75 protein-coding genes and 1 pseudogene are annotated in these 107,010 nt (G+C 47.1%); 31 read left to right on the top strand and 45 right to left on the bottom strand.

The features are described from left to right. Positions 1-269, bottom strand: a 269-nt coding sequence (locus BMZ54_RS32160; protein ID WP_143081212.1) for a transposase, incomplete at its 3' end; no start/stop codon positions are given. Positions 270-893: 624 nt separating this feature from the next. Between BMZ54_RS32160 and BMZ54_RS32150 the strand changes: the two genes are divergently transcribed. The 4 genes and pseudogenes from BMZ54_RS32150 (at position 894) to BMZ54_RS32135 (ending at position 4,771) form a co-directional block, all read left to right on the top strand. Beyond that, complete coding sequence (locus BMZ54_RS32150; protein WP_089921300.1) at positions 894-1,535, top strand: hypothetical protein; 642 nt, start codon at positions 894-896, stop codon at positions 1,533-1,535. Between the two features lie 23 nt (positions 1,536-1,558). Further along, complete coding sequence (locus BMZ54_RS32145; protein WP_089921298.1) at positions 1,559-2,668, top strand: hypothetical protein; 1,110 nt, start codon at positions 1,559-1,561, stop codon at positions 2,666-2,668. A 216-nt stretch (positions 2,669-2,884) separates the two neighbouring features. Beyond that, complete coding sequence (locus tag BMZ54_RS32140; RefSeq protein ID WP_143081211.1) at positions 2,885-3,451, top strand: hypothetical protein; 567 nt, start codon at positions 2,885-2,887, stop codon at positions 3,449-3,451. A 135-nt stretch (positions 3,452-3,586) separates the two neighbouring features. Continuing rightward, positions 3,587-4,771: pseudogene (locus tag BMZ54_RS32135) on the top strand (IS256 family transposase). 275 nt (positions 4,772-5,046) lie between these two features. Here the strand turns inward: BMZ54_RS32135 and BMZ54_RS32125 are convergent. From BMZ54_RS32125 to BMZ54_RS32075, 11 genes are all read right to left on the bottom strand, one after another. Further along, on the bottom strand, positions 5,047-9,402 hold the full coding sequence (locus BMZ54_RS32125) for a DUF6443 domain-containing protein (RefSeq protein WP_089921293.1): 4,356 nt from the start codon (positions 9,400-9,402) through the stop codon (positions 5,047-5,049). Positions 9,403-9,425: 23 nt separating this feature from the next. Then, positions 9,426-12,815, bottom strand: a complete 3,390-nt coding sequence (locus BMZ54_RS32120) for an RHS repeat domain-containing protein (RefSeq protein ID WP_143081210.1) — start codon at positions 12,813-12,815, stop codon at positions 9,426-9,428. Positions 12,816-12,822: 7 nt separating this feature from the next. Then, positions 12,823-13,863 carry a hypothetical protein gene (locus tag BMZ54_RS32115; protein ID WP_089921289.1) on the bottom strand — a complete coding sequence of 347 codons (1,041 nt, stop codon included), beginning with the start codon at positions 13,861-13,863 and terminating at the stop codon, positions 12,823-12,825. Positions 13,864-13,871: 8 nt separating this feature from the next. Further along, positions 13,872-14,933: a hypothetical protein gene (locus tag BMZ54_RS32110; protein ID WP_089921288.1), complete on the bottom strand. Its 1,062-nt coding sequence runs from the start codon at positions 14,931-14,933 to the stop codon at positions 13,872-13,874. Positions 14,934-15,038: 105 nt separating this feature from the next. Continuing rightward, on the bottom strand, positions 15,039-15,464 hold the full coding sequence (locus BMZ54_RS32105) for a hypothetical protein (protein WP_089921286.1): 426 nt from the start codon (positions 15,462-15,464) through the stop codon (positions 15,039-15,041). Between the two features lie 75 nt (positions 15,465-15,539). Continuing rightward, a complete protein-coding gene (locus BMZ54_RS32100) occupies positions 15,540-16,961 on the bottom strand; it encodes a hypothetical protein (RefSeq protein WP_089921285.1) in 1,422 nt (473 codons plus the stop codon). Between the two features lie 423 nt (positions 16,962-17,384). Next, positions 17,385-17,978, bottom strand: a complete 594-nt coding sequence (locus BMZ54_RS32095) for a hypothetical protein (RefSeq protein WP_089921283.1) — start codon at positions 17,976-17,978, stop codon at positions 17,385-17,387. A gap of 649 nt (positions 17,979-18,627) precedes the next feature. Further along, positions 18,628-18,936 (bottom strand): DUF1493 family protein, encoded by a 309-nt coding sequence (locus tag BMZ54_RS32090; RefSeq protein WP_089921281.1) that lies wholly within the window; start codon positions 18,934-18,936, stop codon positions 18,628-18,630. A gap of 1 nt (position 18,937) precedes the next feature. Next, positions 18,938-19,360, bottom strand: a complete 423-nt coding sequence (locus BMZ54_RS32085; protein WP_089921280.1) for an energy transducer TonB — start codon at positions 19,358-19,360, stop codon at positions 18,938-18,940. 132 nt (positions 19,361-19,492) lie between these two features. Continuing rightward, positions 19,493-20,098, bottom strand: a complete 606-nt coding sequence (locus tag BMZ54_RS32080; protein WP_089921278.1) for an alpha-ketoglutarate-dependent dioxygenase AlkB family protein — start codon at positions 20,096-20,098, stop codon at positions 19,493-19,495. An 82-nt stretch (positions 20,099-20,180) separates the two neighbouring features. Beyond that, positions 20,181-20,696 (bottom strand): hypothetical protein, encoded by a 516-nt coding sequence (locus BMZ54_RS32075; protein ID WP_089921276.1) that lies wholly within the window; start codon positions 20,694-20,696, stop codon positions 20,181-20,183. Positions 20,697-20,913: 217 nt separating this feature from the next. Between BMZ54_RS32075 and BMZ54_RS32070 the strand changes: the two genes are divergently transcribed. Continuing rightward, complete coding sequence (locus tag BMZ54_RS32070) at positions 20,914-23,805, top strand: TonB-dependent receptor (protein ID WP_089921275.1); 2,892 nt, start codon at positions 20,914-20,916, stop codon at positions 23,803-23,805. Between the two features lie 91 nt (positions 23,806-23,896). On the opposite strand, the gene ychF is transcribed toward BMZ54_RS32070, so the two are convergent. Further along, positions 23,897-25,000: a redox-regulated ATPase YchF gene (ychF, locus tag BMZ54_RS32065; protein ID WP_089921273.1), complete on the bottom strand. Its 1,104-nt coding sequence runs from the start codon at positions 24,998-25,000 to the stop codon at positions 23,897-23,899. A 412-nt stretch (positions 25,001-25,412) separates the two neighbouring features. Here ychF and BMZ54_RS32060 point away from each other — a divergent pair, with 412 nt between their 5' ends. Continuing rightward, the gene (locus BMZ54_RS32060) at positions 25,413-26,645 is read left to right on the top strand and encodes a nucleoside recognition domain-containing protein (protein WP_089921271.1); all 1,233 of its coding nucleotides are present in this window, start codon (positions 25,413-25,415) and stop codon (positions 26,643-26,645) included. A gap of 223 nt (positions 26,646-26,868) precedes the next feature. After that, positions 26,869-28,125 carry a YeiH family protein gene (locus BMZ54_RS32055; protein WP_202909418.1) on the top strand — a complete coding sequence of 419 codons (1,257 nt, stop codon included), beginning with the start codon at positions 26,869-26,871 and terminating at the stop codon, positions 28,123-28,125. A gap of 162 nt (positions 28,126-28,287) precedes the next feature. Here BMZ54_RS32055 and BMZ54_RS32050 read toward each other — a convergent pair whose 3' ends face one another. The 4 genes from BMZ54_RS32050 to BMZ54_RS32035 all read right to left on the bottom strand — a co-directional run bounded on the left by BMZ54_RS32050 (position 28,288) and on the right by BMZ54_RS32035 (position 34,946). Next, positions 28,288-29,691, bottom strand: coding sequence for a SusD/RagB family nutrient-binding outer membrane lipoprotein (locus BMZ54_RS32050; protein ID WP_089921268.1), 1,404 nt, complete (start codon positions 29,689-29,691; stop codon positions 28,288-28,290). Between the two features lie 11 nt (positions 29,692-29,702). Next, positions 29,703-32,843, bottom strand: coding sequence for a SusC/RagA family TonB-linked outer membrane protein (locus BMZ54_RS32045; RefSeq protein ID WP_089921266.1), 3,141 nt, complete (start codon positions 32,841-32,843; stop codon positions 29,703-29,705). A gap of 158 nt (positions 32,844-33,001) precedes the next feature. Then, complete coding sequence (locus BMZ54_RS32040) at positions 33,002-33,304, bottom strand: thiamine-binding protein (RefSeq protein ID WP_089921264.1); 303 nt, start codon at positions 33,302-33,304, stop codon at positions 33,002-33,004. Positions 33,305-33,428: 124 nt separating this feature from the next. Then, positions 33,429-34,946, bottom strand: coding sequence for a GNAT family N-acetyltransferase (locus BMZ54_RS32035; RefSeq protein ID WP_089921263.1), 1,518 nt, complete (start codon positions 34,944-34,946; stop codon positions 33,429-33,431). Between the two features lie 135 nt (positions 34,947-35,081). Between BMZ54_RS32035 and BMZ54_RS32030 the strand changes: the two genes are divergently transcribed. Further along, positions 35,082-36,428 carry an Ig-like domain-containing protein gene (locus tag BMZ54_RS32030; protein ID WP_089921261.1) on the top strand — a complete coding sequence of 449 codons (1,347 nt, stop codon included), beginning with the start codon at positions 35,082-35,084 and terminating at the stop codon, positions 36,426-36,428. A 101-nt stretch (positions 36,429-36,529) separates the two neighbouring features. Continuing rightward, positions 36,530-37,720 carry a glycosyltransferase gene (locus BMZ54_RS32025; protein WP_089921259.1) on the top strand — a complete coding sequence of 397 codons (1,191 nt, stop codon included), beginning with the start codon at positions 36,530-36,532 and terminating at the stop codon, positions 37,718-37,720. A 130-nt stretch (positions 37,721-37,850) separates the two neighbouring features. Here the strand turns inward: BMZ54_RS32025 and BMZ54_RS32020 are convergent, their stop codons facing one another. Beyond that, positions 37,851-42,806 (bottom strand): PKD domain-containing protein, encoded by a 4,956-nt coding sequence (locus BMZ54_RS32020; protein WP_162277733.1) that lies wholly within the window; start codon positions 42,804-42,806, stop codon positions 37,851-37,853. A 550-nt stretch (positions 42,807-43,356) separates the two neighbouring features. On the opposite strand from BMZ54_RS32020, the gene BMZ54_RS32015 reads away from it, so the two are divergent. Then, the gene (locus BMZ54_RS32015; protein ID WP_089921256.1) at positions 43,357-44,700 is read left to right on the top strand and encodes an oligosaccharide flippase family protein; all 1,344 of its coding nucleotides are present in this window, start codon (positions 43,357-43,359) and stop codon (positions 44,698-44,700) included. A 69-nt stretch (positions 44,701-44,769) separates the two neighbouring features. On the opposite strand, the gene BMZ54_RS32010 is transcribed toward BMZ54_RS32015, so the two are convergent. From BMZ54_RS32010 to BMZ54_RS31975, 8 genes are all read right to left on the bottom strand, one after another. Beyond that, positions 44,770-45,627 (bottom strand): beta-1,6-N-acetylglucosaminyltransferase, encoded by an 858-nt coding sequence (locus BMZ54_RS32010; RefSeq protein ID WP_089921254.1) that lies wholly within the window; start codon positions 45,625-45,627, stop codon positions 44,770-44,772. A gap of 141 nt (positions 45,628-45,768) precedes the next feature. Then, positions 45,769-46,527: a class I SAM-dependent methyltransferase gene (locus BMZ54_RS32005; RefSeq protein WP_089921252.1), complete on the bottom strand. Its 759-nt coding sequence runs from the start codon at positions 46,525-46,527 to the stop codon at positions 45,769-45,771. Positions 46,528-46,587: 60 nt separating this feature from the next. Beyond that, complete coding sequence (locus tag BMZ54_RS32000) at positions 46,588-47,712, bottom strand: glycosyltransferase family 4 protein (protein ID WP_089921251.1); 1,125 nt, start codon at positions 47,710-47,712, stop codon at positions 46,588-46,590. Then, positions 47,712-49,610, bottom strand: coding sequence for an asparagine synthase (glutamine-hydrolyzing) (asnB, locus tag BMZ54_RS31995; RefSeq protein ID WP_089921249.1), 1,899 nt, complete (start codon positions 49,608-49,610; stop codon positions 47,712-47,714). The genes BMZ54_RS32000 and asnB overlap by 1 nt, the downstream gene beginning before the upstream one ends. Before the next feature lie 52 nt (positions 49,611-49,662). Further along, positions 49,663-50,577: a glycosyltransferase family 2 protein gene (locus BMZ54_RS31990; protein WP_089921248.1), complete on the bottom strand. Its 915-nt coding sequence runs from the start codon at positions 50,575-50,577 to the stop codon at positions 49,663-49,665. Then, the gene (locus tag BMZ54_RS31985; RefSeq protein WP_202909417.1) at positions 50,561-51,772 is read right to left on the bottom strand and encodes a glycosyltransferase family 2 protein; all 1,212 of its coding nucleotides are present in this window, start codon (positions 51,770-51,772) and stop codon (positions 50,561-50,563) included. Before BMZ54_RS31985 ends, BMZ54_RS31990 begins: the two co-directional genes overlap by 17 nt. Continuing rightward, the gene (locus tag BMZ54_RS33280) at positions 51,772-52,932 is read right to left on the bottom strand and encodes a sugar transferase (protein ID WP_202909416.1); all 1,161 of its coding nucleotides are present in this window, start codon (positions 52,930-52,932) and stop codon (positions 51,772-51,774) included. The genes BMZ54_RS31985 and BMZ54_RS33280 overlap by 1 nt, the downstream gene beginning before the upstream one ends. A gap of 35 nt (positions 52,933-52,967) precedes the next feature. After that, entirely contained in the window at positions 52,968-53,360 is a 393-nt protein-coding gene (locus BMZ54_RS31975) for a response regulator (protein ID WP_089921246.1), read from the bottom strand. A gap of 456 nt (positions 53,361-53,816) precedes the next feature. On the opposite strand from BMZ54_RS31975, the gene BMZ54_RS31970 reads away from it, so the two are divergent. The 12 genes from BMZ54_RS31970 (at position 53,817) to BMZ54_RS31915 (ending at position 80,153) form a co-directional block, all read left to right on the top strand. Continuing rightward, positions 53,817-55,079, top strand: coding sequence for a phospholipid carrier-dependent glycosyltransferase (locus tag BMZ54_RS31970; protein WP_162277732.1), 1,263 nt, complete (start codon positions 53,817-53,819; stop codon positions 55,077-55,079). Between the two features lie 415 nt (positions 55,080-55,494). Continuing rightward, positions 55,495-57,687 (top strand): GumC family protein, encoded by a 2,193-nt coding sequence (locus BMZ54_RS31965; protein WP_089921242.1) that lies wholly within the window; start codon positions 55,495-55,497, stop codon positions 57,685-57,687. A gap of 21 nt (positions 57,688-57,708) precedes the next feature. Further along, positions 57,709-58,809, top strand: a complete 1,101-nt coding sequence (locus tag BMZ54_RS31960) for an acyltransferase family protein (RefSeq protein ID WP_143081209.1) — start codon at positions 57,709-57,711, stop codon at positions 58,807-58,809. A 130-nt stretch (positions 58,810-58,939) separates the two neighbouring features. Next, a complete protein-coding gene (locus tag BMZ54_RS31955) occupies positions 58,940-60,370 on the top strand; it encodes an O-antigen ligase family protein (RefSeq protein WP_089921238.1) in 1,431 nt (476 codons plus the stop codon). Between the two features lie 96 nt (positions 60,371-60,466). Continuing rightward, positions 60,467-61,195 carry a TolC family protein gene (locus BMZ54_RS31950; protein WP_089921237.1) on the top strand — a complete coding sequence of 243 codons (729 nt, stop codon included), beginning with the start codon at positions 60,467-60,469 and terminating at the stop codon, positions 61,193-61,195. Positions 61,196-61,226: 31 nt separating this feature from the next. Next, positions 61,227-62,012, top strand: coding sequence for a carboxylesterase family protein (locus tag BMZ54_RS31945; protein ID WP_089921235.1), 786 nt, complete (start codon positions 61,227-61,229; stop codon positions 62,010-62,012). Between the two features lie 219 nt (positions 62,013-62,231). Next, complete coding sequence (locus tag BMZ54_RS31940) at positions 62,232-62,804, top strand: gluconate 2-dehydrogenase subunit 3 family protein (protein ID WP_089921234.1); 573 nt, start codon at positions 62,232-62,234, stop codon at positions 62,802-62,804. Between the two features lie 167 nt (positions 62,805-62,971). Continuing rightward, a complete protein-coding gene (locus tag BMZ54_RS31935; protein WP_089921232.1) occupies positions 62,972-64,150 on the top strand; it encodes a glycosyltransferase family 2 protein in 1,179 nt (392 codons plus the stop codon). A gap of 5 nt (positions 64,151-64,155) precedes the next feature. Next, complete coding sequence (locus BMZ54_RS31930) at positions 64,156-65,253, top strand: acyltransferase family protein (RefSeq protein ID WP_089921230.1); 1,098 nt, start codon at positions 64,156-64,158, stop codon at positions 65,251-65,253. 270 nt (positions 65,254-65,523) lie between these two features. Beyond that, positions 65,524-71,451: a fibronectin type III domain-containing protein gene (locus tag BMZ54_RS31925; RefSeq protein WP_089921229.1), complete on the top strand. Its 5,928-nt coding sequence runs from the start codon at positions 65,524-65,526 to the stop codon at positions 71,449-71,451. Between the two features lie 408 nt (positions 71,452-71,859). Continuing rightward, positions 71,860-78,207, top strand: a complete 6,348-nt coding sequence (locus BMZ54_RS31920; RefSeq protein ID WP_089921227.1) for a fibronectin type III domain-containing protein — start codon at positions 71,860-71,862, stop codon at positions 78,205-78,207. Between the two features lie 260 nt (positions 78,208-78,467). Beyond that, on the top strand, positions 78,468-80,153 hold the full coding sequence (locus BMZ54_RS31915; protein WP_089921226.1) for a GMC oxidoreductase: 1,686 nt from the start codon (positions 78,468-78,470) through the stop codon (positions 80,151-80,153). A 128-nt stretch (positions 80,154-80,281) separates the two neighbouring features. Here BMZ54_RS31915 and BMZ54_RS31910 read toward each other — a convergent pair whose 3' ends face one another. The 5 genes from BMZ54_RS31910 to pdhA form a co-directional block, all read right to left on the bottom strand. Beyond that, positions 80,282-80,692, bottom strand: a complete 411-nt coding sequence (locus tag BMZ54_RS31910) for an EVE domain-containing protein (RefSeq protein WP_089921224.1) — start codon at positions 80,690-80,692, stop codon at positions 80,282-80,284. Between the two features lie 31 nt (positions 80,693-80,723). After that, positions 80,724-81,443, bottom strand: coding sequence for a (Fe-S)-binding protein (locus BMZ54_RS31905; protein ID WP_089921222.1), 720 nt, complete (start codon positions 81,441-81,443; stop codon positions 80,724-80,726). A 90-nt stretch (positions 81,444-81,533) separates the two neighbouring features. Next, positions 81,534-82,031, bottom strand: coding sequence for a 6,7-dimethyl-8-ribityllumazine synthase (ribH, locus tag BMZ54_RS31900; RefSeq protein ID WP_089921220.1), 498 nt, complete (start codon positions 82,029-82,031; stop codon positions 81,534-81,536). A gap of 21 nt (positions 82,032-82,052) precedes the next feature. Beyond that, the gene (locus BMZ54_RS31895) at positions 82,053-82,763 is read right to left on the bottom strand and encodes a tetratricopeptide repeat protein (protein WP_089921218.1); all 711 of its coding nucleotides are present in this window, start codon (positions 82,761-82,763) and stop codon (positions 82,053-82,055) included. Between the two features lie 132 nt (positions 82,764-82,895). Then, positions 82,896-83,906 carry a pyruvate dehydrogenase (acetyl-transferring) E1 component subunit alpha gene (gene pdhA, locus BMZ54_RS31890; protein WP_089921217.1) on the bottom strand — a complete coding sequence of 337 codons (1,011 nt, stop codon included), beginning with the start codon at positions 83,904-83,906 and terminating at the stop codon, positions 82,896-82,898. 250 nt (positions 83,907-84,156) lie between these two features. Between pdhA and recF the strand changes: the two genes are divergently transcribed. Further along, complete coding sequence (gene recF, locus BMZ54_RS31885; protein WP_238386749.1) at positions 84,157-85,368, top strand: DNA replication/repair protein RecF; 1,212 nt, start codon at positions 84,157-84,159, stop codon at positions 85,366-85,368. Positions 85,369-85,464: 96 nt separating this feature from the next. Here recF and BMZ54_RS31880 read toward each other — a convergent pair whose 3' ends face one another. Continuing rightward, positions 85,465-86,370, bottom strand: coding sequence for an AraC family transcriptional regulator (locus tag BMZ54_RS31880; protein WP_162277731.1), 906 nt, complete (start codon positions 86,368-86,370; stop codon positions 85,465-85,467). A 95-nt stretch (positions 86,371-86,465) separates the two neighbouring features. Here BMZ54_RS31880 and BMZ54_RS31875 point away from each other — a divergent pair, with 95 nt between their 5' ends. Both BMZ54_RS31875 and BMZ54_RS31870 read left to right on the top strand, forming a co-directional pair. After that, entirely contained in the window at positions 86,466-87,503 is a 1,038-nt protein-coding gene (locus BMZ54_RS31875) for an alpha/beta hydrolase family protein (protein WP_162277730.1), read from the top strand. 18 nt (positions 87,504-87,521) lie between these two features. Further along, a complete protein-coding gene (locus tag BMZ54_RS31870; protein ID WP_089921212.1) occupies positions 87,522-87,809 on the top strand; it encodes a DciA family protein in 288 nt (95 codons plus the stop codon). Between the two features lie 191 nt (positions 87,810-88,000). Here the strand turns inward: BMZ54_RS31870 and BMZ54_RS31865 are convergent, their stop codons facing one another. The 5 genes from BMZ54_RS31865 to BMZ54_RS31845 form a co-directional block, all read right to left on the bottom strand. After that, on the bottom strand, positions 88,001-88,555 hold the full coding sequence (locus tag BMZ54_RS31865) for a DUF4252 domain-containing protein (protein ID WP_089921210.1): 555 nt from the start codon (positions 88,553-88,555) through the stop codon (positions 88,001-88,003). Beyond that, on the bottom strand, positions 88,552-89,076 hold the full coding sequence (locus tag BMZ54_RS31860) for a DUF4252 domain-containing protein (RefSeq protein WP_089921208.1): 525 nt from the start codon (positions 89,074-89,076) through the stop codon (positions 88,552-88,554). The genes BMZ54_RS31865 and BMZ54_RS31860 overlap by 4 nt, the downstream gene beginning before the upstream one ends. A gap of 94 nt (positions 89,077-89,170) precedes the next feature. Continuing rightward, the gene (locus BMZ54_RS31855) at positions 89,171-89,650 is read right to left on the bottom strand and encodes a hypothetical protein (protein ID WP_089921207.1); all 480 of its coding nucleotides are present in this window, start codon (positions 89,648-89,650) and stop codon (positions 89,171-89,173) included. Beyond that, positions 89,637-90,155, bottom strand: a complete 519-nt coding sequence (locus tag BMZ54_RS31850) for an RNA polymerase sigma factor (protein ID WP_089921205.1) — start codon at positions 90,153-90,155, stop codon at positions 89,637-89,639. Before BMZ54_RS31850 ends, BMZ54_RS31855 begins: the two co-directional genes overlap by 14 nt. A gap of 353 nt (positions 90,156-90,508) precedes the next feature. After that, on the bottom strand, positions 90,509-92,965 hold the full coding sequence (locus BMZ54_RS31845; RefSeq protein ID WP_089921203.1) for an FtsX-like permease family protein: 2,457 nt from the start codon (positions 92,963-92,965) through the stop codon (positions 90,509-90,511). A gap of 344 nt (positions 92,966-93,309) precedes the next feature. Between BMZ54_RS31845 and BMZ54_RS31840 the strand changes: the two genes are divergently transcribed. Further along, positions 93,310-94,218, top strand: a complete 909-nt coding sequence (locus BMZ54_RS31840) for a helix-turn-helix domain-containing protein (RefSeq protein WP_089921202.1) — start codon at positions 93,310-93,312, stop codon at positions 94,216-94,218. Between the two features lie 68 nt (positions 94,219-94,286). Next, complete coding sequence (locus tag BMZ54_RS31835) at positions 94,287-94,982, top strand: nitroreductase family protein (RefSeq protein ID WP_089921201.1); 696 nt, start codon at positions 94,287-94,289, stop codon at positions 94,980-94,982. Here the strand turns inward: BMZ54_RS31835 and BMZ54_RS31830 are convergent. The 3 genes from BMZ54_RS31830 to BMZ54_RS31820 all read right to left on the bottom strand — a co-directional run bounded on the left by BMZ54_RS31830 (position 94,979) and on the right by BMZ54_RS31820 (position 97,866). Further along, on the bottom strand, positions 94,979-96,028 hold the full coding sequence (locus BMZ54_RS31830; protein ID WP_089921313.1) for an ABC transporter permease: 1,050 nt from the start codon (positions 96,026-96,028) through the stop codon (positions 94,979-94,981). The genes BMZ54_RS31835 and BMZ54_RS31830 overlap by 4 nt on opposite strands. A 128-nt stretch (positions 96,029-96,156) precedes the next feature. Then, a complete protein-coding gene (locus tag BMZ54_RS31825) occupies positions 96,157-97,245 on the bottom strand; it encodes a BT_3928 family protein (protein WP_089921199.1) in 1,089 nt (362 codons plus the stop codon). Between the two features lie 63 nt (positions 97,246-97,308). Next, positions 97,309-97,866, bottom strand: coding sequence for a DUF1599 domain-containing protein (locus BMZ54_RS31820; protein ID WP_089921198.1), 558 nt, complete (start codon positions 97,864-97,866; stop codon positions 97,309-97,311). A gap of 60 nt (positions 97,867-97,926) precedes the next feature. On the opposite strand from BMZ54_RS31820, the gene folP reads away from it, so the two are divergent. Next, positions 97,927-98,769 (top strand): dihydropteroate synthase, encoded by an 843-nt coding sequence (gene folP, locus BMZ54_RS31815; RefSeq protein ID WP_089921312.1) that lies wholly within the window; start codon positions 97,927-97,929, stop codon positions 98,767-98,769. A 73-nt stretch (positions 98,770-98,842) separates the two neighbouring features. Beyond that, on the top strand, positions 98,843-99,652 hold the full coding sequence (locus tag BMZ54_RS31810) for a diadenylate cyclase (RefSeq protein ID WP_089921197.1): 810 nt from the start codon (positions 98,843-98,845) through the stop codon (positions 99,650-99,652). A 186-nt stretch (positions 99,653-99,838) separates the two neighbouring features. Here BMZ54_RS31810 and BMZ54_RS31805 read toward each other — a convergent pair whose 3' ends face one another. Both BMZ54_RS31805 and BMZ54_RS31800 read right to left on the bottom strand, forming a co-directional pair. Then, positions 99,839-100,708 carry an FKBP-type peptidyl-prolyl cis-trans isomerase gene (locus tag BMZ54_RS31805; protein WP_089921195.1) on the bottom strand — a complete coding sequence of 290 codons (870 nt, stop codon included), beginning with the start codon at positions 100,706-100,708 and terminating at the stop codon, positions 99,839-99,841. Between the two features lie 68 nt (positions 100,709-100,776). Beyond that, a complete protein-coding gene (locus tag BMZ54_RS31800) occupies positions 100,777-101,796 on the bottom strand; it encodes a DHH family phosphoesterase (protein ID WP_089921194.1) in 1,020 nt (339 codons plus the stop codon). A gap of 263 nt (positions 101,797-102,059) precedes the next feature. Between BMZ54_RS31800 and BMZ54_RS31795 the strand changes: the two genes are divergently transcribed. Next, the gene (locus tag BMZ54_RS31795; protein ID WP_089921192.1) at positions 102,060-102,476 is read left to right on the top strand and encodes a nucleoside-diphosphate kinase; all 417 of its coding nucleotides are present in this window, start codon (positions 102,060-102,062) and stop codon (positions 102,474-102,476) included. A gap of 113 nt (positions 102,477-102,589) precedes the next feature. Here the strand turns inward: BMZ54_RS31795 and BMZ54_RS31790 are convergent, their stop codons facing one another. Next, positions 102,590-103,198 carry a winged helix-turn-helix transcriptional regulator gene (locus BMZ54_RS31790; protein ID WP_202909415.1) on the bottom strand — a complete coding sequence of 203 codons (609 nt, stop codon included), beginning with the start codon at positions 103,196-103,198 and terminating at the stop codon, positions 102,590-102,592. A 4-nt stretch (positions 103,199-103,202) separates the two neighbouring features. Between BMZ54_RS31790 and BMZ54_RS31785 the strand changes: the two genes are divergently transcribed. After that, the gene (locus BMZ54_RS31785; protein ID WP_089921308.1) at positions 103,203-103,925 is read left to right on the top strand and encodes a hypothetical protein; all 723 of its coding nucleotides are present in this window, start codon (positions 103,203-103,205) and stop codon (positions 103,923-103,925) included. Between the two features lie 143 nt (positions 103,926-104,068). On the opposite strand, the gene BMZ54_RS31780 is transcribed toward BMZ54_RS31785, so the two are convergent. Next, a complete protein-coding gene (locus BMZ54_RS31780; protein WP_089921190.1) occupies positions 104,069-106,444 on the bottom strand; it encodes an ABC transporter permease in 2,376 nt (791 codons plus the stop codon). A gap of 347 nt (positions 106,445-106,791) precedes the next feature. Next, the coding region (locus BMZ54_RS31775) for an integrase core domain-containing protein (RefSeq protein ID WP_143081208.1) at positions 106,792-107,010 on the bottom strand (219 nt) is incomplete at its 5' end.

The raw sequence follows: 107,010 nt of genomic DNA, 5'->3' as shown, positions 1-107,010 counted from the left end.
TTTAATTGTTTTTCCTTATCTGTATTGGAGGCTCCTGCTTTTAGGTCCGGTGAGCCAACTGCTGGAGCATTTTTAACTACTGGCAGCTGATCCTGGCTGTAATGCCTTTCGTACCAGGACACCATACTCCTAACGACCTCTCTGTTTTTAAGGCCGTACTTCTTTGCCAACTCCCCATAGCTTTGATCTGTCGATAGATATTCCCGGGCAACGCTGATTTTCAAGGTCTCGGCGTAGATAGGAGGTGGTCCTAATGATTTTCCTTTCATGTTAGTAATTTAATTAATCCTTAATTAACCCCCAACATGTAAAGTCAATTCTGAATCAATACAGAGATCTACTACTGTTGTTAGCCTGAAGTACATGGGATTTACATGAACTGTTGTTGCCCTTTACATGAGTCCTGGCCCTTTTGCTTCTTTTTATTCCAAGTTGCCTTTGCCTGCTGCTATGGGTTTGCATTGCACTCATTGGTGCTTCTTGCCCGCGCTTATGGGTTCTGCATGCTTGCAGGTTAAAAACAAACTGCGCCTGGCTGTTTTGGGCCTTGATGGGGCGTGGAGAGGCCGTGTGGGCTTGGGTGCCGGGATTGGGCTTTATCAAGCGGATGACGCCAGCCAAGGTTTGTTTTCAATCGTGCAAGCAATGCGGGGATACAAGGGGACCGGTGTGGGATTGCGTTGGTTTGCGAGGCCTTTTGTGAAGTAGGTGGATACGGAGGATTACGTACGGATGGAAAATGCCTGGCCCAATATTGGGCCAGGGGCGGTTGGTATTGTTAAAACGCCTTTTTGTATTGAGCAATTGGAGATCCGCCTGTTCTATTTGGGGGATATTGTGAGGGTTGTTATATTCGTGTAAGTCATTCATTATTAACCGAAAAACTTACTGAAATGCCAAAACAAAAAGGACCGGTTTTTTATACCGGCACACGCGGTGATGCCTGTTTTTACAAGATGGACGGGCAATATTATGTTCGCAGGAAAAGTACGCTGAGTGGGAAGCGTGTAAAGCGTGATAAGGCTTTTACACTTACACGGGTGTATGCGGATCTTTTAGGACAGGCATCACGGCTGGCAGCGGCGGTGTACCGGTGTTTGCCGCGGGAGGAACGAAAGCATGCGCAATACCGGGCTATGACCGGGGAAGCGTTAAGAATGCTGAAAGAGGGTGTGGTGGCGGATATTATTAGTGCGCGGCTGGAGCAGGCGTATGTTGTGAAGGAGGAAGCAGTGGTGTCTGTTGCGCCAGATAACATTGTACCTGGTACTTTGACTGTTGGTATAGACAAGGATCTTGCAATGCCTGGTATAGCTCCGGCAGGAATTGTAAAAGAAGAAATAGTTGCGCCACCAGTAAAGATCTTGAAGACCGATCGCTCCAAAACAGCAGTGGCCCGGCTAAAAGGGAAACGCCTCTTTATGCGGTTGCCTAAACAGGTGGATATTCATACGATGCCGGACGGGCGCATGGAGATCAGGCTCACGAAAAAGGCGTATGTTAAGCGGGATAAAGCCGTTATATTTATGGAATAATATCCCTTATTCACATTTTACCTATGAAGTATATTGTTGTTACCGCACTTCTTTTCTTAAGGCTGTCTTTTGCATTTGCCCAAACGGAAGCTGCTGCTCCTGCCAAAAATGAAAGAGTAAAAATTATTAAGCTGACGGCTGATAGTAAGCCGGATCTGGCGCCGTTTCCTATAGGCATTACCGGTATCCGGATCATTCCTCTATATGGTGATACCGCCAGGCTGGGTTATGTGCAGGTGGGTATGATGAACAAAAAGATCAGCGCTGTGCCAGATAAGCCCTGGGCAAATTATCTGCAGGATTTTACAGATGCACAGTATAAAAGTATGTTTAAAGATACCGGGGTACACCTGTTGTGGGTGATCAAAGACCTGCGTATTAATGAACGTACCTTTGCAATGAGTGAAAAAGCATTTGTACGGCTAAAGGCAGATGCCTATGCATCATCAGACCGACAGCATTATCATTTGCTCGCACACTTTGACACCACTTTAGTAAGAGGCGGGATGGATGTTACCGGCAAACATGACCGGAACATAGCGGAGATAGTGCAGTTATTGCTGAAAACCGCTGTTGCCAATGTTAATACTGCTATTAACGATACGGCTCCCCTGCTGGCTGCAGATATACAGGACAAAGCAGTTGCAGAACTTAATGCGCCTATTCTGCTGGCTACTCAATACTACAGCGGCGTGTACCGCAGCTATGCTGAATTTTTAGCCAATACTCCTTCTGTCAGCAACTTCGATATTGCGATTGAGAAAAAGAAAGTGAATGTCTATGAAACAAAAGCAGATGGCAGCCGTGTGCTGGTAGAGCATCCCTGGGGCGTATGTAAAAATGGTGAAGTGTATAAGTGCATTCCCACTGCCCTGATACCGCTGGAAAAGAGCGGTCATGCTTTTGTGATCTCTAATTACCTGGAAGCTATTAACCGGAAGAACAAATCTATCTTTTGGTCGGGTGTTGCAGGTGGTTTGGGTGGCGGATTGATCGGCGGGGCTGCCATGGGCGCTGCAGCATCTTCTTCGACAGGTAGCAGTGTGTACCTGGTAACAGCGATACCGTATATTAAGAAGCAGCAGCCGGAAGCGACGACGGTGGATGTGGAGAGCGGAGAGTTGATGTTTTGATATTTTTTTTAACGCGTGTTTATGTTTGGATGGTTTAGTAAATCGAGGAAAGTAGAATGCCCTGTACCGGAAGATGCACGGGTATGGCTGGAAGAAACATTTCAGTGGCTGCTATCAGAGTTTGACAAGGAAATGATCATGCATAGAAAGGTGCTGCGGCCCATACCAGCAGACTTCCCAATCACCTTCACCCAAACGGAAAAGGATGCGCATGCCTTGTTAAAAATTGTAGCTGCCCAAATGGCGGTTAATCCTGATCAGATTGAACTGTTTTTTTATGATCAGCAACTAAAGGAATATGGCGGTTCCGGACTGCGCCTGTTTTCCCAACAGTCTCCCGGAGAAAAATATGCTTCCGGAAAATACTATGGAAAAAATGAATATAGCCAATATCAGATTGCAATTGAACTATCTGAATTAAAAGATGCCGGCGGTCTTGTTGCTACGTTGGCGCATGAAATTGCACATATTAAGCTGCTGGGAGAAGAACGCATGAAATTTAATGATGAGCATTTGACAGAGCTAATCCCTGTTATTTACGGTTTGGGCATCTTTAATGCAAACACGGCTTTCCGGTTTTATGCTACGCATGATAGCTGGGGGTATAAAAGGCAGGGGTATCTAAGCCAGCAAATGTGGGGATATGCGTTAGCGTTGTTTGCGCATATACGGAAAGAAAGGGATCCTGAATGGGTGAAATATTTGACGACGAATGTGCGGGCGGATTTTAAGAAAGGGTTTAAGTTTTTAGAAGGAAATAGCGGGTTGAGAATAGTAAGGTAGGGTGCTTTCTGATTTTTAGGAATGTTGAGTGATGATAGATCAGCATATCCGACACTATAACAAAAACTGTGTAAACATAAAAATCGGGGGTTGGTAAGAGCTTCGATTTTTTTACTTTTAAACTTTACACAGGCTATGAACACCGAGGATTTTTTATCAGACGACTTTTTGAAGCAGTTTAAGACAGGTCAGCAACTCAATGATTTTCTGGGCCAAATCCAGAAACGAGCCATTGAGAAGATGCTGGAAGGCGAGTTGGATGGGCATTTAGGATATGAGAAGAATGAGCAGAATGACAGTAAAAATGCGCGTAATGGTTATGGGAAAAAGAAGATCAAGACCCAGTATGGGGAATCAGAGATTAAAGTCCCACGTGACCGGGATGCCAGTTTTAACCCCATGATAGTTCCCAAGCGGGAAAGCATGGTAGAAGGTATTGAAGAAGTGATTGTGTCACTATATGCCAAAGGCATGAGCGTAAGTGATATTGAGGAACAGATCAAGGATGTTTACAAATTTGAAGTATCTACGGCAACAATCAGCCGGATCACCTCCCGGATAGCCGAAGATATCGTAGCATGGCAGAACCGGCCTCTGGAACGAGTTTATCTAATCGTGTGGATGGATGGCATTGTGTTCAAAGTCCGGGAGAACAGCAAAGTGGTCAACAAAACGGTTTATATCGCAGTGGGGCTGCGCCAGGACGGTTTTAAAGAGGTGTTGGGCATGTGGCTGAGCAAAAATGAATCTGCAGCCTCAGTACTGACCGATATGAAGGCCCGGGGCTTAGAAGACATCCTGATCACTGCTACAGATAACCTTAATGGGTTCACTCAAACCATCCGGACCGTCTTCACTCAGTCAGCAACCCAGGTCTGTGTTGTCCACCAGATCCGGAACAGCTGCCGCTATGTAGTCTGGAAAGACAAACGTGAGTTCAGCCATGATATGAAGGATATCTATGGGGCTCCCACACGCCAGGCGGCGCAAGCCGCCCTGCAAGCCCTGGAAGCCAATGGGGCAGCAAGTATGGGTATGCTATCAAAAGTTGGAAAGACAACTGGGAAGAGCTGACTGTATTCTTCGACTTTCCTCTGGAAATCCGACAAATCATCTATACCACTAACCTGGTTGAAAACCTCAATGGTAAGATCAGGAAGTACACCAAGAACAAACTCTCATTCCCCAATGACGAGGCGGTGCTCAAATCTGTACCTGGCCTTGAGAGAGGCTACAAAAAAATGGACAATGCCCATTAGAAACTGGGGCATTGTCCTAGATCAGTTTTTAACTATTTTTGAAAATAGGATCAGAATATAGATCCCACTACGAACTCCGTTTTTTAAAACTTATACAGTTTTTGAGATAGTCCCCTTTTTTAATATAATATAGCAGTTTGATTTATTTAAATAACTTATTGACTAGATAAATAATTCCACCAACTAACAGCCCAAATAAAAACATGCCTATATAAACCTTGATAATAATTTCTAAGTTATTATTAATTATGCCATAAATCGCTATTACTATCATCAAAATAATAAAGACTATATTCCTTGGATTTTTAATCCAGTTTATCAACTTAACCATCATCTTTAATCCTTTTTTTTCTTTTCGGCAGACTGCTCTAAAGTTTCTACAGCTTTTGAAGCTGCACCAGATGCCGTAGCAGCTGACGCAGCGGCTCTAGTATTTACATATTCATCTAATTTCTTTTCAGCTTCTGCAACTTTAGCTTTTACCTTAGAGACCGTATTAGATTTACCTCTAGCAATATTTTTCTCTCTATTAACCGCTTCCTTGAGTCGACTTGCAGCCGCTGAATTAGCTGCTTTTTTCTCCACTAACGCCCCTGCTCCTCTTCCAACAATTTGTCCTGCTCCAACATCAATCAAAGTCTTTTTTAAAGTAACTTCTCCATCGTTAGCCAATTGACTGCCTGCACTCACTCCTGCATCTGTTGCCAATTCAATACCTATTTTAACAATAGTACTCGCTTGTTTAATTTTTGCTATTGAAGATATACCTGAACTTAATGCTCCGGCAGCGGCTGAAATTGCTACTGATTTGACACTAAAATCAGATAATGTTTTATCAGTAAGGGCTATTTCTGTTAATTGTAGCCCTGCATCTACAACGCCGCCAATAATAGCGCCAACACACCAAGGACATTTACCATCGGGATCATTATATCTTATAGGGTTATTACCTGAAAACTGATACGGCGTCAACATCTCTTGAGTACCAACTTCAATCCAGGGATCTATCTGCATGAACCGTCCTAACTGTTGATCATAAGTTCTTGCATTAAAATCAAACCACTCCAAACCGCTTCCATCTCTGAACTCTTCTGACTGTAGTTCATTTCCATTGTATTTCTTACGGTTTTCTTGGTAATTACTTCCTATCAGTGCATTCGCACTTATCCCCGTCATCGTCAACCCAAACGGATAATAATGAGTTTCCTCCAACAATGGCCCGGTAATATCCTGTACCACTACATTATCAAAGAACACATCCTGTGCAGTTTCATTGCTGGTATACACATACAGGAAACCACTTTTCTCAATCGGCATCTTGTCTACCGCCAGGGTCTGCAGCTCATCTGGTTCGCCTTTCACCTGCCGTACACCACTATTCTGATCCACTAAGTTAAACTGATCGTCGAATAATGCAAAATTCAGATAGGCTTTGGGTTTATCCTGCTGGTTCTGATCGGCATCCTTTTCCTTTAAATGCTGATAATCATTGCTGTTAAAGTTCCTGAAAGGTGAAAGGTTCTCTGCCTGGCGGGCGGCGTGCGAAGTGCTGGAACCGGCAGCTCCGCCGAACACCTGCAGCAGGGATGCCACCATATCTTCCGGGGAAACGGTTTTATTATCCTTAGGACCGGTGGACTTATAAAACGCACGGGCGCCTATCTGGATGGTATCGCCAGCCATTACTCTTAACACCAGTGAAGGACCGATCTTCTTGCCGCCATCTTTGGCATTTAACTTAGCCACATCATGGTTGTCAGGTGTTGTTTCATCCTGTGGGTAACCAACCGGTTTAGCAGTACGGGTTTCATCCAGGTTGCTGAATAAGGCCGTTTCTGTGGCCGCTTGTTCAGTTTCCATCGTGGCAGCGTACATGCTGAAGTCCGTTTGTTCGGTGAGTACAGTTCTGACATTACCCAGGTGGTCTTTCAGGAAGTAGTCATATACATAAGATACCGGTGTGGCATTCTTAAACACGGTACGGATGCGGCCTTCTTCATGGCTTACAAATTGCAAGCTATCATTCTGATACACGAAACCGCCTATGTAGGTAGTGGTAGTGATCTTTGCTAGTGTGCCAGTATTGTCCGTAACGGTCTTCTTTAACTTATTTCCGGCTGCATCATACTGGTATTGGATACTTCCTTTACCTGTAATGGTTATGGTTTCGGGAAGATTGAGATGATTGTAAGAGATGTTAGTGATGCCTTTATTGGCATCGCTTATAAGGTTGCCATTAACATCATACTCATAATCGTCTCCTGTATTGGTACCGTTTATAAAGTCACCTAATTTAGCAGTGGCCGTACTACTGGGATCTACAACGGTAGCCAGCTTGTTACTGGCATTCGTGTTTTTGTAGCCGTAAGTCAGTTGATCTATGGTGGTTATGGCTCCGTTTGCCATTCCCTTTTGCGTCATGGTACCAATATTGCCGTTGGCATCATAAGTGATCCCGCTTACGGAAAAATCCATCTGGTCCTTGGTCCAGGTAGTGCTGCCGCTGTTCTGCTGAGAATAGTCGGCTACGGTTAAACGGTTTGCATTGTCATAGTTGTAACCGTATGCCCGTTGAATACCATTGCTTTTACTTTTCCATTTGTTACCAGAGATATTACCGTTGTATTGATTGGTAACAAAACCATAATCGTAACTTAATTCCTGGCCGAACCAGTTGGTGCTGCTACCTGCAGCGGTTACAAAGCCTTTATTAATGCTTTTGAGCCAGCCGCGCAGGTTGTATTCATAGTTCAGTGTTTCCAGTTGAGTAGTTGTTACTACACCCAGGCGTTTACTTTTTAACTGCCCCAACTCGTCATAGGTATTTTCTGCTATTGTTTTAGGGGTACCAATATCGTTGATCTGCTTTTTTATTGTCTTCAGCCGGCCTGCTGGATCATACAGGTTTTGCGTCATCACCGTGGTATTGGCGGTTACACCACTTTTAATATTGCTATGACGCAGAAAGGTACTGAGCAGCTTACCGCTAAAATCATACAAACTGGTAACTACATCCTTACCGCCACTTACATTGTCTGAGATAGTTTGCAAAGTCCGGCCCTTATCGGTGTAGTAAATGGTGCTGGTCAACCATTGGTCAGTACCTAACACACGTACCTTACTGCCGGTTACCAGGCCTTTAGTCATATTACTGGTGCTGGTAATCACTTCCGCATATGAACTACCAGAATATTGTGGTTTAAGAAAGTCATTAACCGGATCCTGCTTCCCGGTGAAAGTATAGCTATCATAAAAAGTATAGGTCAGCGGGGTTAATGCACTGGCCGGGATATTGGGTAAAGGGTTGGTGACCGTAATACTGGTGATGCCCTGGTTAGCAGATGGATTGATCTCTGCCAGCATGTCATCTGTACCCGAATCAAAACCGTTGTCGAAAGTGATGCTATTGGTGGCTTCATATTCCGGCCGGCCATCGTGATTAGCCACTACCATGTCTGCTACACCGGGAAAAGTGTAACTGATGCTCTGGGTATTGCTGGTAGCGGTGTTCATGGTGGTTTGCAGGGCATCCCGGGTAGCGGAGGAATTATATAGCGCCGTCATGGTGGGGCGGTTTAATCCATCGTAAAAGGTTACCATCCACTGGTTTTTGCCCTTCAGATTGCCATCCCGGGTGAAAACTAAGCGGTCCCGCACATCGTACACCATTTCGGTAGAATCTGCTCCAGGTACCTTTTTCATGATCATCCGGTTACGGCCGTCATAACGGTAAAAGAAACAAAGCTCTTTAGCGGTGGTGGCGTCAATTACCCAGCTGCTGCTGATTATTCCAACCGCTTTGGGTGGTATTACGCAACGCAGGTTACCCAGATCGTCATACACGTAATAAGTACATAACCAGCCGGTATGGCCATCTGCCGAGCCAGCGGTTAGTTCTACTTTCTTGAGTACAACACGGTCTTCCTTATCCTTAAATTCCACTACACGCAGGCCGCGTTCGTCCTTCGTGATATTTTTATATAGTTGCCCTGCAGTATATACCTGGTTAGTGGCACCGGTGGGGATAACGCTGGTGGTAATACTCCATATGCGAACACCGTCTGCTGTTGTATTTACCTGGTATTGCAGCTCTACAGGCTTATCTCCTCTTGAGTTTCCCTTTGCCCAGCTGTTACCCGGTGCATACGTTTTTAGTACCCGGTTCAGCGGGGATGCTTCATATTCGGTTTGCCCGTAGTAAATGGTTTCTCCAACAGCTCCTGGCACCAGCGTTGCATCCTGGTAAAAAGCTTTTTGTCCGTTAAACGGATCTGTTTTAAACTTTCCATCACTGGTGTTTCCGCTTTTGGGTACGTAGGGCAGATACTTATACTGCTCACGCCCATATGCATCATATACTACCGGCGCTACCTGGTCTTTTCCTCCGGGAGTAAGCGCCTTAGTGACTGTTTGTAAAGGCCGCCCCAATCCATCAAAGTACTGGGTGCTTTGCTTTACCGCATTTACATCTGTGGATGCACTTACTGCTGCCGGATCAGATGTTGGCATACTGGGCTCCCAGATGCGGATATAATTAATGGTTGTATTAGTATAGGCGCCAGGCGTTGTAACAGCCGTGGCTGTTGCTCGGATACTGGTGTCAGGCTTGTTCTGGGCGGATAGCGAGTGGCTTGTCCCCAGCAATGCAAGTCCTGTGCCTGCTTTTAGTATATATGATATAATTGATCGCATGTGTTTTCTTTTAAGGGAACTAATTACTGGGTTACAGGTTTCTGAAATTGGTAATCATATTGCTTTAATATCTTGCCATCCTTATCTTTTACCAGTTTCAGACGTCCAAAAACATCATATTCATAGTATACAGTATAGCCTTTGGGATCTGTTTCGCTGGTAGTACCTAATAATGGTAAATAAGTATAGGTTGTTACCATTGCATTGGTGCCGAGACCAGTCCCAATCTTCTTTAGTTCGGCCCTTAGGGCTGCGTCACTGGATGGGTTATCTAAAATGCTTTGCGTAATATATTTTTTTGCGGTATCATAAACCACTCCTTCCACCTTTGCTACCGGGTATTGAGCGTTATATCCCCAGAGATAGGATTGATTAATATTATTCTGTTCATGATAGGATAGCAGGTTGCCCTGTTCACTATAGGCATCAAAATAAACATTGGGTTTATAAGCGGAGTGAAAGACCGGCAGACCAGCACTTGTGAAGGATGATTCTGTAAGGTCGCTTAATGGTACTGCTGTTTCTATCTTATAAAAAATATCCGGCTTAAAAAAACTGGAATAATATTGCTTATAACTGGTAAATGCTCCTGATAAAAGTTTTGTTGAAGTTCCTCTTTGCAGGAATGTTTCCTGCTCTATTACAGGAGATAATATATGACTATTCCTCATTTTTTCTACGAACGACAGATTCCCGGTTACCGTGTAGTCACTGGGCCGCTTAAACTTCGTTATTAGTGTGCTGCCATCGCTTTTTACTACATCAATCCTGGTAGGCTCTCTATGTACATTATTCTGATAATAGCTTGTTCTTACATTCACAATTTTAGAAGTCCCATCAAAGACGGTTTCAGTATCAGCTACAGGAATGGCCCAACTGGATATGTTATCATAAAACTTCACGCGATAAACATACTTGGCATCTGGTACTGTAGCAATTGTCATAAGCTTTACGCCTTTGAGTGTGGAGCGTTCATTTACCGTATAAGTGAAGTCATTTCTTTTTACCGGAGATCCCTGCGCATTATAAACAATGACCGCCGTTGGCTTGCCATTCAATGGATCTCCTAGACTGGGAATAGTAGCAAATACATCGGTGGAATCTTCTGCATTGTGATAGTAATATTCAGTTTTCCCATTTTCCCCATTCTCCCCCAGTAATTCGGTTACTTTGGAGTAACCCACAATAGCTGAGCTGGAAGACAATCCTTGTGGAAACAGGGTCGACGACTGAATGCCATAATAGCGGGCGGTGTAATCACACGGAATAACAACGCCTGTACCTATAATGTAATTTGAACGGCTAATATCATAATAATATGCATAAACAGGAGTAGACATTAAGATGCCGCTGGAGATGCCGTCATCTCCTTTGTAAACAAACCGGCGAACCGTTTGATTACCCATACCATCCTGGTCCGTAATTCGACTAACCCTTATTCCTCCGCCCTTTCTATATGTTATAGGAATAGGCTCTTTTTCCTGCCAGCTAATAGACATGTAAAAAGACCATCCTCTTGTTGCCTGAATAAGCATTCTGTAATTTCCGGTGTCCAGATTACGATTATTAAAAGTGGGGCTTGGATTAGGCTGATCATAGTTAGCAGTGGTACAACCAGCAACTGTTTGTAAGCTACCGTCATTAGCAATCTTCCACATATTTGAGTATCCCAGGCTCACCAGATCTGATACATTAGGATCTACCTTTTGATAACTACATTGAATGGTTACAGGGATTTTAGCACTTTCGGATCCTAATAAGGGAGGCAGACGGAAGGTTGCACTTGTTACATCTCCTCCGGGATTATTGGAATTGGACCGTACAAATGCAAACTTATCTACTGTTCTATATGCCTGCTCCCCGTGAAGATTAGAATAGTCATGCAATTCGTATTCAAAATTTGTACTTCCACCCGTGGGATACTTAATAGAATACAGCACCCCATTCATAGCATAATTTGCGGACGTGTCGGGGCTTCTATCTGCTCCTGTAAAAGATATAGGCGCCAAAGGAAAGGTCGTTGTTGGTAAGAGGGTGGGATTAACAATTCCATTATAGTATCCCCAGTGATCAATTGATTTTGTATATACCGGTGGAAGATTGTCTGGGTTAATATAGCTAAAAGTATACGGAGGGTTCCTATTTACACCGATTCCCAATTCAGCTACTGAGTCCAGTTTCAAGCGCTTGTCATGGTCGATACTGTTAAAGTAAGTATAATAAAATGCATACGCTTTAATACGGGTGCCATTATTATCCTTAATAATTACGCTGTCAAGTTTTGATGGTTTTAACAGCCCATCATTGTTAGCCAAATAGCTAACATCATTTCTTTCAGATACTTTAAATTCAACCGAGCCATTTGAGAATGTTATTTTCTGCAGATATGCATCGCGGATGTCCTGCCGGGATGCATCATAAGAGCGGAAGTCGTTTAACATACCGGTAGGTGTTTGGCTCGTACAACCCGTAATATTCATCGCACCTAATTTGACATATATTTCGGATTGGCTAACCAGGCTGAGGCTTTTACCATATGTATATGAAAAACTGATCCTTTCTGCGGTAGGAGCTACAATAGAATCAAGATACCAGGCTGTTACGGGAGATGAATTTATATTCTTGTTGAAAGCATCAATGCCATTAAAGTTTGTCAACTCAGCGTTAGAAGAAAGATAGTAATCCTGGGTCATTTCAAACGTGCCGAAATAATATTTGTACCCATCTCCATCTGTTGCCATCCATTTTCCCGCTGTATAGGTAAAGTCCATATTATTCTTTTCATCAAAGAAAACCACGGAGCCATTTGCTTTTTTGCCCAGCACAAACTTTCCGCTATAAGCGCCAAAATTGTAACTGAACAGGTCCGGCTCCGCATCCATTTGGCCATCGTAAACATTATCAAAATAAAGTCTGTCGTTTGGTTCAGTGCTTGGGCTGTATAGATAATCATTACTCTGAGTGTTGGCTGGTAACGCCTGGGAATTGTAATATCCATGCCCAATGAAATCATCCTGTTGTCTCACTATACGGGTAATAGCTCCACCCGCTTTTAAAGTCCAGCCAAGCCCGACCCAGGAAGCTGCCTGCAGTGTTTTCGTTCCAGTGGCGCTGTATTGTAATCCTATATTTAGCGTATGATTGCGTGTTGTGATGTCATATAATGGAATAGAAATATTGGGAGTACCATTATAAAAACTCACTGGTGTATTTCCATATTTGGTAATTGAATAAGCGGTTGGAGACGGTGGTATGACTCTGGTTGCACGGTATGGGGGCTCCTGTGCATGAACTATCATTGACAACAAACTCAAAATAAAGAATAGCCCTGGCAGTTTACTAAAATTCAGGCGACTCATTTTTTTATTATTATAAGTGAACATATAACGAACAGCGTTCTGATAAGAGTGCATTTATTTATTAATTATTTTTCTCTAACTTTTCAATACGTTTTAACAATTCAGTAATCTGATCTTGGCTTTGTTGTTTAAGGAAATTATTCTCCTTTTTAAGATCAATCATATACAGCGTCAGTTCCTCTATTTTTTGCAAAAGCTTCCTGTTCATTTCCTCTACATCCATCCCTTCCTTTTTTACTTCCTCTGCTGCCGGCATGCCGGGCAGATGTTTATTCATTTTCACGAACTGCTCAAGTTCTAACAGAGACGGCAACTGATAACGCTCCTCAAACACATAGTCCGGCCAGGCAGTATAAGACTTCACTTTTATTTTAGTAAAAATGGCATCTCCATTTACCGCCAGTTTGTATCCTTCTGTATCAGCAGTACCAATACCCACATTACCATTCGTAGCATTTTGGGCACCGGCAAGTATAAGATCCCCATTGGATTTAAATAATAATGGAGCATAATAGCCACCTCCCTTTTTTACAGCGTAGAATTCCCATGTAGGGCCTGTTAAGTCAGTGGTGAAGTAACCGTCCTTTCGTAAGGATGCTTCCCATAATAAAGGCTTACCTGTTGCCAGGCTGGTAGTATTCTTTACCATGAATTTCATGTCCATGTAGGCAGCTGCATCTCCGTCACTGAGCATAGAGAACCCACCTCTTGTAGCGCCCATATCTATAGTTACTTTATCTGCTGTGGCGACGGTGCCTATACCAATATTGCCGGATGCAGTCAGATTATTTTTCAGGTTCAGGTTCCCATTTCCATCCAGGAACATTAATTGATCGTCATCTGTTGTATAATCAATGGCGCCATTATCATGGGCCAACCACCGGAACCTGAAGTTATTCTGTTTAAGGCCTGTTAATCCAAAGTTGATAGAGCCATTGCTTTGATATATAAAGCCGGATCTGAAATTGGCGGCAGCAAGGATGGTCGTGATTGTATTCGTGTATGTATTGGGAAAATTGAGAATGCTATAGGTACCTGTTTGGGCTTTTAATTGAAATGTTAAGGCTAACAGGGATAAAATACCTGGGATAATTTTATTCATAAATAACGCTATTTTTTTATTATTGACTGTAACTCTTGTATCATCTGCTTTTGTGCTTCACTATCTTTTTTTAACTGGATGATGTAAAGCGTCAACTCCTCTACTTTTTGCAACAGCTGCTTATTCATCTCTCCAATGTCCAACCCTTCTTTCTGCACTTCCTGCGCAGATGGCATATCCGGCAGGTGTTTATGCTCATTAATATATTTCTCTACTACTGCTAAAGAAGGCAAAGCATAATCCTCTTCAAACACATAATCCGGCCAACCGGCAAAGGGTTCAACCTTTACCTTTGTAAAAATGGCATTGCCATTCACTGCAAGTTTGTACCCTTTGGTGTCTGTTGCTCCAATTCCTACGCTGCCATCTGCTTTAAATGCTACCAGGTTCTGACCAAAGCTGTTTATCATTACCACATTATTACTGTTTAATTTGGATGCATTTTTACTTCTGCCATCTAATATTATAGCGCCGGCAAATGCTTCAATGCCACTAGGCGTCACATCTTCTGCTTCACCTGTCAGGTACAGGCCGAAAGGCCTTCCGCCTGCAGAACATCTTCCTCTTATAGATGGAATATAATGCCCCGTTGTATTAGTACCATTTTCAAAAGACAAAAAAGCATCTGCTTCCGGTACGCTTGTAACAGTAAACTTTGCTGATGGAGTTCCCTGGGGTCCTGTAATATGCAACCTTGCCAAAGGTGTAGTAGTACCAATGCCGACATTAGCATCCTGAGTAATACCCATTGCTTCTCCGGTAACTCCACTTCCGCTGCGCACAAAAAACTTTAAGGCAGAAAGCCTGCCGGTTGCCACCGTTCTTTCTGCTTCTATGGCGCCTACTTCTGTACCTGCCATATTGAACTTAACAGCACCCACGGCGCCCAGTACATCCCAGTTATTGGTTAACTGTAAATTGGATGCGCCGTTTGTAAGTATTTCCAATCTCTGCGATGGGGTTTTAGTACCGATCCCGGCGTTACCTGTGGAATCAAAACGGTTGGAAGTTTGCCCTAGTGCCATGTGTCCACAGGCCATGGCTGCAATGAGGAATATGTGTTTTATCATAGTACTTACTTTACGATTTTATTTAAAGCGGCCATACGCTGCTCCATCTGCTGAATGTGTTGGTTTTGTTGCTCGTTCTCCTTTTTTGCCCAAACGGGGCCGTATTTAAAGGGCTGCTTCCAGAAAGTCGGCAGATGTACGGTAATAAATATTACCCCATTTATTAGGGGAACGTACCCATACGGCATCATTAAAAATGTAAAATATAGCTGCTGACGGATTACCGGAGGTACATTGTAGTTCCAATCCATCAAACCGGGTAGATGTATTGTACTTATCTATCCGGATAACGTAAGAGCCCTGCATATTATAGAAGTTAGCATCTGCCTGTACACTTACTTCAATAATAGATGCATATTTATGCGCAACCGCATTGATCTGTATTAACTTATAAAAGTAAAAATCGTTGGGAGATGCCGCAGTCTCCGTAGGGCCAAGTACCTGCCATCCATCATCCACCGTCTTAACTGCTGCAAAAGAGCTGGACAAACAAACAAAGCACATGATGAAGGAGAAAAGCAAATTCCGCATAATAAGGAGATATTAGGTATGGGTTTAATTACAGTTTTACAAAGTTGTTTTCATAGTACGCAGTCTATCTGCATGCTAAAAATTATATCCTAATCTTAATTTAATAGGATCTGTTCTGGGCACATGTTGATTATATAAAAAGTCATACAGCAAAATGATATTGCCTTTCAGCTTACTGTTGATCTTGTACTTCTTACTAATGCCGATTAACGCGCTCCCCTGCCAGTTGTCTACACTCTTTAACTGCTGCGTGTTCTGGAAGTTGCTGGTGTAATTTTCCTCAAAACCACCATTTACATAAATGGTGCCTTTCAGCTTCCAGTCCAGGAAAGAACGCAAGCCCATCCCCTGGCTGGAAAAACGGATATTGTCAAAACCAGTACCCATGCCTAATTTATAAGCCGCACCTACGCCTGCTGTGCCGTTCTTATGGAATTTGTAGGCTACCTGCCCGGCAATATCGCTGGTGGTGGGATAGAATTGTGTAGAGCGTGCGAACTGCATGTTGCCGCCAAATTCCAGCCGCTGCAAAAAGCTTTTGGTCTTCATTTCATTGGGCTTGAAGTCCGGCATATCGGCGGCATTATCTACATCCGGGAATTTCTTCTTCAGCTCATTGAACTGCTCCCGTGCCTGCGACATCTGCTGGCTTACAGCTGCACGTGCATCGGGCCCGCTGCCGCCTAAACGTTGTTGTATGAGCTGCTCCACCTGGTTGCGGGTTTGCAGGCCTTCCAGGTTTTGCGCGGTGTTGCTACCGCCTGAGAGGTTGAACAAACCTGCCAGCTGAGAATGTTTTTGAAGGAAGTTATTATAGGCAGGTACTTTCTTCAGCACCTCCATGGCCTTGGCTTCTGCTTTCTTTTTGTCTTTGAGGACTTCTTTGTATTCCTTCAACTGTTGCCCGTAGTAATAAGCTTCCTTGTTATATTTCTGCAGGTCTTTGGTGAAGCCGGCGTATTGTGCTAGCTGTGCTTTCAATTGCTGCCGGCGTTCGCGGATGTAAGCCTTGATCTGTTCTGCCTGTTGAAATTTCGCCTGCAGATCCTGTACACTTTTCAGGGAGCCACTTACCTTATCCTGTAAGCCTTTCGACTGACCGCCCAAATCCCTGGCGTTTTTGAGAAAGGATAAAGAGTTCTGCAACGTATCCAGGTAACCGGAGTAATTAGCCCCTAATGTTGATGGATTATATTTCCCTGCTTTTTGCTGCAGCTTTGATTTTAAATTGCCGAGTGAATCAATAGAGTGACTGAAAATATTCTTCGCCGCAACAGAATCGATCTTTGCCAGTTTAGATTGCATCCTTTTTTCCTGCTTTTGCAGGCGTTGCAAAGCTTTGGCGGTGCGTTTGTCAACCTGCTGCTGCATTTGTTTGGACTTACCGGTAACCTGAGAGAAATATTTAGCGGGCACTTTCTGTAGAGTGCTGTCCTGGGCACAAACTATATTCACAATGAATAATAGGAATAAGGGTACTCCGTAAAAATATCGCATATAGGGATGGGTTAAAAACTTTCGCGGCTGCAAAATACATCGAATTTTTATCCGGTCAACAAAACTTTTGTGTTAATTTGCTGAATGCCAGCTTATTGAGGTGTTGAAAAAAGGCCATGGATAAGGGAGAAAGGACGTTTTTGTGAGGGGTAAAATTGCTTTCTTATTATGGTTCTATTCTTATAAATAGTCGAAGTATTATTATTTTTTGTAATGAATATTTAAGGGTGGATTGAGTAAATTGGTTATGCCTTTTCTTTCACGCAATTTAAACTAATCTTAAACTTGCCTTTTTTGCATTTAGTTTATTGCTTATTCTTTAACTTAATTTGCTTCGCCTTGAAGAGAATCATCTCCCTTAAAAAGCTGTATAGTAAATAAATAATTGCGATTGCCAGGAACCATGTTTCCTTATCATAAATATTATTTTAACTTCAGAATTGACACACCAGGATTACTTAACAGATATTCAACAGTTAAGGTTTGTCCTTTTTTGAGCTGTTTACCATCAACATATTTCTGAAAGCGTTTAATACGCTCACCGTTGACAGTGTAAGTAAATCCTACTTTAGCCCAATCCTTATAGACTATCGTACCGGTTGTTTTACCGGTCTCTTCCCCGTTAAGAAAAACAGGATTGGTAAAATCAATCCTGCTTATTGCAGGATTAGTTGCCTTATAAATTATCAAATAATGCTCTCCGGTAAAGATGCCGCTTGCAGGAGAGTCATCTTTTCTTTCATATCGCTTGCCGTCCACAAAATACTCTGCCACGGCATAACTGCCTTTCATTGAGCCAACTTTGATAATAGTCCCTATTGTGGAAGTATGGCTTTCCTTTATTTCGAGGATACTTTGATGTTCGGACCAGGATGCAAATTTTGCCAGACCGTAAATGAGTGCATACACGCCGGCCAAGACCAGAATAAAGTAACCCGCATTCTTCAGCTTTTGCAGTGGATTAATTTTCAGCTTTGTAACATTTGTTTTTACAGGATCTGTTTTTTTTACCTTCATCACATGGGATTTCTGTCATTATGAGGCAAAACGCCCCTACAAAAAATATATAACATAAATATAGATTTTTCATGGCTGTAATATGTGAATGGAAATTGGCAAAGTGCTATCACGTTCATCGTTCCGGTAAACTTTGGATTATAGGAAGCCAGCAGACATAACATGGATATTAACATCCCATACCAGAATTGTTTATGAAAACTTGTAGCAGAAAGTATAGGTTTACTTTTTTGACGGCTACTTTATTTTGATAATGGGTAATTATACTTACTCACCCTGACCGGTATAGTTAATACTTCAAAACTTTTTGATTGCTTGTCAAACTCGTGCTCCTGCATGTAATATGCAGATTGCTTGCATAAAAGGTCTACAAATTTATATATTGCAAATTCAAAACAGAAGTTATATCATTGAGGCTTCTTAATTTATCTGCTTCGTTGCATGAGCAATATTTATCCCTTTTAATCTGAGCAGTTGCAGATGAAGAAAGGAAGAATAGTATGATTACGAAAATTTTCATTATAGTATATTTAGTGCACGACACTTCCTATATAAACTATTACTGTCAGGTTATGAGTTTCGTTGTATTTTCTTGAGTTATTGGGCTTGGCGGGAAGGCTGACCAAGCCGTTTCCCTTTTAGTCAACTCCTATTTTCCAATTATATCATCATTCAGCTTTCCGGCCTTAACAGCATTGAGAAGATCTCGCACTTTTAAAACTTTCACATCATTAGAATGATATGATGTCATTGATTCCGGATAAAAATATTTTGTAAAATAAAAGTTCGTAATATCTACATTGTAAATCTTGGCAAACTTACAAATCAGCTCCTCTCCATCGTCTCCTGTAACACCAAGATCACTTTCTATCTCTGTATCTTCTGAAATGACCACCTCGTAACCTCGTGTCTCTCTGTATAAAAAAGCTATCAAGTCATCTAAAATATTTTCTTTCATCTCAGAATACTATTGGCAGTTGCATTTTTACGGGAACAGCTTTCCCCTTACAGGTTCCCGGTTTCCATCTGGGCATTGTTGAAAAAATCTTCAAGGCTTCCTTTTCCATAACTGTTATCTCCCCGGGAGCCTTATTCATTATTTTGGGCCCTTTCAGCGCTCCTTTTTCAGTAACTATAAATTCCATTTTTATAGATCCCTGAAAATTATCCGGATCCTTCAGCTCATGAAAATGAGCTGAAAAATAGGTTAATATATCTGTAGTTCCTTCTCCGTATTGTGGCATTTTATCTACCCATACATATATTTTCTGTTTAAAGGTTGAGTCATATAGAGAAATACAATCTTGTTGTTCTCTCTTTTGAGCATGGGTGGCGCTAGTCCCAACAAAAAAACTGAATATTATTATCAGGCATCCTTTCATCTCATCATTTTTGAAATTTGCTTAGTCCTACTCCTTCTCTAAAAATAATATCATTGCAAACTTATTTGCAGGCAAATCAATAGAAAAATCTTCCAAGGGTGACAAGTTTCTAATTCCATTCGCAGTCCGGTATCAATTAACAATCCTAAACGTCAAATTAATCCTCTCCCGCATCGGCGCCGTTGATTTTGCGATCCTGTGTTCCCAATGATGCTGCAGATCACCCTTCATGATCAGCAAAGATCCATTGGTTAAGGTCAGGGAATATTTCCTTTTATGATCTTCCTTGTGCCTGAAATCAAACTTCCGGGCTTGCCCCAGGCTTACAGATGCAATTAAAGGGCGTGGCCCCAGCTCCTTTTCATTGTCGGCATGCCAGGCAACAGAATCATTACCATCCCGGTAATAGTTAAGCAGCACGCTATTAAAATGTTCATGGGCAAATGCTTCCACGCGCAGTTTCAGATCAAGGAGCTCGTTGGTCCAGGGATGAGGGTCAAAGGATTTGCCTGATAATTTGTAAGCACTGTTCGGGTCTCCAAACCAGGTAGTGAGCCGGGGCGTTAGAACCTTTTTACCATACATTTCCACCTCGTATTGTTTCCAGGGCGTGCTGCTGATCAGATGATCCAATAAAGCTATAGCTTCTTTGCCGGGAATAAACCCCGGCGTAAATTCCAGCAGGTTTTCCGGGAAGCGGAGACCTTCATTATCATCAAAAAAGCTGAGCTGTTCCATTTTTTCTGTTACCGCAATGTTTGTGCCTGTAACCTGGTCTAATACAGGATGATAGTTACACTAATTTTTCGGAATAATGCTTTTATAATGTTCTGTATCCATTGTCGGCAGGCATTTTGTCCTCCTCCTCTTTTAAATGTTGCCGCTTCCACCGCAGTCCGTTTTTTATCTCCTTAATTTCTTCTGCAGCTTCAATGTAACAGGAATCTTCTTTCAAACACTTTTCAAAATATCCTATTGATATAGAATCATCAATTATAGAGTAATTTAATCCAAGATTAAAATAGGCTGTGTTTTTACGATATCCAAGATTCACCGCTTCCAAATAGTCACCGGTCGATTCCGGAAATCTGAAAAGTTTTCCTTCACTGTATCCTCTTTTAAAATAATACTCACCATTCAGGGAGTCGATCCTGATCAGCGTATCAAAATAATTTATTGCCCGTACGTATTCATTTAAATTGTAAAAGCTATCTGCTTTTGCTTTTAGTAAAGGGATCCTGCTTGCAGACCAGGCCGCGTTATGATTCGCTTTATTATTGCAACTTATTGCGAAAAAGACAATACCTATGAATAAAACAGAAAATATTCTTGTCATGCTTATTATTTTATTGTTGTGGTTACGCTAATCGGATCCCTTACAAAAAAGACTGGACTAACTTTTATGCTTTCTTTTTCCCCTTCTCCACCACAAAAAATCCACTCCCCTATTATTACATAATAATTAATTGTTAATTCACAATCATTCGTTATTTTTAATAAAAATAAATATAACCTACATCCCCAGCTCAACCAAAACGTAAATTCTACCTGGTATGAAGAACACTTTCCTTAAAACCTGTTTGTGTGCCGTATTCTTATTTGTTTCCCTATGGTCTGTAACACAAGCACAACAAATTTCCATCAGTGGCGCTGTCACCGACAAAACAACCGGCGAAAAAATGGCCGGTGTAACCGTTAGCGTGAAGGGCTCCCTGAGCGGCACTATTTCAGACGCCAGTGGTAACTTTAAGCTCAACACCTCCCGCAGCTTACCATTAACGCTGGTATTTTCCTACGTAGGATTTAAAAGTGAAGAAGTACTGGTAAGCAATGCCGGCGAAACCTTGCGCGTACAGCTGTCATCTACCGAAGTGCTGGGACAGGAAGTAGTAGTAGCTGCCAGCCGCGTAGCGCAAAGCATTCTGCAATCACCGGTATCTATTGAAAAGCTGGATTCACGCGCTATTAAAGCATCCCCTGCACCCACATTCTACGATGCCCTGGCTAATATGAAAGGCGTAGAAATGAGCACGCAGAGCCTCACCTTTAAATCAGTGAACACCCGCGGTTTTAACAGTAATGGTAATACCCGCGTGCTACAGCTGATCGATGGTATGGATAACCAGGCGCCCGGCCTGAACTTTTCTGTAGGTAATATAGTAGGTATCACCGAGCTGGATATGGATAATGTAGAGCTGCTACCCGGTGCAGCATCTGCCCTGTACGGGCCAAATGCGCTGAATGGCATTGTACTGATGAACAGTAAAAATCCTTTTGAGCACCAGGGGCTGAGCGCCAATGTTAAATCCGGTATATTATCAGATGATGGCCGCAGCAAAGCCACTACCGGCTACTACGATGTAACGGTACGCTATGCACATGCCTTCAATAACAAATGGGCCTTTAAGGTGAACTTTGGCTATATTAAAGCAGACGACTGGCAGGCCTACGATAACCGCGATCAAAGCATCCTGAATGGTCATAACCTGCAGGACGGCACACGCGCCAATAACCCGGCCTATAACGGGGTAAATAGCTATGGCGATGAGACCAATGTAAACATGTATGCTAGCCTGCGGCCCGCAGCGCTTACACCCAACAACCCGCTGGGTATGGGTATTGCGCAACTTTCTGCCGCTACCGGCGGCCTTATCACCCCTGGCCAGATCTTTAATGCGATTATGCCGGACAGCGCCAACACCTTCGTATCCCGCACCGGTTACGACGAACGCTCCCTGGCAGATTATAATACCAAGAACATGAAGATCAACGGCGCCATCCACTACCGTATCAGGGATAACCTGGAAGCATTTATACAAGGCAGCTATGGTACTGGTACTACGGTGTATACGGGCGCAGACCGCTACTCTATTAAAAACTTCCGCATGGGTCAGTATAAGGCAGAGCTGAAAGGCAGCAACTTCTATGTGCGCCTGTACACCACCCAGGAAAGGGCGGGCGACAGCTACGCCATCGGTACCCTGGCCCAGGGTATTAATGAAGCCTGGAAACCCAGCGCCGGCGCTAATGGCTGGTTTGCCCAGTATTTTGGCGCTTATGCGACGTCCTCATTAACCACCTTCAGCACCGCCTTCCAGACCGCGCTTGCACAAGGCCAGAACCCGGCGCAGGCATTTGCCACCGCCACCACTGCTGCAAAAGGAGGTTCTACCAATTTCCACAACGGTGCAAGAGCCTTTGCCGATCAGGGCCGGCTGATGCCCGGCACTGCGGCCTTTGATAATGCGGCTGATACCGTTAAAAGCAAAGCCATTCCCGGCGATGCCAGGGGTGTAGGTGCTAAGTTCAATGATAAAACAAACCTGTACCAGGCAGAGTTCATGTATAACTTCAGCGACCTGATCCCCTTTGCCGAAGTACTGGTGGGCGGCAACTACCGCGTGTATGCCCTCAACTCCGGCGGCTCTCTTTTTGCCCTGGATGATAACGGCAAAGAATTCCGCATCAATGAATACGGCGGTTATGTGCAGGTAGCTAAAAGCCTGGTAGAGGATCACATACACCTCACAGGCTCCATCCGTTACGATAAGAACGAGAACTTTAAAGGGCAGTTCAGCCCCCGTCTCTCTGCGGTATACACCTTCCTGAAAACGCATAACATCCGCGCTTCCTACCAAACCGGTTTCCGCATTCCCACCTGTCAGGATCAGTACATTGACCTGCAGACGCCGCAGTACCGTTTGATTGGCGGCATTCCCTTTATGATTGACCGCTTCGGACTGAAGAACGGGCCGATATATACCCTGGAATCCGTACAGGCAGGCACTCCCCAGCAATACCAGTTCCGCGATTTTGAACCGGAGCGCATTGTAGCATTTGAAGTGGGTTATAAGGGCCTGTTTGCCAATAAGGTGCTGGTAGATGCTTATGTATACAGCAATAACTTCAAGAATTATAACGGTGTGCAGGCACTGGTAAAACCGGACGGCGCCGGTGGCCAGCAGATCTACTCCATTCCGGTAAATCTTGACAGGGATATTAAATCCTGGGGATGGGCATTGGGCATAGACTATTCTCTTCCGCTGAACTTTGTAACAGGTGGTAATATTTCCTATAATGATCTGCGGGATGATGAAGGGCTGACCAGCGCAGGCGTAATGTGGAACACACCTAAAGTGCGTTATAACCTGTATGTGGGCAACCGTAACATTGCCGGCTCTAATTTCGGTTTTAATGTTACCTGGCGCTGGCAGGATAAGTTCATCTGGAACTCTACCTTCGTATCTCCTGCAGTGAATACGCGTGCCCTCAGCGAGATCCCTGCCTATGGCACACTGGATGCACAGATAAGCAAATTCTTCCCGAAAGCGAAGACCACCGTGAAGATCGGCGGCGCTAACATTCTGAAGAAAACATATATACAATCATGGGGTAATCCTACCGTGGGGGCACAATATTATGCTTCCCTGGGGTATAACTTATAGCTTACTCACTCCTTAAATTGGCGAAGGTCCTGGCTTATGCCAGGACCTTCTATTTTGTTGTAACCCCCAACCGAGTTGGGATATCTTTATACTATACGTTAAATCTGAAGTGCATCACATCACCATCCTTTACCAGGTATTCCTTACCCTCAATACGCAGGCGGCCGTTATCGCGGGCAGCGGTTTCTGAGCCATACTTCACGTAATCATCGTAGGCGATCACCTCTGCTTTAATAAAGCCTTTTTCAAAATCAGTGTGGATCACGCTGGCGGCCTGCGGCGCTTTCCAGCCTTCGTGGATGGTCCAGGCGCGTACTTCCTGTACCCCTGCCGTAAAATACGTGATCAGGTTCAGGAGCTTGTAGGCAGAGCGGATCAGGCGGTTCAGGCCGGGCTCTGTGAGGTTGTATTCTGACAGGAACAGCTCTTTATCCGCCGGATCTTCCATTTCGGAGATCTGTGCTTCAATAGAATTGTTCATAACAATTACCTGTGCGTTTTCGCCCTTTACGGATTCTTCCAGGGCTTTGGAGAATTTGTTGCCGGTATGCAGGGAGGCTTCATCCACATTGGCTACGTATAATACCGGCTTTTCCGTTAACAGGAACAGATCGGCGATAGCGCTGCGGTCTTCCTTGCTTAATCCCAGGGAGCGGATGTTTTTGCCCTGTTCCAGGCATTCCTGGCACTGTTTCAGGGTTTCGTATTCCTTTTTGGCTTTGGGATCGCCGCCGGTTTTGGCCATCTTTTCCGTACGGGCAATCTTCTTTTCCACAGTTTCCAGGTCCTTCAGCTGCAGCTCGGTATCAATGATCTCTTTATCGCTTACCGGGTTAATGGGACCTTCTTCCCTTAATATATTATCGTCTTCAAAGCAGCGGATCACGTGTACGATGGCATCTACCTCGCGGATATTTGCCAGGAACTTGTTACCCAGCCCCTCTCCTTTGCTGGCGCCTTTTACCAGGCCGGCAATGTCCACAAATTCGATGGTAGTGGGCACTACGCGGTTAGGTTTTACCAGCTCTTCCAGCTTGTACAGGCGGGCATCCGGCACGTCCACCAGGCCTACGTTCGGCTCAATGGTGCAGAACCGGTAGTTGCTGGCCTGTGCTTTGGCGCTGTTACTAACTGCGTTAAATAAAGTTGATTTTCCTACGTTCGGCAATCCTACTATTCCTGCTTGCAACGCCATTCTTTAAAAATTTGCCCGCAAAGATAGGGGAAATAGTTGAATAGTCGATGGTCCATAGTCCATAGTCCATAGAACCTTGCGGGTGGCTGGTTTGAAGAGTCCATGGTCCATGGTCGATGGTCCATTGCCTACTGCGTGGAGGTAGATTTACGGGAAATGGCGGCATAGATGCTTCCACACACTTGCTATAGACCGTGAACCGTGACTATGGCCTAACCGAAGTATGCTATGGACTATGGACCATCGACCATGGACTTTTTACACATATCATTTTTAATTTACAATTTTAGCATTTAGATTTGGCAGATGGACTTTGATCTACAGATCATTGCCTATAGCATTTAAGCGCAATATAAACCGTACGCAGAACAGCCATGGACTATGACCATGGACCGTGGATTAAACAACAACTATGGCATTAAACTACATCTGGATCGCTTTTTTTGTGATCGCGTTCATAGTGGCGCTGATCCGCCTGATCTTCCTGCATGATACCACTGTATTCTCTACCCTGATGACCGGTATGTTTGACAGCGCTAAAACCGGCGCGGAAATATCCCTGGGCCTGGCCGGTATCATGACCTTCTGGATGGGCATAATGCGCATAGGCGAAAAGGCCGGCATGATCGGCATTTTTGCGCGGGCGGTAGATCCGCTGTTCTCCCGCCTGTTTCCGCAGGTGCCGCGCAAACACCCGGCCATGGGCTCTATTGTGATGAACTTTTCTGCCAACATGCTGGGGCTGGATAATGCTGCTACGCCGGTAGGCCTGAAAGCCATGAAAGAGCTGCAGGAGGTGAACCCTACCCCGGATACTGCTACCAATGCCCAGATCATGTTCCTGGTGCTGAATACAGCCGGTATGACCATTATCCCTACCTCTGTAATGGCCATGCGCTTAGCCAATGGAGCGGCCAACCCGGCAGATATTTTTATTCCTACGGTGATCGGCACCTTTATTTCCTTCATCAGCGGTATTATAGCCGTGGCGCTGTACCAGCGCATTAACCTTTTTAACCTGCCCATGCTGGTGTTCTTAGGCGGTTTTGGCCTCCTGATGTGGGGCCTGTACGCCTGGCTGCACAATATGCCACCTGCCGAAGTAGCCGCTTATACGGGTATGCTGGGCGGGCTGGTGATCTTTTCCATCGTTATCTCCTTCCTGGTGCTGGGCTTCGCAAAAAAGATCAATGTGTACGAAGTGTTTATTGACGGCGCCAAGGACGGATTTTCTACCGTAGTATCCATTATCCCTTACCTGGTGGCCATCCTGGTAGCTATCAGCGCTTTCCGCAGCACCGGCTGTATGGATTACATAGTGAATGGCATTGGCAGCGTGTTTGCCTGGATGGGTTTTAATACCGACTTCGTACCGGCGTTACCGGTAGGCCTTATGAAAACCCTGAGCGGCGGCGCTGCCCGCGGGTTAATGGTAGATACCATGCAGCATTACGGCGCCGATTCCTTTGCGGGCCGCCTGGCCTGTATTATGCAGGGCTCTACCGAAACTACCTTTTACATACTGGCCGTATACTTTGGCTCTGTAAATATCAAGAACACCCGTTATGCCCTTACCTGCGGCCTGATTGCAGATTTCGTAGGAGTAGTGGCGGCCATTATATTGGGATATCTCTTTTTTCATTAATTACGAATTACGAATTACGAATTAGGTACTGAGATGATTATTGTAGCGCGCATTTAGAAATTATAATGGTATTGAATGAGGCACTATACTAATCATTATTTTGATGAGTTCACGATACGAACTACCCAATTCGTAATTCGTAATTGATAATTCGTAATTGAATTTGTATTTTGCGCGTCCGCACCCACCATGCGCTATCTCATATCAAAACCTTTTCATGACTATGAAGAAGTCTCTCCACGAAGACTGGATAGCCGTTATTATTGCTTTTCTAACTATTGCACTGGTATGTAGCGGCCTTAAACCGGCGTTACCAAAATTTGGAGCCTGGAATACGGGCGGCGGCTTATGGGCACAGCTTAGCAGCCCGGACCTGTTACGCCAAACCGGGATCCTGTTCCTGTGGGCTTTAGGCAGCCTGCTGCTGGCGCGCCTGCTGGCCAAAGATATTCAACCCGTAAAGCTGGCAGTAAGCCTGCTGGGTATTGTGCTTATTACCCTAGTGGCACAGCTTATTACCAGCAACAAAGTCATTAAGGACTTCGGTATTGAAGTGGTGTTATTCAGCCTGTTGCTGGGCCTTTTCATTAATAACGTGCTGGGCGTGCCTGCCTGGCTGAAACCAGCTATACAAACGGAGCTGTTCATCAAAATTGGTTTGATATTGCTGGGCGCCAATGTGCTGTTCCAGGATATTATTAATGCCGGCGGGCTGGGCATCCTGCAATCTGTAGTGGTAGTGTTTACGGTATGGTATTTCTCTTTCTGGATCTGTAAAAAGCTGGGGCTGGATGATGAATTCAGGATGATGATCTCCAGCGCAGTATCCATTTGCGGGGTATCGGCCGCTATTGCTACTTCAGGCGCTATTGAAGGCGATAACCGTAAATTATCGCATGTAATATCGCTGGTGTTGATCGTAGCCATTCCCATGATGCTGATCATGCCCTACATTGCTATTTGGGCAGGTATGTCGCCGGCAGTGGCCGGGGCCTGGCTGGGGGGCACTATTGATACTTCCGGCGCAGTGGTAGCAGCAGGTACGCTGCTGGGCGAAGAAGCGCTGAAATACGCTACCCTGGTGAAGTTCTCGCAGAACGTGCTGTTAGGTCTTGCTGCTTTCCTTATTTCCGTATACTGGACTGTTACCAAAAAAGAGGTGAGCGCCGATAAAAAACCGGGACTGAAAACCATCTGGGAACGTTTTCCCAAATTTGTGCTGGGCTTCGTACTGGCGTCCCTGTTATTTTCCTTTGTGCTGCCGCGGGATGTAGTGACCGCAGCCAAAGGATCGCTGAAAGAGCTGCAAACATACTGGTTTGCACTGGCCTTTACCTGTATAGGCCTGGAAACCAAGTTCACTGATATTTTTAAGATGGAGAACGGCCGCCCCGCTATGGCGTTTATTATTGCGCAGCTGTTTAATATTTTTTTTACGCTGGTGGTGGCGTATTTGGTGTTTGGAAGATTAGCCGGATAGTTTTAATTACGAATTATTCAATTACGAATTACGAATTAAGTTGTGCAATAGAAAAGGTCCTGTGTCTTAAAGATGCAGGACCTTTTACCTTTTTTATCAGAACTTAATGCAATTACATCCGCTTCAATCCATTCGTAATTCGTAATTGACAATTCGTAATTACTATTGATCCCACCACAACTTATCAGACAACGCCCCTACAGGCGGTACATTAGCTGCATTACGGCTGGTTTCAATAGTAGGATAAGCTACCCGGCGGATGAAGGTGTTTAACACGGCATTCTCCGGCAGGTGAAAATCCTTATACTTATAATCAAACCTTCTTGCATCTACCCATGCTTCCGGGTTCAGGAACATGGCTACGTATTTTTCCTTCATGATGAGGTCAAGCGTAATGTTGGCGGCGCCTACGCTTACAGCGGCATTATTTACATAACTATCGCGGTTAGCAGCGCTAACGCCTACTTTATCCATATTAGCCCTGATGCCATCCTGGTAAGCAGCATAGGCGGCAGGCTTATTGCCTGAGCGGAAGTAGGCTTCTGCTGCAATGAACTTACATTCCGCATAGGTGATCAGCAACAGCGGCGCACCACCTTTTGAATAAAAACCATTCACGGAAAGATAGCTTTCATCTTTAGTGGTACCGGTACCTACCCTGCCCTTGCCGTTAATCGTACCACGGTAGTCGCCATAGCGGGTGGTGTCTGTGATCAGTGGCAGGCGCGGGTCAAATACGCCGAAGGTGCTATCGTTCATGGCAGCTACGTAATGTGTGCTGAGCCATCCATCCAGCAAAGCCTGCGTATTGTTATAAGCAGCCTGGTTCCAGGGGCTGCGCGCCTGGAATTGTGTAAGCTGTGCATCATCATTATTGCCGGTGTATGCGCTGCCCAGGGCTGCCAGCACTGCTGCCGGATCATAATCAGCGGTTTTAGTGATGCGGTTCAGCAGGCGCGCTTTCAGCGCATACCCGGTCCTTCTCCAGGCAGCAGTATCGCCATGGTGCAGCAGATCGCGGGTAGCATCCAGTAGTATCTTCGGATCGGTCTTATTCAGATCCGCCAGGCCGGCATCTATCAGCGACAGGCAGGATTGATATACTGCTTTATCAGCATCATAATGCGGCTGAATAAAATCTCCGCTCAGTGCTTCCGAATACGGTACTGATCCAAAAAGAGAGTTCATAATGCTGAGGTTCAGCGCCATCATAATTTTAGCAGCGCCGGCATGCCCATATGCACCTACGGAATCGGCCTGTTTAATAAGATCATACAGATCGGCCATGGTGTTATAGGTGGCTTCCCAGGTGCCGCTGTAATCTACATCATCATACGTATCTGTGCTGCTGGCCGTGTTGGGAGAGGCCAGGTATTGCACAAAATAAGAAGTGAAATCGCCTGTACGGTATACCGTGTAAGCGGTATTATAGGTAGTGCTGCCCAGCAAACCATTGAGGGGCGCAGTTTCCGATATGTTTGGATTTTTGTTTACATCCAGGTACTTCTTACATCCTGTCATAATAAACAGGCTGCAGCAGGTAACGGCTATGATCAATCTTTTCATAATGCAGCGCTTTAAAAGGTAACATTAATACTGGCTAAGAAACTCCGTACGGCCGGATAGGTGAACCCTGCAAATGCATCGGCATTGCTGCTGGCATTAAAGGAGCTGGATTCCGGATCAAAACCAGTGAATTTAGTATGCAGCCACAGGTTATTACCGGTGAGGGTAATATTGGCGCTGCTAATGAAATGCGTTCTGGAAAGCAGTTTAGAAGGCAGCTGGTAAGAAAGGCTTACATTACGTAAACGTACCCACGAAGCATCTTCTATGAACGCCTCTGTTACACCCCTGTATATGCGGCGGTAGTAACCGTCCCCATAATCTTTCCCGTCCGGGCCTTTTGCCTGTCCCAGGTACACGGGTATATTATTAGGCTTTCCGTCGGAGAACACACCATCAAAGGTCTTCGTCTGATCACGGTTTTCCGTCATTTTGGAGGCGCCAAAGGCTGCCAGGAAGTTCGCAAACTGGTTATACTTCTGTATGCCTTGTCTTACATCAAACAAAAAGGAAAAGCTGAAGGCTTTATAAGTAAATGAGTTGGAAATGCTGCCGATCCATTTGGGTTGTGAATTGCCCAGGTATTTCTGATTAGTATTGATAACCGGGAACCCTGCCGCAGAACCGCTGCTCTGGATCAGGATAGGCCGGCTTTTATCGATCAGTAAAGGATCTTCTGTGGCATCGCCGTAATACCGGGCATAGCTTCTGCCAAAGATGGCGCCTACCGGGTAACCGACAATATACTTCATAGTGGCGGTGGAGCTGGCGTAACCGAATTGGGAACCCACCACAATTTCATTTACGCCGTCTTTTAGAGCCATTACCTTATTACGGTTGGCGGAGAAATTGACCCGCACATCCCAGTTAAAATCTTTGCTTTTTACTGGTGTACCATTCAATGATATTTCTACGCCCCTGTTGCGGATAGAGCCCGCATTGGTATAGAAGGTCTCATAACCTGAGCTTGAAGGAATGGGAATGCTCATCAAAAGGTTTGTGCTTTTGGAAGTATACCAGGTAAAGTCAATACCTATACGGTTTTTCAGGAACTTTAACTCCGTACCCGCCTCAAAGGTGTTGGTGAATTCCGGTTTCAGGTTCGGATCGGTTTTGGTATCAGCCCTTGTCCAGCCAATAACGCTGTTGTCGATAGGGCCATCTGCAAGCGTCTCATAGCCGGAAGTAAGCTTGTACGGAAGAGGGTCCTTTCCTATCTGCGCCCAGGAGGCGCGTACCTTACCATAACTGAGAATGTTGTCCGGTATCTTCAGGTGATCGGTAAATATATAACCTGCGCTCACGGAGGGATAGAAAAAGTGGTTGCGTTCTTCAGCAAGCGTGGATGAAAAATCTTCACGGCCGGTAAGCGTAAGATACAGATAGCTATCCCAGTTCAATGTCCAGTCAGCAAACACACCTATGATGCGGTACTTCTCATCATATGTTCTGCCAACCACCCGTTTCGCATTCTGCATTACCAGCAGGTCCGGAATATCCAGGGTATCTCCTTCGGTTGATACACGTTTAAGCTTATACTCATATAGGTCATGTCCTACTTTTAAGTCTGATGATAAACGTGATGTAATGTTATTTTTAAAATTTGCAATGAAGGTGCTATTAAGCGTACGTTTGTTGATTTGGTATTCATGAACAAAACCGGGGCCTGCATCTCCATTAGGCACTTCATCTGTCAAGCCTTTAGGACCTGCGGCCGTAAAGCTCCTGCTATCCGTATAAAAGTCGGTACCAACGCGGTACATCAGGTCAAGCCATTTGAACGGAGAATAAGTAGCGTTCACATTGCCAATAACCCGGTTCACATTGTCCACAAAGCGGTTGTGATACAGGGTGTACATTGGGTTATCAGTACCGGCGCTATAGGTTTGTTGTGTGCCATCCGGTTTAATGTAGTTGGCTACATCCCAGCGCGGCGACCAGTAGATCAGCTGCTCACCATAGCGGTCTGCATTCACGCGGTTACCACCGGAATTAATATAATTCATGGATGCGCCCATCTTGAATTTTTCACTGAAGCGCAGCTCACCATTTAATTTGGCGGAGTAATTCTTGTAATCACTGAAAGGTATTACTCCATCCTGGTTTAGCTGGGAGAAAGATGCGGCAAATACTGCTTTTTCCGTACCACCGCTCACGTTCAGTGTATTTCGTACCTGCTTGCCTGTACGATAGGCCTGTTTATAATTATTGAACAATTCTGCCGGATGTGTAGGATCCAGCTGTTTGGCCTGTTCTACCGTGGGCCCCCAGGAAGGCCAGAAGCTGGTGGGGTCATATACCCCCTTATAACCTTGCGAGAAACGGGTTTGTACGTCTGGCGTTTTATTCACATTCTCAATGCCGTAAGTGGAGGTAAGGCTTACTGTTAAGCGCCCTGCCCTGCCGGATTTGGTGGTGATAACCACCGCGCCGTTCGCGGCACGCAAACCATATAAGGCTGTAGCAGCGCCGCCGCGTAAAATGGAAATGCTTTCCACATCATCCGGGTTGATATCTGCTGCACGGTTGCTCATGCCACGGGTATCATCCACGCCCTCAGATGTGTAGGTATCATTGTCCATAGGAATACCATCTATAATAAATATAGGCTGGTTGGATTTGCTAGGGTCCAGTGAGTTAATGCCCCGGATAATGATCCTGGAACCCTGGCCCGGCGCACCGCCTGTGCTGGAGATCTGTACGCCGGCTACTTTACCCTGCAAGGCATTCACCACATTCGTTTGTTTGGAGGTGGCGAGTTCTGCCCCGCCTACATCCTGCACGGCATAACCCAGCGCACGTTTTTCTCTTTTAATACCCAGGGCCGTTACCACCACCTGCTCCAGGTTACGGGTGTCGGCCTGCAGCACTACCTGCACGCTGGATTGGCCATTTAACGGCACTTCCTGTTTTAAATAACCTACAAAGCTGAACACCAGTGTGGCGTTCGTGTTGGGAACAGTGAGGCTGAAGCTTCCGTCTGGCCCGGTGGTGGCGCCAGTGGTGCCGCCTTTTACCTGGATGGTTACTCCGGGGAGGGGCTGGCCTCCGTCTGATGCTGTTACGCTACCGCGTATTACCGGGTTTTGTGCCTTTAGCAAAACAGGCAGCAAGCAACAGCACAGCATGATGCACGCGAAGATTTTTTTCATGTTGCGCGGTTTAGAATTGGTTGACGTAAAATGATTTAATAGATCAGTTAGCCCATGAGCTACGGTTAAAGGCTCATGAACGAATATGTGTTACATATATTTATGCGTATGGTTTTCCTCCTTCTGCAATTTTGGTTATTCTTACTCTCTATGCTATGTTACAGTAAATCGTATTTACCTACTTTTTCTTCCATGGTTACATCTTCATCCTTACGGATCTGCATTTTAATATACACCAGCAGCTGCGAGGCGCCTGCTTTAAAACACACTTCCTGCGCTCTGCGCGCAATATCCATCAGCTGGTCATACGGGCCTTCCATCACGGTTTCAAAGGGGCATACGCGGTAAGGCACACCGGAGGCCTGTATCACTGCAATGGCTTCGTCTACTACGGCGTATACTTTTTCGCTGGCCACCTGCGGAATGATCTGTAATGCTAAATTAATCTTGTGAGAATGCATGTGTAAGTTTTATGCAAAGTTTCCTTTATATGCTTCTTGCAAAATAATCAATGATCGTCTAAATTCATAGTTTTATATAGCGGAAAGCAGAAAGCAGAAAGCTCTCACGCTATATGATTCCCAGCTACTTCTTCCATTTTACTTCGTACAAATCCTTTCGCATATCTTTTTTCGTATGCACGCTGCCAAATGCATTCAGCTCTTTCAGCAGTACCAGGTCTACATCCGCCACCACGATCATTTCCGTATTGGGCGTGGCATCGGCCTTTATACCGGTTACGGGAAATGCAAAGTCAGAGGGGGTGAACACCGCGCTTTGCGCATATTGCAGGTCCATATTATTTACTTTAGGCAGGTTACCTACGCAGCCGGCAATGGCTACATAACATTCCATTTCCACGGCACGCGCCTGGGCGCAGAAACGTACACGGTTATACGCATGCTGCGTATCTGTGAGGAAGGGTACAAATAAGATCTGCATGCCCTGTTCTGATAATATACGGCTGGGTTCGGGGAACTCTACATCATAACAGATCTGTATACCTATTTTACCGCAATCTGTATCAAAGACCTTTAGCTCCTGCCCGCCTTTTACGCCCCAGGCAAATACTTCGCTGGGTGTGGGGTGTATTTTAATGTAATGGTCGTAGGTACCATCGCGGCGGCACAGGTAACAAATATTATACAGCTGCTCATCTATTACAATGGGCATGCTGCCGCCAATAATGTTTACGTTGTAGGACACTGCATGGCGTACAAATTCATCGCGGATCTGCTCCGTGTAACGGGCTACGCCGCGTATGGCGCCGGCAGGGTCCAGCTGGTTAAACTCCGCCATGAGCGGGGCATTGAACAGCTCCGGGAATACTACAAAGTCGGATCCGTAATCGCTCACCGCATCAATAAAATATTCCACCTGCTCCAGGAAGCCGTCCAGGTTGCGGTAATCGCGCATTTGCCATTGCACCAGGCCAATACGCACGGTGGATTTGTTATAACGCACTGTATCGGCATCCTTCTCATAATAGATATTATACCATTGCAGCAGGGTGGCAAATCCTTTGGATGATTCGTCATGCGGCAGGTAGTTGCGCAGTATTTTCTTTACCAGAAAATCGTTGGAGAACTGGAAGGTTAGCGTAGGATCGTACAGCTCTTTGTCCTGCACCTTTTCAATGTATTCACGCGGCGACATTTCATCTGCATACTTTTCATAATTGGGAATGCGGCCCCCGGCCACAATACCGCGCAGGTTCAGTCTTTCGCATAATGTTTTACGTGCATCGTACAGGCGGCGCGCCAGGCGTTTGCCCCGGTAGTCGGGATGCACAAATATTTCTATGCCATACAGGATATCCCCTTTTGGATCATGTGTGTTAAAGGTATAATAACCAGTGATCTGTTCATAGGTATGCTCATCGCCAAACTTACCATAGTTCACAATAATAGATAATGCGCAGCCTACCACCTTATTATTTACGGTAATTGCTATCTGCCCTTCGGGGAACAGGCTGATAAGCCGGCTGATGGTAGGTTCCCGCCAGTAGCTGCCTGCCATGTCCGGGTAGGCGGATACCATGGATTCTTTCAGGTCAAAATAATCTTCTGCCGTTAACAACCGTATGTCTATTGTTTCTGTCATGACCGTAAATTTGGGTGTATCACAAAATAATTTGTTACTTTTAGCTCTCAATAAATATACCCAAAAGACTCCAATAACCCTTAATACAATCCCTATTTGACACATTAAACCCTCATAATACCTTAAATCCAATCTATGACTATGCAACTTTACCCCTCCCAACGAATGACGTGGATCATGGCGGCGTTGTTATTTCTGCTATTCCCGCGTACCTATGCACAACAGGTGTATGCCAGCAGCCAGACCAACGGCATTACCGGCTTGTGTTTTTCATGTAGTGTCAGCAACCCCAATAATGCGGTGAGCAACAGTAACCTGAATGATTATGCACAGCTTAACATGGGCACAGGGCTGGGCACTGTAACGATGTACCAGACCCTCATCTTTCCATCGGCCAGCAACGGCTGTGATTCACTGGTGATAGGCATTGGCACCAGCGGCAGCCCGGTTGACAATCCGTATGCCAGCGTTACTGTGCAAACGTATAACGGCAATACGGCCAATAATGATGCGCTTACAGTGGACAACAGCGTGCTGCGGCAGCTGCAGGGTTATGGGCAGGCAGAGATCCTGCTGAAGCCCCAACAAACTTTTGACCGCGTACGCGTTACGCTTACCCGGCAGGGATCCGGCTCATTAAACAACCTGCGCATCTTTTATGCATACCGCCAACCCGGCCTGCTGCCGCCTGTTGTAACAGACAGCCTGCTGAGCACCTGCCAGGGCAGCACCATTACGCTGCATGCATTTTCGGCCGACCCGCAGGTAACCGCTATTAACTGGTACGATGCACCCTCCGGCGGAAACCTGTTATATACCGGCGATTATTTTACACTGCAGGCCGACAGTAGTGCTACCTATTATGCTGCCTCGCAGGCGCAATGCGAATTTCCGCAACGGGTAGCCGTAACAGTGACCACCACTCCCCGGCCGCCGGCGCCAGTAATGGGCGTGCCGGACACCGTGTATGCCTACCGTTTTGCCAATGTAACGCTTACGGCTACTGCGGCAGACAGCGCAGTGATACACTGGTACCGTTCCGATACGGCTACCACTGCGGTTTATACCGGCAACAGCTACCCCTTTACCGTGCTTACAGCCGGCACGCTATACTTTTATGCCGGTGCTGAGCAGCAGGGCTGCATTAGCCTTCGCAAACAGGTAGTAGTAATAGTAAGCCGCAATACAACACCGCCGGCCGCGCGCAGCGCCGCACCAATACAGGCGGTTAAACAGCAGCCGGTATTGCCCGCATTGCAGCTATTCCCCAACCCCACCAGTGGCGAAGTTCGGTTTACCGGTAAAGATCTTTCCGGCAGTGTAGCGGTCATCAGAGATGTGAATGGAAGGGAAGTACAGCGGGAAGTGCTGCAGCGTAATGGCCTGAATATATCCTCCTTAACAACAGCGGGTATTTACTTTATACAGGTTATTGCCAAAGATCATACAGTATACAACGGCAAAGTGCTGCTGAAGCGATAAATAACAGGTTCAAACCGGCAAAAGCCCTGGTAAGCTACCGGGGCTTTTGTTTTGGAGGAAAGCCGTTACCTTTGTACCTTATTTCAAACTATAGCGTTCTTATGCCCCTTATTCAGAACCGGGACATTGTTATTGTGGGTCTTCAACAATGGTACACGCCTATTGGCAGCAATTGTAAAAATATTGCGTTACAGTTTGCCCGGCATAACCGGGTGCTGTATGTAAACTCCCCGCTGGACCGCCGCACCATTATGCAGCAAAAACATGATCCGGAAGTAGCCTTTCACCTGAAAGTGGTAAAAGGGGAAACCAGCGGCATTGTGCCCATTGGAGAAAACTTCTGGAACCTGTACCCCAACCGGGTGCTGGAATCGGCTAATTTCATACCCTTTACCCCCCTGTTTTCCATTTTTAACCGTATTAACAACGGACGCTTTGCCAAAAGCATTCAGGAGGCTGTAAATGAGCTGGGATTCAAGAACATCCTTTTATTTAACGATAACGATATTTTCCGCGGCTTTTACCTGAAAGAGCTGTTAAAGCCTGACCGCTATATTTATTACAGCCGGGATTACCTGATAGCCATGGATTACTGGAAACGGCATGGCGCCAAGCTGGAGCCCCTGCATATTGCCAAAGCAGATGTGGCGGTGGCCAACTCCCTGTACCTTACTGATATGCTGCTGCAGTATAACCGCAACAGTTATTATGTAGGCCAGGGCTGTGATCTGAGCTTATTTGACCCGCAAAAAGTATACGAGCGGCCGGCAGACCTACCGGTAACAGATGCGCCTATTATTGGTTATGTAGGTGCGCTTACTGCTATGCGCCTGGATCCTGAGATCCTGTTATACATTAGCCGTAACCGCCCCCAGTGGCAAATTGTACTGGTTGGGCCGGAGGATGAGGTGTTCCAGCAGTCAGCGCTGCACCAGCAACCTAATATTCATTTCCTGGGACGCAAACCGCTATCGGACCTGCCGCTGTACCTGCAGCATTTTGATGTATGCATTAACCCGCAGCTGGTAAATGAAATTACCATTGGCAACTATCCCCTGAAAATTGATGAATACCTGGCCATGGGCAAACCTTCCGTAGCTACGGATACCAAAACCATGCAGCTGTTTAAGGATCATGTGTACCTGGCGGCAGCTAAAGAAGATTATGTACCGCTGATAGAAAAGGCCATGGCCGAAGATGAACCTGCCCGCCGTGCTGCGCAAATAGCCTTTGCGCAATCCCATACCTGGGAGAATTCAGTGGAGGCAATTTATAACGCTATCGCGTTATAAATTAAAAAGCAAAAAGTAAAAATTAAAAAGGGTAGATCGAAAGAGAAGATTTACTAATAAAGCCAATTAAAAAAGGAAGCAGATTATCTCCGCTTCCTTTTTAATTTTTGCTTTTTTACTTTTTACTTTTTCAGTCTCCCGCCTTTAAGAACTTACCGGTCCAGCGGAACGTTCCTTTGCTGTCTTTAACCTCCATGATATAATAACCACCGGTGAGGGTGCTTACATCTATATCCTTCTGGATGGTTTTACCGGTTACCGGCTCGCTGAAGTTAGCTTTAGGCCGCCCGTTCAGGTCATAGATGGTGAAGTATAGCCTGTCACCGCTGCCTATGTACCTAACCGTAATACGCATGTTGGTAACAGCTGGGTTGGGGTACAGGGCTACAGAATCCAGGGTAATGCTGGTTTTATCTGTAAGCACCTCTACGGTGTAAGTGGTTTTGCTTACTGCACCCTGATCATCCGTTACGGTCAGCTCAAACACATAGGTACCTACTTCCAGGCCGCTGATGCGTGTTTCCACCCAATCCGGATGCCAGATGTAAGCCGGGCTTGGGCCGCTTACCTGCCTCCAGGAATAAGTAGTAATGATGCCGTCAGGATCATTAGACTGTTCGGCGTTTATGTACATGAAATCGTTAGGCGCCTGTACAGATTCATCGCCGGTGGCAATGGCCAGCGGTGCAATGTTCTTGGCAACTGCTGCCTCTTTCACGGTTACGGTTACACGGTCGGTTGCAAATACACCTTCATTATCAGTTACTTTCAGCTCATATACATAGGTACCTGCAGCTACCAGGCCGGTAATGTTGGTGGCTTTATTGGCTGGTTCAATAATGGTGGAGTTTGCACCGCTTATTTGAGTCCACTGGTATTTGCGGATACTGCCATCAGCATCCTTGCTTTCGCTGGCATCTACATGCGCAGTGGTAAGCGGTAAGGTGATGGTGATATCACTGCCGGCATTGGCAATGGGTGCTTTATTATTCGGATCAGGCAGTACGGTAACGGTTACACGGTCAGTAGATACCGCGCCTTTGTTGTCCGTTACGCGCAGCTCATATACATAGGTGCCTATATCCAGGCCGGTAATGTTGGTGGCCCTTTTAGCAGGTTCTATGATTGTGCCCTGGCCGCCGCTTACTTTGGTCCAGCTGTAAGATGCGATAGTACCATCCGGATCTTTAGACGCGCTGCCATCTGCATGTGCAGTGCGCAGCGGCAGGGTGATCCAGATATCGGGGCCTGCGTTCGCAATCGGGTCTTCGTTTACAACCGCATTTATTACGGTTACGGTTACACGGTCTGTAGCGGTAGCGCCCTTGTTATCTTTTACCGTCAGCTCATACACATAAGTACCTGGGGCCAAGCCGGTAATGTTGGTGGCCTTGTTGTTGGGTTCTATAATAGTACCCTGGCCGCCGCTTATTTTGGTCCATGTATAAGATACAATGCTGCCATCCGGATCTTTAGACGCGCTGCCATCCACATGTGCGGTACGCAGCGGTAAAGTAATGGTCAGGTCCTGGCCGGCATTTGCTACCGGTGTTTTATTGGCTGCAGCGTTTACAACTACGGTTACCTCATCGGTGGCAGTTGCATTCTTATCATCTGTTACCGTTAACCTGAACACATAGGTGCCCTGGCCTAAACCGGTAATAGTGGTTTTGCTGGCGCTGGCAGTAGTAATGGTGCCGCTTGCGGGGCCGCTTACTTTTGTCCAGGCGTATTTGCTGATCCTGCCATCAGCATCCGCTGATTTTGTACCGTCCAGCGTAGCGCTGTTGGTGGGCATGGTAATATTAATATCGGCGCCTGCATTTGCTGTGGGCGTTTTATTAGCGGCTGCATTTACAATTACGGTCACTTCATCGGAGGCGGTAGCATTATCATCATCCGTTACAGTTAACTTGAACACATAGGTGCCCTGTGTTAAACCGGTAACCGTGGTTTTGCTGGCGCCGCCGGTAGTAATAGTTCCACCGGTTGGGCCGCTTACCTTGCTCCATAAGTATTTGGTAATAGAGCCATCCGTATCTGTAGAGCCAGTACCATCCAGCGTAGTGCTGCTGGTTGGTAAGGTGATGGTTACATCTTTACCTGCATTGGAGGTAGGCGCTTTATTAGTGGCGCTGCTTACGGTAACAGTTACATCATCCGTAGCAGTAGTATTCTTATTATCGGTTACGGTTAAGCGGAACACATAAGTGCCGGCAGTGGTAAGCCCTGTTACCGTTGTTTTGCTGGCACCGGCGGAGGTGATAGTACCACCTGTTGGTCCGCTTACTTTTGTCCAGGCATATTTGCTGATGCTGCCATCGGCATCTTTAGAGGCTGTACCATCCAGCGTAGCGGTGCTGGTTGGTAAGGTGATCCTTACATCAGCGCCTGCATTGGCTACTGGTGCCTGATTACCACCCGGGTTCACCACGTTGATCACTACCTGGTCTTTGCTAACACCGCCGGCATTGTCTGTTATGCTCAGCTCAAAAGTGTAGCTACCTGCTACCAGGCCGGTAACATCGGTATTGCTGGCATCATTTTCTGCAATGGTGAAGGCGCTCGGACCACTGATCTTTTTCCACAGGTAGCTTACGATCACACCATCCGGATCCAGTGAGTTGCTGCCGTATAATTGTGTTGCGTTGGTTGGTAATGTTAAAGTAACATCGCTGCCAGCTTCTGCATCCGGCAGCTTATTACCGGTGGAGGGCTGTACGGTTACCATTACTTCATCTGTGCTGATTGCTCCGCTGTTATCTGTAACGGTTAGCTGAAATACATAGGTACCTTGTATAAGGTTGGTAACCGTAGTTTTAGAAACCGTAGCGGTGGTAATAGTGCCCTGTACGGGACCGCTCAGCTTCTTCCAGGCATATTTGGTGATGATGCCATCCTTGTCTTTAGAACCAGTACCATCCAGCGTAACGGTGGCGGCTGGCAGCTTAATAACCACGTCGCCACCGGCATCGGCCGTAGGCGCAGTGTTCAGCAGGCCTGCATACTCATACGCACCAACGTCGTACTTACCACCCTGCGGGCGTGTTACATCGTCAAAGTCTGTTTTCAGACCCAGGTCAGACATATCCCGTCCGGCATTTACTGCGGCTGATTTGGAGGTAAGCTCGTATATACCACCCAGGATATTTCCCAGTAATGGCAGGTCAGTTGTTTTATACGACTGGTTGTTGGAATAATCGAATTTAATAGGTGCGGAACCTCTGATATACATGCCGCTCTGCGGATAATCCCAGGAGCCACCCGGCGCTATCAGCAGGTTATTATACACTTTGTGGCCAACCGTGGTGAGATCGGCATAGATCTTAATAGCATCCACGCCAGTACCGGATACCGTGTTATTGTAGATATAACCGGTGGCCGGCTGGAATAACAGTTTATCCGTTACGTTTATACCTTCATAATAAATGTTGGTAACCACGTTATTGTACACATAGTTAATGCCGCTGCCAAAGATCTGGATACCGCAGTTATAACCTTTATCTACCCGGTTATTGTAAATGCGCAGCGTACTGCCGCCACCGCAAAGAATGCCGTAGCCGTGTGCGCTGTTCCTGGCCATGGCATAGTTCACCAGGCGGTTATGGTGCACCAGGTTGGTGCCCAGGTCGGCCATGGAGATCTGGATACCATCACTCCCTACATTTTCCAGATCGTTATCATATACTTCCAGGTTTTCAATGTGGTGCGATTTCATGCTTTTGCAGGTACCATCATCCCACAGGTAATGGGTGTTACCAATGTAAAAGCCTTCCCATGCGGAGTTGCGGCACAGCAGGTGGTGGATCTTTACATTACGCATTACGAACGCGCCTTCCAGCCACTCCGGATGCCCGCACTGCTGCAGGGTTTTGGCCTGCACAAACATACCGGCATCGTGCACATATGCATTATGCAGGTCATAGTCGCTGCTGCCATCTCCCAGGAAGAAGCCAAACAGCTTCTGGCCATTTTTATTAGTACCGTTTACATCAAAACCATATTCCAGGTTCTTGTCGCCGGTACCTTCTACTTTAAAATATTTTGAGTTGGTAAATACAAAAGCGGCTACGGTGGTGGTGCTGTTTACGCCGGTGCGTACCAGGCCGCCACAGTTCTGGATAATGATGGGCTTAGCGGCTGTGCCCAGCAACCCGCCGAACTGGATAAAATCATAATCACCTGCTGCCAAACACAGAGTATCCCCTGCCGTTATGTTCAGGCTCTTCATGGCATCCGGATAATAAACCTGGTTGCCGCTGGAGCGGGGTACAGTAATGCGTTTATTAACCGTACCTGTGCCGCTGGATGGTTTGGAAGGTGTAGTGGTTGGAGGTGTGGAAGAGACGCCACGGGTATATTGCAGCATCCACTCATACACATTCATACCGTTCTCCTTAAAATTCGGATCGTAGGTTTTTGACCACGCATCGTGGATTCTGGCGTTAAAAGTCGTCAGTTTGGCCATGGGATTCGGCGCCGGTTTGGAACCATCAATCCCATCTACCCAGCCTACAGAATATTTGTAGGGCACCGTAGGGTCATTATTGTTATGTGTGGCCCACACGGGAGTATTATTGGTGGCAATTGTTTTTTGCAGCTGCGGATATGGAGCGGGGTCATAGGCGCCGCATACCACTACGGCTGCAGCATATTGTTTTGCTTTTGAAGGCACTTCTGAGATAGCGCCCCAGATAACGCCACCGCCCATACTTAAACCAGTAACGTATAAACGGGATGCGTCTATACGTAAGGTTTTCTGCAGGTAGGCCACCAGGCGGTGAATGTCGCCGGCGCCGGGCCATGTTTTAAATTGTGGTGAGACTACAATGAAAGAGTACTGTTGTCCGTTAGATGTGAATGAGTTGGGAAAAGTGCCCCGCTCGATCAATGCCTGCGGTCCGTTCTTCAGTACTTTGGACTGTAAGGTTGTAGTGTTGGCGCCGGCAAGTTCTCCCACGCCATGTACGGAGATCAGTAAAGGATAAGATTTTTTAGGATTAGCGTCGTAATCGACAGGAAGGGCCTGATAATAGCCTGTTAAATTCGTAAACGTATCCGGCAAGGTTTTTGGAACGTTCTTCATTCCCTGACCGAAAGACGACAGGCATAAGGATAGACAGGACAAGAGCACTAATAGACCTGTGCGGCCAGGCACAGTTGAGTTAGTGTAATGTTGTTTCATTACATAGAGGTTTTTCATATTAAACATATGGTGTTGGTTTATCAATGAGATCTTTCCAAGCTTTCAAGCCTTAATCCCCCCTGGACAAGCATTGAATGGCTGAATGAATAACACTGACGGGTGATGTTGGTCTTCTTATGTTGGGCGTAAATATTATGTACTCTTCTAATGTTTCTTCAATATCACCCTTGCAAAGAAAGTATTTTTTATTTATCAAATAATAGTTTTTTTGTATATATATCAGGATTTATAATAAATTATCTTTTTTCTCCTCTCGTATTACGTTGTTTTTCAATATTTACAACACGCGGTTGTTGTAACATATTTTTTTTATTAACAAAAAAATGTATCTTGCACACGTAAAAAACATATAGCATTGTTCCCCCATATACCACTCTTTTTCTAACTGTATCCTGTTAAAAAACTGCTTTACTATTATTAACGACGACACATGGCTTTTGGATTTCTGGCTGCCATCCGCAACCGGCATTTTCACTCTTTAATGGGTAATGTTGTGATGGCTTTCTTTAACGTACTGTCTTTCTCGTTACTCGTGCGCCTGTTATCCCTGAATGCTTTCGGGGAATGGGTTACTTTCATTGGCACCTATAACCTGCTGGATCAGATACGTACTGCCTTACTGCAAACCGGCCTGATAAAATTTTATGCGGGGGTAGATGAAACAACCGGCCGGCGTGTAATTGGCGCGGGCTGGTATATTTCCCTGCTGCTTACCTTAAGTTATATAACACTTTCGTTCCTTGCTTACTTTGTAGCTTACAGATGGTTTAACCCTACCTGGCATTTATTTATTTGCTGGCTGGGGATGCTTACCCTTTTTTCCCTGCCCATGAACTTTGCTACCTGGATATTGCAGGCAGAACACCGTTTTGAAAAAATTATCTGGATACGGTTAATGCAGAACGGCTCTTTCCTGGTGCTACTGGGAGTGCTATACCTTACAAAGCTGGTTAGCCTGCCTAATGTATTATATGCGTATTGCGCATCCATGGCGCTGGCCAGCATTTACTGCCTGCTGCGTAAATGGACCATGATCCGCTCCGTGTTTTTCCGTACAAAAGAGCAGGCGCGGGAACTTTTCAACTTTGGCAAACATATTGTGGGCAGCATGGCCTCCTCTTCCCTGCTCAATTATTCCGATACGCTGGTGATCCGCACCCTGCTGAACCCCGCAGCTGTAGCTATTTACAGCATACCGCAAAAGTTTATGGAGGTAATTGAAATTATACTGCGCAGCTTCGTAGCTACCGCACAGCCTACGCTTTCCAGCGCCGCTAACCGCAATGACTATACGGGCGTAGCACGGGCTTTTGCAAAGTATACCGGCACGGTAAGCTTGCTTATTACTCCATTTATTATAGGACTGCTGATCTTTACCCAGCCCTTAATTATCATATTAGCTAAAAGTACTTACCTGGATGCTACGGACATTGTGCGCATTATCCTGTTCTCCGCTATCCTGTGGCCCATTGACCGTTTTATTGGCGTTACGCTGGACATGATTAATTTGCCCAACGTGAATTTTTACAAAAACTTCCTGAAGCTGATCCTGAATGTGGCCTGTGATATTCTTTTTGTGTGGATCTATACGGATATCCGCTCAGTAGCGTTCGCTTCCCTGCTGAACGTAATATTTGCCGTGGTGTTCGGCTATTACTTTTTGAAGAAGCACCTGGATGTACATTTGCGCGATATATGGACCTTAGGCTGGCAGGAATGTAAAAGGCTATTGGCCAAAGTAAGGGGAAAGGCCATGGTGGCGGATAAAGCGTAATTCAATTACACATAAAAAAAAGCCGGATATGAAGTAATGATCATATCCGGCTTTTTTAATAAAATTAGCTCATAATACCTTCCACACTACTTCCTCATCCAGCAGGTCCATAATGGCGGCGCTTTTTTCCATATCAAACTTGCGGGCAAACAGCTTACCTGAGGCCAGCAGCGGTGTCATATCTTCTGTAGCAAAAGTTTTAGGATGTTCTTTTCCTGCGCTCCAGTCAATGTAGTGCAGGTTTTCGCCGGTTACCTGTGCGCGGTAAGGGCTGTTCATGAGAATGGTCTGCAGCAGAAACTCGTCCGATCCCCAGGTGTATTTAAAAAAACGATGCAGTTCCGGATGCTGCTCTTCAAATTGCAGGCAGTACTCCACGCAATCCGGTGTAAGCGTCCACCAGGCGGAGCCACAGTACAGCTTAAAGCCCAGCGGAGGGCGGCGTTTAGGCAGCAATGCTGTAAGCAGGCGGCCAAACTTGTACTTACCGGGAAAATTATGCTCTACAAAATGATAGTTGTTCATTTTGCTCATCATGGGCGCCAGCGCTTCATCATTAATAACGTTAATGAACTGCTGACCGCTCTCCCGCCGGCTGCACAGGAAATCATAAATATAACCGGCAGATTTTAACACATAATCCTGCCCGCTGAGTAAAGTAATGTACTTATACTTTTCGCCACTTTCCATTACTGCCTGCATACTGTTCAGCGTAGCCTGCAAAATGCTCCAGCCGGCCCAGGTAACTTTTACCCTTTCCGGCACCGTGTATACCTGCGGCAGGGATAAAGGCGCTTCCCAATCCTGCAGGCCGCACTTTGCATCCACATGCACATAACAATCAATGCCCGGGTGCGCCAGCCTTTGTAAAAGGCGCTGCAGCTGGGCCGGTTGTTTGTGTGCGAGTATTATAAACGCAATTCTCATTTCTTAGTCCATGGTCCATGGTCCATAGTCCATGGATGTTATGTTGTTTATTGTGGTTTGTCTATAACTGTCCACGACCATTTTCGAACTATTAGCAGCCACGAAAAAGGCAATGGACTATGGACTATAGACTATGGACCACTATTTCTTCCTCCATACTGTATTAAACCCGCCTGTAAAGCCCAGCGGCAATATTTCTGCTACCTGGCAATCCAGGGCCTGCAAAAATTTAATGCGTTTGGTGAACAGGGAAAAGGGAAATACATCTTCCACAAAATTGGTTTTAGCAAAACGTACGATCTTAAAATCGTGCGCAGTAGCCAGGGCATGCAGATCCTTACGGGTAAAGAACTGCACATGATCCAGGTTATCGGCCTGCGACTGTACCGTGGTCCCCTTAAAGCCCAGCGCTTTTTTAATACCGTTAATAAAACCCCATATTGCAGGGTTTTTGCGCGCTTTCAGCATAGGCTTGGTTACACATACTTCCCGCGGGCCTTTACCATTAGGCACTGTAACTATTAACATGCCTTCCGGTTTCAATGCGGCAGCTATTGTTTCCAGTAAAATGCCCGGCTGGTCCAGGTGTTCCAGCACCTCGCTGCATATTACTGCATCGTACTGCTGGCCCTGCGCCTTTAATGCTTCTGCGCTGATGGCTTCAAAATGTACATTGGGCAGCTTATTTTTTGAGCGGGCTACATCTATTGTTTTCTGGCTAATGTCAATACCCAGCACGTCATAACCAAACTGTCCAAGGTGACGGCTTATCACCCCATTGCCACAGCCTACGTCCAGTACGCGGCCCCGGGCCGGAATGCCTTGCTGCAGGCAGCTCTCAATAAATTTCAGTCGTTTGTTGTCAGTAAAACGTTCGTATTCGTAAGTGATCGTGGTCATAGTATCCAATTATTAATTTTTAACCAGCTTTTAGTATTTAGTATTGACCATTACTAAGCGCTAAAGGCTAATTGCTTCATAGATATTTTCAATGCGGCGGGTCATTCCCGTTACATTGTAGGTAGTTTGAATAGTTTTAACGGCCTTTTGCTGCAGCTGTTTACGCAAATAAAAATCCTGCAGCAGCCGCACCATAGCGGCGGTTAAGGCCTCGGGATTAGCGGGTGGCACCAGCAGCCCGTTCTGCTCATGGGTAACGGCTTCACGCGTGCCATCCACATCGGTGGCAATCACCGCTTTACCCATGGCCATGGCTTCCAGCACACCAATAGGAAAACCTTCCCATAGGGATGGCAGGCAGTAAATATCCATAGCTTTCAGCACAGCCGGAACATCCTGCCGGAAATCCAGGAACACTACTTTGTCTGCAATGCCCAGCGCCTGCGCGGTATCCATGGCGGTTTGCTTCAGCTCTCCCCCGCCTACCATCAGCAATGTAACGTCCTTTACCTGTTGTGCTGCTGCGGCAAATGCGCGGATCATGGTAACCGGATCTTTCTGGTAGGTCATACGGGCTATGTACCCTACTACCAGGTGGTCTGCCGGGATGCCCAGGGCCGTTCTTACATCCGGGTAAATAACGGCGGGATCAAACTTCTGCAGGTTCACACCATTCCTGATCACCTCTGCATGGAAGCTGCCAAAGGCCTGCAGGCCGGTTTGGCGGTTAGCTTCAGATACACAGATGTTGACCTGGGCCTTGCGGGTTATGTATTTTTCTGCAGCTATACGTGCCCGTTTCATCATGGGGTTCAGCCCTTCATGAAACGACCAGCCGTGAATGGTATAGATCAGCGGCAGCTGCAGGGAACGCGCGGCCCACAGCACATTGGTGTTGGCGCGGGTGCCGTGCACATGCACCATATCTATTTGCTGCTGTTGTAAAAAACGTTTTACCTGTTTCCACACGCTGATGTCAAATGCTTTTTCACTGGCTATTACATGTACGGGCACCTCCATTTTTTGCAGGGCCTGTATCATAGGCCCATCTGTAAAGGCCAGCACTACCGGTTCAAAACGGGTACGGTTTAGCGTGGCCACCAGGTCCAGCACATGGCTTTCCCCGCCGCCGATCTTGCCCTGGCGGATGGTTTGCAGTACGCGTATTTTTTTTGCCGGTAACATTATAATTTCTCCATCCAACGGTTATACCATAACTGGAACACCAGTATATTCCAAAGCTTCTGGTGGCTTACCTTACCACCGTTAATATATTTTTCCATGAGCTGCTGCACGTGCGGCGCGTTGAACAAGCCGCTTTTGGCCAGCCTTTCAGGCGCCAGGTAATACTGCATCTGCTCTTTCAGCTCATCCCGGAACCATTCCTGCAAAGGCGCAATGAACGGGCGTTTGGGACGGTCCATTAAAGACTGCGGAATGTATTTATGTACAATGGTTTTCAGAATGTACTTGTTCACATTGTCCTTTACCTTCAGCGACTGCGGCACCTGCGCCAGGAACTCCACCAGGCGGTGGTCCAGCATAGGTTCGCGGCCTTCAATGCTCACGCTCATGGTAGCACGGTCTACCTTCACCAGGTTATTATCTACCAGGAAGGTTTTGTAATCAATGGCCAGCAGCTTATTCAGCGGGTCGTTTACATTGGTAAGCTCACCGTTCAGGTCAAAGTTGGTCCTGTACTTTTCCGGCTTTACCTGCATATAGTGATGCACTTCACTTTCCGTGAGGTACTGGCTGATATATTTCAGCGCATACTGCGCCTGGCCGGCGCCCCATATCAACTTCATTTTCTCATAGCGGGAGGCGAAGTTGTATTTTTTATTGAAGTATGGGATCAGCTCCGGTTTCATCAACCCCATGGTATGGCTTAATACGCCCTGCAATCTTTTGGAAAAGCGGGTATAGCGCAGGGATTGATTGAACTTATTATAACCGGCAAACAGCTCATCGCCGCCATCGGCGCTCAGCGCTACCTTTACCTGTTTGCTGGCCAGCTTACTTACCAGGGTAGTTGGTACGGTGGAGTTATCGGCAAACGGCTCGTCATAAATTTCAGGCAGCTGCTCCAGTATTTCCAGCGCATCCTTGGGGCCTACGATCCATTCTGTATGGTCGGTACCCAGGTGGCGGGCAATCTTTTTTGCTTCCTGCGATTCATCGAACGCGCGCTCCTTGTACCCGATGGTAAAGGTTTTGATACGGCTGCCGGATCCGGCCTGTATAATAGCGGCCACGCTGGCACTGTCGTACCCGCCGCTCAGGAACACGCCTACCGGCACATCGGCTACCATGCGGTAGTTGTAAGCGCTTTTCATGAGCGCTTCCGTATGCTGTATCACCTCATGCTGGGAAAGGCCCGTTAGCGGCTGGTTGTAGGCATCCAGCACATTCCAGTATGCCCGCTCCTGCAGCTCCTGCCGGTTTAAACGGATGGTGAGCAGGTGGCCGGGTTTCAGCTTACGCGTTTCCTGGTAAATGGTATAAGGGGTGGGTATGTAGCTGTATTGCAGGAACAGGGATACACTGTTCACATCGATCTCCTTTTTGAAATCCGGGTGTTCGCACAAAGCTTTCAGCTCAGAGCCAAATAATAAACGGCTTCCATCCCAATAATAATAAAGGGGTTTTACGCCGGCGCGGTCGCGGCACAAAACTACTTCATCCTGCTGGCGGTCAAAGATCACAAAGGCAAACATACCAATGCAACGGTCCAGCACGCGCTCTTTCCAGGCATCGTATCCTTTTAGCAGCACTTCGGTATCAGAACCGGAATGGAAGCTGTAACCCAGCTTTTCCAGCTCTTTCTTTATTTCCTTGAAGTTGTATATTTCCCCGTTGAAGATGATGGAGTAATGTTTGAAGTGCATGGGCTGGTGTCCGCCGCTGGAAAGGTCCAGGATAGACAAACGGCGTTGTCCGAAACCAATGCCGGCTGCAGCATGTTCAAAAACTTCATAGCCGGAGTCATTGGGGCCACGGTGCTGCATTGCATCTGTCATGCGCTGCAAAATGTCTGTTCCGGATTTTTTGGAAAAATCAATAAACCCTGCGATACCACACATAGTTGTTCAGTGTTACGGTTAGTGTTCGGCGAAATGTGAATTAATAATTAATTCAGACTTCGTATCTCAAGTTCTTCATGTTCCAGGCAATACCTCTCCAGAATGCTTTCAGGTGCGTTGCTTCGCGCTTCAGCAGGAACTGGAGGGTGTTTTTGGGTACAGTCAAAAAAATGAAATAAAGTAAAAATACCAGGCGGGCCGGCAATTGTACATTGCGGCGCATGAACAGTATCCTGTTCCTGGTGATGTAATATGTCTTCAACGGGCTGTTCTTGCCCGTGGTCATAGATTCTTTGTGATAGATCAGCGATTTGTACTGGTAGTAGATCTTATATCCTTTGCGGCGGAACTGCTCGCACCAGTCAAATTCCTCATAATACAAAAAGTACACTTCGGGCATGAGGCCTACTTTTGCCAGCGCCTCGCGGCTGATCATCATAGCACCGCCATGTGCATAGGGAGTGGCTTTGATGGCATCATACTGGCCCTGGTCCGGTTCATGGCAGCCTATCATGCTGTTACGGCCGGTGAATATATCAACGGCATGGTAGCCGGCATACTCAATGGTACCCTTATGAAAGAAGTAATGGAATTTGGGGCTGGCCACCCCTGCATCCGGGAACTGTGTAAATACTTCCAGCAGTCCTTCTATTAATCCCTCCGTAAATTCGGTATCATTATTCACCAGGAACAGGTAAGAGCCTTGCGCTGCCTGTATGCCCATGTTATTGCCGCCGGCAAAACCGCGGTTCTCCTGGCTACGGATCACTTTCACTGAGGGATACTGTGTATTAATAATGCCGGAAGGATCTTCCTGAGAGGCATTATCTACCACAATCACCTCCAGCCGGGGGTAGCTGATCTTTTGCAGGGAGTTCAGCAGCTCGCAGGTCACCTGTGTATTGTTATAATTAACAGTGATGACAGATACTAAGGGATAATATGTTGATCTATTTGCTGACAACATCTAATAAGGGATTATCTATACCGGTTTTAGTGTGTTTGGTGTGAATGAACCGGTTATTGGCTCCTTTCAGGCGGAACAGCAGCGATACCATTATAAAAATGGCGCGCGGCATACCCAGCAGCGCAGAAAACAGGTATTTACGGAAAAACAGCACTGGTACAGGAAGTAACAAACTGATACAGTTACATACCCACAGCGCTACCCACCAAACGGCGGGCAGCAGCAGGTAATGGTGTAAAAGAATATAGAACACTGTAATGACCGTAACGGATGCCAGCAGTAACAGGCGTGGCATTAAAAGGTTCTGGCAAACCGCCAGGTTAAAATAATCCACGTTACCCTGGAACAGCTGCTGCCAGCCTTTTTTCCAGTACTGGCGCAAATACACCAGCTGACTGGATAACCAGCGGCGGCGCTGATTTTCAAATGCCTCGGGCTGCTCCACCTTTTCGTCAAACACCCGCGCATCCTCCAAATAATAAATGGCATGGCCCTTTGATACCACCATTAACTGCAGCACTTTATCAAACCCGCCAATAGCCTCAATTTCCTGCATAATACCTTTAATGAGCGGATAATGAAAGGCCATGCCGCTACCGATAACCGAGGATGAAAGGCCTAAGGCGTTTGCGCCCTTGCGGTACAGGTGGTTGGCAATGATCTCATTGGCTGCATCCAGCACGGCAAAAGGCGTATTTAAGTTCTTAGCTACTCTTTGTGTTTGTATGGCATACTCCCCGTTCTGGAAAGCGCCGTTCACCTTTAACAGGAAATCAGGCGAGAGCATATTGTCTGCATCGCAGATCAGCGCCAGGTCATAGGCATCATCCGGCAGCTGTGAAAAAGCTGCGTTAAGGGATTTGGCCTTGGTGCTTTTCTCGAACGACACCGGTATAACTGTTGCGCCTGCACGGTTTAGCTGCGTTAAGGTATCAGGCTGCAGGGAATCGGCTATCACTACCACTTCATACATACCGGCGGGATAGTTGAGCCGGGCATAACTTTCTACCGTAGACAGGATAATGCTATCTTCTTTATAAGCAGGGATCAGTATGGCCACACGGGCATAAAGGCCTGCTTCCGGTGGCGGCATAGTTCTTTTACGCTGCAACCGTCCTGCTACAGAAAGTACCAGGTTAAATAAAATGCATCCGGCTAAGTAGGAAAATAAAATTACTTCAATAACGGCGATCATTATACGTTATCTTTTTGTACCATAGCGAACGGCGTATTCACCATCAGCCACATATCATATACAAACGAATGTTTGTTTGCATAGTTAATATCCAGGCTGATACGCTCTTCCACTGACATATCTTTTTTACCACGTTTGCTGATCTGCCACAGGCCGGTAATGCCTGCAGGCGCCAGGAAACGTTCTGCCCACGCATCGGTGGTTAAAGACGCTGCTTCATATAAAGGCAGCGGCCTGTTCCCTACCAGCGACATATCCCCTACCAGCACGTTAAACAATTGCGGCAGCTCGTCGAGGCTGGTGTTCCGCAAAAATTTACCCAGGCGGGTGATCCGGGGATCATTGGAGAACTTCAGGAATACGGGGCCATTTTCATTGGTGTTATACTGGTTCCGGTCCTTTAACTGCTGCAGCTGTTTATCTGCATTCGGTATCATGGTCCTGAACTTATGAAAGCGGAACATGCGGTAGTTCTTACCTGCCCGGGGGGAGGAATAGAATACCGGTCCTTTGGATTCCAGCCTGATGAGGATGGCAATGAGCAGGAACACGGGAGACAGCAGCACCAGTAAAGCGCCGGCTACTGCTACGTCGAAAATACGTTTCAGCAGGTGGTTGATATGTTTGCCGGAAGTAGCTACGATGGATGTTTCGGGCGTTTTGTCGGCAAACAGGTGCATGCGTTTGAACTTGCTTACGAAATTCACTTTTTCTGCCAGGCGGCTAACCAGGCATTCCCGTGTAATGATCTCGTCAATAAAGTTGTGTTTTTTAACTAATGATTTCAGGGGCGCAGACAATTGATCTGTATACAGGAAGAACGGAATGGAGCTGAGCACCTGGTGCTCTTCAAAATAGGCTTCCCAGTTTGCCAGATCTGTTTCGTAAGAACTGTTAAAGCGGTAAATGATCACCGCCGGTATTTTGCGATACACGTTCAGCAGCTGGTCTATGGCCTGCTGTGCATCTTCAATGTGCTCTGCTACGAGATACCTGAAGCTGGGAGTTTCCTGGGGTACATCCACATAAGAGTGACCAACGAACAACGCGATCTTCTCATCGGTGATTTGCCGGTAGATCGGGTTGTTCTGTTTACCAGTAGTGCTACTCCTGACAACAGTGGCAGTAGTTGAAAAACTAGGTGTAATCGTCGTCTCCATATTTTATTACAGTTAATAATGGGTAAGGGATTATCTTATATCGACACCGTAAGCTGACCGTTCAGCATGTGTGCTACTTTTTCAAGTAACACTACGGGATCAAAAGGCTTTTGCATTACTACCCGTACGTTATCAAAACGGGCGATAATTGCAGTTGGCTCTGTATTTAGTACTTCTCCGGAAAGTACCATAACCGGTATATCTTTATAAAGGTAGCTGCCGGACAGGTGTTCCAATAATTCCCACCCGTCTATATTAGGCATGTGAAGGTCAGTGATGATCACATCTGCTGCATTCCCCTTCGAAAGCCAGGCCATTGCTTCCAATCCGTCCTGAGCGGTCATTACAGTGTAATGCCTGCCAAGGATTGCATCCAACAATAATCTTATTGGCTTGCTGTCGTCTATTATTAAAACTTTCTTTTTCATTTACTACCTTCTTTTTCAATATTTCTTTGTTAAACCAAATACCACGCGACAAAGCATAGCTGTGCCATAGGTATAAAGAAGGCTTTAAATTGGATGTGGTCAAAGATGAACTGAAAATGTACGGTAGTTTTTCAGGGGATATTATGGTCGATTAGAAAAGGATTAACTATACAACTTAGTAGGTCTCCTCAATAAATATAACTCTAAAGTACGCATATTTGCCAAATTCGGTGCAACTGTTTTCATTTAAGAGAAAATGGAACAATGTCCGAACGGATGTAAAAATATAATACTTGAATCATTTCATAATCGATATTTCGTAAACGGTTTATTTTGGCTGGTGAATGCGTTAAAAGTGATGGTAAACGAGTTTGAAAACAAAAAATACTTCAAAAATTTGTTATTATGGAATGAAGTGCATTAATTTTAATGCCTCACTTACCTCGAATCTTCTCCATGAAAAAATTACCTGTACCTGCGACTTTATTACTACTATTAGGAGTTACAGGATACGTGTTTCTGGTGCTGCTTACCATTTACCACAAACAACCGCCCCTGTACGACGAGCCCCTTTTTATTCCAAATGTGTATCTGTTTGAACAATACGGGCTTTCAAAAGAGTTCCTGCTTAACATAAATCAACAGGCCCCCGGCCCCCTTTATCAGTTTATCCACTACCCGTTGCGTTGCATTACCCATTTGCAAACACCGGGTATACGGCTGGTAAATACCGCTTTACTGGGGTTAATGATCCTGGTGCTCACCGCGCTGATCACACGCATACATACGGCCGACAGGAAGCAGGCCTTTATACTGGCGCTTACCGTAATGGCCATACCTATGGTATGGACGGTTTCCGGTATGGCTTTAACGGAAATACCGCCCATGTTCTTTGCCACCCTGTCTATTCTGCTATTATGGTTTGCGCTGCAAAGGCAGGAAAGCGCATTGCCTGTAAGCCTGATAATGGCTTTGCTGGCGGGGTTTGCGCTGGGTCTGGCTATCCTGGGCCGCTCCCCTTTCCTGATCATGGTGCCGGCTGCCGGTGCCTTACTGATCAATAATTTCCGCAGCACCGGCCGCTGGCTGCTGCTGATCATTTACTGCGGCGTGGCATTAGCCATGTGCTTACCGGTATTTTATATATGGAAAGGGCTCACCCCTCCGCAGCAGGCTTTTACCGCTGCAGGCGGGCTGGATGCAGAACATGGTATGCTGGCCTTTGCCTATGGCGCGCTGATCACCTTTTTACTGGCGCCGGGCTGGTTCTATTTCAGAAAACGCGTTTTAATATATATGCTGAGCGGTTATGCAGTACTGCTGCTGCTGAACATAACCCTTGTACGCTGGGAGTATGGCCCGCTAAGCGTAGCCATGGAAAAAATACTGCCGGCTGCCCTTATGCGGCTATACCCTTTTATTATGGCGCCAGCACTGGCAGTGGTAGCTATTTACTTTGTAATATGCTCTGCATGGCGGGCCTGGGAACGCCGCACGGAACCTTTTTTCCTGTTCCTTTTAGCCGCAGCTATGCTGATGCTGGCTACCAGCTTTAAAGTTACACACCTGTTCAGCTCCCGCTATGTAGCGCAGGCAGCGCCCTTCTTTGTGCTGCTGTTACTGGGGTACGATAAGCTTACTTACAGCAAGGTGTTAAGGACGGTGGCAGGGATGGTAATTGGTCTGTTATCGCTGGAAACATATTTTCTTTTTCATTAAATGCTTTAAAAATTAACTATAAAGCCCCGAAAACAAGCTTTCACTAATTAAAATACCCAATTCACCTAAAAAAATTAGGTAGTTTATGATCTGCGAATTAATTTAGCGCTCGAAACCGGGTACGCCTTTAGTGTGCTATTTATTGCAACAGTATTACGTACTGTTTTTCCCAAAGTAGCACAGGTGTAGCAAATCTTATCTTTCTTTCGCCTTATCCTAACACAAAAACCACACGTAGTCCGGCTATAAACCGATCGCTACTTTCTTATTTACCATTCCTTTGAATTTCTGGTTGCATGACTACATGCGTTATGTTCATGCATTTAACTAAACGGGTATCGTATGATTTGCCGCAGGGGTCCGGGTTTTGCCGGATTTTTTAAGGTGGCATAATTGATAAAAAATAATAATTGATATGGATGTAATATATTTTGTGAAAGCACTGCTTAAAAAGAAATGGTGGATCATTATCAGCACGATAGTGGCCATTGTGCTTTCGTTTGTTTTCACCATGGACCGTGCGAAGCTGTATGTGTCCAACGCCCAGATGTCGACCGGCTTTACCATTAATGATGATATTAAGCTGCGCGATGAAAATAATGTGAACCTGTTTGAAGCGGATGTAAAGTTTAACAACGTTGTTGAAACCATTACCTCCCCTACCGTTATCAGCCTGCTTTCTTACCAGCTGCTGATACACGATCTTACCTCTCCCAAACCTTTCCGTTTCCTCACGGAAAAAGACCGCCGCACCCCGGAGTACCTGCAGTTTAACCGGGTAGCGGGTTTACAGCTGGCGCGCCATAAGCTGGACTCTTTGCAGATGCTGACCTCTTACCAGCCGGAAGAGCGTAAGCTGCTGGAATATATGAAGCTGTGCAAGTACGATTATGAATCCCTCCGCAAACGCCTGAATATAGGCCGCCTGCAACGTACGGATTATATTGATATGTCTTTTGGTTCTGAGAACCCCGAGCTCTCCGCCTTTGTGGTGAACACCCTGTATTCCGAGTTCACCCGTTACTACCGCAGCATGCGTTCAGAACGTTCTGTGGAAAATGTAGGCACCTTTGAAGCGCTGGTGAACCAGAAGAAAACAGAGCTGGATCAGAAAATAGATGCGCTGCGTAACTATAAATCATCTGAAGGATTGCTGAATGTAGAAGCGGCCAGCGGCAATGAGCTGGGCCTTATCAGCCAGCTGGAAAAAGCGCTGCTGGATGAGAAAGCCACCTACAACAACCTGAACTCCTCCGTGCAAAGCGTAAACGAACAGTTAGCGCAGATGAACCAGGGCAAAGCGGTATATGATAATAACAACGCAGAGATCGTAGCGCTGCGCAAGCAGCTGAACCAGAGTAACGATGAATACCAGCGCGGCGGCAGCAGTGACGCAGACCTGGCTGATAAGATAAAAACGCAACGCGCGCAGCTGCAAAGGCTGATGTCCAGCTCCGCCGTGGCTACCGGTAAAACCGTAAGCAAAGACGAGCTGTTACAGAAAAAAGCATCATTAGACGCTGACTTAAAGGCATCCCTGCTGAATATAGCCAGCCTGCAAAATAAAATTGGTTCCCTGCGGGGCTCCGTAGGGTCCTATGCGAATAAAGAAGCTACTGTAAGCACTTTACAGAAAGAAGTTGACCTTGCCCAGGAAGAGTATAATAAGCTGAAAGAAAAGCTCAACACGGCACTGGACAGCCGTCTTGCGCCCCCGGATGATTTCAGGCAAACGCTGAAAGGCCAGCCTGCATTTAAACCGGAATCTTCCAAGCGTATTATTATCATGGGTATGGCCGGCGCATCCGTGTTCCTGTTAACCACCCTGGGGGTATTGTTTATGGAGTTCTTTGATAACTCTATAAAATCGCCCTCTGTGTTTGAAAGGCATGTGGATCTGAAGCTGATCAGTACTATTAACCATGCTGACCTGCACAGGTACAGCATTCCGGAAGTTTTGCAAAAGCAGATCTCGGACGATGACGCTTCGCGAAGAAGGCAGAACACGTTCCGGGAGCTGCTTCGCAAGCTCCGGTATGAGGTTGAGAGCAGCAACAAATCCATCTTCCTCTTTACCAGCACAGAATCCCAGCAGGGTAAAACCACGCTGGTGCAGGCACTGGCCTATAGCCTGAGCCTGAGCAACAAACGGGTGCTGATCATTGACACCAATTTCTGCAACAACGACCTTACCGTGGCGCTGCAGGCCAAACCTACGCTGGAAACCTTTTCCATGGCCCCGGAAGAAGTGAGCATTGAAAAAGTAAGGGAAATTGTTACCACCTATTCCGTAGAAGGGATAGAAGTGATCGGTTGTAAAGGCGGCGACTATACGCCCTCTGAGATATTACCCCGCAACCACCTGCTGAATTACCTGCCGCAGCTGAAAGGGTATTATGATTTTGTGCTGCTGGAAGGCGCTCCGCTGAACGATTATACAGACAGTAAAGAGCTGGTACATTATGTAGAAGGTGTAATAGCTATATTTTCCTCCAGGGCATCATTGAAGCAGAATGATAAGGAATCCATACAATTCCTGCAGAGCATGAATGGTAAGTTGTTGGGGGCGGTACTAAATAATGTAAATGATGACTTTTTGGAATTGTAGTTGTCTGAAAACAGCAACAGCATGGAAGCCATAACCCCAAAACTAAAATTTATTTTTTCCTTCCGGCCGGCGACATCGAGACGCTATGCCTGGGTGGACTATGCAAAAGGAATCGCAATTATATTTGTAGTGTACAGACATGTATTATATGGATTATTGTATAGCGGCGTATCGGTAACTCCCGCCCTGATGGATGCAAATGAAATGTTGTACGGGTTCCGTATGCCATTATTCTTTTTCCTGTCGGGCCTGTTCTTTGCCTCCAGCCTGCAAAAGCGGGGGGCTGCCGACTTCCTGGTAACGAAGATCAATACTTTGCTGTACCCTTACCTGTTATGGTGCTTCATCCAGTTAACCCTTCAGATCATTTTTTCAGAGTATACAAATTTCAAACGGGGCGTTGGCAATTATATTGACATTCTTATTCATCCCCGCGGCATGCTGCAGCAATGGTATTTGTTTGCGCTGTTCAATGTAACGGCACTGTATCTCTTTAACCATGTAGTGTTAAAGTTAAAAGCGCCGCTGCAGCTGTTACTGGGGCTGGTAATGCTGGGGCTTATTCCTTTGGCAGGCACCATCAGCACCCTTTCCGATGTAATGATGTTCTATGTGTTCTTTTGCCTGGGACACCTGGCCGCGCCTTATTTTTTCCAGGATAAGATACAACGGCAGCTTACCTCCGGTTATAAGGTAATGATACTGCTGCCCTTTTTTATACTGGCGCAGTATTACTCCATGGAGCACCCGGAAGCCAATATGTACGTTTTTTCCGCCCTGGCCATGTTTGGCGCACTGCTGGTGATCATGATCTCTTTTTTGCTGGCCAAATACCAGCGCGCTGTTTTTCTGCAAACATTAGGTCATTATTCATTATACATCTACCTGCTGCACCTGGGCATTGTATTCCTGTTCCGGATGTTGCTGTTACGGTTGGATGTGCAGCTGAGCATGCCGGTAATGACACTGATACTAATGACCTTGGGGATCACATTATCCATTATACTCTACAGGCTCTGCCTGTTGTTACACCTGGAGTTTCTGTTTATCGGGCCTTTTAAAACGCAGGCAAAAAAACGGCCTGTGGCCAGCGCAGCAACAGATAAAGTAAGTGAACAATGAGAAAACCGGAAAAAAAAATCATCAGCGACCAGCTGCATAAATCACTGATCATCCTTTTTGTAGGGGTGACCATTCTTATGCTGCTGATCAAAACAATGTTCCTGTAAGGGAGTATAACGGTAAGGCATACATGCAATTGACAAAGAAAAATATTACGCTCTGGTTCATAATACTGTTATGGGCTATCATGGTACCGGTGCTGGCCTACGTGGCCTCTACCGACCTGAAGGTGGGCGTTGGGCTGAGCGTAATGATCATAGGTGCTGCCATTTGCCTGGTATGCGTAGCCAATTATAAGCTGGGGTACTACATCTACATCAGCATTACCATGACGCTGCCTTTGCTGGAACGTATGTCCGGCTCAGAACAGAGTGTGGGGGTAGTGATGGATGCGCTGCTGCTTTCCGTATTATTCGGCTGCATTTTTAAACGGGGTGATGAAACGATCAAAAAAGTAAAGTTCTTTAAGGATCCGCTGTTAATATGCCTGTTCCTGTACCTGATCATCCTGGTAATGGAGTTTTTTAACCCGGAAACACATTCTTTCCTGGGCTGGTATGTGTTTATGCGGGTGTCTTTGCGCTGCTATATTTTCCTGTACGTAGGGCTGAATGTTTTTAACAACCTGAAGGACGTGCGTACTTTCATGAAGTACTGGCTGATACTGGGTACCGCGGCTGCCTTCTATTGCTGCATACAGCAATGGCATGGGCTGCTGCCTTATGAGCAGGCATTCATTAACAAGTACCGGGACAAGTTTGGCACTACCATGATCATATCCGGTATAAGGCTGTTCTCCTTTATGTCGGATGCAGCGGTGTTCGGGATCATTATGGCCTGTAACATCATCATGATGCTGATCCTGCTAACAGCTAAAAGGACCGTTATTACCATCCCCACCAAGATCGTCATCATTGTATCCATCATGCTGCATGTGCTGGCATTGGGCTATTCGGGTACGCGTACCGGTTATGTAATGGTGCCGCTTGGATTGATGGTATTCTTTATGGCCAACCTGCAAAAGCGCAATACTATTTTAGTGGCCATGGCCTTTGCGTTTTTTTCGCTGGTAATATTGTACGGGCCTTTTCACAGCAACCCTACTATTGTGAGGGTAAGAACAGCCTTTATTGGCAAGCAGGATGAATCTGTGAATGTGCGTGACCGTAACCGGCACCGCATACAGCCATACCTGCAATCGCATCCGTTTGGGGGAGGCGTAAATACAACCGGTGGTAACGGGGCAAAGTATAACCCCGGGCATCAGCTGGCCGATTTCCAGACGGACAACGGGTTCCTGCGCGCTGTGCTGGAAACGGGCTGGATAGGCATGCTGCTGGTAGCCGGGCATTTCTTTTTCCTGATACAAATAGCGGTATCAAACTTTTTCCGTGTGAAATGGGAGCTGGACAAGCTATTGATGATAGGCATTGCTGCCGCCAGTTTTGCGGCAGCCATATCACAGTATGCGCAGGATACCTCTACCCTGGTGGAAACATCTATTATGTTGTATGCCTTTATGGCTATTGTAATTAAAATTAAATACCTGGAAAGGGCGTAAATATTTGCTGGTGGAACCGCACTTCATAAGTTTTCCGGCTAACGGAAATTTATAAGCGGGGGCTATCATGCAGTTTTAAAATCTAAATATTGACTGATGAAACGAGCCTACATTACTTTTTTGGCAGTATGTATAAGCCTGGGGGCTTTTGCACAGCTGCAACAACCGGATACTTCTGTTTTATTAAAGCTGCCGAAAGATCCGTCTATTATTGCACGGTTTAAACAAAAGCTGGTGGAACTGGCATTGCAAAACCCGGACGTACGGCAGTATGACGCCCAGAAAGACATCACCAAATACGAAACGCGCATTGCCAAAGCAGCCTGGCTAAACCACTTTACGGCTGCCGGTAACTTAAATGAGTTCACCATTAAAGGCAACAACAATGGTAACAACCCGCAGGCCAGCTTTTACCCCCGTTATAACTTTGGGGTAATAATACCGCTGGGCCATTTTATTTCTATCCCCAACGAGGTGAAGAAAGCAAAGGCACAGGGCCGCGTGGTACAAAAACAACAGGAATCCGCTGCGCTGATCATTAAGGATAAAGTATTGGAAGCGTATGAAGAATATTCCGCCAATAAACAGCTGGTGGAGCTGCATGGCCCTATCCTGGAGGATGCATTGGTGCATTACAACCAGATAGAGGAAAAGTTCCGTGCCGGCACTGAAGGTATTCCGCTGGATGAATATAAGGCGGCCTACCACGATTACAACGTAGAAATGGTACAGAAGGTATTGCTGGAAAAAAACCTGCGTCAGTCAAAGCTTGCGCTGGAAGGCATTGTAGGCATGACCCTGGAAGAGGTGATGCGCTTACTGTAGTATTTCTTTGTTGATGGTAAATTTTATTGTAATGATCTTAAGGCATATGATGCTGCTGGCGGGCCTTTGGCTATGCGGTAACGCGTACGGGCAGGATGTTGTAGATTATGCCCCCATGCAAGCAATACAGGTTAAGATCAGTCCGTGGCAAACCAGGCCTGCGCTGATCTACACACCGGACAACCCGGTGCCTGGCAAAAAGTATCCGCTGCTGGTTGCCTTTCACGGCAGAAGCATTGCGGGCAAAGACCTGGGTAAAATATTCCGGGAAGGCGTAACACGGCAGATCCATGAGGGCAGGAAAATTGAGGCTGTGAACCCGAAGGATAAAAAGGTATACGAGTTCATTGTGGTGGCGCCGCTGGCGGAAAGCTGGTCGTTCTCCCCACAGGATGTGGATCCGATGCTGGATGATGTGATCAAACGTTATCCGGTGGATACTACCCGGATCTATCTGACCGGTTACAGTGCCGGCGGGTGGTCAGTAGAATCTGCCAAAACGCATAACAAGCACCTGGCTAACCGGATAGCGGCCTGCGTTACAATGTCGGCGCCCATTACGGACAGCCCGTATTTAAAACGTTACCGGCTTGTAACCGATGCCAACATACATACCTGGTATTTTGCCGGGCTGGAAGATGGGTACGTGCTCAGAAATGCGCACACCTATGTAGATAGTACCAACAAGTATAAACCCGGGCTTACGCGTTTAACCGTATACCCTGGCGGGCATTGCTGCTGGCACGAGTTCTACAATCCGAAGTACCGGGAGAATGGACTGAGCATTTATGAATGGCTGCTGCAGTACCGGAAGTAACTGTGAATTACGAATTATTCAATTACGAATTACGAATTGAGTAGTGCGTAGTGATTGTAGTTCGTAATTGGCCATTTTATAGTTATTGAATAAGGGTGATAGATTGGATATATGAAGTACATAATTCGTAATTAATAATTCGTAATTGACTCATAGTGGATTAGCAATATGAAGTACATAATTCGTAATTCGTAATTGAATAATTCGTAATTGAATCTCATGGATCGAAGAAAAGCACTCAAAGGTTTCCTGCTCTTCGGCGGTGGTGCTGCCGCGGTAGCCGCCGGTTTTAAAAGTTACCAATGGTATAGGAAACCAGACCTGCAGCAATTGCCGGATTATAAAACGCTGATCGCTGAGCTGGCAGAAACCATTATACCGCGTACAGATACGCCCGGTGCTAAAGATGCCAATGTGCAGGATTATATCATTACCATGATACAGGACTGCACGCCCACCAAGCTGCAAAATAAATTCATGGATGGACTGGTGGATGTGCAGCTGTATGCGCAAGCCCAGTACAACCGCTCCTTCCTGGAATGCAGTAAAGAACAGCGCCATAATGTGCTGGCGCATTTTGAAAAAAGAGACCGGCAATACAGCGGCCTGGCGGGCAAAGTACAGCGCAAATTATTTGGCGACAGCTTTTTTGTAACCCTGAAAAAATACACCGTGCAGGGCTACTGCACCTCTATACAGGGCGCTACACAAGGGCTGGCCTATGATTACATCCCGGGCAAATACCAGGGCTGCGCTACGCTGGCTCCCGGGCAGAAATGCTGGGCCACCTGATTCAATTACGAATTACGAATTATTCAATTACGGATTGGGTAGTTCGTATATCAATTGGCCAAATAATATTAATGATTATAAAGTGATGTGTGATATTAAGAAGAACAATCCCCAACGTAGTACACAATTCGTAATTCGTAATTGAATAATTCGTAATTAAAACAGTCATGCGTGCAACTTATATCATATTTATCATCAGCCTTTTTATCCTATTCTACAACTATGTAGGGTACGGGTTGCTGCTATGGGTAATGGTACGCATTAAGCGTATGCTGGTACGTACAGCGCCGGCCCCTGCCCCGCCCTATGAGCCGGATGTTACGCTGGTGGTAGCAGCCTATAATGAAGAAGGGATCATTACTGCGAAAATAGAAAATACCCTGGCGCTGGATTACCCGGCACATAAAAGACGCCTGCTGTTCATCACAGACGGATCAACCGATGCCACACCGCAGATCATTAGCCGCTACCCGGAGCTGCAGTTACTGCACACGGATAAGCGCGGCGGTAAAACCGCAGCCCTGAACCGGGCCATGGAACAGGTGCAAACCCCTTACGTTATTTTCTGCGATGCCAATACCCTGCTGAATAAAGACGCTATCCGCAATATTGTAAAACATTATGCGGATGAAACCGTAGGCGGCGTGGCGGGCGAAAAGAAAGTGATCAGCGATGACAGCAGCGGAGCAGCAGCCACAGAAGGTATTTACTGGAAGTATGAATCTTACCTGAAAAAGCTGGATGCCGAGCTGTACTCCGTGGTAGGCGCAGCCGGGGAGCTGTTCTCCATCCGTACCGGCTTATTTCAGCCGGTGGAGGAAGAGGTGATCCTGGACGATTTTGTAATTTCCCTGCGCATAAACCTGAAAGGCTACCGGATTGCCTATGCACCAGACGCCTATGCCATGGAAACACCCTCCGACAATATTGCGGAGGAGCATAAGCGCAAGATCCGCATCAGCGCCGGCGGCTTCCAGTCTATTGTGATGCTGCGGGCCCTGCTGAACTTTTTCCGCTTCCCGGTAGTATCGTTCCAGTACATATCCCACCGGGTATTGCGCTGGACGCTGAGCCCTTTAAGCCTGTTACTACTATTGGTAACAAATATAATGTTAGTAATATATCCGGGGGGCTGGCTATTTTATGCTTTCCTCCTTATTCAAGTAATGGGCTATGCAGCAGCCTTTATAGGTTACAGCCTGGCAGAACGTAATATTAAGATCAGTATATTTTATATCCCTTTTTATTTCCTGTTCATGAACATAGCGGTGTACCAGGGATTTTACCGCTACCTTACCAACACCCAGTCTGCAGCCTGGGAAAAAGCGAAACGTAGTAAAATATAACAGGTATGGAAAAACAATTACCACTCACAACGGACAATACCCTGGCGCCTGCCGCCATTGTTCCCCCTGCTGCGCCGGTAAATGCAGCCAAAGCCCCCAAGAAATTCATTGGCTACATCCACAATTTCCGTGGAGTGGCTATTATTTATGTAGTAGGCGCGCACATTTTATTAAACTGGAAAGAGGGTTCCGTATCGCATAAGGTGCTGGATATCATTATGCAAAACTCCACCATCCTGTTCCTGTTCATTGCAGGCTACTTATTTCAGCACCTTTCTGCCAAATTTGAGTATAAGGATTACCTGGTTAAAAAGTTCCAGAACGTAATTTGCCCGTACCTGCTGTTATCCATACCAGTAATGGCTTACCGCCTGATATCGCAGGATATTAACGGTTTTACGCTGCAGGATCACCCGGATTTTGCAACGTGGAGCCTGTGGCGCCAGGGCAGCTATTATTTGCTGCATGGGGCGCATTTGCAACAGTTGTGGTTTATACCCATGATCACTTTATATTATTTGATAGCACCCATATTGCTGTATGTGGACCGGCATCCGAAATTATATTACGGTGTTTTGCCGGGGCTTATTATCATATCATTAGTGATACAACGCAGTACCTTAAGTGATACGCTGGTCATGGCGGTGCACTTTTTATCCGTATATGTTTTTGGAATGTTCCTGAGCCGTTATAAAGATGAATACCTTGTATTTGCCCGTAAATACTGGGTTTTAGTAACGGTGCTGCCTATAGCTTTTTTAGTATTGAATTATTTTATAAGCCCCCGCTTTTATGATAACGTGGACTACACGCATAAAATGCTGTTCTGCCCTTTTTACCTTTACTGGCTCTGGAGGCTGGAAAAATATGTGCCAAAATTTGTAGATGTGCTGGCGGTGCTGAGTTTTGGTATTTATTTTGTGCACTACTTCTTTGTGCTGTTATTGAGAGGTGCGTACCAGAAGATATTTCACGCAGCTATGCCGGGTAATTTAGTGGTTTGGGCTGTATGCCTTATAATAGTAATGTTACTTTCCATATGGACGTTACAGTTAACTCAAAGGATCTTAGGGAAAAAGAGTAAGTTCCTGGTGGGCGTGTAACCCGCTCCCACAACAGGTCTTTAAACTTTCTGAGGAAGAATTATTCCGGTGATCAGATTTTAATAAAATTTTAATAGAACGGGAAAAATTTGTTTGCTAACTTGCACAGATTTTAATCGTGTAGACTATTACGTTGTTGTTGATCTGCATTGTTGTGAATTATTGTGTGATCATCTTCGGGAATTCATCTATTCCAATATTTTAACCATTCATATCCCATGAAAGAGCCTGGTAACAATGAATTTATTACCGGATACTCAATCATAATATATGATCAAATTCTATCTCCGATTGGTGATACTGATGCTCATTTGCACTCAGTCATCTTTCTCATGGGCACAAAGTGTACTGGATCCGAATGATGTAGTAGTAACATACAACTCATCCAAGCCCCCGGTGCAACCCGCCTATAACCAAATTGGCAAATGGGTAAGAACCAAGATCCTGAGCTGGAACACCGATGATTATAAATGTTATATTTATAACGGTATGCAGTTCCGCCTGCTGTACCCCAAAAACTTCAATGCGGCAGACACCACCAAGAAATATCCCGTTACCATTGTATTTCACGGTACAGGATCCAAAGGAGATATTTATAATAACGAAAAACAACTGGAAGCAGGCGGCACCCAGCACCTGGCTAAAAGGAACGACGGCTCCTACGACGGGTTTGTGATCTTTCCGCAGAATCTGACCGGTTTCTTTGGTAATACGCAATATGATTACCTGGTGCAGATCGTTACCAATTTTATGGCTCCCCAGCTGCATGCGGATATATTCCGTGTAACCATAGACGGTTATTCCGCCGGCGGCCAGGCCGCCTGGGATATGCTCATTCGCCATCCTAAATTTGTGGCCGGTGCAACGCCCATCAGCGCAGCAAAAGACACTTACGATGATTCTGTAGAGCTTTGGAAAGCCATACCCGTATGGCATTTCCAGGGTGGTAAAGATGGTAATCCCAACCCGTCTGTAGCTACGCTTATTCAAACATCTGCAGTAAATGCCGGCGCCAACTATAAGCTTACTATTTACCCTACCCAGGGACATAGCATATGGAATATTGCCTGGAATGAGGCCGATTTTTTCCCATTCATCATGCGGGCTAACAAAGCCAATCCCTGGCCATTATATAATCATTACCAGTATTGTACCGGTGAAACCGTGAATACCACGCTTTGCCTCACCGCCGGATTTGACGCCTACCAGTGGCGTAAGAACGGGACGGTAATACCCGGCGCTACCGGCAATACGCTGCTGGCAAGCAGCTATGGCACCTACGATGCCCGGGTAAGGAGCGGCAACACCTGGTCTGACTGGTCGCCCCAGCCCGTAGTGGTTGGCGCTAAAGCACCTACCATAACACCCCCTATAACCACCAGCGGCCTGCAAAGTAACGTACTGCCCACACCGGAAGGGAAAGACAGCGTAGTGCTGGCAGAACCGGATGGTTATGACACCTATAGATGGATGAAAGCCGGTGGTACGGATACCTTAGGCCGTAACAGCACTTTTGCAGCACGTGATACCGGCGGCTATATAGTGCGGGTAACTGAAAAATACGGCTGCTCCGACAATTTCTCCGCACCCTTCCGCGTAATTCCGGCCAATGGCGCACATGCCCCGGATGCCGCTGCAGGCCTCATTGTTTCCTCCCTTTCCCAAACCTCGTTAAAACTGAACTGGATCGATAAGCCATCCCCGGCGTATAATGAAACATTCTTTGAAATATACCGTACCCTTACACCCGGCACCAAGTACCAGCTGGTAGCTAAGGTAAATGCGGATGTACTTACGTATACAGACGCCAGCCTGCCCACCAATACCCGCTTTTATTATATTGTAAGGGCAGTGAACGATAACGGCGCAGCGCCGGTGAGCAACGAAGCCAGCGCCACCACCAAAGCAGATACTACCGCGCCAGGCGCACCCGGAGCTTTAACCAAGGTAAGCGCCACCCGCAATACCATCAGGTTAAAGTGGAGCGCTGCTTCAGATAATGTGGGGGTAGACCGGTACGATGTGTATGTAGACGGTATTAAAAGCTACACCACGCCTAAAGATAGTTTTGCCATAACAGTATATGGGCTTAATTACCGCCAGGTATATAACTTTGTGGTAAGGGCCCGCGACCTGGCAGGCAATGAATCGCCGGCCAGCAACCAGGTATCTGTTGCCGCAGTAAATGCTACCGATACCATTACCCTGGGCAATGTACCGGCCATACCATATAACTTAACTGCCGTTGCCGCATCCTCTAACCAGCTGCGTTTAAGCTGGGCCGATAGCAGCGGCCGCGCCTCCGCCTTTGAGATATACAAAAGCACCACCTCCGGCGGCACTTACAAAATTGTAGCCACTGTAGCAGCCAATGCAGGCACCTATACTGATGCAGGTTTATCTCCCAACACCAGCTACTATTACAAGCTAAAAGCCATCAACAAATATGGTGGCAGCGACTTAAGTAATTATATACAGGGCACCACCAGCAAAGCGTCATTACCTACTTCGCCCAACGCACTTACGGCTACCGCCGTATCGGCCAACCGCATAGACCTGCAATGGACGGACAGGAGCAACAATGAAACCAGCTTTGAGCTGTACCGCTCTTACAACAATAACACCACTTACTTATTGCTGGCCTCACTGGCTGCCAGCTCCGGCACCACCGTACAGTATGCGGATACCGGGCTGTTTGCCAATGGCGTTTATTACTATAAGGTACTGGCTAAGAATGGGGATGGCAGCAGCGGCTACTCCAATGAGCTAACAAAGCAAACATTGAACAGCCTGCCTGTTATCAGCGGCCTGGCAAACCAAACCATGCGCTACGGCACCCAGCTAACCTACCATATTACCGCCACTGACCCGGACAATGAGGCTGTAATCCAGGCCATTACGGGCCTGCCGGCTTTTGCCGCCATTACCGACAGCAGCGCAGGCAGCCTTACTGTTACCTTCTCCCCTGCCCAGGCAGATACCGGTGCGTATACCATTACAACAACTGCTACCGACCAGCATAACGGCGTTACCACACGAATATTTAAAATAACGGTAGATGATAACTATCAACCGGTAATAAGCCCCATTGCCAACATAACCCTGGCTGAAAAAGAGAGCCTGCAGGTAAGCCTTTCTGCCAGCGATCAAAATGCTACGGATACGGCTATATGGACGGTTACCGGACTGCCTTCCTTTGCAACGCTTACACCGGCCGGCCATACCGCGCAGCTGCTGGTAAAACCCGGCTATGCAAATGCCGGCACCTATAATGTAACGGTGAAGGTATCGGATAACAGAAGCGGGCTGGCTACCCAGCGTTTTACCATTACCGTTACTGACGTAAATCCCAACTATAAGGTATACGTTAATTTCACCGACGGCTCTTATATAGCCGGCAGCCCGTGGAACAATACCAATAAGAAGCCCCTGCAGAACGATATATATTCCGGCTGGAAAGATGATAAAGGCAATGCCTCCGGCTTTAGCATGACCGTGCTTACGCCCTGGCAAACCGTGAATGGCGGCGCCAATACCAATAACCAGGGTTATAATGCCGGCAGCAATGCCGGCCTGTACCCGGATAATGTAATGACCAGTAACTGGTGGACCAACACCGACAAGCAAACCATGCAGCTCAGCGGCCTGCCCACAGCGTATAAATACAACTTTACCTTTTTTGGCAGCCGCTATGGCGTAGCAGACAACCGTATTGCCAGCTATACCATTAATGGCAGCAGCGTAACGCTGAACGCATCCAACAACACCAGCCAGACCGTAACCATCAATAACGTAAGGCCGGATAGTGCGGGCAATATTAAAATAGACCTGCAGCCTGCTGCAGGCTCCCAGTATGCTTACATTAATGCGATGGTGATCACCGTTGTTTATGACGACGGTACTGCACCTGCACAACCGGGCAATTTTACAGCTGCCAGTGTTCCCCAGGGCGTAAAGCTAAGCTGGACAGACCAGGCGTATAATGAAGATAGCTATGAGGTATACCGCCGCAGCGCTACCCCTGCCGACACCTTTACCCTGATACATACCAGCGCAGCTAACGATACCGCCTATACGGATGCTGACGCTGCCAGCGGCCAAACCTGGTATTACAAAGTGAGGGCTGTTAATAGCGCCGGCACTTCACCTTTTACAGATAGCATATCCATACTGGTGCCCAACAAAGCGCCGGTACTGGCAGCTATAGATAACGTGATCATAAAGGCCGACAGCACGCGGCAGATAGCCCTTAGCGCTACAGATGCTGCGGGCGACACTATAACCCTGCGTGCCAGCGGGTTCCCGGCCTTTGCCACCCTTACCGCCACCGGTAATGGCGCTGCTACCCTGCAGCTGGCGCCTGCCAGCGCCAACATTGGCAAATACACGCTAACGGTAGTTGCTAAAGACAACAAGGGCGATTCCAGCAGCCAAACCTTTACCGTACAGGTAGTGGATAACAAAATATCTACGGTATACGTGAATTGCAACCAGGTACAGCCGGCCGGCGCACCCTGGAACAACTTTAATTCGCTGCCCAATGTGAATGCAGGGATCAGCAACATGAAAGATGAAACCGGCACAGGCAGCGGCATTAGCATTACCATACTCGATGCCTTTAGCGGCGCCAATAATGTAGGCGCTGTAACAGGCACCAACACCGGCGTGTACCCGGATACCGTAATGCAAACATTCTTCTACGACCAAAGCGGCGCCGCCAGGCGCATACGCCTCAGCGGCCTTTCCGCCACCCGTAAATACAACCTGGTGTTCTTTGGCAGCCGTACCGCTGTATCGGATAACAGGAACACTATTTACGCAGCGGGCAGCGACAGTGTAATATTAAATGCGGCCAGCAATACCACCAATACCGTGCAGCTGAATGGCCTGGCGCCGGATAGCAGCGGTAATATCATCTTTACCGTAAAACAGGCTCCCGGTTCCTTCTCCGCATACCTGAACACGCTGGTAATACAGTCTTATGTAGATGATGGCATTCCCATTGCCCCGGATAACCTGACCGCCACATCCGCCGGCAGAACCAGCATACAGCTGGCCTGGGCAGATAAAGCCAGCAATGAAACCGGCTACGAAATATGGCGCGCCAACAGCAAGAACGGCGCCTATACGGTGCTGGCCACCGTGGGCGCTAATGCAGCCGCCTACACGGACAACAATGTTAGCGCCAACACCGTGTATTATTATAAGGTAAGGGCCCTGGCAGGTACCGTAGCCTCTGCATTCAGCAATATTGCCGGCGGCAGCACTATGGCCTACAGCCTTAGTATTAATTTTACCTCTGTAAACCTGGCGCCTGCCCCCTGGACTAACATCTCGGTATTACCGGATGCAGGATACCGGGTTACCAACCTGAAAGATGACGGCAGCAATACCACCGGCGTTAATATGACCTTCCTGGCGCCCTTTGCAGGCTCTAACCCGGCCGGCAAACAAACCGGCAATAATAGCGGCGTGTACCCGGATAAGGTGCTGGCAGAATCATTCTATACGGAAGGCGCAGATACTGCACGTATAAAAATGAGCGGACTGGATCAGCTGAAAGAATACTCCTTTACCTTCCTGGGCAGCCGTGCAGATGTGGGCACCCGCATTACCGGTTACAAAATAGGCAGCCGCGCCGTAACACTGGATGCGAATAATAACACGCAGAACACGGTTACTATTGATAAGGTAAAACCGGATAATAACGGGGAAGTGTATATAGACATTTACTCCACCTTTGATTTCGGTCACCTGAATGCAATGGTGGTAAAGGTATTCCCTGCTACAGACAGCACTAACCTTGAAACCCTTCCGGTAAATGTGGCTGCCGCCACTATGGATAACGGGCGTACTACCCAAACAATAGGGATCATGGGCGCTATGAGCGGCGTACCGGCAATAAATAACACGCCGGCGAATGCAGTGGAAGCGGTGACCGTATATCCCAACCCATTCACCAGCTTCATTAACCTGAACTTTACCATAAGCAGCGGGCAAACAGCCAGCCGCATACAGGTAAGGTTAATAGATATGAATGGGCGGCCGGTACTGCTGAAAGACCTGGGCAACAGGGGCAGCGGCGCCTACCAGGAAAGGCTGGAGATCAACAACCAGCAGCTGCAGCGTGGCATATACCTGTTGCAGGTGCTGTCCGGTAATAACCAGATAAAAACACTTAAGCTGGTAAAACAGTAAGGTCCATAGTCGATGGTCCATGGCCAGCTGCGTAATTTGATGTTGCGCGTGGCAGGCTTACACCACAATACCTCTACAAGGGCTGGCTAAAAAGTAACTGCAGGCAGGCAAGCAGCGGTACTTTTTAGCCGGCCCTTCCTATTTTATACCCCTTTATTTTAGCCTTTCCCCAAACGGTTATTGTACAAATCAGGAGGTTTACCTGTAATTTTACGCCATTTACCAACTTTTAACTACCGGGAATATTTTTATTCTCTAAATTGCGATGAATATATCGAGTAGGGACAATTCCACTTTTTTTTCGACCATCTTCCTGAGAGAACTCACCTATACTTAATAATTTAACCATCACTTCCCATGAAAGAGCCTGGTAACAATTAATTATTACCGGATACTCAATCATACTATATGATCAAATTTTACCTCCGACTGGTGCTACTAATGCTGGTATGCACACAGCCTGCATGGGCACAAAGCGTACTGAATCCCAATGATCCAGTAGTAACCTACAACTCCGCCAGTCCCCCTACCCAGCCTGCCTGGGGGCAGATTGGTAAATGGGTAAGGACCAAACGTGTTAGCTGGAACAGCGACACCTACAAATGTTACATCTACAAAGGCATGCAGTTCCGCCTGATGTATCCCCCGAACTTCAACGCTGCAGACACTTCCACAAAGTATCCCCTCATCATCTTCTTTCACGGTATTGGTGAGAAGGGATCTATCTATGACAATGAGTATCAGCTGTATCATGGAGGCCAGATACATCAGAGCCGGGTACTATCCGGGGCATTTAACGGCTTTCTCCTGTATGCGCAGAATATTAGCGGATACTGGGGAAATACCCAATATGATTACATCAATGAGCTCATTAACAACTTTTTTATCCAGCAGATCAACGTGGATCCTTTCCGCGTGATGATCGAAGGTCTTTCCGGGGGCGGTATGGCCACCTGGGATTTCCTGTTCCGTTATCCCAAACAGGTAGCAGCGGCTACGCCTATCAGCGCGGCAAATGATACCTACGATGATTATGTACAAAGCTGGAAATACACGCCTCTCTGGCAATTCCAGGGTGGTGTGGATAAGAACCCCGCGCCGGCTGTAGCACTGATGATACAGGCTGCAGCGCAGAATGCAGGGGCCAACTATAAATTAAAGATCTACGATGGTCAGGGCCATGGCGTATGGAACTTAGCCTGGTCAGAAACTGACTATTTCCCCTTTATGTCCCGCGCCAATAAGGCCAATCCCTGGCCTTTGTATGGCAGAACGGAATTTTGTCCCGGTGATCCGGTAAATACTACCCTGGGGCTTACCGCAGGATTTGATGCCTATGAGTGGCGTAAGGATGGCGTGCTCATTTCCGGCGCTAACAGCAATACGCTGCAGGTGACCAGCTTTGGTACGTATACGGCCAGGGTAAAAAGCGGCAGCAGGTGGTCCCCATGGTCGCCTATCCCTGTTGTGGTACAAACCAAAGCGCCTACCGTAACGCCTAACATCCAGATGGCCGGCCTGCAGAGTAATGTACTGCCCACACCGGAAGGTAAGGACAGTGTAGTACTTTCTTTGCCGGATGGTTACGCCTCTTATGTATGGATGAAATCCGGTGGTACAGATACCTTAGGCAGGGCTATGAACTTCACTGCCCGCGAAACCGGTAGCTATATTGCCAGGGTAACCGAACAATACGGTTGCTCCAGCAGCTTCTCCGCTCCTTTCCCGGTTATTAATGCGGCCGGCGCCAATGCGCCTGATCCCGCCGGTGGATTACTGGTTACACCGTTCTCCAAAACACAGCTCAAGCTTAACTGGACGGATAAGCCATCCCCGCTCTATAACGAAACAGCATTTGAAATATACCGCTCTGCAACCGCCGGTGGTCCCTACACACTGGCAGGTAAGGTAAATGCAGATGTGCTCACCTTTACCGACGCCGGCCTGCAGGCCAACACCCGCTACTATTACATTGTACGCGCCGTAAATGATAACGGTGCAGCACCGGTGAGCAACGAGGCCAGCGGCGTTACCCTGGCAGATAACCAAAAGCCCACTGCTCCCGGCAACCTGGCACAGTCCGGCGCTACCCGCAGCTCGGTGAACCTGACCTGGACTGCCTCTACAGATGATGTAGGTATCGATAAATACGATATTTATTTTAACGGCAAAAAGACCTTCACCGTTCCGGCAGGCACTACTTCCTTTGCTGCTTACGGCTTAGCCGCCAAGACCATTTACACGGTGGTGATCAAGGCAAGGGACCTTGCGGGTAATGAATCTCCGGCCAGTAACCAGGTAACGGTAGCTACTTATCAAAATGGTCTTAACTACAAGTACTACACCACTACCGCTGACTGGACGGTTTTGCCGAACTTTAATACTTTAACACCCGCCAAAACAGGCGTAGTCTCTACCGTAAGTACCAGCCCCAGAACACAGACCGACCGGTTTGCATTCCTCTGGCAGGGATGGATCAACATTCCCACAAGTGGCAGCTATACATTTGAGACCAACTCAGATGCAGGTAGCAGGGTATACATCGGCAGCGAAGTATATGATCCCGCTGCTACCCCGCTGGTGGATAATGATGGACTGCACACCTCACAATACAGGGCAGGCACCATTAACCTTACCAAAGGCACCTACCCGATCATTGTTACTTATTTTGAAGGAACCGGCGCGGATAACATTACCCTGTACTGGACGAGTATCGCCAACGGTATATTGCTTCGCCAGGCCATACCGGCACAGTACTTTGTAGATACCCTTAACCTGGGCGCCGTGCCGCCAACGCCAACCGGTGCTTCCGTAACGGTTATATCATATAACAAGCTGCGGGTGAACTGGACTGATAACAGCACTGCCGAAACAGGTTTTGAAGTATACAGGAGCACCAGCAATAACGGTACCTATACGATTGTTGGCACTACGGCCGCCAATGCTACCAGCTTTACCGATAGTTTACTGAACGCCAACACCACCTATTACTATAAGTTAAAGGCTATCAACAACTTCGGCGCTTCCGGGCTAACCTCTTCTGTAAACGGCAAAACACAGGTATTGCCCACAGCGCCTACGGCACCTAATACGCTTACAGCCACCGCAGTTTCCGGTACACAGATCAACCTGGCCTGGAAAGATAACTCCAGCAACGAAACAGGTTTTGAAATATACCGCTCCGCCAACACCAATACCAGTTACGTGCTTATAGCCACTACGGCTGCGAATGCAACAGCAAATGCATCCTACTCGGATCAGAACCTGTTCCCCAACGCACGTTACTATTATCGCGTAAGGGCTAAGAACGACGGTGGTAACAGCGCTTACACCAACGAGGTGAATACGGTCACGCTGAATAGCTTGCCGGTGATCACCGACCTTCCTGACAGAACAATGCGTTACGGCACTACCCTGTCCTTTAATGTAGGGGCCAGCGATCCGGACGAAGAAGATGTAAGCCTCACGGCAACCAATGCACCGGCCTTTGTTTCCTATGGAGATGATGGCAGCGGCGGTATCCTCCTTACCTTTAACCCGGGCGCAGGCGATCAGGGTACTTATAATATCCAGATCACCGCTACAGACCAGCATGGCGGCGTAAGCAGCAAAACCTTCGCCCTTACTGTGAATGACAATTACCTGCCGGTACTGAGCCCGATCAGTAATGTAGCCATAGCCGAAAAGGCCACCGCTACCGTAAACCTCAGCTCCAGCGATCAGAATGCCGGCGATCCTGCCAACTGGACCGCCACCCACCTGCCGTCATTTGCTACCCTTACGCCTAACGGCAACACCGCCACTATACAGCTGGCGCCGGGCTATGCCGATGCCGGCACTTACCCGGTAACGGTCAAGGTAGATGATGGTAAAGGCGGCTTTGATACCAAGGACTTTACGATCACCGTAACCAATGTGAACCCGAACTATGCGGTATATGTGAACTTCACAGATGGCGCATACCAGGGGGCTGCTCCTTGGAATAATACCAACAAACGTCCGGTACAGGGCGATGTATTCCCCAACCTGCTTAACAACAGCGGCCAGAACTCCGGTATTTCCATGAGCGTGCTTACGCCATGGCAAAACATAAACGGTGGCAGCAATACCAACAACCAGGGTGCTAACACTACCGGCGTATACCCGGTTAATGTAATGACCAGCAGCTGGTGGACACAGAGCGTGGCGCAAACAATCCGCCTCACCGGCCTGAATTCCAAATACAAATACAGCTTTACGTTCTTTGGCAGCCGCGCCGGTATCAGCGATGCCCGCGTAGCCAGCTACACTATCAACGGTGTAAGCGTAACGCTGAATGCTACCAATAACTCAACGCAAACAGTTAATATCAATTCCGTAATCCCGGGTGCAGATAGCAGCATTACCATTAGCATAGCACCCGCTGCAGGCTCCACTTATGCCTACATCAATGCCATGGTGGTGAATGCAGCCTTTGATGATTCAACTGCACCGGCCAAACCTGCTAACCTGGTTGGCACCGTACTGGCCACCGGCGTTAAGCTTAGCTGGTCAGACCAGGCATACAATGAAACCAGCTACGAAGTATCCCGTGCAGCAACACAGGGTGGTGCATACACGGTGCTGAACCCTGGCGCATCTAACGCCAACGACACTACGTATACAGATCTGAATGCTACCAGCGGTCAAACCTGGTACTACAAGGTAAGGGCGCTCAACCAGTATGGCTCTTCTCCATATACAGATAGTATTGCAGTGGTTGTACCAAACAGGCCGCCGGCACTGGCAGCTATTGCTAACGTAAGCATGAAGACGGATGCTGTACTGCAGATACCTGTAACAGCTACAGATGCAGCAGGCGATGTGATCACACTGTCAGCTACCGGGCTCCCGGCATTTGCTAACCTGCAAACAACCGGCAATGGCACCGGTACCATTAACCTGGCTCCCGGCGGTACAGACATTGGTAAGTATACCATTACTGTAAAAGCCACCGATAACCAGGGCGGCTCCAGCACCCAGACCTTTACTGTACAGGTAACAGATAAGAAGATCACCTCTGTATACGTGAACTGTAACCTGGTAGAACCTGCCAGCGCACCATGGAACAACTTTAATGCGCTGCCCAACACCAACGCAGGTATCAATAATTTGCAGGATGAAGCAGGCGCCGCCAGCGGCATCACCGTAACCATCCTGGATATATTCACCGGCGCTAACAATGTAGGCGCAGTAACCGGCGATAACTCCGGCGTATTCCCGGATAACGTGATGCACACGTTCTTCTATGACCAGAGCGGCACCGACAAACGCATCCGCATCAGCGGCCTGTCTGCTGCCCGCAAATACAACCTGGTATTCTTTGGCAGCCGTGAAAGCGTATCTGATAACCGGAACACCATTTACGGTGCAGGCGGACAAACCGTTACGCTCAACGCAGCCAGCAATACCAGCAACACAGTACAGCTCAATGGCCTTACACCAGACAGCAGCGGTAATATCACCTTTACCGTAAGGCAGGCTACCGGCTCCGTTGCCGCATACCTGAATGCCTTTGTCATTCAGTCTTATGTAGATGATGGTACACCGTTAGCACCGGCCAACCTGGTAGCTACCTCTAACTCCAGGACCAACATACAGCTTACCTGGGCAGATAAAGCCAACAACGAAACCGGTTATGAAGTATGGCGCTCAACCACCCGTAACGGCACTTACAGCCTGCTGGCTACCGTGGGCGCAAATGTGACCACTTACACCAATACCGGCTTAGCACCCAACACCGTGTTCTACTACAAGGTAAGGGCAATCGCAGGCGGTGTACAGTCGGCCTACAGCAACATTGCTACTGGTGGCACACTGGCGTACGGTATCTACGTAAACTTTACGGTTACCAACACCGCCACGGCGCCATGGAACAATACCGCTGCCCTGCCAAATGCAGGCCTGGCCTGGAATAACCTGAGGGATGATGTAGGCAATACCACCAGCGTAGACCTGAGCATTGTGAATAACTTTACCGGTACTAACCCGGCAGGTGCACAAACAGGTAACAACAGCGGTGTGTATCCTGACAAGGTACTGGCTGAATCTTACTACACAGAAACAGATACTGCTGTAATGCTGGTAAGCGGCCTGGATCTTACTAAACAGTATTCCTTCACCTTCCTGGGCAGCCGCGGCAGCGGTGGCACAAGGATAACGGCGTACAAGATAGGCACCAAGGTAGTAACACTGGATGCAAATGATAATACCAGCAACACCGTTACAATAGAAAATGTAGTGCCGAACAGCAATGGTGAAGTGACCGTTACGGTTTACACCGCCCTTAACTACGGTTACATTAATGCCATGGTGATCAAAGCTTTCCCGCCGGATGACAGCACCAACCTGCAAAGCCTGCCTAATAACGGCGGCACAATGGCCAATGGCCGCAGCACCAATACCGTTGGTATAATGGGCGCCCTGGCACCGGGTTTACAGCAGGCCGCTAATACGGCAGATGGTGTAGATGGGGTAACCGTTGAAAACGTATATCCGAATCCGTTCAGCAGCTATATTAACCTGGCCATTCGCCAGACAAAGGAAACCCGTATACTCATCCGCTTACTGGATGGTAACGGCCGCCTGATACTGGCAAAAGACCTGGGTAAGAGAAGCAGTGGTGTGTACCAGGAAAGAATAGATGTAGGCAGCAATGCGCTGGGCAATGGCCTGTACCTGCTGCAGATCCTTTCTGAGAACAAACCAGTGAAGACGATCAAGCTGATCAGACATTAAATTTTAGCTCTTAGATTTTAGCTCTTAGCTTTTAGATCTGACCGGAGCGGATGTATAATCCGCCCTGGTCAGGATCTAAAGCAAATTAAAACAATAGGATTTTAGATCTTAGATTACGATCCTAGATTTGACCGGAGCAAATAATACCGCTACTATCAAATCTAAAATCGTAAATCTAAGATCGTAGATCCGGTTACTGCGGTAACCGGATTTTTTTCATATATTAACCGGATACATTTTAGCTAGTAATGCACTGAAATATGAACGCCCTTAAGGAAAATTCATTTGACGCTATTGTCATTGGCTCTGGCATTAGTGGTGGCTGGGCAGCCAAAGAGCTGTGTGAAAAAGGATTAAAGACCCTGTTGCTGGAAAGAGGCAGGAATGTGGAGCATATTAAAGATTATCACACCACCCTGTTGAACCCTTGGGATTTTAAACACCGCCTCACCAACCCTGAGAAAGATGTGATGGCTGACCCGGTACAAAGCGCTGCTTATGATGAAAGCAGCAAGCACTTTTTTGTACGGGACTCCGAACATCCCTACATACAGGAAACGCCTTTTAGCTGGATACGCGGCTACCAGGTAGGCGGGCGCTCCCTTACCTGGGGAAGGCAATGTTACCGCCTCAGCGACCTTGATTTTGCCGCTAATGCGCAGGATGGAAATGGAGTAGACTGGCCGATCCGTTATAAGGATATTGCACCCTGGTATGATTATGTGGAAACCTATGCCGGCATCAGCGGGCAGGCAGAAGGCTTAGCCCACCTGCCTGACGGACAATTTCTGCCGGCCATGGAAATGAACTGCCTGGAGCTGCACTTCCGCGAAGAGCTGAAAAAGAAATACAGCGACCGCTTAGTGACCATTGCCCGCGTAGCCAACCTTACAAAAGGCTGGAACGGACGGCTGCCCTGCCAGTACCGTAACCTGTGCCACCGGGGATGCCCGTATGGCGGGTATTTCAGCAGCAACTCCTCTACCCTGCCGGCAGCAAAAGCTACCAAGAATCTTACGCTGCGGCCATTTTCTACCGTGGCATCTATTATTTATGACAAGGATAAGAAAAAGGCTATAGGCGTTCACGTTATAGATACGGAAACCAAGGTATCTTACGAGTATTATGCACGTATTATTTTCCTGAATGCCTCTACCATTGCCACCGCGGCAATTCTGCTAAACTCTGTATCAGATGCATTTCCCAACGGTTTGGGTAATGGCAGCGACCAGGTAGGCCGCAACCTGATGGACCATCATTTTAAAGTAGGCGCCAAAGGGGATTTTGACGGGCTGCATGACCGCTATTATATTGGCAGAAGGCCCACCGGCATTTACATACCGCGCTTCCGCAACCTGGATGAAAGCACCAAAATGCCGGATTATGTGCGGGGCTTTGGTTACCAGGGCTATGGCGAACGTGAGGCCTGGATGGATAATTACAATGCTCCCGGTTTTGGAGAAGACTTTAAAAAAGCGATTACCGCACCCGGTAAGTGGACCATGTGGTTAGGTGGCTGGGGCGAAATGCTGCCTTATGCCTTTAACCGTGTAACGCTGGATAAGACCAAGCCGGATCCCTGGGGACTACCACAGGCCAAAATATCTTTTGAGCTGGGCGGCAATGAGCTAAGCATGCGTACGGACATGAAAATAAGCGCCATGGAAATGCTGGAGAAAAGCGGGTTTACCAACATATCCGGTTTTGACTATAACTATATTGGCGGGGAATGCGTGCATGAAATGGGTACTGCCCGTATGGGTAACGACCCTGCCACCTCTGTGCTGAATAAATGGAACCAGATGCACGAAGTACAGAATGTGTTTGTTACCGATGGCAGCTGCATGACCTCCTCCGCATGCCAGAACCCTTCCCTTACCTATATGGCGCTCACTGCCAGGGCCTGTGATTATGCAGTGGGGGAAATGAAGAAAGGGAATTTGTAGATGAGTAGACGTGCAGACGAAATGTAACGAATATAAAAAGCCCTGACAGCTTACTATAACTGTCAGGGCTTTTGCTTTATGAGCCAAACATACATTAACACATTAGCACATTCTTATCATTTGCACATTTATTTCATGTCTGCCATTTCCATGATCACACTAAACTCATCGTGGGTAACGGCGCTTACGGATAAGCGGCCCAGCCTTACCAGCTGCAGGTTTGCCAGGCGTTTTTCTGCTTTTACCTGTGCCAGGGTAACGGCTTTCTTTAAAGGTTTTAAGGGTTTCAGGTCTACTACTACCCAGTTAGCATCCGTAGTGGTAGGGTCCTGGTAATGTTCTTTCAGCACTTCCGCAATGCCCACAATTTCCAGTCCTTCATTGCTGTGATAAAAAAGCACGCGATCCCCTTTTTTCATGGCTTTGAGATTGTTGCGGGCAGCGTAATTGCGCACCCCATCCCAAAAGGTTTTGCCATCTTTTACAAACTGGTCCCAGGAATATTTTACAGGTTCTGATTTAACAAGCCAGTAGTTCATATTCTAATGTACAATTTTAGATTTATCAATCTCACCATCCGCTTGCCAGCACATCGGCAATATGCATGGTTTTAATGGAGAGGCCATGTTTGCGGATATAACCATCCAGGTGCATCAGGCAGGAAAGATCGGTAGAGATGAGGTATTCTGCACCGCTTTCAATAGCGTTCAGCACTTTCTGCTCGCCCATGCCAATGGAAATGGCTTCAAACTTTACGGAAAAGGTACCGCCAAAACCGCAGCATACTTCACAGTCGGCCACTTCGCGCAGCTCCAGGCCTTTTACTTTGGAAAGCAGCTGCCGGGGCCCTTCCTTAATACCGCACTCGCGCAGCGCGCCGCAGGCATCGTGGTAGGTGGCTACGCCGTTCAGGGTAGCGCCAATATCAGTAACTCCCAGCACCTGGGTAAGGAACTCTGTGAACTCAAACATATGTTTGCGCAGCAGCTTTACCTCGTTGTGCGTGGCAGAGTTATCGAACAGCTTACTGTAGTAGTTGCGCACAAAGCCGGTGCAGGACCCGCTGGGCGCTACTATGTAATCATATACCTGGAAATCTTTCACGAATTTGGTGGCTACGGAGCGGCACTCATCCCGGTAACCGGCGTTAAAGGCCGGCTGCCCGCAACAGGTTTGATTGGAGTTGTAGCTTACATTACACCCCAGCTTTTCCAGTACTTTCACCATATTAAATCCTGTTTCCGGAAAAAGCTGGTCCACAAAACATGGTATGAAAAGCTGTACGTTCATTGAGTTAGTCTTTTGCTATTTATAACCTGCTTTAGGGACAGGTTTGCACACGCTTTAATTCATTGGGGAATACCCGGGGTAATGCTGCCGCTATTTTTGGAGCTGCCGTAACATGGCAATCATCTTTAACGCGGTAATGGCAGCTTCGTCCCCTTTGTGCCCGTGTTTGCCGCCCAGGCGCTCCTGCGCCTGTTCCATATTATCTACCGTTAAGATCCCGAATATAACGGGTACGGGTAATTGAACATTCAGCTGCATAATGCCGGAGGTAACGCCATCACATACATAATCGAAGTGAGGGGTTTCTCCGCGGATCACGCATCCAAATGCAATAATAGCGCCAGGTTGTGCGCTGGTGCCCTTGTTGGCCTCCCAGTACTGGCGGCAGGCAAACGGCAGCTCAAAGGCGCCGGGTACCTGTATCTTTGTTATGCGGGATATATTATACTGTTGTAAAGTACGTTCACAGCCGGCTACCAGCTCATTGGTTACGCCATCGTTCCATTCAGTATAGATCATAACAACACTGGCATCCTCTAAATGGAGAATGCCAGTATCGTTCAGTAATGTCTGATTATGTATTGACATGTAGAATTACGAATTAGTCAATTACTCTTTCACTTCTCCCAGCTTGGCCAGGTATTTATCCATTTCGCGGCCTTCGTTGGTTTGGGGATATTTCTCTTTAATCTCTTTGTAAATAGCAATGGCGTCCTGCGTTTTACCGGCTTTCTGCAAAGCCAGGCCAGCGCGGAACAGGTACAGGGGAGCGGTCAGCTCATTATCGCTGTAATGACCGGCTTTCTTGTAATAGTCAATGCCATCCTCTGTTTTATTCAGCTCCATATAGGCGTCGCCGGTAAGGCCATATGCATATGCCTGTACCAGTTTATCATTGGCGCTGAATGATTGCAGCAGGTCAATACCTTTCTGGAACTCGCCCAGGCGTACGTAGCAAACACCGGCGCTGTATTTAGCCAGGTTGCCTACTTTGGTACCGCCGTATTTATCAATTACCTGTAAATAACCATAGTTGTTACCATCACCGTTCAGGGCCAGCTTAAAAGAATCGGCAGCAAAGTACTGCTGCGCGTGGAACACCATTTCCTGTGCTTTCTTTTCGTTGGGGGCTTTAATAAAACGGTTGTAGGCAAAGAAACCGCCTACGATCACGATCACTGCTACTATTGCAATGTTAATGACGTTCTTGTTCTTGTAATAAAAATCCTCTGCCTTGTGCATGGATTCCTGCAGGTCAAAATCCTGCTTAGCTGTTGTAGTGTCTGGTGTAGCGGCTTTATGCTTTGTTTCTGCTGCCATTTTTTTTGTTTGTTATCAGTTTTTACTCATAGGTGTGAGTAATAGCGGTTAGTGACGAATGGTTAGCTGTTAGCGCACGCGGATAACCTCCGCAAAAATACCAACAACTAACCATCTGTACCAAATCACTTATTAGTCTACTATAAAAGGATAATCCTGCTGCATGTAAACATCCTTCAGCAGTTCATCATCGGAAGGCCAGGGTGATTCTTCAGCGAACTTCACACATTCTTCTACTTCGTTCTTCACCTTCTCGTTGATGGCTTCAATTTCTGCGTCGGTTGCCCACTTGTTCTTCTGGATCGTTTTCAACACTACGTTGATAGGATCTTTCTCTTTATATTCTTCTACTTCTTCTTTGGTACGGTATTTAGCCGGGTCGCTCATCGAGTGGCCGCGGTAACGGTAAGTTTTGATCTCTACCAGGGTAGGACCATTGCCTTCGCGGGCGCGTTTTACTGCGCGGTCCAGGCCTTCGTGTACGGCTTCGCAGCTCATACCGTCAATAGTATCGCTGGGCATTTCGTATGCTTCGGCCAGTTTATAGATGTCCAGTACATTAGAGGTACGTTCTACAGAAGTACCCATGGCGTACATGTTGTTCTCGCAAATAAAGATCACCGGGAGTTTCCACAGCATGGCCATGTTAAAGGTTTCATGCAGGATACCCTGACGGGCGGCGCCATCGCCAAAGAAACAAAGCACTACGTTATCCGTACCCTGGTATTGCTCAGCAAAAGCCAGTCCGGCGCCGGTTCCTATTTGTGCGCCTACGATACCGTGGCCGCCGAAGAAACCTTTTTCCTTGGAGAAGAAGTGCATGCTGCCTCCCTTACCTTTGGAGCAGCCGGTTGCTTTACCATACAGCTCTGCCATACAGGCATCTGCAGTAATGCCTTTGGCAATTGCCAGGGCGTGATCACGGTAAGCGGTGATGAATTTATCAGAGGGTTTGGTGGCACTCATAGCGCCTGCGGCAATTGCTTCCTGTCCGATGTACAGGTGGCAGAAACCACGGATCTTCTGCATACCATATAACTGTCCTGCTTTCTCTTCAAAGCGGCGCAGTAAGAGCATCAGCTCATACCAATACAAGTACGTTTCTTTCGTAAACTTCGTCTTCGCTTCTGTTTTAGTAGCCACTGTTTCTAAATTTGTCCGCAAATATAACAGGAAAATCCTAAAAACTAAATAACTGTGACAATTACCTGTAAATTTGTCGTTTACGAATTAGAAATTAAGCTGAAAGCGCAAAGCGGAAGGCAGAAAGCAGAAAGCAGAAAGCACAAAGCAGAAAGCAAAAAGCTTAATGCAGCGTGCGGTATTGGCGGAAAGCAGAAAGCTTAGTGCAGCGTACAAGATTGCCGGGAAAGCTTAAAGCCCATTGCAGCCTATGGGTAACAGCAGCGGCCATACCCCGTATCAGCTGCCAACATACAGTATGGCCCGGCTTTCCACTTTCTGCTTTATGCTTTCCGCTTTCTGCTTTCCGCTTTTCCCTTATTTTTGCCGCTTGCTTACCATCAAAAACATATCACTTACCCAGTTCAAGAACTATGCGCATACCGCTTATGCCTTTGAGCAGCGCATTGTAGGTATTACCGGCCGTAATGGCAGCGGCAAAACCAACCTGCTGGACGCCATTTATTATCTGTGCTTCACCAAAAGCTACTTTAGCAGCAACGAGGGGCAAAATACGCAGTACCAGACCAACGGCTTCCGGCTGGATGGGCAGCTGGAACGCAACGGGCAGCCCCACCGCATTATCTGCACCCTGAAAGATGGTAAAAAAGACATTACCCTGGATGAGGAAAGCTACGACCGTTTTTCCCGGCACATAGGGCAGTTCCCGGCCGTAATGATTGCGCCGGATGATGCAGAGATCATCCTGGGCGGCAGTGAAGAGCGCCGTAAGTGGCTGGATGGCCTGCTTTCCCAGCTGTACCCCAATTACCTGGAACACCTGATCACCTATAATAAGATCTTACAGCAGCGCAACAGCCTGTTAAAGACCATTGCCACCCAAAACCGCAACCAGGACGCCCTGCTGGACATTTTTGATGACCAGCTGGTGCAGCACGGTGTGCCGGTATTTGAAATGCGCCGGGCCTTTTTGCCCGCCTTTATACAACAGGTACAACAATTATATGATTACCTGGCCGGCAAACATGAGGTAGTGAGCATCCAGTACCAGTGTAACCTGCTGGAACAGCCGCTGGATAAGCTGCTGGCTGCCAACCGCCATAAAGACCTGCTGCTGCAGCGCACCAGCGGGGGTATTCACCGGGACGACCTGGTGTTCCTGCTGGACGGGCATGCCATGAAGGCCAGCGCCTCCCAGGGACAGCGTAAAAGCTTCTTGTTTGCCCTGAAGCTGGCCCAGTACGAGGTGATTAAACAACAAAAACAGTTCCCTCCCCTGCTGCTGCTGGATGATGTATTTGAAAAGCTGGACCAGGAGCGGGTTACACGCCTTATTCAGCTGGTGAGCAGCCCGGAGTACGGGCAGGTGTTTATTACCGATACGCATGCTGCACGGCTGCAGGAGGCATTTCAAGGACAGGCTGGGTTTCAGCTGATTGAGATTGGCAAAAAAGAGGAATAAGGTAAGTACCCATAAAATGCCGGACCCGAATTGCGCACGGGTTACAGCGCAATTGCGCAGCAATCTCCCGCAGGGAACACCCTGGTTTTATACCAATCACTCCCTCACCGGCAGATGTATCTCCGTTAGCAGCTCCTCTGGTGGCGTATTTTTCCGGCTATTCAGGTATACTTCAAAGGGCGGCACTTCCCGCAGCTGCATATTACTGTAAGGCAGCCAGGTTCTGTAGGCCTGGCTCCAGGTTTGCCATAAGGTATCATACGGGCCTTTGTGCAGGAACACCGCCCATTTTCCGGCGCTTATCAGGCACCTTTCCATGGGTTTTACAGGTACATGTTCCAAAGCCTCCGGCAGCACTATGCAGGCATCGAAACGCCATTGCGCGGTATCCAGCAGCTCCATATCGCGCAGCACCCCTAGGCGCAATTGTACATGGCTGCTAAGCTCGTGCTGGTTTAAGTAATCGTACAAAAGATCAAAAGTAGCGCCGGCATTAAAGAACTCATTTTCCACTCCCTTTTTGCTCAGATATAATAAAGGCAGGTCCGGCAGCTCGCGTATGGCCGCCTGCAGCGTACCTGCCGGGCGCTTGGTTTTAGCGGGCCCTGGGGGATAACGCAGCTTTTCCCTGCCTGGCCGGCGCGCGGGCAGCATGCCAAATGCTTTCCTGAACACTTTTATAAAGGCCGATGTGGTCTGATAGCCCACCGCAGCGCCGGCATCTGCTACGCTGCAGCCATCCTCTAACAGCTTGGCAGCTTTTGCCATGCGGATGCGGGTAATGTACTCCCCTACCGTTTCACCGGTAAAGGCGGAAAAGATGCGGTGAAAATGAAAAGGTGAAAAATGAGCCTGGGCAGCAATAGCTGCAATGCACAGCTGCTGATCCGAATGTGCACGCATATAACGCATGGCCTGGTTAATGCGGTTCCGGTAATCCATCGTGGTATCCGGGCGGTTGCTGCTTCCGGGTCTTTCATACTGCCAAGATAGTAAAACCATGCTTTGCAATAATGCGATCTTGCTAACTTCTGCTATGCGCATGCGGGGAATGCATTTGCTATTTAATTTTAAGCGCCATTCTGAATAATATGATGATGAAAATACTCCTGACCGCTTTATTATTTGCCGGTACTGTTTGCGCGCAAACCAGTGCGCCTATACCCAAAACAACCTTCACTCCGCAGCCCACCGGGGTTAGCCAGCGGGAATTTGCAGACAGCTCCCGCAGCAACTGGCTGGGCACTGGTCCGCGGCCTATACGCTGTATTGCCTGGTATCCATCCGGCGCCGGCGGGCACACAGAGCTCATACAGGATTCCATACAGTTCCCGGCACCCGTAACCGCCATGCGGGATGCCGGCCTGTCTGCCCGCAAAAAAAAGTATCCGCTCATTCTCATCTCACATGGCGCGCAGGGCCATGCATTACATATGCGGTGGCTGGGTTATTACCTGGCTTCAAGGGGATACATTACCATAGCAGTAGATCATAATGGTACGGATGCGGAAGAACGAAAAGCCGCGCTGCTTACACTCTCTGATTTTTGCATGTGGATGAGGCCTAAAGACTTATCCTTTGTACTGGATAAATTACTACAGGATCCGTTGTTTGCCGGCCGTATTGATACCAGCCGTATAGGCGTGGCCGGTCTTTCCCTGGGCGGCGCTACCGCTATATGGATAGCAGGCGCCCGGTTTGACCTGCAGCACCTGGCGGCCAATGCGCCACCGCCACCGGGCAGCCTTAAAGCAGATGTTGACCGCCTGATCGCTTTATCCAAAACAGATCCGGTGGTGAAAAGCATGATGGTACATGCTGCAGATGATTACCACGACAAGCGTATTAAAGCAGTATTTGCATTAGCGCCTGCTATTGGAGAGGCATTCACAAGAGAAGGTTTACAAAACATACGGGTGCCTGTGCAGGTAGTAGTGGGTGATGAGGATATTATTACACCCAAGGAAACCAATGCAGCGCATTATGCAGCAGACATTCCCACGGCGCGTAAGCTCATTGTATTACCGGGTGAGCGCGGGCATTACACACATCCCACAAGTGGTACATCACGTGCGGTAGAACTGCAGGAAGTAAGTCAGTTAGCCTATGATTTTTTTGCGGAGGTATTGAAATAACTACGTTACCTTTGACGCATGCGTCATGGTATTAGCTCAATAGGAGATGCACTCCGGGAATATATGAATAAAAGCCGCCTGAAACCGCGGATGATGGAGGTGCGTATACAGGAAAACTGGGAACAGCTGATGGGTAAAACCATTGCCCGCTATACACAAAATATACAGCTGATTGACGGTAAGCTGATCATAACCACCAATGTAGCTCCGCTTAAACAGGAGCTTAACTACGCTAAAGAAAAGATCATTAAACTGGTGAATGAAATGCTGGGGGAACCGGTTGTACGTGAAGTAATTATTAATTAAGAATGAATAATTAAGCATTAATAATCGCAGAAAGCGTTGAACAGGTAATCAGGAGTTTCTCATCTCACAAAACATTGCTGCTTATTTCCTTTTTGTATAAAAAAAGAATGAATAATTGATAACCAACCGGTAGCTGAAAAAACTGCCTCTGTGATTATTAATTATTCATTCTTCATTATTAATTAAGCCGGCTACAGGCTTTGCGTACTATCAGCCGCAGCAGCTACGGGTTTTGATGCTGCCATCTTTTTATCGATCAACCCCTGGATATCGCTCATTTTCAAACGGGTGTGTAGGTGCACCATTACCAGGTCTTCTTCGTCCTTTATCAGCACTACCAGGTTGCCCAGCTCATCCCCTTTCCCTTTGTTCATCATGTACACGTGGCTGCCTTCACTCCTTACTTCCAGCAATGGTTCCAGACCTGACCGCTGCACCAGCGTATTCCTTAGTTTTTGTATATCGGCGGAGGCTATGCTTTCATGATCGTCTGCCGTGATGGTATATACTTTCAGCTTGCCTACTTTTTTCAGCATGCGTTTTATCACGTACACATCTTCATCATCTATCAACCGGGCGGGTATTAATCCGCGGCCGATCTTTATCAGGAAGCCCAGGCCTATGCGGTGGGTTTCTGCGCGGTCGTAGTACTCACGCTGGAAACGTTTCAGATACTTCTGCTGGCTGAAAGCCGGACCGGCAGCGCATGCCAGGCCAATAAAGAGGAAGAGGGCGCGTACTTTCATTTCTTTAATTTTTTGAGGTTTTCCATTCCGTGAATGTTCATGTTGCCGGCTATCTGTGATATTTCGTTCAGGTCAATATCGCCCACCAGGCTCATAGCCACAAATTCATCGTCGCTGCCTACGAGCATGATCAGTTCTGCAATATTGCCTTTGGCGTTTTCCTTTACCATGAATTTCAGGTCTGTATTATCATCGCGTACGGTCATCAGCTCTTCCATGTCTTTGGTAAGAAAAGCGGCGGCTTCGCGGTACAGCTTGGGACCATCCTTCGTGTCTTCTTTTGCCAGGATGCGCAGGCCCCTGAGCTTCTTTATAACCTGCATAAACTGCTGGCCTTCACCGCTGTTAATATCCAGCTTACTGAACATGCTGAACATTTTAGGCGTTACGCTTACCAGTGTAAAGCTGCGGTCCTCTTCATATTTCTGGAAGAAACGGTCTATAGCGCTTCCCTGGCCCTGTGCGGATAACCGTAACCCGGCAACGACCAGCAGGAGTATTAATATGATTTGCTTTTTCATGATCTTAGTTTTTTGTTTTTAGAACGGCGGAAGGATCTTTAATTACGAATGAATGGCGCGCGCACTTTTACTGTAATTGAACAACCCTTAATTATTAATTCTTAATTTTCTGTGTAGCATCGTTAAAGTAAGACAGCTTCTCCATCTGCTCCGTACCCTTATTCAGGTTACGGGACAGCAGCTGCAGGGCTTTCTGCGTTTCCGCATATGCCTTTTCCGGATCATCAAATGTATCTTGCTGCGTCCAGTCGGCGGCTATCAGCTCATGCTGTTTTTGCCGGAACTGCTGCACGCTGTAACCCACGCCGGCCATAATAAGCAGTACGGCGGCATACTTCATCCAGTGCTGCCAGGGTTTGCTTTTACGCAGGGGCACTATCCTGGCCGCCGGTTGCGGTATTTCCTTCTCCTGTTCCAGCCGAAAGTACTGGAACATAGGGGCAGCTTCCCGCAGGTCTTCCGGTAAGGCCTGTGTGTGCGTTACAAAAAAATGGCGGAGCATCTGTTCCTCTTCCAAAGAAGATTCCCCCTCCCAATATTTCTCCAGCAGCGCTCTTATTTTATTGTAATCCATATACCTGAATATTTTGCAGTTGTTCCCGTACGGCTTTCCTGGCACGGTGCAGGTTTGTTTTCACTTCATTCATTGTCAGCTCCAGAATGTCGGCAATTTCCTGGTAGGAAAAACCGTCAATGTCACGCAGTTGAATAATAGTCCGGTATTTTTCCGGCAGGGCGTGTATGATCCGGTGCACGCGGTCCATCACATCCTGCTGTTCGGCGGCCAGGTGCGGGTTGGACTGGTGGGAGGCTTGCATAGTATCTGCTTTGTCCAGTAATTCCGTGTTCCGGTATTTTTTGGACTTCAGCCGGTCCAGGGCCAGGTTGCGCACTATGCGCATACACCAGGCTTCCAGGTTTTGCAGCTCCGCCATCCTGCCTTGCTGGTTCCATACCCTGAGCATCGCATCCTGGGTAATGTCCTGGGCATCCTGCTCATTATTCAGCAGGCGGTAAGCAAAGCGGTACAGCTTTGGCCTTATGGGCATTACCTGGGAATGAAACAGCTCTAATGACATATCAACGTTATGGCGTTTTCTCGATGTTATAACAGGAAGACGACCGGTGAAAAGGTTTGTTACAAAAAGTACAAAAAAAAATTCCCGCCCACCAATTGATGAACGGGAAACTTCAACCATAGTTATAATCGGGGGAGACTATACTTTATTAAAAAGCTGACCGTCCGGATGTTTTGGCCTGATTTACAGGGCCATACGGCCGGTAGTGAAATTTGTGCTTATGCTGCCGGTAACCAATATAATAGTGAATACCGTGTTAAAAGATAATGGCTTATTCTGAGTAAATGTGGATCACTCTAAGATAAGGCAAACTAAGCAAACTTACAAGGTAATGTGCCCACCCGCACATTGAATTACTCCGCCCTCAGACTCTTAACCGGGTTAGCCAGGGCTGCCTTTACGGCTTTATACCCTACTGCTACCCAGGCAATACCTATGGATAATAAAACAGAGAGTACAAAAATACCCCAGCCCATACTGGTATGATAGTGAAAACCGGACAGCCATTCCTGCATAAAATAATATCCCAGGGGGGCCGCTATTATAAAGGCAATGCCTATTAATAAGGTGAACTCTTTTGAGAACAGGTATACAATATGCTGCACGGATGCGCCCAGCACCTTACGGATGCCCACCTCCTTGGTTTTTTGTACGGCCATGAAGGATACCAGCCCATATAAGCCCAGGCAGGAAATAAAAATGGCCAGGAAGGCAAATACTTTGAACAGCTGTGCGGTCATCGCCTCTGCGGTATAGAACCGCCCGATCCGGTCATCAAAAAAAGTAGGATCGTACAGGTAAGTGGGATAGACCTCTGTAAAGGTCTTTTGCACCTGCTTCAAAGTGGCCGCCATCTTTTCACCTGGCTGTAAACGCAGCGCCAGCGTGCCATACTGATCATAATCAGATGTAAGCACTGTGGGTTGAATGGGATCCCGTAAGGAGCTGTTATTGAAGTCCCGCAGCACACCTACTACCGGGTACCGGGGGCTGTTATCCCTGAAACCAATGAGTTTTCCCAGGATCTCTTCCGGCGACTTTAATCCCAGCTTTTTCACCAGTGTTTCATTCACCAGCAGCTCACGCGCAGTATCGCTGGCAAAAGGCAGTCGGCCGGCCACCATGCTCATTTTGAAGGTGTTCAGGTAACCGGTATCTGCAAACAGCCGTTTTATGCTATAAGGCTGTTTTTCAGCATCGTTATTATAAAACACGTCCGTAAAATATCCGGATATGGAGGAAGGGCTGTTACTGCACAACGCAGCCGATGCAACGCCCGGCAATTCCAGCATACGCGTTTTCAGGTAAGGGTATTTAGTTTTTAAAGTACTGTCGCTGGGCAGGTCTACCAGCAGAATGGCCTCTTTCTGAAAACCCATGGACTGCTGGCGGAAATACTTCATTTGTTTTACCACTACCAGGGTACCTATTACCAGCAGCTGCGCAATAATGAACTGGAACACCACCAGCCCCCGGCGCAGGGAAATACCGCCCACGGTGCGGGCGCTGATCTTATTTTTAATGGCTGCTACCGGGCTGAAGCCGGATAATACCATGGCCGGGTAAAAGCCCGCCAGCAGGGTTACCAGCAAGCCGGTTGTTATTAAGAACAACAGCAGGGAGGGGCTATGTAACAGGTCTATGGTCAGTGTTTTGCCCATCAGCTGGTTTAGCTGCGGTATAAACAGCAGGGCTAGTATAATACCGCTGATCAGCGCCAGTAAAGTAATCAGGGCTGTTTCGTTCAGGAACTGTTTTAACAGCTGCAGGCGGTTGCTGCCCAGCACTTTACGCACGCCTATTTCTTTGGCGCGGGTAACTGCCTGCGCAGTGGCCAGGTTTATAAAGTTGATGCAGGCTACCAGCAGTAAAAAAATGCCAATGAGGCCCAGCGCCCATAACTCTTTGATGGAAAGACTATTGCCCCTGATGGTACCAAAACGTTTATCCAGGTGCATTTCCCGCATCGGCTGGAAAGTGAGCCTGGTGGTGGTAAAGGTGTGGGCCTCATCCTCTTTGTAATTATTCTTTACAAATGCAGGCAGCTGTGCCTGTAAACGTTTTATATTTTCATTTTTGGGCAGTAGCACAAAACAGGCGGAATTTCCGGCAAGGGAGTGCCAGTCGTCCATAGCTTCTGCCTGTTGCTGCGGAGTGCCGATCAGGTTCATGCGGGTAGCGTTGGAAACACCCATGCGCAGCGGTATATCTGTATGCTCCGTCAGGTTCTTAAATACTCCTATAACGCGCAGGGGTACACGATAAGACCATAGCTGTATGGTTTTGCCCATGGCATTGTGGATGCTGCCAAAATAGCTGGTGGCTATCCCCTCTTCCAGCACCACGGTGTTAGGCTCTTTGAGGCCGGCGGCATTACCATCCAGCCAGGTAAAATCCAATATATCAAACAGGGAGGGTTCTGTAAAAAATAACCCGCCGGTTTCTCTAAACCGCTTTTCGTCAGACAGGTTTTTACCGGGCACGTAGATCTGCGCGCCGCCAATTTCCCATATAGTAGCCACTTTTTCCAGCGTGGGAAAAGTTCTTTGCAGGCCACTGGCCAGCGGTAGCACCACCATACTATGTGTCCAGCCTACTTCCCCGTTGCTGCGGTTAATGCTGCTGGTTACCACCCTGTATATACGGTCGCGTTTTGTCTGGTAATCATCATAGGTCATTTCATGCCGGATCACCAGGAAAATGAGCAATCCTGCGCCGATACCTACTGCCAGGCCCAGGATATTGATCAGGGAAAAAGAACGCTTTCTCCATAATGCGCGGAAAGAGAGCTTAATGCTGGTATTGATCATAACTGTGAGATTGGCTACTGCCGTACAAAAAACAGGTCAGAAATATACTCCTTTAATTTTCAATGATATACGTACGGGGAAGGGTGTGGGTTTGTCCGGTTACGGAACAGGGAGTGTGCGAATATGAACAATAGGACGTAGTACTATCAACTATAAAAAAAAGGCGGGCCCGCTCTCAGTTGAAGAACGGCCCCGCCTGCGTTCATAACATGCTGGTATCGGCAAGCCATACCATTCTTTTTGTGTGCTGTTGTTGTGTTAAACGTGAACCAGAAGCGGCATCCAAAGTATGCAATCCAAATTTAGGATAATCACCCCCTTACTTTTAAATACTTTTTTATCCTATGTTTGTACTCATCGGATCAAACATACCCGCTATGGCAAGGGATGCGCAAAAGATACCTTCTTACCCGCTGGAGCTGGAGCAGCAGCCTGCCGCACAATTCAACATACGCCGGGTATTGCGCAGCGGTTATGATGAAAGGAAATGGGTGGCCAGCCCGCACCGGCACAACTTCTACTTCCTGGCCCTTGTACAGCAGGGGCATGGCAAACACCTGATAGATTTTAAGGAGTACACACTTGCACCCAATACATTGAACATTATCAGCCCTCACCAGGTGCATCATGTGCACGAGCAGCCGGATGCCGGTCAAACCGTAAAAGGCATTGTACTTGCCTTTACCAAAGATTTTGTGCATCCCCATCCCCTGCTGGATAATATTGAATGGATGGAAGGCCAGCTGCACCTGGACGAAACCGAATTACAGCTGCTGCTAAACCTTTGCGAGCAAATGCTGGCGGAGTTTGAAGCAGCGCAGCCCATGAGCGACCGCATTATTAAAAACTACCTGGATATTTTATTCTCCTGCATTAACCGTATGATGCAAACCCGGGAAACCACGCTGCAGCTCTCCAACGATGCCCGTATTGTGAAAACGCTGCAACAGCTTATACACCAGCATTTCCGGGAGCAAAAGTCGGCCGGGGAATATGCGGCCCTGCTGAACCTTTCATCCGGTTACCTGAGCGGGATCGTGAAAAAACAAACCGGTAAAAGCCCTTCCCAGCTTATTGCCGACCGGGTGATACTGGAAGCCAAACGCCTGCTGGTACATACTACAGATAGTGTAAAGGAAATTGCCTACCTGCTGAACTTTAATGAAGCCACCTACTTTTACCGCTTTTTTAAGAAATATACCGGGCAAACACCCGAACACTTCCGCGACGAAATCCGAAAAAAGTATAGTTAAACCCGGGTATTGTATGCAAACAGGGGCTGCCCGGCGGCGGATCTTTGCAGTAACAATTATTACTGCATATGAATAACGTGATCACAACCACACATAACGTACATCCGCTGCTGCTGGACCGTTGGAGCCCTAAATCTTTCCGGGACACCCCGGTATGTTCCAACACTTTAAACCGCCTTTTTGAAGCGGCCCGCCTGGCGCCCTCCTGCTTTAATGAGCAGCCCTGGCATTTTGTAGTAGCCACTAAATCGGATGCCGCCCTGTATGAAAAGATCTTACACTGTTTTACGGAAGATAACCAGGCCTGGGCGCAAACCGCACCAGTACTGATGATAGCTGTAACCAAGCTGTATTTTGAACACAATGGCGCGCCCAATGTATTTGCCTGGCATGATATGGGGCTGGCTGTAGCCAACCTTACCTTCCAGGCTGTGTTTGAAGGGCTGCAGGTTTGCGAAGCCGCCGGTATTGACCATGAAAAAGTGTATACTGAGCTTGCCATTCCGGAAGGCTACCAGCCCTGTGTGGGTATTGCGCTGGGCTATGCCGGTAACGGGGACAACCTTTCTCCTGTATTACAACAAAAGCATAACCGGGAAAGAACCCGTAAACCGCTGAGCAGCTTTGTGCATTATGGTGAACCGGACCTGCATATGAAATTAAATGAGCAGCAGAAACAGGTATATGAGATGATGAAAGGAAAGTTTGAGTTCGGGGACCTGCGGCCGGTGTTTGAAATGGCCAGGGCACGTATAAAACATTAAAGCTTAATGCGGGGATCTACAATGCTGTACAGCACATCTGCCAGCAGGCTAATGATCACAAAAATGCCGGCGGTGAATAACACAGATCCCATGAGCACGGGAAAGTCAAATTTCTCCAACGCATCCACCGTTACTTTGCCGATGCCTTTCCAGCCAAAAATATATTCTACAAAAAAAGCGCCTGCCAGCAGCTCTGCAAACCAGCCGGTAACCGCGGTGATCACCGGGTTCAGGGCATTACGCAATGCGTGTTTAAAGATCACGGCGCTACGCTTCAGGCCTTTGGCATATGCCGTGCGTATGTAGTCCTGGTTCAGCACATCCAGCATGGCGCTGCGGGTTAGCTGCACTATAATAGCCAGCGGGCGTATGCCCAGCGTAATGGCCGGCAGCACCAGGTTACGCAGATTCATCACCCGGCCCTTAAAAGGATCCATATCGAACAGGCTGCCTGTCATATGCAAACCGGTATACTGGCTCAGCACAAAGCCAAACAGGTAGGCCAGCACAATACCTGCAAAGAACGATGGTACGGAAATACCCAGCACACTGGCAAAAATAGCGCTGGTATCCATCCAGGTATTTTGTTTTACGGCAGAGAGTACGCCCAGGGCAATACCGGCCACCGTGGCAAACAGCATAGCTGCCAATGCCAGCAGCAAGGTGCCTGGCAGGGCTTCTATGAGTATTTCCCACACATCTTTTTTGCCCTGGTAAGAGCGGCGCAGGTAGGGCGTTTTTAGTACCAGTATTTTGGAAGAGGATATATGCAGTAACGTTAGGTAGTGCAGCTTATCGCGCGCTTCCTGCTCCGGGTGAATGCCAATGGGCAGCAGATCATTCAGGTATAGCAGGAACTGTACAGGCATTGGTTTATCCAGGTGCAGCTCCCGGCGCACATTTTCCAGGGAGGCCACATCTGCCCGCTGCCCCAGGGTCAGGCGCGCAGGATCTGCCGGCAGCACATTGAACAGCACAAATACTAATACCACTACCCCCAGCAGTACCAGCAAACCATATGATATTTTTTTTAGCAAGTAGTGCATGGTGGTAAAAAAGTCCATGGTCCATAGTCAATGGTCCATGGCATGGATCGTTGGATGAATACTTCCAGTACCATGATGTATTACATTACGTTATAGGCCATGGACTATTGACCATCGACCATGGACCCTCAAGGAATATCATTATAATGCCATTTCCCTTTAATAGTGCCCTGCTCTAATAAAATAAGGCAGGGGTTACTGCGGCCGGCGGTTTTAATAGCCGTACCATCCATTTGCACAAAGGGGAAGCTGATGCCATGCGCCTTTTCAAAAGCCGCTACGGCTTCTTTACTGGAGCCGGTAACTCCGTATATATATACTTCATTGGCTTCCATCTTTTTTTGCAGCGCCTGCATTTTTGCATCCCAGCCTTTACCGGCAGTGGCGGTGTTCAGCACCAGGAACAGGTATACCGGTTTAGGTTCCGATAAAATGGCCTGGGTTTGATTGCCGCCATCAAAATCCGTTAAAATAAAATCCTTAATGCCCGGTTCTCCAACACCTTTTTTCACCAGCTTATCCTTACGGTCTACAAATTTCCAGGTGCTGTCGGACCAGGGATAGTTTTCCATGGTGAACTCTTTGCGTTCCCCGTTCTTTTCGTAGATCATGGTGGTTTCATATACATCCGGCGTAGAACCCGGCGGCATTTTCATTTTTTCAGGAATGTTGTTGCCCACTTTATATGCCAGGCAATCTACAAACGGCAGGTGGCTTAACGTGTACCACTGTACGCCGAAGGAGAATACCAGCGCGGCCGCCATAATAATATTGGATGCCATTTTAGGGAACAGCGGTTGTATACGTTTGCGGTAGGCAAAGATCACCAGGATCATTACTAACAAAGCAACATCCTTATAGAAAGTTTGTTCTGCCGTAAGCTTAATGCAATCCCCAAAACAGCCGCATTCCTTAATGGTGCCGCTGAACAGCGCATAGCCGGTAAGGAAGGTGAAGAAAATGATGAGCAGCAGCAACAGCACGGAGAACAGGCGCATACGATAGCCCAGCAATACCGCTACCCCGGCTACTATTTCAAACACGTTCATGGTTACAGAATACACCAGGGAGTAGTGCGACATAAAGGTCATGTGCAGCACCTCAAAGAACTCATCCATTTTATAGCTGAGCCCCAGCGGATCATTAGCCTTAATAAGGCCGGAAAAAATAAAGAGTACGCCTACGAGTATGCGTAATAGGATCAGGATAAACTTCATATCTGCAATTATAAGACAGCGATCAATTTAAAGAATTAATAAGGAACGGCGAATAATTAATGATCAAAGGCGGCCCGCGGGTGCGGCTTCGTCTATTTTGATCAGGGCAAACAGCGCATAGTTAATGATGTCCACGAAGTTAGCATCAATGCCTTCTGAGATCAGCGTTTTACCTTCATTACGCAGTATTTGCTTGATGCGCAGCAGCTTAGTAAGTATAAGGTCCACAAAGGATTCCTGGCTCATATCGCGCCAGGCTTCGCCATAGTCATGGTTCTTATCTTCCATTACGCTTTGTACAAAACGGGCCTGCTCATCGTACAGGCGGGATACTTCGTCTACCGGCAGGTCCTGGTAGGGATTGCCATGCTGTCCCAGCTGTATAAGACCAATGATGCCGTAGTTCACAATACCGCGGAACTCCCCGTCAATCTGATCCTCCACCTTCTGGGTGCCCAGCTCCTGGATGTTGCGGATGCGCTGTGCTTTTATAAAGATCTGGTCGGTAACGGAAATGAGCCTTAATACCCGCCAGGAGGTGCCGTAGTCCCTGGCTTTTTTAATGAAGATATCTTTACACGTGCCGATGGCCTGCTGGTATTGCGCTAAGGTGTTGCTCATTGTCTTTATTAAGGAAGAAACTTTAATTTGCAGGGCAAAGTAACAAAAAATAATGTGCGGATGAACATTCAACCCTACACCCTCTCCTGCCGTGGTCAGCTGGTAGACCTTAGCACTCCGGTAGTGATGGGCATTATTAATATTACCGATGATTCTTTTTATGCAGAAAGCCGCAGCCGGCACCTGCAGCATATAATAGAAAAAGCCGGTGAGCACCTGGCCAATGGCGCCCGTATACTGGACCTGGGCGCCCAAAGCACGCGCCCGGGCGCTGTCACTGTTGGTGCGCAGGAGGAGCTGGACCGCCTGCTGCCAGCCATTCATGGCATCATTAACCATTACCCGGAAGCTATTATTTCTGTGGATACCTATTACGCCGCCGTGGCAGAAAAAACCGTGCAGGCCGGGGCTGCCATTATTAACGATGTTAGCGCCGGAGAAATGGACCCGGACATGTTAGCAACTGCCGGCCGCCTGCAGGTACCCTACATTGCCATGCACATGAAGGGCACACCGGCCACCATGCAAAAAGATCCGCAGTATGATAATGTGGTACGGGAAGTGCTGGATTATTTTATACAGAAAACTGCGCAATGCAGGGCCGCCGGTATTAACGATGTGATCCTGGATCCCGGTTTTGGTTTTGGGAAGACGATTGCCCACAATTACACCCTGCTGCGTGATCTGAACCTGTTCCACATCCTGGAGTGTCCCCTGCTGGTAGGCGTATCCCGTAAATCCATGATATACCGTTTGTTAAACACTACCCCGGAAGCCGCGTTAAACGGTACAACGGTGATCCATACACTGGCTTTACAGCAGGGCGCACATTTGCTGCGGGTGCATGATGTAAAGGAAGCGGCAGAGACTGTGAAGCTGCTGCAGTACATGCATTCCCTGTAAAAAGTGTTGCAACAGCGCAGTACATATAAATCTAAAATCGTAAATCTGGGATCTAAAATCTATTTTTACAATTATGGATATGTTTCAATTTTACGGATATAGATTTAACTGGCTGAATATTCTGGACCTGTCGATCGTAATTTTCCTGGTTATTCAATTATACCGGTTATTAAAGGGCAGCCTGGCTTTCAACATTTTCGTGGGCCTGCTGATGGTGTACCTGGCTTACTTCCTGGTACAGGCGCTGGGCATGCCCATTCTCACCAATATTTTACAGAACTTCATTAACGTAGGGCTCATTGCCATTATCATTATATTTCAGCCGGAGATCCGCAAGTTCCTGCTGGTACTTGGAAAGAAAACACCGTTGAGCAAGGATAGTTTTTTTACCAAGCTGTTTATGCCGGACCGGTTTAAAAGCTACCGCGAAGAGGAGAATATTATTAATGAAGTGATCACTGCCGTGGGCCACCTTTCTGCCCGCCATACCGGCGCCCTCATTGTGATTGCCACTACCCACAGGGTAAAGTTTGATACGGCCAGCAGCATTGGTATTGATGGCAACATCAGCGCCAAGCTCATTGAAAGTATTTTTTCCAAAAGCAGTCCCCTGCATGATGGGGCGCTGATCATTGTAGGCAATAAGATCCTGGCCGCCAAGGTAATACTGCCGGTATCCGACAATCCCAACCTGCCTACCCGTATTGGTTTGCGCCACCGCTCTGCCGTAGGTATCACAGAACATAGTGATAACCTGGCCATCGTAGTATCGGAAGAACGCGCTACTATTTCCTATGCGCAGGACGGCCGTTTGGTACAGGATGTATCCCTGGAGGAGCTGAAGATCAAGATGTATGAAGTATTGGTGGATGGGGAGAGTTAATTAATAATTAAGAATTAAGAATCGTGGGGCAACTACCCTGCACTACCATAATTGCAACATAAAGAGGAATGGCGTTTCAAGTAAACGCCATTCCTCTTTTTAATTAATTATCCAGTCTTCATTATTAATTAAAAGGGCTGTCTCAATCAAGATTGAGACAGCCCTTTACTATTAACTTTCCGAATATTACTTACCGGGAGCAGCAGGTGCAGCGGCAGGCGCTTTACCTGGCTTCACATCAACCAGTTGCACATCAAATACCAGTACAGAATTGCTGGGAATGGCCGGGGGGCTACCCTGCAGGCCATAAGCCAGTGAAGAAGGTATTACCAGTGTAGCTTTGGAACCTTTATTCAGGGAACCAATACCAGCATCCCAACCTTTAATTACAAAACCCTGGCCAATAGGGAACTTAATAGGTTCCAGCGGCATACCGGGGCGTAATGTAGAATCCAGGCTGGAGTCAAAGGTTTTACCGCTCAGCAGCTTACCGGTGTAGTGTACAAACACGGTATCGCCGGGTTTAGGCATATCGCCGGTACCAGGCTGGCTAACGGATACGTATACACCTTCAGCATTCTTGGTAGCGTTCAGCTTATGACTATCCAGGTATTCTTTTATTTCCTTTTCTTCTTTGGCAGTTTGTGTAGATGCAGAATATTTGTTCTCTACAGCAAAAGTTACCTTCAGCTTGTCGCCTTTTTTACCAAACGGCGGACGGGGCTCTGGTAAAGAATCCCAGGGAATAATGAACGTAGCGCTATCTCCTTCTTTCAGCAGGGCTAATCCTTCCATCAGGTCATATTTATTCACTGATTTGGAGATCAGCACCGGCACAGGCGCACCCACCAGCTTGCGGGATTCTGCCAGGATAGAGTCGTTCAGGCGCTGGGTAATGTTCATCAGCACCGTATCGCCCAGCTTCAGCTGTGCACCGCTGCCCGATTTATGTACGGTGTATTCTACACCACCTGGTGTTTTCTTGGGCCCACCGGCACCGCAGCTAGCCATGAACAAGCCTAATGCTGCTACAAGTAACTGATTGTTTTTTTTCATCTGTAGGTATTTGTCTTTATTTTTTTTGGTCAGTCTTTAACGGTCAAAGCCTGAAGGATGTTGTACCCTCAAACTTTTATATGATCCTGTAATAATGCTTCGTTCTCTTCCATAGCATGGATAAAGCGCTGTACTGTTTTTTCCAGCGTATCCGTACTTCTGCCGCCGGCTGCATTAAAGTGGCCGCCGCCTTCAAAATATTTACGGGCGAAGGTATTCACGTCAAAATCACCTTTGGAGCGGAATGACAGCTTTACCTCTTCCCGGCGGTCTATGATCAGCGCTGCCATTTTAATACCCTGTATAGATAATAAAAAGTTCACTAATCCTTCCGTATCCCCTGTTTGCAGGTCAAACCTTTTCAGGTCTGCATAGGGAATTGCCATCATAGCCGTATTATATTCGTAGAAGACCTCCATCCGGTGCAGCAGGCTGTGGCCAATAAAGCGCAGGCGGTTTTCCAGGAAATTGTCGTAAATGTTCTGATGAATGATCTCATGCTTTAACCCCCTGTCCATCAGGTCTGCTACCATACGGTGCACCCTGGCAGAGGTAGAGGCGAACCGGAAAGATCCCGTGTCCGTGACGGTTCCGGCATAGATACATTGCGCAATCTCTTCGGTAATATACTGCTCTTCTCCCAATTTATAAAGCGTTTCATATACCAGCTGTGCGGTAGAGGAAGCTTTGGTATCACTTACACCATAGTCAAAAGTAGGCTGTGGCTCCAGGTGATGGTCAATGAGTATTTTAGGACATTTCAGCTGCTCCAGGTACGGCGCCAGGTTCTTGGTGCGGTATAAAGCATTGAAGTCCAGGCAAAATAACAGCTCCACCCCTTCCAGTGCGCTCATGGCCTTGTCCTGCATGGATTCAAAATCCACCACCAGGTCGGCCCCGGGCAACCAGGCCAGAAAATCCGGAAAGTTAGTAGGTGAAATAACAGTGATGTCATGTCCCTTCTGACGCAGGTAGTGATACATGGCCAAAGACGAACCCATGGCATCTGCATCCGGTTTCTGGTGCATGGTAATCACCACTTTTTTAGGGGTTACCAGCAAAGGCTTGATTTCCTCGATCGGCTTCATACCAAGAATAAGCGGATGATAAAATATTGTTATGCGTTCATTTAAAACGAAGTGCGAAGTTCTTTATTTGGTGCAGAATTTCAAAATTTTGTCCCGGATTTATCTGATAAACAAATTCTGGTTACCTTTGCGCCCGTTAGACGATAGTCCACAGTTGGCAGTGGACAGTTAGCAGTCGACTGCCAACTGCCCACTGCTGACTGCCAACTCTTGTGGTGGACAATGAACCTCAGAACAAACAATTTAACTTGGAATAACAACATATGGGTAACAGAACATTTACGATGATTAAGCCGGACGCAGTAGCCAATGGGCATATCGGCGCCATTTTGGAAAAGATCAATGGAGCTGGCTTCCGCATTGTGGCACTCAAAATGACCCGGTTATCAACCGAAAAAGCGGGCGAATTTTATGCTGTACACAAAGAGCGTCCTTTTTACGGGGAGCTGGTGGAATTTATGAGCAGCGGTCACATTGTAGCGGCTATCCTGGAAAAGGACAATGCCGTGGAAGATTTCCGCAAGCTGATCGGCGCTACCAACCCTGCGAATGCTGATGCCGGCACTATCCGCAAATTATTTGCAGAATCCCTGGGCCGTAACGCTATTCACGGTTCTGATTCTGATGAGAATGCAGCTATTGAAGGCAGCTTTTTCTTCAGCGGATTAGAACAGTTCTAAGCCAACACTTTTTCATAATAGAAAAGGGCCGTCTCAAAAGAATTGAGACGGCCCTTACTTTTATAGCATTCCGCTGCGCATCAATAGGTTGTTGGCGATGGTTCTGCCGGCTTTCAGGTATTTAATGTGGTATTGGACTTATGTAAGCGATAGAGCTGAATATGCTGCGAAGTGAGCTGCCTGATCACCCCGGCTTTGTCTTTCCGAAGGGCCGCCGTCAATTCTTTTTTTAGGTCACTATTGTTTTGGGAGATGCCCCAAAGTGCCATTTCTATTACGATCGGGATAGTGGTTACGCCCTTTTCGGTTAAACAATAACCTATTCTTGCCTTACCTGCAACAGGATATTTCATAAGAAGTCCCTGTTCCTCCAACATCTTTAACCTATCCGTTAAGATGTTGGTTGCAATGCCTTCCGCAGATTGAAGGAAATCTCCAAACGTATGCTTGTCATGCAATACAATGTCCCTGATAATGAGCAATGTCCATTTATCTCCAAAAAAATCAAGACTGAAACTAACAGGACATTCAGACCTTTTTTTTATCTCTTTCATGTGATCGTAACCCAGGATCTTACTTGCAATTTGAAAGTGCAAAGTTAAGCGTTTATTATTCATTTTATCTTTTTGCACTTGCAAAATACAAGTAGATAATAGTATATTTGCACTTGTAAATAGCAAGTGCAAATACTGCCCTGCGAGAAATAAAAGTTTTAAACACATGAAAATGAGCAACTTATTAGAGTCTGTGATAGACGCTTATGGCGGACTAAACAACTGGAGGAAATTTGAGAACATATCCGCCAGCTTAAGAATTGGAGGCATAACCTGGGCGTTAAAGCAGGTGCCCGGCATTATGGATAACATAAATGTCGTCACCAGTACCCGGAAGCAGTTTACCTCTTTTTACCCATTCGTTGAGAAGGACTGGCATAATTCATATGAGCCAGGTAAGGTGGCTATCATCAACAACAGGAATGAAGTGATAGAAGAGTTACTTGATCCACGTGCTACTTTTTCGGGGTATGTAACAAATACTCCATGGTCGAAGCTGCAATTAACTTATTTCACGGGTTATGCGATGTGGAATTATCTCAATGTTCCATTTTGTCTTGCAGATCCCGGGTACAGTTTTAAAGAGCTGGAACCCTGGGAGGAAGATGGCGAGACCTTCAGACGTTTACAGGTTACATTTCCGAAAGAAGTGGCCACCCACGGCCCGGTGCAAACTTTTTATATAGACAGCAGCGGATTGATAAAGAGGCATGATTATAACGTAGAAATTCTCAGTGGTGCGCGAACAGCTCATTATCTGGCGGACTATGTGGAAGTGCAGGGAGTTAAATTTGCCACTAAAAGAAATGTTTATCTAAGGCAGGAAGACAATACTGCCAAAAAACCGGAACCATTATTCATATCGATAGACATTCGTGATATTAAGCTTAGTTAATGCGATGAGGAGAGGCTGATAAATATCAAACGGGACCATCTCAGTTACTTTCGGGACGGCCCCGTTTTTGTTTAAGACTTTAAATATCAGGCTTACCCGTATCGCTGCATTCCTTTTTAATTTTTACTTTTTTACTTTTTACTTTATTCCGTTCTCAAACTCTTCACCGGGTTGGCTATCGCTGCTTTTATAGTCTGGAAGCTCACCGTTCCCAGTATCAGCACTAATGCGCCTAAGCCTACACCTGCAAAGATCCACCAGGATAATGCTGCCCGGTATTCATAATGCTGCAGCCAGCCATGCATAAAGTAATACCCCGCAGGTATAGCTATCAGCAATGCAATTGTAATGAGCATCACAAAATCTTTGGATAACAAGCACCACACATTAAACACCGTAGCGCCCATTACCTTACGTACGCCAATTTCCCTGGTGCGCTGTTCCGCCACAAAAGCAGCCAGCCCATACAGGCCCAAACAGCTGATGAAAACAGCCAGGATGGTAAAAAAGGCGGCCAGCTTGCCCAGGCGTTCCTCATCCTGGAACTTGGCCTGGAAATCATCATCCGCAAAAGCATATTCAAACGGCGTAACGGGATTATACTTTTTAAAGATGGTTTCTATCTGCGCCACAGCCTTGCCGGCGCTCAGCGCAGGGTTAATACGCAGGTTAATGAACTTTACCCTGTTAAATGCATCCAGGTAAAATATAGTAGGCCTCACCGGATCAAACATAGATTGCATCACCATATCCTTTACCACGCCAATTACATGGTACTGGCGGCCAAAAGCATTCACCATCTCTCCTACCGGGTTCTCAAAACCCATGTATTTTACGGCGGCCTGGTTTAATACAAAACCGGCTGAATCCGTGGCAAAGAGCTTATTAAAATCGCGCCCGTCGGCCATTTGCCAGTTAATGGTTTTTCCAAACTCAGGGGTAATGGCCATGGTCACAATTTCATCCTGCATGTTTGGGTCTTTACCGCGCCAGCTAAATCCAATGTTGGTAACGCCTGCATACATAGCAGAGCTTTGGGATTGTGCCACACTGGTTACCACCCCGCTTTCCAGCAGGGCATCGCGGAAGGCAGGATAATTTTTACGGGTTTCCTCCGTGATCATACGCATGGTTAATAACCCATTGCGGTTAAATCCGATAGGACGGTCTTTTGCAAACAGGATCTGTTTAAAAACAATAATGGTGCAAATGATCAATGTTACTGAAATGGAGAACTGCATTACCACCAGCGTTTTACGCGGCACCGCTGCAAAGCGCCCGGCCTTAAAAGGCCCTTTCAGGACCTTTACCGGTTTTAAGGCCGACAGGTATAATGCAGGGTAGCTGCCGGCAAGCACGCCGGTAAACAGGGTAAAACCCAGGCACAGTAACCAGAATATAGGTTGCCCCCATAAGATGCTGAGCTTTTTATCTGCTATCCCGTTAAACCAGGGCAGGATAAGGCTTACCAGCAACAGGGATAATAGGAAACAAATGAATGCCGTAAGTACAGACTCACCCAGGAACTGCAGGATCAGCTGCCCCCGGCCGGAGCCAATAGCTTTGCGGATGCCTACTTCCTTAGCCCGTTTTTCTGAACGCGCCGTGGCCAGGTTCATGAAATTAATGCAGGCCAGTAGCAGCACAAAGCCGCCAATGATACCAAAGAACCAAACAAACTGTATGCGGCCACCTGCCGGCAGCCCGTTCCTGAACCTGGAATACAGGTGCCAGCGGTTCATAGGATGCAGGAACGTCTGCGGCTGAAAAGCATCGCTGTTCATCCTCTGCAGGCCTATATTTTTGATCTTTGCAGATACCTGCTGCATATCCGTATTATCCGCTATTTGCACATAGGTTTGGAACCAGCGGTTCCCCCAGCCTGCTTTGCTGGCCAGGTCTTCGCTTTGGGCATATAATTCCCAGGGCGATATGAAACCCAGGTTTGAAAAGGTGGTGTTAGCAGGCAGGTCTTCATATACGCCGGTTACCTTTACATCCAGCTTGTTATCAATTTTCATGAGCTTACCTATGGGATCTGCCTCTCCGAAAAAAGTTTTCGCTACGGATGCGGATAACAAAATGGAAGCAGGGTCCTGCAGGCCGGCGCGCGTGCCTTTGAGCATATGCAGGGTAAGCATTTCCGGCGCCTGCGGCTCCATATAACGGCCGTTCTTATTAAGATTGTTATCCCCGTAGGAAAGGATATGACCCGCAGGATCTGTAGCCGTAACTACATACTTAAAATAGCTGCCGTACTTAACCCGCAGCTCCGGCGCCATTTGCATAGGCTCATCACCACCGGTTTGTATTTCCCCGTTCACATACTGGTTGGTCATTACCATGGCAATACGGTCATGGTTTTGATGGTATTGGTCAAAGGACAGCTCATCCCATATCAGCAAACCAATGAGTATGGACAGGGCTATGCCTACCGATAATCCTGCAATATTGATCACTGACTGTGACTTGTTCTTAAGCAGGTTACGCCAGGTAGTTTTGAGTTGAATGTTAACCATATGCAGCTATTTTCCCCTTTGTAAGATAGTGTTTGACTTACTAATTGAATGCCGGAGTTTAACACTATTGATAATCAGCTGGTTACCTGCTTTTAAATGCTTCTCTTGTCCGGTATTGACACAGGTTGGTGTCCGCTTGCGGACGGTGATGTTCCCTGGTGCATTTGTCGTCTTATTGCCCGCCGATTGTCAGATAAGCCATATATAAGCCATATGTAAGCTATATGTGAGCCATATATAAGCTATCCCTTATAAGGGATGGATTGTCTTAGTACAGAAAAACCTTACAGTTGACGTATTGAATGCAGAATTGGCTTTACAGGTTGTAGATTGTTTCAGCGAGCGCTTTACAAGGGTAATTTACTCATTGTTTTTTTTCTTGGCTTCCATTTTTTGGCCAAAGGGCCTGTTCTGGTATGTGCCTCATTGGGCGTCAGATAGTTACAACTCATATGAGGCCTGACACGGTTATAATAGTCGATGGCCTTACCAACAGCATTGACGGCGTCGCCATAGTTGCTAAACGTCCTTTTCAGCCCAAACTCATGTTTTAAAATGCCATTTAC

This window comes from Chitinophaga rupis, assembly GCF_900109685.1.
Taxonomy (GTDB): Bacteria; Bacteroidota; Bacteroidia; order Chitinophagales; family Chitinophagaceae; genus Chitinophaga; species Chitinophaga rupis.
The sequence above is the reverse complement of the archived record's forward strand: the minus strand, read 5'-3'. Positions and strand labels throughout refer to the sequence as shown.

Excerpts from the sequence above, each read along its gene's own strand:
- recF (WP_238386749.1), top strand. The coding sequence starts at position 84,157 with ATGGGTAACAGCAGCGGCCATACCCCGTATCAGCTGCCAACATACAGT.
- BMZ54_RS31925 (WP_089921229.1), top strand. The coding sequence starts at position 65,524 with ATGATCAAATTCTATCTCCGATTGGTGATACTGATGCTCATTTGCACT.
- BMZ54_RS32030 (WP_089921261.1), top strand. The coding sequence starts at position 35,082 with ATGACTATGCAACTTTACCCCTCCCAACGAATGACGTGGATCATGGCG.
- BMZ54_RS32090 (WP_089921281.1), bottom strand. The coding sequence starts at position 18,936 with ATGAAAGAAAATATTTTAGATGACTTGATAGCTTTTTTATACAGAGAG.
- BMZ54_RS32145 (WP_089921298.1), top strand. The coding sequence starts at position 1,559 with ATGAAGTATATTGTTGTTACCGCACTTCTTTTCTTAAGGCTGTCTTTT.
- BMZ54_RS32125 (WP_089921293.1), bottom strand. The coding sequence starts at position 9,402 with ATGCGATCAATTATATCATATATACTAAAAGCAGGCACAGGACTTGCA.
- BMZ54_RS32085 (WP_089921280.1), bottom strand. The coding sequence starts at position 19,360 with ATGAAAGGATGCCTGATAATAATATTCAGTTTTTTTGTTGGGACTAGC.
- BMZ54_RS31950 (WP_089921237.1), top strand. The coding sequence starts at position 60,467 with ATGAAACGAGCCTACATTACTTTTTTGGCAGTATGTATAAGCCTGGGG.
- BMZ54_RS32015 (WP_089921256.1), top strand. The coding sequence starts at position 43,357 with ATGGCTTTTGGATTTCTGGCTGCCATCCGCAACCGGCATTTTCACTCT.
- BMZ54_RS31810 (WP_089921197.1), top strand. The coding sequence starts at position 98,843 with ATGGATATGTTTCAATTTTACGGATATAGATTTAACTGGCTGAATATT.
- BMZ54_RS31965 (WP_089921242.1), top strand. The coding sequence starts at position 55,495 with ATGGATGTAATATATTTTGTGAAAGCACTGCTTAAAAAGAAATGGTGG.
- BMZ54_RS32060 (WP_089921271.1), top strand. The coding sequence starts at position 25,413 with ATGGCATTAAACTACATCTGGATCGCTTTTTTTGTGATCGCGTTCATA.
- BMZ54_RS32095 (WP_089921283.1), bottom strand. The coding sequence starts at position 17,978 with ATGAAGGTAAAAAAAACAGATCCTGTAAAAACAAATGTTACAAAGCTG.
- BMZ54_RS32110 (WP_089921288.1), bottom strand. The coding sequence starts at position 14,933 with ATGATAAAACACATATTCCTCATTGCAGCCATGGCCTGTGGACACATG.
- BMZ54_RS31945 (WP_089921235.1), top strand. The coding sequence starts at position 61,227 with ATGATCTTAAGGCATATGATGCTGCTGGCGGGCCTTTGGCTATGCGGT.
- BMZ54_RS32000 (WP_089921251.1), bottom strand. The coding sequence starts at position 47,712 with ATGTTACCGGCAAAAAAAATACGCGTACTGCAAACCATCCGCCAGGGC.
- BMZ54_RS31920 (WP_089921227.1), top strand. The coding sequence starts at position 71,860 with ATGATCAAATTTTACCTCCGACTGGTGCTACTAATGCTGGTATGCACA.
- BMZ54_RS31975 (WP_089921246.1), bottom strand. The coding sequence starts at position 53,360 with ATGAAAAAGAAAGTTTTAATAATAGACGACAGCAAGCCAATAAGATTA.
- BMZ54_RS32035 (WP_089921263.1), bottom strand. The coding sequence starts at position 34,946 with ATGACAGAAACAATAGACATACGGTTGTTAACGGCAGAAGATTATTTT.
- BMZ54_RS32120 (WP_143081210.1), bottom strand. The coding sequence starts at position 12,815 with ATGCACTCTTATCAGAACGCTGTTCGTTATATGTTCACTTATAATAAT.
- BMZ54_RS31970 (WP_162277732.1), top strand. The coding sequence starts at position 53,817 with ATGAAAAAATTACCTGTACCTGCGACTTTATTACTACTATTAGGAGTT.
- BMZ54_RS31790 (WP_202909415.1), bottom strand. The coding sequence starts at position 103,198 with ATGTGTTTAAAACTTTTATTTCTCGCAGGGCAGTATTTGCACTTGCTA.
- BMZ54_RS32115 (WP_089921289.1), bottom strand. The coding sequence starts at position 13,863 with ATGAATAAAATTATCCCAGGTATTTTATCCCTGTTAGCCTTAACATTT.
- BMZ54_RS31800 (WP_089921194.1), bottom strand. The coding sequence starts at position 101,796 with ATGAAGCCGATCGAGGAAATCAAGCCTTTGCTGGTAACCCCTAAAAAA.
- BMZ54_RS32075 (WP_089921276.1), bottom strand. The coding sequence starts at position 20,696 with ATGACAAGAATATTTTCTGTTTTATTCATAGGTATTGTCTTTTTCGCA.
- BMZ54_RS31985 (WP_202909417.1), bottom strand. The coding sequence starts at position 51,772 with ATGATCGCCGTTATTGAAGTAATTTTATTTTCCTACTTAGCCGGATGC.
- BMZ54_RS31860 (WP_089921208.1), bottom strand. The coding sequence starts at position 89,076 with ATGAAAAAGCAAATCATATTAATACTCCTGCTGGTCGTTGCCGGGTTA.
- BMZ54_RS32100 (WP_089921285.1), bottom strand. The coding sequence starts at position 16,961 with ATGCGATATTTTTACGGAGTACCCTTATTCCTATTATTCATTGTGAAT.
- BMZ54_RS32055 (WP_202909418.1), top strand. The coding sequence starts at position 26,869 with ATGAAGAAGTCTCTCCACGAAGACTGGATAGCCGTTATTATTGCTTTT.
- BMZ54_RS31905 (WP_089921222.1), bottom strand. The coding sequence starts at position 81,443 with ATGAACGTACAGCTTTTCATACCATGTTTTGTGGACCAGCTTTTTCCG.
- BMZ54_RS31910 (WP_089921224.1), bottom strand. The coding sequence starts at position 80,692 with ATGAACTACTGGCTTGTTAAATCAGAACCTGTAAAATATTCCTGGGAC.
- BMZ54_RS33280 (WP_202909416.1), bottom strand. The coding sequence starts at position 52,932 with ATGGAGACGACGATTACACCTAGTTTTTCAACTACTGCCACTGTTGTC.
- BMZ54_RS31960 (WP_143081209.1), top strand. The coding sequence starts at position 57,709 with ATGGAAGCCATAACCCCAAAACTAAAATTTATTTTTTCCTTCCGGCCG.
- BMZ54_RS31990 (WP_089921248.1), bottom strand. The coding sequence starts at position 50,577 with ATGTTGTCAGCAAATAGATCAACATATTATCCCTTAGTATCTGTCATC.
- BMZ54_RS32080 (WP_089921278.1), bottom strand. The coding sequence starts at position 20,098 with ATGGAACAGCTCAGCTTTTTTGATGATAATGAAGGTCTCCGCTTCCCG.
- BMZ54_RS32070 (WP_089921275.1), top strand. The coding sequence starts at position 20,914 with ATGAAGAACACTTTCCTTAAAACCTGTTTGTGTGCCGTATTCTTATTT.
- BMZ54_RS31855 (WP_089921207.1), bottom strand. The coding sequence starts at position 89,650 with ATGGATTACAATAAAATAAGAGCGCTGCTGGAGAAATATTGGGAGGGG.
- BMZ54_RS31780 (WP_089921190.1), bottom strand. The coding sequence starts at position 106,444 with ATGGTTAACATTCAACTCAAAACTACCTGGCGTAACCTGCTTAAGAAC.
- ychF (WP_089921273.1), bottom strand. The coding sequence starts at position 25,000 with ATGGCGTTGCAAGCAGGAATAGTAGGATTGCCGAACGTAGGAAAATCA.
- BMZ54_RS31940 (WP_089921234.1), top strand. The coding sequence starts at position 62,232 with ATGGATCGAAGAAAAGCACTCAAAGGTTTCCTGCTCTTCGGCGGTGGT.
- BMZ54_RS32010 (WP_089921254.1), bottom strand. The coding sequence starts at position 45,627 with ATGAGAATTGCGTTTATAATACTCGCACACAAACAACCGGCCCAGCTG.
- BMZ54_RS31840 (WP_089921202.1), top strand. The coding sequence starts at position 93,310 with ATGTTTGTACTCATCGGATCAAACATACCCGCTATGGCAAGGGATGCG.
- BMZ54_RS31825 (WP_089921199.1), bottom strand. The coding sequence starts at position 97,245 with ATGAAGTTTATCCTGATCCTATTACGCATACTCGTAGGCGTACTCTTT.
- BMZ54_RS31930 (WP_089921230.1), top strand. The coding sequence starts at position 64,156 with ATGGAAAAACAATTACCACTCACAACGGACAATACCCTGGCGCCTGCC.
- BMZ54_RS32045 (WP_089921266.1), bottom strand. The coding sequence starts at position 32,843 with ATGAAAAAAATCTTCGCGTGCATCATGCTGTGCTGTTGCTTGCTGCCT.
- BMZ54_RS31875 (WP_162277730.1), top strand. The coding sequence starts at position 86,466 with ATGAAAATACTCCTGACCGCTTTATTATTTGCCGGTACTGTTTGCGCG.
- BMZ54_RS31915 (WP_089921226.1), top strand. The coding sequence starts at position 78,468 with ATGAACGCCCTTAAGGAAAATTCATTTGACGCTATTGTCATTGGCTCT.
- folP (WP_089921312.1), top strand. The coding sequence starts at position 97,927 with ATGAACATTCAACCCTACACCCTCTCCTGCCGTGGTCAGCTGGTAGAC.
- BMZ54_RS32105 (WP_089921286.1), bottom strand. The coding sequence starts at position 15,464 with ATGCGGAATTTGCTTTTCTCCTTCATCATGTGCTTTGTTTGTTTGTCC.
- BMZ54_RS31955 (WP_089921238.1), top strand. The coding sequence starts at position 58,940 with ATGCAATTGACAAAGAAAAATATTACGCTCTGGTTCATAATACTGTTA.
- BMZ54_RS31820 (WP_089921198.1), bottom strand. The coding sequence starts at position 97,866 with ATGAGCAACACCTTAGCGCAATACCAGCAGGCCATCGGCACGTGTAAA.
- BMZ54_RS31785 (WP_089921308.1), top strand. The coding sequence starts at position 103,203 with ATGAGCAACTTATTAGAGTCTGTGATAGACGCTTATGGCGGACTAAAC.
- BMZ54_RS32150 (WP_089921300.1), top strand. The coding sequence starts at position 894 with ATGCCAAAACAAAAAGGACCGGTTTTTTATACCGGCACACGCGGTGAT.
- BMZ54_RS32025 (WP_089921259.1), top strand. The coding sequence starts at position 36,530 with ATGCCCCTTATTCAGAACCGGGACATTGTTATTGTGGGTCTTCAACAA.
- ribH (WP_089921220.1), bottom strand. The coding sequence starts at position 82,031 with ATGTCAATACATAATCAGACATTACTGAACGATACTGGCATTCTCCAT.
- BMZ54_RS32040 (WP_089921264.1), bottom strand. The coding sequence starts at position 33,304 with ATGCATTCTCACAAGATTAATTTAGCATTACAGATCATTCCGCAGGTG.
- asnB (WP_089921249.1), bottom strand. The coding sequence starts at position 49,610 with ATGTGTGGTATCGCAGGGTTTATTGATTTTTCCAAAAAATCCGGAACA.
- BMZ54_RS31845 (WP_089921203.1), bottom strand. The coding sequence starts at position 92,965 with ATGATCAATACCAGCATTAAGCTCTCTTTCCGCGCATTATGGAGAAAG.
- BMZ54_RS31795 (WP_089921192.1), top strand. The coding sequence starts at position 102,060 with ATGGGTAACAGAACATTTACGATGATTAAGCCGGACGCAGTAGCCAAT.
- BMZ54_RS32005 (WP_089921252.1), bottom strand. The coding sequence starts at position 46,527 with ATGACCACGATCACTTACGAATACGAACGTTTTACTGACAACAAACGA.
- BMZ54_RS32050 (WP_089921268.1), bottom strand. The coding sequence starts at position 29,691 with ATGAAAAGATTGATCATAGCCGTTACCTGCTGCAGCCTGTTTATTATG.
- BMZ54_RS31805 (WP_089921195.1), bottom strand. The coding sequence starts at position 100,708 with ATGAAAAAAAACAATCAGTTACTTGTAGCAGCATTAGGCTTGTTCATG.
- BMZ54_RS31850 (WP_089921205.1), bottom strand. The coding sequence starts at position 90,155 with ATGTCATTAGAGCTGTTTCATTCCCAGGTAATGCCCATAAGGCCAAAG.
- BMZ54_RS31865 (WP_089921210.1), bottom strand. The coding sequence starts at position 88,555 with ATGAAAGTACGCGCCCTCTTCCTCTTTATTGGCCTGGCATGCGCTGCC.
- BMZ54_RS31895 (WP_089921218.1), bottom strand. The coding sequence starts at position 82,763 with ATGGCAGCAGAAACAAAGCATAAAGCCGCTACACCAGACACTACAACA.
- BMZ54_RS32020 (WP_162277733.1), bottom strand. The coding sequence starts at position 42,806 with ATGAAGAACGTTCCAAAAACCTTGCCGGATACGTTTACGAATTTAACA.
- BMZ54_RS31835 (WP_089921201.1), top strand. The coding sequence starts at position 94,287 with ATGAATAACGTGATCACAACCACACATAACGTACATCCGCTGCTGCTG.
- BMZ54_RS31870 (WP_089921212.1), top strand. The coding sequence starts at position 87,522 with ATGCGTCATGGTATTAGCTCAATAGGAGATGCACTCCGGGAATATATG.
- BMZ54_RS31935 (WP_089921232.1), top strand. The coding sequence starts at position 62,972 with ATGCGTGCAACTTATATCATATTTATCATCAGCCTTTTTATCCTATTC.
- BMZ54_RS31880 (WP_162277731.1), bottom strand. The coding sequence starts at position 86,370 with ATGGTTTTACTATCTTGGCAGTATGAAAGACCCGGAAGCAGCAACCGC.
- BMZ54_RS31830 (WP_089921313.1), bottom strand. The coding sequence starts at position 96,028 with ATGCACTACTTGCTAAAAAAAATATCATATGGTTTGCTGGTACTGCTG.